Raw genomic sequence first — 115343 nt, forward strand, 5'->3', positions numbered from 1 at the left:
TCGCCGTCGCGGGGCTGCCGACACCTGACCCGGATCATGCCGCCGCCGTTTCCCAGTGCGCGTTCAAGATGATCCGCTATCTGGAAAGACGCAATCAGAGCCATGCGCACAAGTGGCAGGCCCGGATCGGCGTTGCATCAGGTTCGGTCGTCGGATCGGTGGTGGGCGTGCAGAAATACGTCTACGACGTCTTCGGTCCTGCCGTGAACCTGGCGTCCCGGCTGCAGGCCCTGTCCAACCCGATGGAAGTAACAGCCACGGCCGAGTTCTGTGCCGACGGACCGGAAGGGCTTGTGGCAGCCGACCCCAGGACGGTCGATATCAGGGGCTTCGGCGACACTTCTGTTGCAACACTGCGGTCACGCGGCGCGCTCACGCTCGCCGCGTGATGCGCCGCCGGCATCTTCTCCCTATTGGCAGCGGGCGTCATCCAGCGCGTCTTCTTCCGAGACGACCAGTTCGATACACACGCCCAGAAAGCTCTTGATCAGACGCAGGTCGTTCTTGTCCTTCGGTATGACGACGCAATCGCGGTAGGTCTCCGGCATCTCCAGAACCGGTATGGCCACGAGGTTCTGCGACGGATAGAGGCTGTTTTCCAGCAGAAGACCCACGCCCAGATTGTGCAGAAGGGCCTCCTTGACCATCGGAAACGTGGTCGTTTTCAATATGCGCGAAAAAGCCAGGCCGTGCTTGCGGATCTTGGCGTTCACCACCCGCTGCGTCAGCGATCCGTCGCCGGGAAGCACCAGCGTCTCGTTCTGCAATTCCCTGAGTGACACCACCTCCCTGTTCGCCAGCCGATGATCGCACCTCATGTAGGCCATGTACCTGGAGCGGCGCAGCTCATGCGTGACGACACTGGCACTTTCCGCCGGCTCCGTGATGATCGCCATGTCGACCTGCCGTTCGTTCAGGAGCGACATTGCCGATGTCCAGTCATAGAGCGTGAAGTCGATCTGGACCTGCGGGTAGCGTTTGCCGTATTCGGCAATGATCGGCATGGCGGGGCGTGGAGCGTTCGCGATCAGCTTGATATGTCCATCTGTCAGCGAACTGAAATCGCTGATTTTTTCGTTGACCAGCTGCTCCAGTGTCGTGAGCCGGTCGGAAATGGCGAAGAGCTCCCTGCCGGCCCGGGTCAGCTCCAGCGCACCCCGGCGGCGAATGAACAGCTGGGTCCCCATCACTGTCTCGAGTTTGCCGACATGCTGCGTGACCGAGGACTGGGTGACGCCGAGAACCTTCGCTGCCAGCGAAAAGCTGCCTTCGCGGGCGACATGTGTGAAGGCCTTGATCTGATAGGGGCTTGGCGGGGTGTTCATGACAGTTCCGTGTTACCAGCGCTGCCAAACCTTAGGAGCCATTAGCAACACTAATATTACGTCACACCCGGTTCAATCAGACTGACTAGGGTCCCCGCGTAACCGGGAGCGATACATGACCGCCATATCCTTGTCGTCGATTGCAAAGAGCTTTGGAACCACGTCGGTTCTGAACGGAATCGATCTCGATATCGCCGACGGAGAATTCCTGACGCTGGTCGGGCCGTCGGGCTGCGGAAAATCGACCCTTCTGCGCATTCTTGCCGGACTGGAAGCTCCGTCTTCCGGAGAGGTCGTGATCGGCGGCCAGACCGTGAACGGCGTCCGCCCGGCCAGGCGCAACCTGGCCATGGTGTTCCAGTCCTACGCGCTTTATCCGCATCTGACCGTCCTGCAGAATATGATGACGCCGCTGAAGCTGCGCGATCTGTCGCTTGCCGGCCGTTTGCCCTTTTTGGGGCCGGTGCTCGCGCGCGGTCAATACCGGTCAATCGTTGAACAGGTTCGCGAGACAGCGCAGATCCTGAAGATCGATCACCTGCTGGACCGCAAGCCCGGCCAGCTATCAGGCGGACAGAGGCAGAGGGCCGCGCTTGGCCGCGCCATGGTGCGCAAACCGGTCGCGTTCCTGATGGACGAACCGCTTTCGAACCTGGATGCCGCGCTGCGTATTCACATGCGCTCGGAACTTGCCGAATTGCACCGCTCGCTGAAGACGACATTTGTCTACGTGACCCACGACCAGGCGGAAGCCCTGACCATGTCGGACCGGATGGCGGTCATGATGGATGGCGATATCCTCCAGCTCGGCGCACCGCACGACGTCTACAACGATCCGCAGGACATACGCGTTGCCGAGTTTGTCGGCGCACCCAAGATCAATCTCCTGCCGGGGTCCCTCGACAACAACGGACACGCCCGCTGTGGCGAGATCGTTCTGTCGCGCACCGCAGCAAGGGGTGTGGTCGGATCGGTCAGTATTGGGCTGCGCCCGGAACACCTGTCCCTGTGCGAAAAGGGAACGCCGGAGGCCCTTTCGGGCCAGGTCGTGCACAAGGAAAACCTCGGCGCCGACATCTACCTGCATGTGTCGGTTCTGAACGGGTCTCAAAGGCTTGTCGTGCGGGTGTCGCCGCATGAGGGGCAGGGGGCGTCCTTCGGCCAAACCGTTCATGTCATTCGCGAACACGGCCAGGCGCTCGTCTTCGGCAAGGACGGCAAGAGACTGGACCTGAAGAGCGCCGCAAGCGGCAACGTTGCCGAGGTGGCGTGATGGAGACCTCCAAGGCGCACTGGTGGTTTGTCGGCCCCGCATTTTTTCTGATGGTCGTCATCCTGTTGATGCCGATTGCCATTGCCGGTGCTCTCAGCTTTACCAATTACAGCCTTGGCAATCCGGGGGCAGAATTCGTCGGCCTGGAGAATTACGAGAAGATCTTCACACGCTCGACCTACGAGAAGATGTTCGGCGCGACCTTCCGCTATGTCTTCGTCGTCGTGCCGCTGTCCGTCGGTCTCGGCCTCGGTGCGGCGCTGCTGATAAATTCCACCAGGCGCTTCGGCGATCTCTACAAGACGATCTATTTTCTGCCTGTCATGGCGGCCCTGATCGCAATGGCGATCGTCTGGGAGTTCGCCTTTCACCCGACCATCGGCATCGTCAACTCCACGCTTGAGCGCGGTTGCGGTTCGTTTCTGGAAAGCTGGTCCTGGTTCGCGAATGGTTGCGAGCGCGGCTTCCCGCTCTGGCTGACCGACCGCGACTACGCGATCTGGACCGTGGCCTTCATCGGTGTGTGGCAGGGTTTTGGCTTCAACATGGTGCTCTACCTTGCCGGGCTGACAAGCGTGCCGCGCGAGCTCTATCACGCGGCCGAGATGGATGGGGCCGAGACCGCCTGGGACCGGTTCCGGCTGGTCACATGGCCGATGCTGGGCCCGACAACCGTCTTCGTCGTCACGATTTCCTTCATCCGCTCCTTCCAGGTCTTCGACACGGTGGAAGCCTTCTACCCGCAGGGAGGAGGCCCGTCGAAATCGGTCTACGTGATGATGTTTGCCATCTACGAAAAGGCGATCCAGCAGAACCTGATGGGCATTGGTGCCGCAATCACCGTGGTGTTCCTGGCCTTCGTCATGTTCCTCACGATTGTCCAGCGCTGGCTCGTTGAAAGAAGGGTGCATTACACATGAGCGAGGCGAGCCTTCCGGCCACAGGCCCGGTTTCCCTTCCGGCCTTCCGGTTCTCGGCGGCCGAGACGATCAGGCACGTCGTCCTGATCCTCGGCAGCCTGATCGTGCTGCTGCCGTTTTACGTAATGCTGAGCTACAGCTTCAAGAGCCCGGCGGAGATCATGCAGAACACCGGCGGCTTCTTCGGAACGCAGGAGCTGTTCCGGGACGACTACTGCATCAAGCTCGGCAGGGACGTTGCCGACTGCATGGTGACCCCGGTCATCTACAACTACTCTACTGCCTTCGAAAAAGCCCCGCTCGTCCGATACCTCTTCAACGGTGTCGTGGTAACCGCGTCTATCTTCTTCATTCAGGTGCTGGTCGCGTTACCCTGTGCCTACGCTCTTGCGAAGCTGCGTTTCTGGGGCCGGGAAGCCGTCTTCGGTCTGGTGCTCTTCTGCCTGCTCATTCCCGTGCATGCCATCGCGCTGCCGCTCTACATCATGCTGGCCAAGCTGGGCCTGACCAACACCTATGCCGCGCTTGTCATTCCCTGGACGATCTCGGTCTTCGGCATCTTTCTCATGCGGCAGTTCTTCATGACGGTTCCGGACGATCTGATCGACGCGGCACGCATGGACGGCATGGGCGAGTTTTCCATCATCTGGAACGTGATGCTGCCGACGGCGATCCCCGCGCTGCTGGCCTTCGCGATCTTCTCGGTGGTGGCGCACTGGAACGACTATTTCTGGCCGCGCATCGTGGTCACCGGCGACCGGTCCCTGTTCACGCCGCCGCTCGGACTTCGCGAGTTCAAGGGGGATGCGGACGGGGACAATTTCGGGCCGATGATGGCCACCGCGACCATCATCGTCGCGCCCCTGATCGTGGCTTTCATGATCGCGCAGCGGCGCTTCATCGAAGGCATCACCCTGTCGGGGATGAAATGACCCGGCCGATATGCGGGACCGCCGTCAGGCGGTCCCATCACCGAAATCCCGCTCAAGGGATCACCAGGGAACGGGCGAGTTTGGCGACCTGCCGTTCCCCCGGCAACAGACGGAGAGTTCCATGAAAAAGACCCTCACCGCAATAGCAATGCTGTTCGCGGCATCCGCCGCACAGGCGGAAGACACGATTACCATCGAGTTCGCTTATCCTTACAGCCACTTGTTCGATGTGACCTATGAAAAGATCCTGCCCAAGTTCAAGGAGCAGCATCCGAACATCGACGTGAAGATCCGGGCGACTTACGAATCCTACGAAGACGGCACCAACACGATCCTGCGCGAGGCTGTCGCCGGCACGCTGCCCGACGTGACCATGCAGGGCCTCAACCGTCAGGCGATCCTGGTCGAAAAGGGCATCGCCAAGTCGCTTGAGCCGTTCATCCTGAAAGAGGAAGACTTTGCCAAGGACGGCTATCACGATGCCATGCTGGCGCTCGGCACGTTCAACGACGACATCTACGGACTGCCGTTCTCCGTCTCGCTCCCGGTCGGCTACTACAACATGGACGTCATGGCCAAAGCCGGCATCACCTCCGCCGACCAGCTTCCGAAGACCTGGGACGAAGTCATCGAGGTGTGCGGCACGCTGCGCGAGGCAGGCGTGAAGAACCCGATGTTCTGGGGCTGGAACATCACCGGCAACTGGTTCCTGCAGGCGCTGATGTGGTCGCAGGACAAGGCGACCATGGAAGGCAACGAAATCCAGATTGCGTCGCCGGAAGGCCTGAAGGCGCTTGAGACCATGAAGGGCCTTTTCCGCGGCTGCGACATGCAGAACATCGAATGGAAGGCGGCGCTTGCCTCCTTCTCCGCCGGCGAAATCGGCATGATGTTCTGGTCGACTTCCGCGCTGGGTGCCGTTGAGCGCGCCAAGGGCGACTTTGAATTGAAGACCAACGAGTACCCGGGTCTGGCCGCGAGCGGCCCGCTCGGTCTGCCGGCCGGTGGCAACGCGGCCATGCTGGTGTCCACCAGCGATGATCCGAAGGTTCTGGACGCCTCCTGGAAATGGCTGAAGTTCATCACCTCCGGCGAAGGCGCTGCTGACGTGGCCCGCACGACCGGCTACATGCCGCCGAACAAGGCCGCGAACGAAGTGATCCTTGCCGATTTTTACAAGCAGAACCCGAACAAGGAAACCGCCGTCCGTCAGCTGCCGCTGCTGCGCGACTGGCAGGCCTACCCGGGCGACAACGGCTTGGCGATCACCCAGGTGATCTATGACGGCATCGAGGGCATCGTCACCGGTGAATTCGAGGACATGGGCGAACTGCAGGAAGAACTGACCGAGGAAGTTCAGGACCTGCTGCCGTCCAACTGATCCCGCTTCTTTCCAAGAACGGCTGCTGCCCGCGTTTGCGGGCAGCAGGTCAATCAGAACAAGAACCGGAGGAAGACGTGAAACTTCTTCAGCTGACCGACATTCACCTGACCACGCCCGGTGAAACCATCGGCGGACGCGAACCGAACGACAATTTCAAGAAAGCGCTCGATCATGCAGTCACCCATCATCCGGATGCGGATGCGCTTGTCATAACGGGTGACCTGTCCGACTGGGGCGACCGTGCCGACTACCTGCGCCTCAAGGACCTGATCGCCGCTTCGCCGGTTCCGGTCTCCCTATGCATCGGCAATCATGACGAGCGTGACGTGTTCGTTTCCGTCTTTCCCGAACGTGTCGACGAAAACGGCTTTGTTCAGTCGGTGTTGGATCTTCCCGGCGGCCGAGCGCTCCTTCTCGACACGTGGGGCCCGAATTCGCACGCCGGGTACTATTGCGACGTGCGTTTGCGCTGGCTTGACGCCGAATTGGCCGCTGCGCCGGGGCCTGTGTTTCTGTTCATGCATCACAATCCCGTTCCGACGGGGATCGCGCCGATGGACAAGATCATGCTGCAGGATGCCGGGGCATTCGGAGACGTGGTCGGGAAACACAAAGCCAGGATCCGGCATATCTTCCACGGGCATTGCCATCTGCCGCTTTGCGGGTCCTTCCACGGGGTGCCCTTCAGTGCACCACGCGGAACCAACCACGCCGGCTGGCCCGACTTCGGCAATGGCGGCAACCTCAGCGCATCCGATCTGCACGAGAGCTATGCCGTCATTCTGGCTGACGACACCTCCGTGATGGTGCATATGGTGGAATACGGCTATCGGGGTGAAATCCGCCGTGAGGGCTCGCCCGACTATGCCGACTGGAACCGGCTGACGATGGTGCGCTAAAAGGGTGTGTTCCGGATGCAGCGCCAGCCGGGACTGAAACCCTCGGGATGTCACAGTCTCTTGCCCAAACTGTCACAATAAGTGGCGCATTTGGGAGTAGAAGGCCTCTTTCCTGAACCAGAACGGCACGATCCCGCATGCCTCGGGATCGCCTGCCATGCCGGAGTGAGCCATGACCTTTGCCGACAAGACCCTGCCGACCGGAAGTGAGCTGACGGTTCTCAAGAACGCCAGGATCGTTCTCGCCGAGGAAGTTGTGCAGGGGCACGTGGCGATCTCTGACGGGCAGATCGTTGCCATCGACACCGGTGTGACCCCGCAGGCCGGTCACGACATGGAGGGCGATTACCTGATCCCCGGTTTGGTCGACATCCACACAGACCATTTCGAAAAACATGTCTATCCGCGCGCGCATGTGAAATGGGACCCGCTGCGCGCGGCTCTTGCCCATGATGCTCAGATCATCGGCAGCGGCATCACCACGGTGTTCGACAGCCTGTGTGTCGGTGCGACAGTCACGAAGCCGGAACGGCGCGAAGTGCTTGGACCCATGGTGGATGCCATCGAGGCGGCCCAGTCGGCCGGGATCTTCCGTGCCGAGCATCTCGTGCATCTTCGCTGCGAGATCACGGATGCGGAGACGGCGCGCCTGACGGAGGAAAACATCGCCAAGCCGATCGTGCGCATGGTGTCCGTCATGGAGCATTTGCCGGGGCGCCGCCAGAGCAAGGACATCGAGGCCTATATGCAGCGGCGCATGGCCGACACGGGTGAAACGCGCGCCGAAGCGGAAAAGTCGGTGAGGGGCCTTTTGGATTTCTCTGACGACATCAGCGCGAAGGTGCGTCCGGCAGTTGTTGCCCTCGCCCGCGGACGCGGCCTGCCCCTCCTGAGTCACGACGATACCGAACTGCATCACGTCGACGAAGCGCTTGCCGAAGGCGTCACGGTTTCGGAGTTCCCGTGCACGCTCGCAGCAGCGCGCAAGGCAAAAAGCCACGGCATGTCGGTTGTCGGCGGCGCGCCCAATGTGCTGCGCGGCGGTTCGCAATCCGGCAACGTCGCCGTCAAGGACCTGATGGCGGAAGGGCTGGTCGATATTCTGGCGTCCGACTATGTGCCCCGCTCCATGCTGGATGCCGCCTTCATGGTCGCCTCCGATGAGGACTTCAACGAGGACCTGCCGGCGGCGATCCGCACGGTAACCAAGACACCGGCCGAGGTGTCCGGACTGACGGACAGGGGAGAGATCGCTGTCGGGCGGCGCGCGGACCTTCTACATGTCGGCGTTCATGCCGGTCATCCTGTTGTCAGGCAGGCCTGGCTGAAGGCACGGCGCGTTCTGTAACTGACGCGCGGTTTGCCGGTCTGGCCCTTGTCTCCCGGCGTCAGGTCCGGCCTTTTTCATCACTGCCGATCAGGCGCTGCCGCAGGTATCCCGACAAGGCGTCGATCAGGTACACGGTGAAGATGATCAGGAAGATGATCGACCAGGCTTCCGGCCACCGGTAGGCGCTGATCCGGTCAGCCAGCAGAAAGCCGATGCCACCGGCTCCGACGATGCCGAGGATCGTGCCTGAACGTGTATTGGATTCAAAGTTGTAGAGAATGACAGAGAGGATCACGGGAAGCGCCTGCGGCAGGACGGCGAAGCGGATTGTCTGCGCGGTGCCGCCGCCGGAGGCCTTGACCCCGTCGACCGGCTTCTTCGAGGTGTTTTCGAGCGCTTCGGAAAACAGTTTTGAGAAGGTGCCGATTTCCGAAACGGCAATGGCCAGGATCCCGGCCAGTGGCCCGAGGCCGAAGGCGCGGATGAAGATCAGCGCGAGAATGATCTGCTCGACGGCCCGCAGGGCGTCAAAACCGCGGCGGGCACCCAGCCGCAGCCAGGAGATCGGCATGATGTTTTTCGCGCCAAGGAATGAAAGCGGAAAGGCGACAACGGCCCCGAGAAGGGTTCCCATGAACGCCATCGCGACCGTTTCGCCGAGTCCCTTGAAGACCTCACGCCATTCCTCCCAGGTCTCCCAGACATGAGGGGGAAACATGAAGGAAAGCACGGTTCCGAAACGCGTGATGCCGTCCAGGATGCGGCCTGGCGCAAACCCGAAGTCCCACAGGCACCAGGCCGTCAGCAGCACAAAGGCCGCCCATCCTGCCAGACGGACCACTTTCGATTTCAAGGGAGTGTGGAAAGCTCCTGGGACCAGGTCCCGGGCCTCGGCGAGCTTCCTGGATGCTTTGTCCATCTTCAAACTCCTTTGCCCGTCAGCCCGATGATCCGGTGCCGGACCTTTTCGCTGATCATGTCGATCAGGATCACCGTCACGAAGATGATGATGAAGAGCGCGGACAGGTCCGTGTATTCCTGAAGCGACATGGCGACCCGGATCTCCTGGCCGAGCCCGCCCGCACCGACGAACCCGATGATCGATGACGAGCGAACGTTGATCTCGAACCGGAGCAGCGTGTAGCTGATGATATTTGGAACAACCTGCGGGACGATCCCGTAGCGGACCTGATCGAACCAGGAGCCGCCCGACGCCCTGATACCTTCAGCCGCGCGCATATCGGCATTCTCGTTGGCCTCGGAGTAGAGTTTCCCGAGAGCCCCGGTGGAGTGAAGTCCGATGGCGAGAACACCGGCGAGGGGACCGACGCCAAAGCAGAAAACGAAGATCAGGGCCCAGACGAGTTCCGGCACCGTGCGCACGATCTCCAGGTAGCGGCGTGTCAGATTGAGAACGAAAGCATTGGGCGCCAGGTTCCTGGAGGCCGGAAAGCTGAGCAGGAATGCCCCGACAACGCCCATGAGCGTTGCCAGATAGGCAATCAGGATTGTTTCGATCAGGAGTTCGAGCCAGACCTTCCAGCGCCAGAACCAGTTGGCGATATCCGCTCCGAGCGTCTCCCAGCGCAGAACCGGAAGGGTCTTGTAGAGATATTCCCCGAGCCGGGGCAGGCCCGCCCAGATCTTCCACATCGACACCCTGTCGCCGTTCGCAAGAGTGACGTCAGTCATGTCGAAAAAGCCGCCAATCCACGCGGCAACAAAAAAGCAGATGCCGAACAGCGTGGTCGAAATCAGGTTGATGCGACGAGCGGCCTTGCGCGCTGCGGTGTAGTCGATTTCGAACTGATCGATCGCCGGGGAATGGACTGTCATGGACGGGCCTGTTGGACTGGAAGAAAAGAGAGGTGCAATGGCACCTCTCCGGGTTTTAGCGGTTAGCCGCGGCGCTGTTTCTTCAGCCAGTCACGCATGTCGACAATCCACTGGTACCGGTCGTGGTCGACCTCGATCCAGCCTTGTTGCGTGGAGTCTTCGCCGCCTGTCATTTCGATGAAGGCAAGCGTGTCGTTTTCCGGAATGTCCATGACCGCCTTGCGCATGTCCTGGATCAGGCCTTCGGGAAGGTTGGCGCGGGCCGCAAGCGGGCCGGAGGTAATCTCGGGCGACTTCCAGATCATGCAGATCTCGCCTTCCTTGATCATGCCCTTCGTGACCATGCGCTGCGGAATGCCGTTGGTCTCGTTGGTGATGTAGGTTGCTGCCGCGTCGTATTGCTTGTTTGCAACACCCAGAACACCGGTCTCGTGCGCACCGGAAAACGGGGTTGCGCCGAAATAGGTTTTCGGATCGTAGCCCTGTTTGTTCAGGTTAAAATAGGGGACCGCATAGCCGGACGTGGAATCGGGATCTGCGAACGCAAGCGTCTTGCCCTTCAGGTCGTCAAGCGATGTCAGGCCGCTGTCACAACGGACCGCGATGACGGAGAAGTAGCCGGTGGAACCGTCCTTCTGCAGACGCGAGACGAGCGGCACGACGCCGCCATTCGTTTCCGTGTAGGCCGCCGCATAGGAAGAAGATCCGAAAAAGGCGAACTCGATCTGGTCGGCGGCGATCGCCTGGATGACGCCGTCATATGAACCGGCCGTGAAGATCTCGACCTCAACGCCGAGCTGGTTCTCCAGGTATTTCTCGAACGGGGTATAGCGCGCGATCCGGTCTTTCTCGTTTTCACCGGAAAGAATGCCGAATTTGATGGTCTTGTATTGATCTTTCCAGCTCTCTGCCAGGGCCGGCGAGGTGGCAAGAACGACAGCTGAAACCGCTGCTGCGAAAATAGCCTTCATCGTAGTCTCCATGTTCGCCGCAAGGGACGGCGGTTAGTGCGCGGACGCAGCCGCATGAGAGCCTCATGCCTGGAAGCTGCACGCGCGGTTCACGCCCCGACAGCCTGTTTCGGCTGTTGCGGCGAAGTCGGGTGAAGAGAAGTGGAGGTGACGGCTTCATTGATGTCGTCCCCGAGACTGTCCGTGCCGTAGATGGCGCGCACCTTGTCGGTGGTCAGGTCGGCGGGCGCACCGTCGAAATGAACCTGTCCGGCCTTCATCGCGACGATGCGGTCGCAATAGGTGCGGGCCGTATCCAGCGTGTGGAGATTGACAAGAACCGTCAGGCCGTCGTCCCTGTTGATCTGCCTGAGAGCCTCCATGACGCGGCTTGCGTTGGCCGGGTCAAGCGAGGCGATCGGTTCGTCTGCAAGCATGATGCGCGGGTTCTGAACCAGGGCCTTGGCGATTGCGACCCGTTGCTGCTGACCGCCTGACAGCGTGCCTGCGCGCTGAAGCGCCTGCGGAACGAGGTCGAGCCGGTCGAGTGCGTGGATGGCAAGGGCCCTGTCTTCGTCGGTGAAGGACTTGAGCATCGAACGCGTAAACCCGGTATGGGCGATGCGCCCGACCATGACGTTGGTCAGAACATCCATGCGTTCGACAAGATTGAACTGCTGGAAGATCATGGCGCAGGACGCGCGCCAGAGCCGCAGGTCCCGGCCTTTCAGGGCGGTGATGTTCCGACCATCGTTGACGATTGTGCCGTGACTGGGGTCCGTGAGGCGGTTGACCATGCGAAGCAGCGTCGACTTGCCGGCTCCGGACCGGCCGATCACGCCGACCATCTGCCCCCTTGGGATCGCCAGCGAAACGCTGTCGACCGCAACCAAGTCTCCGAATACTTTGGATAATTGTTCAATGACCAGCATGGCGCCCTCCGCGAAACGTCGAGGCACCTAGCAGAAATCTGCGGTTTGCAGATGTCTATACGATTATACTTTTATGATTTTTTGTGACGGAGTTGCAGAATTTATTTGCCGGAAAATAAATAAGCATAAGATTCCAAAAATGAAATTGAAAGAAATACCAGACTCCGTATGCTGATAATAAGTGATGAAGAAGTAAATTTCGTAATTCTTACATATTTATTTCATATTCGAAGCCCGCGTCCTCGCTAGGCTCGCCCTGCTTCGCCGGTAATGTCTCGGCTTCTTGGGGAGTTCCTAAAATGCGTTTCTTGAAATCCGCCGCGCTCGCGGCTGCTGCGCTCGCGCTTTCACTTTCATCCACCCTGGCTGACACGTACAGACTGGCTGTCACGGATGTGGAGGGACTGGAGCGCCTGCAACTTGAATGGGGTCCGTTCAAGGAGGCTCTTGAGAATGCGACCGACCACACGTTCGAGTTTTTCCCGGTTACCAGCCGCACCGCAGCTGCAGAAGCGCTGCGCGCCAAAAAGGTCGACTTCGTTGTCACCGGACCGGCCGAATACATCGTCATCAACAAGCTGACCGACGCCACGCCGCTGATCGGCCTTGGCCGTCCCGATTACTTCTGCGCAATCGTAGTTCGCGCCGACAGCGGCATAACCCGCCCGGCCGATCTGAAAGGCAAGAAGGTCGCCTTCGGTGACATCGGGTCCACGTCCAACATGCTCTGCCCGATGCAACTCATGGCCGACTACGGCGTTGATCCGGTCAAGGATGTCAACAAGCTGCACACCTCCCGCAACATTGCGCATGAGGCGTTAAAAAAGGGCGATATCGACGGCATGGGCACCAACCACAATTCATGGACAAGGGTCCGCAACAAGGACGAGAGCGTTCCCAACGGTTTCTTCCGCGTGATCGCGCGCTCCGGCGACCTGCCGAACGACATGCTCATGGTGGCCTCGCATGTCGATGCGGCGGCGGCCGACGGCGTCCGCACGGCGATCCTGGAGAACAAGGATGCCATCATCACCGCGATCCTGCAGCATGAGGAAAACGACAAGTATGGCGGTATGGATCTGGTCGCCATCGAAGACGGTGCCTACGACCTCGTCCGGTCCATGTACACCACTGCCGGTTTCCCGCAATACGACAAGTTCATCGGTGAATGATGGCGCAAGCCCAGCATCAGATCGTCGGCGCGTCTGCGCCGGCGGCATTCCCTGCAGCTTTTGATGAAAGCAGCCGCTGTGATCTGTCTGTCCGTGGTCTGTGCAAGTCGTTCGGCAAGGACAAGGACGTTCTGCGCGGTGTCTCCTTCTCGGTGCGCAACCGGGAGGCTGTCGCCCTGATCGGCTCCAACGGCGCGGGAAAGTCGACGGCGCTCCGCTGCGCCCTGCGCCTGATTGAACCCGAACAGGGCGCGGTGCACCTGTTTGATGCGGATGTCACGTCCGTGCGCCTGAGCAGATTGCGCAAGATCCGCGCAGAGGTCGGGTTCGTTTTTCAAAAGCACAATCTCGTGCCGCGTGTCTCGGCGCTGACCAACGTGATCCACGGCAGTCTGGGCCGGTCCGGCGGGATCCGCGGATGGTCGCAGCTGTTCGCCCCCGCCGAACTTCGCGAAAAGGCGATGGACTGTCTGGAACGTGTCGGCCTTGCCGACAAGGCCCTGCAGCGGGCGGACCAGTTGTCCGGCGGCCAGTCGCAGCGTGTCGCCATCGCAAGGGCGCTCATGCAGGAACCCAAGATGGTCGTTGCGGACGAGCCCGTCGCGAGCCTCGATCCCGTCGCGGGACACGAAGTCATGGAACTGTTTCACCAACTCACGCGCGAGCAGGGCATCACCTTGCTGTTCACGTCGCACAATGTCGAACAGGCATTGAGTTACTCCGACCGGGTGCTTGCGATCAGGCGCGGCGAAATCGTCCTTGACGAGGTCAGCAGTTCGCTTTCACCAACCGATCTGGGCCGGCACTATGGCTGATATCGAGGTCAAGAGAGGGCGCCTGCTGCCAGGCCGGTTCGAGCGTCCGGGCGCTTTGCAGTTCACGGTCTATGTGGCGCTCGCGGCCTTCGTCATCTGGTCGTTTCAGGGGGCAGGCTTTTCACTCTCTGCCCTTTTGTCCGGTGGTCCGGCAATGGCCGACTTCCTGTCGCGCGCCTGGCCGCCATCCATGGAACGGTTGCCGCAGCTGTCGCTCGCCCTGCTGGAAACCTTCCAGATGGCGCTTGCCGGAACCATCATCGGCATCATCGTCAGTTTGCCGCTGGCCGTTCTCGCGGCCAGGGGACTGGCGCGGCAGACGATTGTTTCCCGGTTTTTCTATACCTCATCGCGCCTGCTGATCGCGCTGTTCCGAACGGTTCCCGATCTCGTCTGGGCACTGGTTTTTGTCATTACGGTCGGGCTCGGACCCTTCGCCGGAACGCTGGCCATCGCCGTTGACACGGTCGGGTTCTGCGGTCGCTTCTTTGCCGAATCCATGGAAGATGTCGAGAAAGGTCCCAGCGAGGCGCTGACGGCGGCCGGAGCCGGCAAGGTCGATACGATCTTCTGCGCGGTCGTTCCCGCCGCGATGCCGTCTTTCATCACGACATCCCTCTTCGCCCTTGAAAAGGCAACACGCTCCTCGGTCGTTCTCGGCCTCGTCGGGGCAGGGGGCATCGGGATCGAACTCAAGGTCGCAATGGATTTCTTCGATTACCAGCTCGCCATGACGATTATCCTGATGATCTTCGTCCTGGTGCTCTTTGTCGAACGTCTGGGCAGCATCGCCCGCAACAAGATACTGGAAGGATCGCCCCGATGAGCGTTACGCAAGCCATGGAAAAAACCGACACCGCCCATCTTGCATGGGACAAGCGCTGGCAGACCGAAGAGGGGCGCGCCGACTGGCTGCGGCCCGCGGAGGATGTCTCCGCCCTGATCGGAAGGCTTGCCCAGAACGGTCCGGTCAAGGCTCTCGACCTCGGCTGCGGCGTCGGCCGTCACGCTCTGGCTTTTGCAAGGGCCGGTTTCGACACGCATGCCATGGATCTGTCCAATGCCGGTCTTCAGGAACTTCAGGAAAGTGCCCGCGCAGAAGACCTCAAGATTGCAACACATCTTGCACCGATGACCGAACTGCCGTTCGAGGACGACGTCTTCGACTATGTCCTGTCATTCAATGTCATCTATCACGGCGACCCGGAGATCGTCCGCACCTGCGTGTCTGAAATCGCGCGCGTTCTGAAACCGGGCGGGCTCTATCAGGGGACGATGCTGTCCAAGAGGAACACCAATTTCGGTATCGGTACCGAAGTCGCACCCGACACCTGGGTACGGGAAGGCGACGATGACAAGGATCACCCTCACTACTATTGCAGCGCGCGTGAACTCGTCGACCTCTTCGGCCGGTTCGAGCTCAGCTATCTGGAAGACAAGGTGCACAGCAAACCGGGGTCGTGGCACTGGCATCTGATCGCCGAACTGAACGGATAGCGTTCCGGCCTTCCGCTTTGTTTCAGCCGGATCGACAAGTTCGTTGACCGGGGAGCGCCGCACCAGATCCTTGAGAGTCAAACCGGACGCAGTTGGTGCGTAGAAGGCTGTCCGGTTACCGCGCAAGAGCCTTGCGGGATTGTTCCAGGGCCCGGGCGGCTTCGTCCGTCCGGCCCATGGATTCAAGAATGCTGCCGTAGTTTTTCCAGGTCCAGCTGGAATGCACCTTGTCTCCGAGCCGGTCGGCAAAAAGAGCGCGTGCCTTCAGGGCGTCGTGGCTCGCCTTGGCCGCATCCAGCATGATCATCATGAAGACATCGCGTTGCGCGGCGCTGCCACCGATCCGGTTGAGGCTGTAGCGCACGGGTTCCATGCGGGCAACGGCGGCAGCGAAATCGCCATCGCGGGCGCGCTGCAAGCCCTCGGCAATCGCCAGCCCGACATCGGCGCAGATCCGCGCCTGTGTCCCGTCGAGGCCGGACCATTCCCGCAAGCCGTCCTGAAGCTGCCGTGCCGCAGCCCTGTCGCCATTGGCCACCAGGGCCATGAGATAGTGCAGCGAGACAAAGATCAGGTCCTTGTCGCCGAGGTGTTTCTGCGCCACCGAGGACAGGTCGCGCCACCTGTCGCCGACATCGATCCCGAACATCTCCAGCCGCCAGAGCAGCGACGAACAGTTGCAGATGTCGAGATAGAAATCGGATTCAATGTCCGACGCCACCTGCTCGTCATAGATCTTCAGGACAAGGTCGAATTCGCCGCGCTCCAGGTGATACAGGCATTTGTGCCAGTAAAGGTGAAAGCGGAAATTGTTGACGGTCGACCAGTCCTTCTCAAGGCCTGAGACCCACGCGATTCCCTCTTCGTGGCGCTCCGTCATTTCAAGGACATGTGCGATCGAGTGCACCGACCAGGCGTCCCGCGGATTGCGGGCCACCGCCGCGCGTCCGTACTCTTCGGCCTTTGCATATTCCCCGGACTCCTCCAGTCCGAAGGCATACATGCCCAAAAGAAATCCGTAGTCCGGATGATCCTCGGACCAGAGCGGCAGCACCCGCGCCAGCGAGTCGCGCATCTGCCTGCCGTTACCGGAATAAAAATGCGTGAAATGGGCCAGCCTCAGCGCCAGGCCGTCGGTCGGATGCTGAAGCAGGATGTCTTCCCAGATGCGGGTGGTTTTCTCCAGGTCGCCGTCGCACCATGAGGAGAGCGCTGCGGCATGCTGCTTTTCGCGTTCGTTTGCACCGGTCGCGGCAAGGTGTTCGTTGAGGTTTTCGGACACCTTCGCCGCGCGTGCGGAATGGTTTGAGCTGCCCATGAGCTTGGCGAAATAGCCCTTGGCGCAAAGGGCCATCGGCATGTCCGGATCGGTTTCCAGAAGACCTTTCAGGATCGCGCCGGTCTCCCGCTGGAACCCCATATAGGCGGACGTGAGTTTCGAGAACGCCTGGGCGCTTTCGGGGGAACTTGCGGTGTAGCTCAGATCGTTCGCGTCACTATAGCTGCTCAGTCCCATGCCGATCGGCCTCCCGGTCGCCGGAACCTTGCGTGCTGTTGCTCAGGTTCCCCGGCGCGTTTGCGGTGTCTTTATTCCAAGTACGGCCCCGGCGACCTGTGTCTTCAGGATCTGCGCGGTGCCGCCGCCGATCGTGAACATGCGTACATCGCGGTACATGCGCTCAAGCGGCTCCAGATCACCATAGCCGCGCGCGCCGAACATCTGAAGAGCGTCATTGACCACCTTGATGGCATTTTCCGACGCAAAGGCCTTCGCCTGGGCAGCTTTTGTCATGTCGGGGAAGCCGGTGTCCGAGAGGGCCGCGGAATGGGCCGCCTCGAACAGCATCAGCCGGGAGGCGTGGACCAGCGCTTCCATGTCGGCGATCATCCACTGCAATCCCTGGAATTCGGCCAGCGGCCGGCCGAACTGCTCCCGTTCCCTGATGTAGTCCTTGGCGCGGTCCAGCGCCCCGGCGGCAACGCCCATTGCGATCGTGCCTGCGCCGACCCGCTGGCTGTTATAGGCCGTCATCAGGTCCTTAAAGCCGTGTTCGAAGCCGGACGGGGTGCGCAGCACCATGTCGTCCGGCACCTCGAGATTGTCGAAGCCGAGTTCCGCTTCCGGCATGCCGCACAGGCCCATGGTGCGTTCAAGACGCACGACCCTGAAGCCGTCGGGCTCGATGCCTTTCGCCGGGTCGACGTGAACGAGAAAACCGCCGATGCCGAGTTCGTTTCCGTCTTCGTCAAAGGCGCGGGCAAAGATCAAATGGAGTTTGGAAACGCCGCCGCCGGTGATCCAGTGTTTGCGGCCATTCAGGATCCAGCGGTCGCCCCTGCGGTCCGCACGGGTGGTCATTTGCGTTGCGGCGCTACCAGCCTCCGGTTCGGATATGCAGATGGCCGGCTTGTCTCCCGCGAGCACGATGGGCGCTGCGAAGGCGCGCTGCGCGTCCGTGCCGTAGGCCATGACGGCGCTGAGGCCGCCCATATTCGCCTCGACCAGGACCCGCGCCGTCAGCGTGCAGTGGCGTGCGGCTTCCTCTACGACCTCAGCCACCTGAAGAAAGGATGCCCCGCCACCGCCGAACCGCCGGGGGATCGACATGCCCATGAGCCCGGCGTCTGAAAGCTCGGCAACGTTCTGCCAGCAATAGCTGCGTTCCCGGTCCCACCGGGCCGCGCGCTCGGCGACCCCCGGAGAAAGGTCCTGCATCCGGTCCAGCCAGGGATTGCCCGTCCGGTCCCGTGTGAAGAAAGCGGCATGGGTGTTCATGGCAATCGCCTTTCCGCGGCCGGAAATCCCGGGATCGGCCAGCCCGTCGTCTTGCCCCCTGGAAGACGTTGCAACAGGATAATCGTTATAAAACCAATGGAAAAGCGATAAAAACTGCGATATAAAGTTAGAAAAACTAACGCTAAGGCCTCGGATGAACCTTCGTTTTCTCAAAACGGTGATTGCGGTGTCTCAGCACAGTTCGCTGAATGCGGCGGCGCGAAGCCTCGGCTTGAGCCACTCCGCAGTCAGCCTTCAGATCAAGGCGCTCGAGGAAGAACTCGAGTTTCAGATCATCGACCGCTCGAAACGCCCTCCGGTTCTGACGGCCGAAGGGCTGGCGCTGGTGGAACACGCCAGGCGCATGGAGGATATTTCCAGCGACATCGAAGCCCTGGCAGACCGGCGCAGGCTGCATGGCCGGGTGACGCTCGGGGCGGTTCCCTCCACCATCTCCAACATCACCGCTCCGGCCCTTGCCGCCATTCATGCCGAGCATCCGGATCTCAAGGTGGAGCTCATGGTTGCGCTGTCCCAGAAGCTGATCGAACTGGTGAGCGACGGCACCGTGCACGCGGCGCTGGTGACCGATCCGAAAATGGACGATCCCAACCTGGCGCTGGCCGGGATCTGCAACGAACCGTTCCATGTCATCACCTCGCTGGCGGAACCGCTTGAAACGCTAGAAGAGCTGCTTGGCGAGCGGTCCTTCATCTGGTTCGAGCGCAGGAGCCGGTTGTCGCAGCAGGTCGAGGCCTATCTGCTCGCCCGCGGTCTGCACCCCAGAACCGCCATGGAGGTCGACTCATTCGAAGCGGTCGAAGCCCTGGTGCGGTATGATTTGGGGGTCTCCATCCTGCCGAAGCGGGCGCTGACGGAGGTGCCGGAGGGCATCCGCAGCTGGCCGCTGGACGCGGGGGCGTTCGAGCGGCGCGTGGTGCTTGCCAGCCGCCGCAATGCGCCGCGAAGCCGGCTGATCTCCAAGATTGCCGAGGCCATGCGCTTGCCCTTTGCCTGAAGCGACACAGCGCCTTTGGCTGCCTTGAAAAAGGGCCGGTTCCAACTGGCCAAGGAGCCAGCCGAAACTTTTCGCTTAATTTGCTTGGGCGAAAATCCTATAAGGTTCGTGTTCTACGCGAGTTTTGGCACCTTCATGAAATTCAGGCCCGGTCTTGGCGGTACGTGGCAAGGCATCTTGCTCATGATCGCGACGATGTTTCTTTTCAGCGTGATGGACGCGATGGCCAAGGAGGTCGCGCACCGCACCGATACCGTCATGGCGATCTGGGCACGCTACACCGGACAGACGGTCGTGGTTGCGCTCCTGGCGGCACCGCGCCTGAAACAGGTCCTCAAGACCCGGTATCCGGGTCTGCAGCTGCTGCGCTCGATCTTCCTGCTTCTGGCCACGACCTTCTTCTTTTTCGGCTTCGTGACCATCGGTCTGGCAAATGCCGCCGCGATCATGTCGCTGAACCCGGTGCTGATTACCGTTGGTGCCGCGCTGATCCTCGGCGAACGCTTCGGACCCCGGCGGGCCATCGGCGTCGGCGCGGCGCTGATCGGTGCCCTGATCATCATCCGCCCGGGCTCGGACGTGTTTTCAACCGTCGCGCTGCTGCCACTCTGCGCCGCCTTCGCCTATGCGGGCTATGCGCTCACCACGCGCTTTGTCGGCCGCAATGAGGACGCGTGGACATCGCTGCTCTATACGGCCGCCTTCGGCACGATCGTCTTCAGCGTGATCGTGCCGTTCTACTGGGTCACGCCCGATCCGACCGCGACGATGCTGATGCTGGTCATGGGGGCCGTCGGCGCGCTTGGCCATTTCTGCGTCATCCGGGCGCTTATGGTCGCCGAAGCCAGCGCCATTGCGCCCTTCACCTATGTCGGACTGCTCTTTGCGATCATCTGGGGCATGGTCTTCTTCGCCGACTTCCCGGACACCTTCACCTATGCCGGAGCTGCCGTGATCGTCTCCGCCGGCGTCTATGTCTGGCACCGCGAAACGCTTCTAGCGCGGAAAACAGCACGGGGGTGAGGGGTAAGTCCATTGCGGCTTAGCTGAGTTCGGGATTCAGGGATCTGTTCAGACCCGGTCGCGACAGGCATGCGCCGCTATGCAAGGGATTTCTACGCTCGAACGTTCGGCAGATTGCTTGTCTTGGCGATTTGTCTTTTGTGAAATGCCACCGGTTAGAAACAAGTTTCCCGAGAGTCGATCACTTCGCGCACTTAGCTACAGGTTTGACCAATGTACTCTATCGTTGCCTAGTTTATGAGAGGAGCTCCCGCGCGTTTGAAACCGGGTGCAAATACCAGCGGAAAGTGATCTCACTCCTCGTTGATGAGTTTTTCGAGACGTTTCTTTGTGAAATCGATTTTATTCATATAAGCGTCAAACAGCGCATCAGCTTTTGTATATGTTTCAAATAAATTCGAAAGACCTTTCCGGAACAAATCATCATTCAATATTTCGAGAAAAACTTCATCAGATGTTGCTTCCCATTGCTTATTATAAAGAATTTTTACCAAAACTGTAATGCACGATGCAAGCGCTCCCACCTCTGTCATTAAATCCAAACGCGATTTAGATAACTCAGTATACCCGCTTCTGGGAGGTATAAATCTTATTTCATGTTCATGTAGTTCTCTTACCACAGCGAGCAGCTCCACACTCGCTGAATCAACCCCCTCTGTTAGCCATTTAGCTTTGCTTTCATCCGTTAACGATGTCGCCCCTAAATGATCATCAATCGCAGCAAATTTTCCCATACAAAAGGATAAGTCATTTGCAATTTTATTTAGTAAAATCAATTCCTTTGCGCAATTTTCACATAATTCAACGTTCCGACGTTCTACTCTGTCTTTCGCCTCTGCGACCAAAGGTCCAAGCTGTTGTCTGGCTATCACGACTGCGACGAGTACCCCCGCGCAGCTGGCAAGTGATCCGACCCATTCAGCCATGTTATCGACATCGGCGATCTCGACGCCAAGGACCACACCAAGCACAGTGCCGAGCGATAAAAGTGCACATATGGTGATGGTATCGCCGAGATTGTTCGGCCATGATTTCTTCATGGACTGCCCGATCACTCGAAGAACAGATTTCCGATCACCCAGAAGATCGTTCCGTAGATTGCGGCCCCCATGACAGCTGCAAAGAGCGCCCCCTGAATTGGGTGTTGATATCGGGACCACCGGAGCGGATTAAGTGTGAATGTCTGGAGCACGCAGATAACTGCACCTGCAATAAAGTACCAGATGATTCCTCCCCGCGAATTTGCACCCGGGTTCAAAGTTATTTTTTCAGGGAGTTACTGATCTCTGCCAGTGTTCCGAGGACAAAACCTGTGGTGATTACACTTAAGCTCACCCCCAGAATGAACCATTCTTTTTCTACCAGTCCGTAGACCCCCACGATGGCTCCGAAGATGACTGCCAGACAAGCTGTGATGAAAGTGCAGATTGTAAAGTGCATTGTTCCCCCTATTGTTGCGTATTTGCAGCTGGTTCGGTCTGTGACTGGCCCCCGCCTAATCACCTAAAGTCATGCCCCATCATTTTCTCTCTGAGAACATCGCGCGTGATTTGCAGGTTTGCGCCGTCGAGGAAGGCTTTGGGAACGGAGGATATGTGGCCGCTCATGCGTGACAGGTTCGCGTGAAAGTGGGAAAGCAGTTGCGCGCGCTTTCTTTTGAGTGCCGATCTGCCGAAAAAAGGCAGGTCTTCCGTTTCCAGGCATGTCAGCGTTGATGCAAAGCCATTGGCTGCTTTCAGAACTTCGGCCAGCGACTTGTCGATCTCCCCGCCGACGTTTCGCTTGGATACATCGTCTTTTATGGCGTCGTATTTCCTGAAATTGACGGCAAACGCGGCCCCGTAACTCTCAAGCATTTCTATGTACTGGTCGATCATGCTTTCCGTCAGAACCATGATGCGTGTGCCTTTTAGTCTTCAATGCTCTTCACCCCGGCCACGATCAGGATGATCTTGGAAACGATCAGCACGAGGATCACGGGGACATGCCAGCCGAAGATGAACGTGATCCAGCTGACGAAGAGAAGGCAGAAAATCACCAGCGCGATTGCCGTGACGAGAAGCGTTCCTGCCCGGATCCATTTCTTGCCGAGTTCCTGTTTTTCCCGTTTGTGCCTGTCTGCGGCGGTTTCCGGGAAAGGCGCCCATGCCTCAAGCTTGGTCTTCGCCATGTGTCAGTGCTCTCTCATGTCCGCGCCTTGTTCCTGGCTCTCAGAGCGCCGGCGGATCTCTCCTGATCAAAGGACCTGAACGTATGCGCCGGGCGCTCCGGAGGACTTTGTGAAATGAATGCGCGCAGGGTTCGCCGCTCGCGTGATGCCGAGGGGAATCGTGCCCAACGGCTTTCCAGCGAGGTTCGGATCCGGTTCCGATGGGGTTTCACGGAAACGGTCACGGTTTTATCCGGCGCATCACCTTGCTGGTCCGGGTCGCCAGCGAAGGGGTCCCGCTCCTCGGCTCGCAGATCAACCGCCCAAGCTTGATGTTCTCGATTTTGCAGGTCATGAATCAGCCCCGTCGCCGCATTGCAGTTGCGTCACGCTATGTCTGCAATCAGCGGCAACGTTAGGTGATTTGCGCAACTCGTTGCGGGCTTCCACAGCCCCGTGCCTTTGTACCCCGCGCAGTCTTCCGCCCGTCCGGGTTCGGAGCAACATGCGCGAAGAAAAGATCGGGAGCGCGGTTGATTGCAGATGGGCAACCCGGAAGGGCCTGGATCAATCCGGCACCTGATCCGGCGCTCCAGCCCGGTCGTTCAGCGCGGCGGCCAACTGGTTGGCGAACCTGGCGGAGGCGACGGAGAGCGTTCTTCCCTTCATCTGCATCAAGGTAAGATTGCCGTATGTCACGTCGCTCTTGGGAAGCGGGCGGAACACGAGGCGGTCATCAGCCGCAAGGTTCAGCCCGATCGGAAACTGAAAGCCGACAGCCTGTTCGTGCTGCACGTAGTGGCGCATGAATTCAAAGGAATCGGCCTCCGCGATCGGTTCCAGTTTCTGGGACATGCGGCTGACGGCCAGATCCAGAAGAAAGCGGATGCCGATCCGTTTCGGCGGGACAACATGCGGGAAACTGAGGCAGTCCCGCAGCCGGAGGTCCCGTTTCCCGACCAGCGGGTGGTCCTTTGCCATCACGGCGAAAACGGGTTGTTCCACGGAGAGCAGAACGTCGAAGTCGCCGAGGTGCACCGGTTCGAACACGAGGGCGAGGTCGCTCTGGAACGCGCGCAGGTCTTCTTCGGCCGCCTCCCTGTCGCGCACCTGGACCGAAAAGGAAACGCCGGGGTGCTCTGCCCTGTAGTCCGCAATCTGCACCGGCATGAAGTAGGGCTGAAGAGCCTGCGAGCAGGCAATGCTGACATGACCGCGGCGAAGACCGGAGAGGTCCGCGACCTGGCTGCGCACGCGCTCCAGATCCGCCATTTGTCCGCGAATGTGTTCGATCAGGAGTTCCCCTGCCGGGTTGAGCCGGACGCCGCCATGCAGGCGTTCGAAAATGGGGGCGCCGAATTCCTCCTCGAACCCCAGGATCCGCCGGTTGAGAGCCGAGGACGTGATGTGCATGTCTTCGGCGGCCTTGCGGATCGAGCCGGCCTTGTTCACTGCATCGATCAGTTTGAGTGTCTGAAGGTGTTTCATTTTCAGCGCCTTAGGAATTGTGCTGCAAATTTTGAAGCACAAGGATGCAAAAATAGCAATAGAAGTACGCACCCGTTCCGCGCATCGTGTTGCCAAGCGGGAAGGGCGTATCGCCCCTTCCTTCCAAGAGGGGATTGACATGACCAATGAAACTTCACGCCGCAGTTTCCTGAAAGGTGCCGGCGCAACGGCGTTCGGAGCGTCGGTTTTACCGTTCCTGAAGGTGTTGCCCGCATCGGCGGCCGGAAATGACGTCGTGGTGGCCGTCACCGGACAGACGATCAACAGTCTGGATATCCATCGCACTGGCACGAACCGGCCGAGCTACCAGGTGGCCGTGAATGTCTATGACCGTCTCGTCAGCTTCGGCACCAAGACGCTTGAAGACGGCAGCCTGTCCTACGACTACTCGGTGATCGAGCCGGAAATCGCGGAAAGCTGGGAGTTCACCGACGACGGCATGGCGATCGTTTTCAAGTTGCGTCCGGACGGCAAGTTCCAGGACGGATCGCCGATTACCGCGGACGACGTGAAATGGTCCTTCGACAGGGCCGTCAGTGTCGGCGGGTTTCCGACCGTGCAGATGAAGGCCGGATCGCTCGAAAAGCCGGAGCAGTTCGAAGTCGTCGACGACATGACCTTCAAGATCAATCTGCTGCGCAAATCCAAGCTGACCCTTCCGGATCTAGCCGTGCCGGTGCCCATGATCATCAATGCCAAGGTCGCGCGCGAACACGCCACGGACGACGACCCCTGGGCTATGGAGTACCTGCACAAGAACCCCGCCGGGTCCGGAGCCTTCAAGGTGGCATCGTGGAAACCGGGCGAGCAGCTTGTCTACGAGCGCAACGACAACTGGACCTCCGGTCCGGTACCCGCCGTCAAGCGTGTTGTGCTGCGCGAGGTGCCGAGCCCGGCAACCCGGCGCGCGCTTCTGGAGCGCGGCGATGTCAACATGTCGTTCAACATGCCCAACAAGGACGCCAAGGAACTGTCGGGCAAAGGTGACATCACCGTCGCGACGACACCGATCGAAAATGCGATTTACTGCCTCTGCCCGAATCTGTCATTCGAACCGTTCAAGGACAAGAAGGTGCGTCAGGCCATTGCCTGGTCTGTTCCCTACGAGGAGGTGTTCCAGACCGCTGCATACGGCCGCGGTGCGCCCATGTGGGGCGGCGATGCGACCACACCGGCCGACATCGCCTGGCCGCAGAAATTTCCCTATTCGACCGATCTGGACAAGGCCAAGGCCTTGCTCGAAGAGGCTGGATACGGCTCGGGTTTTGAAGTCCCGCTGTCCATCTCGCTCAGCCAGGCCGACTGGATGGAGCCAGCAGCGCTGCTGATCCAGGAGAACCTTGCCAAGGTTGGGGTCAAGGCGGAAATCGAGAAGATACCGGGCGCCAACTGGCGGACGGCATCCCTCGTAGAAAAGCGCCTGCCGCTGCACCTTGAAACCTTCGGCGGATGGCTGAACTACCCCTGTTACTACTTCTTCTGGGCCTATCTCGAAGGCCATCTCTTCAACTCGTCCAACTACCGTAACGAAGAGATCGAGACGCTCACCTCCGAGACGCTTCACATGAATGTCGACGATCCGGACTACGCGCCGAAGATCAAGCGGATGATCGAGATCGCCTGGGATGAAGTGCCCCGCATCGCCCTCTGGCAACCGGCGCTGAATGTAGGAACCAGCAGCCTGGAGGGCTACGAGTACTGGTTCCACCGTCAGCTCGACGTTCGCGGGCTGAAAAAGGTCTGATCGGCATGTCCGGGCGCTTGTCCACAATCGGGGTCAGGATCACACACGCCATTCCCGTGATCCTGGGGGTTGTCGTGGTCAGCTTCTTGCTGACCCGCGCCCTCCCGGGCGACCCGGCGGTCTATTTTGCCGGCGCTGCCGCGGACGAGGAATCGATCGCGGAAATCAGGACGGCGCTCGGTCTGGACAAGCCCCTTTACGAACAGTTCATCATCTATGCGGGCGACGTCGCCACCGGCGATCTCGGAAACTCCCTATCCACCGGGCAACCGGTCCTGGAGGATCTGGCAAACCGGCTTCCGGCCTCGCTCGAACTGACGCTGACAGCGCTGCTGCTGTCGTGCTCGATTGCGATTCCGCTTGGCGTGCTTGCAGCCACACGCCCGGGGTCGGCAGTGGATCACCTGTGCCGCGTGCTTGTCACCGCCGGCGTGTCGCTGCCGACATTCTTTACCGGTGTTGTCCTGATCTATGTGTTCTACTACCTGCTCGGGATTGCACCCTCGCCATTGGGCCGGCTTGATTTCATCTTTATCGAGCCGGATCACGTGACCGGCTTCTATCTGATCGATGCCGCCATCGCGGGCGACTGGGAGACCTGGCTGGGCGCACTCAAGCAACTCGTGCTGCCTGCGGCGACACTGGCCCTCTTCACGCTCGCCCCGCTGGCGCGAATGACACGGGCGGCCATGCTCAGCGCCCTGTCCTCGGACTATATCCGAACGGCCCGCGCCGCCGGTCTCACGGAGGACAAGGTGCTGTTCACCTACGCATTCCGGAACGCCCTTCTGCCCGTCATCACCACGCTCGGAATGGTGTTTTCCTTCACGCTCGGCGCCAATGTTCTGGTCGAGAAGGTCTTTGCCTGGCCGGGTATCGGGTCCTACGCGGTCGAGGCGCTGGTCGTCTCGGACTATGCCGCCGTCCAGGGATTCGTGCTGGCGATGGCGCTCCTGTTCGTCGCCCTCAATCTGGTGATAGATCTCACCTACACGCTCATCGACCCGCGCATTGGGTTTGAAACCAAATGAGTGATCTGGTAAGCGCACCCGGGATAGCGAAGGGCACCGACAGCACGTTTGCGCATGTCGTTTACGTGTTGCGGTCCAACCCCGTGACGCTGCTTGCGTTCGCGATGTTCGCCGTGCTGATCTTCACCGCTGTTCTCGGTCCGGCCCTGGTGCCGTACGATCCGCTTGAATCCAACGCGGCACGCGCGCTTCAGCCACCCTCGTTCGATCACTGGTTCGGGACCGACAATCTGGGCCGCGATGTTCTCAGCCGGGTCGTGGTCGCGACACGCCTGGATCTCGCGATCTCCGTTGCCGCGGTCGCCCTGTCCTTCGTGATCGGGTCCGTGCTCGGCAGCATTGCGGGATACTGGGGCGGCTGGATCGATGCCGTGCTGAACCGCCTGTTCGACACCATCATGGCCTTCCCGCTGTTCGTGCTCGCGATGGGCATCGTGGCGGCGCTCGGCAACACCGTGGAAAACATCGTCTATGCGACCGCGGTCATCAACATTCCCTTCTACGCGCGCCTCGTCAGGGCTGAGGTCAATATCCGGCGCGACGCGGGTTTCGCGCAGGCCGCCAAGCTTGCCGGCAATTCGGACATCCGCGTGCTTGCCCTCCACATCTTTCCGAACGCGCTGCCGCCTATGATGGTGCAGGTGTCCCTCAATCTCGGTTGGGCGATCCTCAACGCGGCCGGCCTGAGCTTCATCGGTCTCGGTGTCCGGCCGCCCACGGCGGAATGGGGGATCATGGTGGCCGAAGGCGCGAATTTCATCGTTTCGGGCGAATGGTGGCTGGCCATCTTCCCGGGCCTGGCGCTCATGTTCGCCGTGTTCACCTTCAATCTTCTGGGAGACGGGTTGCGCGACATTGTCGACCCCCGGCAGCGTTCATGAGCCTGCTTTCCATCCAGGATCTGAAGGTCGCCTTCCGGACCCGCCGCGGCAGCGTCAATGCCGTCAGGGGTGTCTCGCTGGAAATCGGCAAGGGAGAAATTCTCGGCATCGTCGGTGAATCCGGATCGGGCAAATCCGTGACCTCCTATGCCCTGATGCGTTTGCTGGACAAGAACGGCAGCATCACCGGAGGGGCACTTAGCTATGGCGGCATAGACCTGAAGACCGTCCGCGAAAGCACGATGCGGGATCTGCGCGGCCGCGAGATCTCGATGATCTTCCAGAACCCGCGTGCGGCGCTCAACCCGATCCGCAAGGTCGGGCACCAGATCGAGGACGTGCTGCGCCGCCATTCCAGGGCGACACGCTCCAACGCGAGGGCCGAAGCGATCAAGGCACTGGAGGCGGTGAAGATCCGGGACGCAGAGGCACGCTACGACGCCTACCCGTTCGAGCTGTCGGGCGGAATGTGCCAGCGCGTCGTCATTGCCCTGGCCCTTGCCTGCGATCCGAAGCTGCTGATCGCAGACGAACCGACGACGGGTCTCGACATAACCACCCAGAAGGCCGTCATGGATCTCATCGCCGAACTCATGTCCGAGCGGGATATGAGCGCCATGGTGATCACGCACGATCTCGGCCTTGCCGCGCAGTATTGCGACAGGATCGTCGTGATGAAGGATGGCGAGGTGGTGGAAGAAGGCAGCGCGGAGCGTCTGTTCACGGCGCCGCAGCATGCCTATACCCGCAAGCTCGTCGACGCGACGCCCCGGGCCGGCGCAAGCATCCGCTCGCTCCTGCCCGAGGAGCAGAGAACACCGGAGCCGGTCCTGCCGAAGTCGGACGTGCCGCTGATGGAAGTCAGGGACTTGGTCAAGACCTATCGGGGCAAGTCGGGTGCGGTTCATGCGGTGAAGGGCGTTTCCTTTTCCGTGATGAAAGGGCAGAGCGTCGGGCTGGTCGGTGAATCTGGCTGCGGCAAGTCAACGACATCATCAATCCTCGTGCGCCTGGCCGATCCGACATCGGGCGAGATTCTCTTCGACGGCGACGACCTTGCAAAGACGCCGGCTAAGAAATTTGCGCGGGACCCGCGACGGGCGAAGATCCAGATGGTGTTCCAGGATGCCACCGACAGCTTCAATCCGCGGCACACGGCACGGCACTCCATCGAGGAACCTCTTGCGCGCCTCAGCGGATTGTCGCGGCGGGAGCGCAAGGAACGTGTCGGCGAGTTGGCCGACCTTGTCGGTTTGCCGCGCCCATTGCTCGACCGGTTCCCGCACCAGCTTTCGGGTGGCCAGAAGGCGCGTGTCGGCATTGCGCGGGCGATCGCGCTTGACCCGGAATTCCTCGTTCTCGACGAGCCCACGGCTGCGCTCGACGTCTCGATCCAGGCGATCGTTCTGAACCTCTTGGTCGACCTGCGCGCAAAGCTTGGCATCAGCTATCTCTTTGTCAGCCATGATCTGCACGTGGTCCGGCTTTTGTGCGACTATGTGATCGTCATGCGGGACGGTGAAATCGTCGAGGAGGGGCCGGTGGCAACGGTCATGCAGACCCCGTCCCACCCTTACACACGGGAATTGCTGGCGGCCGCACCGGTGCCGCCTGCCTTGCAAGAGCCGGCCAGTTCCGCGGCCGAATGAGAATTGAAAGACTTTGAGGATTAAGATGTTCGACCTTCCTTTCACGCTTGCTTCGCTGAAGACCGCTTATGAAGATGGCGTCAGCCCGACGAAGGTCGTCGAGGAAGTCTACCGCCGGATCGCGGCCGTTGACGATCCGGGAATTTTCATCCACCTGTGCGACAAGCAGGACGTGTTGCAGGACGCTGGTGCCCTGGGTGCGTACGACCCGCAGAAGCCGTTGTGGGGCGTACCGTTTGTCATAAAGGACAATATCGACGCGGCCGGGAAACCGACCACGGCTGCATGCCCCGCCTACGCATACGACGCGGACGAAGATGCGTTCGTCGTGCAAAAACTCCGCGAGGCGGGTGCGCTTCTGATCGGCAAGACCAACCTCGACCAGTTTGCGACCGGCCTGGTCGGCGTCCGTTCTCCGTTTCAGCCTCCCAAGAACGCGGTGGACCCTGCGATCGTTCCGGGCGGATCCTCTGCCGGCTCCGCCGTCGCGGTCGGGCATGGCATTGTCAGTTTTTCCCTTGGCACCGACACGGCAGGATCGGGACGCGTACCAGCCGCGCTCAACAACATCGTCGGGCTGAAACCGACGCTCGGATCCCTGTCCGCGACCGGCGTCGTGCCGGCCTGCCGCACGCTTGATACGATCTCGATCTTCGCCCTGACGGTTGAGGACGCCTACACGGCGTTCCAGGCCGCTGCCGGGTATGACGAGACGGATGCCTATTCCAGAAAGATCGCCGTCAAGGACCTTGCGGCCTCGCCATCCCACCTGAAAATCGGCATACCGGACGCTGCCTCAATCGAATTCTACGGTGACGACATCCAGGAAACATCCTTCCGGGAGACGGTGGCTCTGCTGAAGGAAAGCGGCGCGGACATTGTCGAGGTCGATTTCACGCCCTTTTACGATGTCGCGCACATGCTCTACGAAGGCGCCTGGGTAGCCGAACGGCACACGGTGATCGAGGACCTGATGCGTGACACGCCTGACGCCGTCCATCCTGTGACCCGGCAAATTGTCGGCGCGGCCCTCGATCTCAGCGCGACCGATGCATTCCGGGGCATCTACCGCTTGAAGGAACTCGCGCGCAAGACTGAGCCGGTTCTGGCAGCGCTTGATCTTCTGTGCGTGCCGACCATCCCGACTTTCTACAGCGTGGCCGATCTTGAAGCGGATCCCGTCGGTCCGAATTCGCGCAACGGCACCTACACCAATTTTGTCAATCTCCTGGATATGTGCGGCCTTGCCCTGCCTGTTTCCGCGCGCGCGGACGGCCGGCCCGGCAGCGTCACGCTGCTGGCAGCGGCGGGGCAGGACGGGCTCATCGCATCGCTCGGCATCGAACTGGAGAAGATGGCGCCTCATTCCCTCGGCGCGACCGGCTGGACCGCGCCGGAACCGGCGGCGTTTCAGGTCTCTGAAACTCCGGACGAGATCGCTATTGCGGTGTGCGGTGCGCACATGTCCGGCATGGCACTGAATGGCGAGTTGACCAGCCGCGGCGGGCGGTTCCTGCGCAGCTCCACGACGAGTGACGCCTACGCGCTCTATGCCCTTGCGGGCGGCCCGCCCAAGCGGCCAGGGCTCGTGCGCGGCGCGCCTGGTTCGGGTCACGGGATCGAGCTTGAAATCTGGGCCCTGCCGAAGGCTGAAGTCGGCGGCTTCCTTGCCGGCATTCCCGCCCCGCTCGGACTTGGTACCGTTGAACTTGTCGATGGCAGCACCGTCACCGGCTTCGTCTGTGAAGCCTTTGGAACGGACGGTGCGGAAGACATCTCTCATCTCGGCAGCTGGCGGACCTATATGGATGGGTTGAAAGCTGCGCGGCCTGTCGCGGCCGCGGAATGAAACGAACGAAAGTCCGGTGACACGATGACAGACCAGGGTCTTCCCGTAATCGATCTGGCGCCCCTTTCGGATGGAACGCAGGCAGGCGTGGCGGCCGTCGCTTCGGAAATCGGGCACGCGGCACGCGAGATCGGTTTCTTCTACGTCAGGAACCATGGCGTCGATGCCGCGTTGATCGACCGGACGTTCAGGGCGGCGCACCAACTCTTTGGCGAGCCGCTCGATGCCAAGATGGCGCTGACCAAGGATTTCTTCAAAACCAACCGCGGCTACGTCCCCATGAAGGGGGAAAACCTCGACCCGTCGAAACCCTCCGATCTGAAAGAGGCCTTCAACATCGGGCTGGATCTTGCATCGGATGACCCGAGAATAGTCGCCGGAGAACCGTTCCGGGCGGTGAATCAGTGGCCGGGTCTGCCTGGCTGGAAAGAGACCTTGCTGAGTTACTTCAACGAGGTCTGGGCGCTCGGGCGCAGGCTTCACCAGGCCATATCGGTCGATCTCGGCGTTGACCGCTATTTCTTCGAGACCAAGCTTGATGCGCCGATGGCGACGCTGCGCCTCTTGCATTATCCGCCACAGCCGGAAAGTGCGGAAGCCGGGCAGATCGGAGCGGGCACGCATACCGACTACGGCAACATCACCATTCTCCTGCCCGATGAAGTCGGGGGGCTGGAGGTGCAGCGGCGCGACGGCGCATGGTTGAAGGCCCCGACGATCGAAGGTGCTTTCGTCTGCAACATCGGCGATTGCCTGATGCGGTGGACCAACGACATCTACGTCTCCACGCCGCATCGCGTCGTCAATTCCAGCGGCCGCGAACGGTATTCGATCGCGTTCTTTCTCGATCCGAATCCGGACGCGGAAGTCGCCTGTCTGCCGGGCTGCCTGAACGAGGGTGAACAGCCGAAATACCCGGCTATCTCCGGTGCCGATTATCTGAAAACAAGGCTGGATGCGAGTTACGAACCGGTCAAGGCGGCTCGAGATTTGGGCAGTTGAATGACTAAAAATTAGCCAGGAAATTTAATAGGCTAAAAAATAGGCTTTAACGTGGGGTCGCAAGACCCGGCGCGGTGAGGACGTGCGCGTGTTCGTGTGTGAAGGAATTCAATTAAAGTAATAAAAATCAACAAGTTAAATCTAAAAACTTGAAGTGACTTGTCTTGCGGGGAAATGGCACAGGGATTGCAAAATCAGATCGAAGAAAAACGGAGCGGGCGATGACGCATGGCTTCGTCATAAAACGGAGGACGTAATGTCAAAGTTTGAACTTTCACGCCGCACCATCCTGAAATCGTCTGCCGCCGGTCTCGCCGCTCTCTCGGCAGGTGGTTTGTCGCGCCTTGCGCACGCTTCCGACCTGACGGTCGGTATTGTTTATGTCGGACCGCGCGACGACTTCGGCTGGAACCAGGCCCACGCTGTCGCAGCGGCCGCCCTGAAGGACGTGCCGGGCGTCACCGTCGTCGAGGAAGAAAACGTGCCGGAGACGGTCGCGGTCGAAAAATCCATGGAATCCATGATCAATCTCGATGGCGCCAAGCTGATCTTCGCGACATCCTTCGGCTACTACAAGCCCTTCGTTCTGGATCTTGCCGGCAAATATACCGACGTCGAGTTCCGCCACGCGGCGCCGCTGTGGACCGATGCCGACCCGAAAAACGCCGGCAGCTATTTCGGCTATCTCGACCAGGCCCATTATGTGAACGGCGTCGCGGCCGGCCTGTCGACCACCAGCAACAAGCTCGGCTTCGTCGCCGCCAAGCCGATCGGCACCGTTCTGCGAAACATCAACTCCTTCCTGCTTGGCGCGCGTAAGGTCAACCCGGAAGCCACCGTCCAGGTGATCTTCACAGGCGAATGGTCGATGCCGGTCCGTGAAGCCGAGGCGGCCAATGCCCTGGTGGACGCCGGGTGCGATGTTCTGACCTGTCATGTCGACGGACCGAAGGTCGTGATCGAAACGGCCGAGTCGCGCGGCATCAAGTGCTGCGGTCACAACGCCTCCCAGGCACCGCTCGCGCCCAAAGGCTTCATCACCGGCGCGGAATACAAGTGGGAAACAATCTACAAGATGTTCGCCGTCAATCTCGCCGAAGGCCAGCCCTTGCCGAACTTCACCGGCGGCGGGTTTGACGTCGACTTCGTCCGCTCTACACCCTATGGCGCCGGAGCCACGGAAGCGGCGATCGCTTCTGCCGACGCGGCACGTGCGGACGTGAAGGCAGGCAAGCCGATCTTTGTCGGCCCCATCAAAAAGCAGGACGGTTCGCCGCTGCTCGCTGCCGGGGCGAGTTTCGACAATTACGAACCGTCCCTGGATCAGACGGACTACCTGATCGAAGGCGTTGTCGGCTCGATCACCTGAGGACCAATCGACCTTTGCACCGGTGGCCCGTCTCAAGGACGCGGCGCCGGTGCAGTGAACAGTACGGCGTGGCCGCTCCCGCTTGAGTGTGCGGCCACCCAAGTCTCAGGGAAGAGGTATGGCAGATACCACGGAAACGCCCGGCGTGGCCGTTCAGGCGGGCGTCGCAAACGACTTGTTGGACCGGCTCAGACGCTCGTCTGAATATGTGGTCATTCCACTCCTTGCTCTGGTCTTTTCGGGAGCGCTTTTTTCCGTATTCCTTTTGACGCTCGGCAAGTCGCCGGCGGAGTTCTTTTCGCTGGTCTGGCGTGGGGGCTTCGGCACCAGCTTTTCCTGGCAGAATACGCTCGTGCGGGCCGCTCCGCTGATTTTCACCGCCCTTTGCGTCGCCATACCGGCACGCCTGGGCCTCGTCATCATCGGCGGCGAGGGAGCTCTTGTGCTCGGCGGTTTTGCCTCTGCCGCGATTGCAATACCGATGATCGGCTGGATGCCCGGCGTCCTGATGCTTGCCATCATGGCGTTCGCAGGAATGGTGGCCGGAGCCATCTGGATCGGCTGCGTCGGGGCCCTGCGGCACTATCGCGGCGTGAACGAGACCATTGCCTCCCTGCTGATGTTCTATATCGCGGTCTCGATCCTGAATTTCTTTGTCGAAGGCGCACTTCGTGACCCGTCCGACCCGAACAAACCGTCCACGAAGCCGATCGGCTCGGAAAACATGATCGGCGTCATCCCGGGAACGGACGTGCACTGGGGGCTGCTGGTCGGCGTGCTGCTGTGCGGCTTGCTCTACCTGCTGATGAACCGGACCACCTTCGGCTTTGCGGCCCAGATTGCCGGCGGCAACCTGAGGGCCGCGCAGGCCCAGGGGCTACCCGTCGGGCGTCTTGTGGTCGTGTCCTGTGCGATTGCCGGCGCCTGTGCAGGGCTGGCCGGTTTCTTCGAGGTTGCCGCGATCCACGGCAAGGCGAATGCCTCGCTGATCGCAGGCTATGGCTTTACCGGGATCCTCGTGTCGTTTCTAGCCCGCCACAACCCGCTCGTGATCGTGCCGGTCGCCATCTTCCTCGGCGGTATTGCCGCGTCCGGCGGACTGGTTCAGCGGCGCATGGATCTCCCGGACGCAACGGTGCTCGTGCTGCAGGGCCTTCTGTTCCTCGTCATTCTCGTGTCGGAAACCTTCTACGGGCGGCTGTCCATCTTCAAGTCGAAGGGAGCTGCGCAATGAGCGACGATGCGGGCCTGATGACAGTGCTTCTGGCCATGTTCGCCGGTGCGATCCGGGTGTCGACACCCTTCCTGTTCGTAAGCCTCGGCGAAACGCTCACCGAAAAGTCCGGGCGCATCAATCTGGGCCTCGAAGGCACGCTGGTCTTTGGAGCCATGTCGGGCTACGCGATCTCCTATCACACCGGGTCGCCCTGGCTTGGGGTGCTTGTCGCCGGCGTCTGCGGATCGGCCTTCGGCGCTCTGCACGGTTATCTGTGCAAGCTGCCGAAAGTGAATGACATCGCGATCGGCATCGCGTTGATGCTGTTCGGCACCGGCCTCGCGTTCTTCTTCGGAAAGGCCTACATCCAGCCGTCTGCACCCCGGTTGCCGGCAATATCCTTCGGTGCCTGGAGCGATCATCCCGGTATTCGCCAGGCATTGGAGATCAATCCACTGTTCCTCTTGGGAATTGTGCTGGCGGTCTTCCTGTGGTGGGCGCTCAAGAACACGCGCTACGGCCTCATTATCCGGACCACAGGCGACAGTGCACCTGCAGCCCTGGCCCTGGGGATCAATGTCGACCGGGTGCGGCTTCTGTCCACCATGGCAGGCGGGTTCTTCGCCGGCATCGGCGGCTCCTTCCTGTCGCTCTACTATCCGGGGAGCTGGACGGAAGGTCTTTCCTCCGGGCAGGGATTGATGGCGGTCGCGCTTGTGATCTTTGCGCGCTGGAACCCGCTCTACTGCTTCTGGGCGGCCCTTCTGTTCGGCGCGGCGGGAGCGCTCGGGCCTGCGCTTCAATCCATAGGCATTTCGCGCGGCTATCACTTCTTCAACGCCGCGCCCTACATCCTCACCCTTTTGATCATGATCGCGAGCACGTCGCCAAGGCGCTCCCTGAAGGGAGCCCCGGGCGAATTGTCGATCACCAAATAAGGAGCCATGCAATGAGCGGACTTGGAGGACTGAACAAAGCCCCGAACGGAGTGGTTCTGGGCATGGTGCAACTGCAACTGCCGACCGTCGTGACCGAAATCGATCTGGCGAACCAGACGGAGGTCATCGTCGAAATGGTGGCGAAGGCGCGCCGCAACATGCCGACAATGGACATTGTCGTTTTCCCCGAATACGCCCTTCACGGCCTTTCCATGGACATCAACCCGGACATCATGTGCTCGCTTGACGGCCCGGAAGTGGCGGCGTTCAAGAAGGCGTGTGTCGACAACGACATCTGGGGCTGCTTTTCGATCATGGAATTCAATCCCGGAGGCATGCCGTACAACTCGGGTCTGATCATCGACAACAAGGGCGAGCTCAAGCTTTATTACCGCAAGATGCATCCCTGGGTGCCGGTTGAACCCTGGGAGCCGGGCGACCAGGGCATTCCGGTCATCGACGGTCCAAACGGCTGCAAGTTGGCCCTGATCATCTGCCACGACGGCATGTTCCCGGAAATGGCCCGCGAATGCGCCTACAAGGGCGCTGAAATCATGATCCGCACGGCCGGCTATACGGCCCCGATCCGTGAAAGCTGGAAGTTCACCAACCAGTCCAACGCGTTCTGCAACCTGATGGTGACCGCGAATGTCTGCATGTGCGGCACGGACGGCACATTCGACAGCATGGGGGAAGGCATGATCGTCAATTTCGACGGCACCATCCTGGCCCACGGAACCAGCGGGCGCGCCAACGAGATCATCACGGCGGAGGTGCGCCCGGACCTGGTGCGCGAGGCACGGATCAACTGGGGCGTTGAGAACAACATCTACCAGTTCGGCCATCGCGGTTACGTCGCCGTGAAGGGCGGCGCACAGGATTGCCCCTACACCTACATGACCGATCTGGCGGCCGGGAAATACCGACTTCCCTGGGAAGACGAGGTCGTTCACACGGACGGCACGTCTTGCGGCTTCGACGCGCCGGTGCGCCGTTTCGGTGACAAGGCCATGAGCGATGCAGCGGAGTGAGTGACATGAGCCTTGCCGACATCCGTTCCGAGGAAATCGAAGGAGCCGTTGCCGCCGATCCCTACCCGTGGCCCTATAATGGCGATCTCAGGCCGGGGAACACGGCGCTGATCATCATCGACATGCAGACCGACTTCTGCGGCAAGGGCGGCTATGTCGACAGCATGGGCTACGACATCAGCCTGACGCGCGCACCGATAGACCCGATCAGGACGGTCCTGGCCGCCATGCGCGCGGGCGGTTATCACATCATCCACACGCGCGAAGGGCACCGGCCCGACCTGGCCGACCTACCGGCGAACAAGCGCTGGCGCTCGCAGCGGATCGGGGCCGGTATCGGTGACCCGGGACCGTGCGGCAAGATCCTCGTCCGGGGCGAGCCCGGCTGGGAAATCATTCCCGAACTTGCGCCGCTGCCGGGCGAACCGGTCATCGACAAGCCCGGCAAGGGGTCGTTCTGCGCGACGGATCTGGAATTGCTGCTGCGGACCAGGGGCATCGACAACCTCGTCCTGACCGGCATCACGACGGATGTCTGCGTGCACACGACCATGCGCGAGGCCAATGATCGCGGCTTCGAATGCCTGGTCCTGTCCGATTGCTGCGGCGCGACCGATCAGGGAAATCACGACGCCGCCCTGAAGATGGTGACCATGCAGGGCGGGGTCTTCGGCGCCGTGGCGGACAGCGTGACCTTTCTTGCCGGTCTGAGGCAGGCGGGGGGAGCCGCGGGCGCATGAGCATTGCTCCGGATACGGTCTCGACATCACGTGCAATCGGTGTGGAAACCGTCGGCATGACCAAGGCCTTCGGCAATCTGGTCGCGCTGGATGATGTTTCGATCCGGGTGACACCCGGGTCCTTTCACGCTCTGCTCGGCGAAAACGGCGCCGGCAAGTCGACGCTCGTCAAATGCATGATGGGGTTCTACCAGCCGACAAGCGGCACCATGCTCGTCAATGAAAGTGAGGTCGGCGTTCCAAATCCGCGTGCCGCGCACGCGCTCGGCATCGGCATGGTCTATCAGCACTTCACGCTGGTGCCGTCTCTGACAGCGGCTGAAAACCTCGTCATCGCACGTGCGGACGCTCCGCGCGTGATCGACTGGAAAGCCGAACGCCGGGCGCTGAGCGCCTTTATGGAGACGACGCCGTTCAAGGTGCCGCTCGACGTCCCGGTGTCCGGGCTGTCGGCCGGTGAAAAGCAGAAGCTGGAAATTCTCAAGCAGCTCTATCTGGATCAGCGGTTCCTGATCCTCGATGAACCGACGTCGGTGCTGACGCCGGACGAGGCCGATGAAGTGCTCGGGCTGTTGCGGGGGATGACCGAGGCCGGTGACCTGACAATTCTGATGATTACGCACAAGTTCCGCGAAGTCACGGCCTATGCGGACGATGTCACCGTGTTGAGACGCGGGCGCGTGGTCGGCGGCGGCCGGGTCCGGGATCTGTCCGTCGACGACATGAGCCGCATGATGATCGGCGAAACGGAAATCCGGGAAAGCGCTGAACGGGCATCTCATCGGCAGCCGGCGCTCAAGCTGGAACTGGCCGGATTGTTCGCCGATGACGACGAGGAACTGCCTGCCATCGAAGCTGTCAGCCTGAAGATCCATGAGGGCGAAATTCTCGGCATCGCGGGCGTGTCCGGCAACGGACAGTCCGAACTGATCGAAGTGCTCTCCGGCCAGCGTCTTTTGAAGGACGGCCGGATCTTCATCGACAAGAAGCCCTATGAGCCCGAGCGCGGACAGATGGACACGTTCAAGGTGTTCGGGTTCTCCGAAGAGCCGCTCAAGAATGTGGCGGTGCCCCGTATGAGCGTTGCGGAAAACATGGCGTTCCGCACCTTCGACAAGGCGCCGATTTCTCCCTTCAAGGGCTGGCTGTCGCCGCCGCCCATGCGCCGTCAGGCCCGGGAGCTGATCGCGGCCTACCGGGTCAAGACGCCCTCCACCGAAGAACCGATCGAAAACCTCTCCGGCGGAAACGTGCAACGCGCGATCCTTGCGCGGGAACTCTCAGGTGACGTTGACATCCTGATCGTCGCAAACCCCTGTTTCGGGCTGGATTTCGCGTCCGTTGCCGAAATCAGGGCGCAGATCATGGATCAGCGCAACAACGGGGCCGCGATTCTCCTCGTCTCGGAGGATCTGGACGAAATCCTGGAACTTGCCGACACGGTCGCGGTGATGTCCGAGGGAAAGATCACCTATCAGTCGCCAATGGCGGAAACGGACAGGGCGACGATCGGCCACGCCATGGCGGGGCACCACTGATGCTCAAGGTCGATGCCGAACCCTTCACGTTCACGTTTGACCCGTCCAGCACAGCGCTGGTCGTGATCGACATGCAACGCGACTTCATCGAGCCGGGCGGCTTCGGTGAGGCGCTCGGCAACGACGTATCGCACATGCAACGGGCAATTGCGCCGACGCGGGACCTGCTGCAGCTGTTCCGGCAAAAAGGATGGCCGGTCTTTCACACGCGTGAGTGCCACGCCGCCGACCTCAGCGATTGCCCGCCGGCCAAAAGGGACCGTGGCAGCCCGTCGATGCGCATTGGAGATGACGGGCCGATGGGCCGCATCCTTGTAAGGGGTGAGCCGGGCGCCGAGATTATCGCCGAATGCGCGCCTCTCCCTGGTGAAATCGTCATCGACAAACCCGGGAAGGGCGCGTTCTACGCGACATCGCTTGGCGAGGATCTTGAACAACTGAAGATCCGGAGCCTCGTGTTTGCCGGCGTCACAACGGAAGTCTGCGTTCAGACGACCATGCGCGAGGCCAATGACCGCGGCTATGAATGCCTCCTGATCGAGGAGGCGACCGAGAGCTATTTCCCCGAGTTCAAGGCGGCGACGCTCGACATGATCCGGGCACAGGGCGGCATCGTCGGCTGGACCGCCCCCCTGAAGTCATTTGCCGTGGCACTCAATCCCCAGGACGATATCAGATGAGCGAAGAGTTCGACGCCAAAGCCCATGTTGCGCACATGGAAAATCTCATGGGTCTCACGATCGAGGAGGAGTGGCGGCCGGTGGTCGAGGCGCATATTTCCGCGATTGAAAAGGCGGCCGTGCTTGTCCGGTCCTTTCCTCTGGATGAGGAGGTTGAAGCCGCGCCGGTGTTCGAGGCATGAGCGGCGGAACCGACGTCACCACGATGACCGCGGCGGAGATCGCGAGCGCCGTCGGCGGCGGCAGCGTGTCGGCAAAGGATGTTGTCGAGGCGTCGCTGGTGCAGATCGAAAAGCGCAATCCGGCGGTCAATGCCTTCACCGATGTCACAACGGATTCCGCCCTGGCGGATGCGCGAAAGATTGACGATGCTGTCGCAGCCGGCACGAGATTGCCGCTCGCCGGCGTTCCATTTGCCGTGAAGAACCTGTTCGACATTGAGGGCGTCGTGACACGGGCCGGGTCGAAGATCAATCGCGGCAACGCGCCTGCAACAGCCGACGCGACACTCGTGCAACACATGCGCCGGCAGGGCGCCGTCCTGATGGGCGGGCTGAACATGGGCGAATATGCCTATGATTTCACGGGCGAAAACATCCACGACGGAAACTGCCTGAACCCCCATGACCCGAGCCGGATGAGCGGGGGATCGTCGTCAGGATCCGGGGCCGCCGTCGCCTCCGGCATGGTGCCGGTAAGCCTCGGATCGGACACCAACGGGTCGATCCGGGTACCCTCGTCCTTCTGCGGCCTCTTCGGTCTCAAGCCCACCTACGGGCGCCTGTCGCGCCACGGCACCTACCCGTTTGTCGGCAGCCTCGACCACCTCGGGCCCATGGCCAGATCGGCTGCCGATCTGTCGCTGGTCTTCGATGTGCTTCAGGGAGCCGATCCGAACGACCCGGCGCAGGCGGCAAGACCGGCGCTTGCGACTTATGAACAGATCGGGCAGGGGGCGGACAGACTGCGCATCGCGGTTGCCGGCGGCTATTTCCGGGAAAAGGCGGAACCCGAAGCGCTTGCCGCCGTGGACACCGTTGCGCGCGCGCTCGGAGTTTCGGATGAAATCGACATTCCGGAGGCCGCGCGCGCGCGCGCCGCGGCCTATGTGATCACCAGCGCGGAAGGCGCGAACCTGCACTTCGACCGGATCGTGGCGCGCCCCGGCGACTACGATCCGGACACGCGCGACAGGTTTCTGGCAGGGACCACGGTCCCGGCCCTTTGGGTGCAGCAGGCGCAGCGTTTTCGCAGCTGGTTCCGCGCAAAGATGCGCAGGATTTTCGAGGACGTCGACATTCTGCTGGCGCCGGCGACACCCTTTTCCGCCCTGCCGTCGGGAACAAAGACCATCACGCTGGACGGTATCACGATGCCCGCACGGCCGAATATCGGTCTGTTCACCCAGCCCGTGTCCTTCATCGGGCTGCCGGTGGTGGCGGTTCCGGTCTGGCTTGAAGGCGCGGCGCTGCCCATCGGTGTCCAGGTGATTGCACCGGCGTGGCGCGAAGACCTTGCGCTGCGCGCTGCCGCCGAACTTGAACGCACCGGCGTCTGCAGGGCGCCTGTCGCGGCCTGAAACCTTGCTTTGAGGGGAAGATCATGGATGACGCACGCTGGTCCGGGCGGAATCGGGACAAGGACCGTATCAGGGACCTTGTCTGGTCAGGTCTTGAAAAGAGCGGCACCAGCATAGGTCCGGCCCACAGCTGCATTCCGAACTTCGCGGGCGCGGACCTTGCGGCGCGCAACCTTGCGCGGCTTCCCGCCTGGCAGGCGGCAAGAGTGGTGAAGTGCAATCCCGATCCACCGCAGATCCCGGTCAGGCTGCGTGCGCTTTACGAAGGCAAGATCGTCTATGCCCCTGTTCCCGAACTCCTCAAGCCCTTTCCCTTCGTCCGCCTCGATCCCGAAAAGCTTGAACAAAAGGGCATCCAGTTCGAACTGGCAGCGACCTCGCAGGGCTTTGTCGAACACGGCGAGGCGGTGGAATTCGAGGACATGGAACGGCTTGATTTCGTGGTCGTCGGATGTGTCGCCGTCAGCCGCTCGGGTGCACGGACCGGCAAGGGCGGTGGTTTCGCCGATCTCGAACTCGGTATTTTCCGGGAACTGGACAAGCTGAAACCGGATACCCTGATCACGACGACGGTTCATTCCTCGCAGGTCGTCGGCAACGATCAGCTTGTCATGATGGACCATGACAGCGCGCTCGACGCGATCGCCACGGAAACCGAACTGATCGAAACCGGCACGAAGTTTCCGCAGCCGGAAGGCGTTGCCTGGGATGCCGTCCAGCCGGACCAGTTCCGGGACATCCCGTTTCTTGAAACACTTCGCGACCGTTTGAAGTCCAAGGGGAGGGGATGATCGATGGAAATCAATATTCCGTCCGTGAAAGCCGAGGTCGAAGCGGTCTTTGAAGAATACGAAACGGCGCTTGTCGGCAACGATGTCGCAACGCTCGACCGTCTGTTTCTCGACGCGCCGACGACAATCAGATACGGCGGCGGCGAGAATCTCTACGGGTATGGCGAGATCGCAGCCTTCAGGTCGGCACGGAGCGACAGCAACCTGCAAAGGCGGTTGGAGAGGACGGTGATCACCACCTACGGCACGGACTTCGCCACGGCCGCGACCCTGTTCTATCGCGACACGGCCCCCGGAAAGGTCGGCCGACAGATGCAGACCTGGATGAGGACAGCTGACGGCTGGAAAGTGGTCGCAGCCCATGTCAGCGTGATCGCGGAGTGACCTTCGCGGTTGGCTTGACCGGGTGAGCGTTGCCCGCAGGCGCCGGAAAGGGGGCCAAAAACAGACTGTGCGTTATATCACCCGCACTCTCCGAGATAGTTGCAAACCCATCCCTGACGCATGCTGAAGGCATTGCCGCAGACGCAATTGAGGGTCGCAATTTTCACCGGTTCCGATCTCGCATGCGATGACAAGCGGCTGAGTATTCGTTGGGAGGAACGGATGAAAAAGCATCTCCTGGCCGCTGTCTCCGCGGCTGCATTTCTTTCAACCGGCGCAGCTTTTGCGGCGGATGGTCCCCTCAAGGTCGGCGTTCTCGCAACGCTCGAAGGGACATACACGGTTCTCGGCGAGGACGGTGTTCGAGGTCTCAAGACGGCGATGGCCGTCAGGGGCCCCAAGGCAGGCGGACGTGACATTGAGCTGATCATTCAGTCGACGGACGCATCGCCGGACAGCGCGGTGCGCGGTGCCCGAAAGCTGGTCGAGCAGGACAAGGTCGACCTCGTGATCGGACCACTCTCCGGTTCTGAAGGCATTGCGATCCGGGACTATTCCAAGACCCAGCCGCAGGTAACGTTCCTGAACGGGATTTCCGGTGCGCAGGAAACCACCTACGTGACGCCTTCGGACAATTTCTTCCGCTTCAACACGGATGGAGCGCAATGGTCCGCGGGCCTGGGCGACTACGTCTTCAACGACAAGGGCTGGAAAAGCGTCGCGACGATCGGTGAGGACTATTCCTTCATCTACACGCAGGTTTTCGGCTTTGCGCTTGAATTCTGCCAGGCAGGCGGCGAGATCACCGAACGTTTCTGGGTTCCGCTCGGAACGAAGGATTTCGGCTCGATCATCGCTTCGCTTCCCGATGACGTGGATGCGATCTATCTCGGCCTTGGCGGCGGCGACGCGGTCAACTTCCTGAACCAGTATCAGCAGGCCGGTGGCGACGCCAACCTGATCGGCGGTTCCATCATGGTGGACGGTACCGTTCTGAATTCCAAGGGCGACGCGAAAAAGGCGCTCATCGGAACGCCGTCGGCAGGCCCGCAGGCCGACACCTGGGATGACGCGAACTGGAAGGCCTACGTGAAGGCCTATCAGGATGCGTTCCCGCCGGACCAGCGGTTCCCGAGCCCCTCGCTCCTGGCAACCGGGTACTACAACGCGACGACAGCCGCGATGACCTGCCTCGATGAAGTGGGCGGTGATCTGTCCGATGGACACGCGAAGTTCCGCGGTTGCCTCGCCGGCCTGGAACTCGATGCCCCCAACGGCAAGATCACCCTTGACGGCAACCGTCAGGCCATCGGGGCGAATTTCGTCTCCGAAGTCGCCGAACAGGATGACGGAACGCTCGTGACCAAACTGGTCGCGATCAAGGAAAACGTGCCGCAGACCCTCGGCATCGATCCTGAAGTCTTTGCAAAGATCGGCCTCCCAAGCCGTGAGACGCCTGAGTGCAAGACGTCTTACTGACCGCAAAGCGCCGGGCGGCCTGTGCCGCCCGGTTTTCCTACCGGGCCGCCGCATCCCGCAGCTTCGTGTCGAGTTCTGGCAATGACTCTCATTACCTACGTTACGCGAGTTCATTTTGCCGATGGCGTTTTGGAAGAAGCGCTGTGGTCGGAAGTTGAGGTCAATCGCAAGACGCGGCCCCTGATCGTTACAGACGAGACCCATCTGGACAGCGAACTGTATGAACGGCTGCTTGCCGGGCTGCCGGTGCGCACATCGGTCGAGGTCGTCAGCGACGTGCCCGACATTCCGAACGAGGGCGCCGCCCGCCGCGTCGCAGAGATTTACCAGCGCACCGAGCGTGATCTCCTGATTGCATTCGGACGCAACACCGCGATCGATCTTGCCAAGATCTCGCGCATATCGATCGCGCACAGCGAACCGCTTGAGACCTTCTCCTACGCAACCGGCGGCTCCAGACGGATCGGCAACAACCTGCCGGATCTCTATGCCGTTCCCGGCATTCAGGGATTTGGTTCCGCCGTCAGTGCCCATGCGCCGGTCGTTCTTCAGGACGGTGAGCGGACACGCCTGATGTGCAAGAAACTGGTGCCGACCGTGACAATTTGCGACCCGACGCTGACGCTGGGCGCAACGCCGGTCGAAAGCGCAAGCGCCGGGGCCGATGCGCTCGGCCGATGCGTCGAAGCCTACCTGTCCCCCGGCTACAATCCGCCTGCCGACGGGATCGCGCTTGACGGGCTTGGGCGGGTGATCGCCAACCTGCACAAGGTGCTGGAGAACGACAGTGTCACGGCCCGCCGTGAGCTGATGGCCGCCAGCCTGAACGGTGCGCTCGCCCTGCAGAAGGGGCTTGGAACCATCCACGCCATTGGCTGCGCGCTGGAGACAGTCGTCGACCGCCGCCTGGACCCGGGAGCCCTGAGCCGCCTGCTGCTGCCCTCGGTGCTTCAGTTCAACGCCGGGGCCGCGCGCGAGAAGTTCAGCACCTTGCAGAACCTTTTCGACCCGAATGGCGACAGCGGACCGGCCCGGAGCGTGACCGAGTTCCTGCACGATCTTCCCCTGCCGGAAAGCCTCAATGAAATGGGCATTGGCGAGGACGAGCTTCGAACCGCCGCCGATCTGGCGGCATCGGACCTGGCTGCCGTGCGCAGCCCGCGCGCTCTCTCAAGTTCAAGTCTCTACTCGATCATGAAATCGGTGCATTTGGACAGAACCCGGGTGGCCTGATGAAACCTTTGCTGATCAACGGGGAATGGGTGGCGACAGCAAGCGCCGCGGAGAACCGGAATCCGTCCGATCTCTCCGACGTGATCGATCTTTACGCGCATGCCGGTGTTCCCGAAACCCAGGCGGCAATGGATGCAGCCGCGGCTGCGGCCCCCGGCTGGGCCGCCACGTCGCCGCAGCAGAGGTTCGAGATCCTGAACAGGGCCGCTGATGAACTGGCGCTGCGAAGACAGGAAATCGGTACGCTGCTGTCGCGCGAGGAAGGCAAGACGCTCCGCGAAGGTCTCCTGGAAGCGGAGCGGGCTGCCAACATCTTCCGTTTCTTTGCCGGTGAGTGCGTGCGGCAGACCGGTGATCTGCTTCCCTCCGTGCGCCCCGGCATTGATGTCGAGGTGACACGTGAACCGCTCGGCGTCGTCGGCATCATCACGCCGTGGAATTTTCCGATCGCGATACCGGCCTGGAAAATCGCCCCGGCGCTCTGTTACGGCAACGCGGTCGTGTTCAAACCTGCCGAACTGGTGCCCGGCTGCGCCTGGGTCCTCGCGGATATCCTCAAAAGAGCCGGTGTGCCGGACGGGGTCTTCAATCTGGTGACGGGGAAGGGATCGGTCGTTGGTCAGGCACTGCTGGAGTCACACCTGATCGACGGGATAACCTTTACCGGGTCGCAGACGATCGGGCACCGGGTTGCGGCGTCCTGCCTGGAGAGGCTGCGCAAGGTCCAGCTCGAGATGGGTGGCAAGAACCCGCTCGTCGTGTTGAACGATGCCGATCTCGATCAGGCCGTGGATGTCGCGGTGGACGGCGCCTTCTTCTCAACGGGGCAAAGATGCACGGCCTCGTCGCGCCTGATCGTGACGGAAGACATTTGCGGTCGTTTCATCGAGAAACTGGCCGATCGCTGCAAGGCGCTGACAGTCGGCAACGCGCTGGCCGAGGGAACCGAGATCGGACCGGTCGCCAGCGCGGACCAGCTTGAGACCGACCTGAGATACATTGAAATCGGCCGCGCCCAGGGCGGCAACCTGCGCTGCGGAGGCGAGCGCCTGCGCCGGGAGACGGACGGATACTACCTGCAGCCCGCGCTTTTCACCGACACGACCAACGACATGCGCATCAATAGGGAAGAGGTGTTCGGTCCCGTCGCCTCGGTCATCCGCGTGAAGGATTATGACGAGGCGCTTCACGTTGCCAACGAAACGGAGTTCGGCCTGTGTGCGGGGATCTGCACGACCAGCCTCAAGCATTCCAGCCATTTTCGCAAGAATTCGAAGGCCGGCATGGTGATGGTCAATCTGCCAACGGCGGGCGTTGACTATCATGTTCCCTTCGGCGGCAGGAAAGGCTCGAGCTTCGGTCCGCGGGAGCAGGGCCGTTACGCAGCGGAATTTTTTACGACGGTCAAGACCGGGTATGTTCGTGCCTGATTATACCAACCGTCATAGATAGAAACCCATTTCACCGGGATTATTTTGCCACAAGGCAAGGCGCGGTTTGCGCGCTAGTGCCGGCACTTCAAGCAAATCGCAACGCGGCATTGGGGCAAAAGAACCCGGCCTCCGGTCGCATGAAATGAGTTTCTATCTATGAAGGTTGGTATTACTGCGCCGCAGCATGAATTTCAGTCTGATTTCGTAACTCTGAGTCTCTTTGTAAGGCTGTTTGTCTTGCAAACTGGTATTTTTGCGAGGTTTACTTCAGGAAACAAAAAAATAAACGATCGCGATAATCCTCGGGAGGAGGGGACTATGAGCGAAGCGATATCCGTTCACCACGGTGAATTCGGGCGCGCGGCTCTTTACAAGCTGGATAAGCCTATCATCACGCATGCCCACAGGGAGGGGCATCTGATTTTCTATCTGGGCGGTGCCGAGGCGAAGGTCAGTGTATCCGGAAAATGGGTCGCGGCTGACCGGAATACCGGCGTGGCCGTCAGTCCCTGGGAGCAGCACAGCTTTCACCTGAAAGACAAGAATCCGGTCGAGGCCTGCATGTGCCTGGTGCTTTACATCAAGCCGATCTGGTTTCTGGAAAACAGCCAATCTGCTGAATTTGCACTGAATTTCGGCCGGTCCTTCATCTCCATGACACCCGACGTCTCCAACTGGGTGAAGCGCCTGACGTCGCTGTTGCTGGACGGCGGCAACGATCATCTGTTCGATGGCTATCTGTACCGGACCACGCTGCAGTGTTTCGAGCAGTCCTGGCGCCATGCGGACCGCAATTCGGTTCTCAGCGACAGCCGCCACAGGTTCACGGATTACCGTGTGCGCCGCTCGCTCCGTCTCATGCAGGAAAACTACACCGAGGAAGTCGAAGTGGAGTGGCTGGCGCGCGAAGTCGGCCTGTCCCGCCCGCATTTCTTCAAGCTTTTCAAGAAGCAGATGGGTATTACACCAAATCTCTATCTGAACACGCTGAGGGCAGAACAGGCGATTTCCGACCTGATGACCACCGACAAGTCGGTGACCGAAATCAGCTACGATCTCGGATTTTCCTCGCAGGCCAGCTTCACCCGTTTCTTTTCGTCCAATGTCGGGATTCCGCCCAGTGACTACCGCCGCGTGGCGCACGTCACGTAAGCGGAGCGGTCCGCCGGTGCCGGACATCAATTATGCCGATGATGGGCCAACAGAGAAGACTATCGGGTACGTCGATTCCGGAGCTTCCAACTTAGCCTTTTCCTGAGCCAGCGACCTCAATGTCGATAGAGCTTAGGGAGGACGTCGCGTGTTGCGGCAAAAACATCTCGGTCAATGCACCGCTGCCGGAGGGCGTTTCCGATGAGGGACTTCGCATCGAGACATCCGGTCTGGACAGTCATCATCCTGCTGGCGGTCGCCGTTTTCATCTGGCTGATCTTTGCCGTCTGGCCGAAGGGGCTTGTCGACGTCATCGGGCGCAAGAAGGTCTTCCTGAACGCGGTCTTCAACGGCATCACGCTCGGCGGCCTTTATTTCCTCGTGGCTAGCGGCTTCACCCTGATCTTCGGCCTGATGCGCAACGTCAATCTGGCGCACGGGTCGCTCTACCTCCTGGGCGGCTACATCGGATATTTCGTTGCCAGTTCCACCGGTTTCTGGCTGCTTGCGTTCCCGGTTGCCTTCGTTCTTGTCGCCATCGTCGGCATTCTCATGCAGATCTTCATCTTCCGCAGGATGGAGGGACAGGATCTCAGGCAGACGCTCGTCACGATCGGGATTTCCATCGTCATGGCGGACCTGATGCTCTGGGGCTTCGGGGGAGATTTCTACAATATTTCTCCGCCGAGCTGGCTGAGCGGACCGATGGAAACCCTGTTTGTGACGGGCGTGAAACGCTCCTCGGGAGAACTGATTTATCTGAAATATCCTGTGGTCCGGGTCGTCATTTTCCTGGCGTCCGTCGTGATCGGCGTGGCCATGTGGCTGATCCTGAACCGCACCCAGATCGGCATGATGATCCGCGCCGGTGTCGATGACCGCGACATGCTCTCGGCAACGGGCGCACGCATTCAGCTTGTCTTCGTCGGTGTGTTCGCGTTCGGAGCGGGCCTTGCCGGTATCGCGGGGGTCGTCGGCGGCACATTCCAGTCGGTCGCCCCGGGTGAAGACATCCGCTTTCTTCTGGCCTCCCTCGTGGTTGTCATCGTCGGCGGCATGGGATCCATCACCGGCGCGGCGCTGGGCGCTCTCCTGATCGGGCTCGCGGAGCAGTTCGGGTCCGTCTACTTCCCGACCTATGCCGTCGTTCTCACGTTCCTGATCATGGTGCTGGTGTTGGCGTTCCGCCCGCAGGGCCTGATGGGAAGGTCGTGATCCATGGCGCTGGCTGAGAGCAATCCCGCAACCAAGGTTCGCGACGTGCGTGAGCGCGGCTGGTTCGAGCGCATACCTGCCGGCTACTGGGTCGTCTGCATTGCCCTTCTGATCATGCCGGCCTTCGCCAGCGAGTTCACGCTCTACCAGGTGTTCGGGTGGTCGTTCATTCTCGGCATGATCTCACTGAGCCTCATGTTCCTGGGCGGCTACGGTGGCATGGTGAGCCTCGTTCAGATGTCGGTCGCCGGCCTCGCGGGATACATGGTCGCGATCTTCGGCGACAGTGCCATCACCGACATCAGCCTGGGCTGGCCCTGGTACATCGCCATTCCGCTTGCGCTCGTCGTTGCGATCTTCTTCGGGACGGTCGTCGGGTCTCTCGCCGTGCGCACCGAGGGCATCTACACCATCATGATCACGCTGGCGGTCGCCGCCGCGTTCTTCTATTTCACCCGCCAGAACTACGCCGTCTTCAACGGCTTCTCCGGTTTCAACGGGGTGCTGCCGCCCAACCTTTTCGGCGTCGACTGGCGGCAGAGCATTCCCTTCTACTACCTGACCCTGTTCTGGGCCGCCGTTGCCTATTTTGCGGTTCTGTACATCTCCCGCGCGCCCTTCGGTCTTGCCTTGCAGGGTGTGCGTGACAATCCGCGCCGCATGGCCGCACTTGGCTACAGTGTCAATGCTCACCGGATTGCCGCTTATGCCTTCGCCGCCCTGATCGCCGGTACCGGCGGCATTCTCCTGACCTGGCAGTCGGCGCAGATCTCACCGGGCACCGCAGGGATCGGTCCGGCGATCGACATTCTCGTGATCGCGGTGATCGGCGGCATGAGCCGTCCCATCGGTCCGTTCATCGGCGCGTTCATCTACGTGCTCCTCAAGACTTTCGCCATCGACGTGCTGCTCTCCGTCGGGCTGAGCGGCGAACGCTTTCAGCTGCTCATCGGCCTCGGTTTTCTCGCGATCGTTTTCTTTTCTCCGGACGGCCTACTCGGCCTCTGGGACCGCTGGCAGGACTACCGCAAGCGCGATCCCCTGCTGGACCGCGGGGAGGACAGGCTGTGACGCTGCTCGAAGCCGCCGGCACCTCCGTCTCTGATCGCCTGAGCGTTACCGGAACGGCGAACGCACTGGAACTGCGCGGGGTCAGCAAACTCTTCGGGGCCCTGGCGGCGCTGAGCGACATCGACCTGATCGTCAAACCGGGGGAGCGGCGCGCTGTCCTTGGGTCGAACGGGGCCGGAAAAACCACCTTGTTCAACTGCATCACCGGCGACTTCGCTCCGACAACCGGGTCGATCAGGTTCTTCGGCGAAGAGGTAGCCGCGTTTCCGGCCCAGGAGCGCATCCGGCGCGGACTGCGCAGGACCTACCAGATCTCGCTCCTGTTCACCGGCCTGTCCGTTCTGGACAACGTTTATCTCGCCTGCTGCGGCGTGTCGCGCGGCCGCTTTTCGTTTGTCCGCCCGCGCCGGAACGATGCCCTGATGGCCAGTGCGGAAAACTTGGTTCACGTGGTTCATCTCGACGATGTTCGCGACACGAAGGTCTCCGATCTGTCCTACGGGCAGCAGCGCCAGCTGGAAATCGCGATGGCGCTGTCCGGTGCGCCGCGCTTTATCCTGTTCGATGAACCGGCGGCCGGTCTCTCTCCGACGGAACGGCAGGAATTGATCGAAATCCTCACCGGGCTGCCGAGCCACATTGGCTACATCATCATCGAGCACGACATGGACGTTGCCCTGCGTGTCGCCGAATCCGTCACGATGATGCACAACGGCCGGATCTTCAAGGAAGGCAAACCGGCCGAAATCGAGGAGGATGAAGAGGTTCAGGCCCTTTATCTCGGCGGTGAAGAGGGGCTCGGTCATGGCTGAACGCTCTTCCCCCGCTCTCGAGATCAAGGATCTCAATGTCTATTTCGGCCAGTCTCATGCCCTGCAAGGGGTCAATCTGACACTGGACCACGGGGTCCTGTCCGTCGTCGGCCGCAACGGCATGGGCAAGACAACGACATGCAAGGCGATCATGGGCCTTGTTCCCGTCGCGTCCGGCGGCATTAGTCTGTTCGGGCAGAACCTGGCAGGGCTCGGTCCCGCCGAAATCGCGCGGCTCGGGATCGGCTACGTCCCCCAGGGCCGGCGTCTGTGGCGATCGCTCACCGTCGACGAACACCTGCAGCTGGTCTCCCGGCGCGGCGGAGCTTGGACACCGGAGCGGGTCTATTCCGTGTTCCCGAGGCTGGCGGAGCGGCGCAGCAACGGTGGGGCGCAGCTGTCTGGCGGCGAGCAGCAGATGCTGGCCATCGGCCGGGCCCTGCTGCTGAATCCGAAGCTTCTCGTCATGGACGAACCGACCGAGGGACTCGCGCCGGTGATCGTCAATCAGGTTGCCGAGATGCTGGTGCGTCTCGGCCAGGAAGGCGACATCGACGTCCTCGTGATCGAACAGAATATCGGTGTCGCCTGCGCGGTCGCCGATCAGGTTGCGATCATGGTCAATGGCCGGATCAACAGGATCCTGCCGTCTAACCAGCTTGCGGCCGACAGGGACCTGCAACAGGCTCTTCTAGGCGTCGGCCGCCACGCGCATGACGAAACACCTGCCCCGGCACGCGAACCCGAAACGGATCAGGCAGCACCCTCGGTCCCTCATGTTCAGCGGGTGTATCTTTCCAATCCGAAAACGCCGACACGCTGGTCGCGGCCGGTTCCGGTCCGCGTGATCGAAAACACGGCGCGTACAAGCACGGCCGTGGCGGCATCGGCGGCAACGCCCGTCACGCCGCTGTTCGCGCAGCGAACCGGGGGTGGCGCGACCGTCTACGTCGCCGGGACGCTCGACACCAAGGGCGAGGAACTGCGTTACATCCGCGACATCCTGAAGGCGGAGGAGCTGACGGTCCGGCTTGTCGACCTGTCGACGAGCGGCAAGCCGTCCGGGGCGGAAGTCCCGCCGCATGCGGTCGCCGCCTTTCATCCGCGCGGTGCGAACGGCGTCTTCACCGGAGACCGCGGAACGGCTGTCGCCGGGATGACATTGGCATTCGAACGCTGGATGCAGGCTCAGACGGATGTCGCAGGTGTCATCTCCGCCGGAGGGTCGGGCGGCACGGCGTTGGTCAGCCCCGCCATGCGCACGCTGCCGGTCGGCATCCCGAAGGTGATCGTCTCGACCGTCGCCAGCGGCAACGTGGAACAATATGTCGGCCCGTCCGACATCATGATGCTCTATTCGGTTGCCGACGTGCAGGGCTTGAACTCCATCACGCGCGAGGTTCTCGGCAATGGCGCGGGCGCACTTGCGGGCGCGGTCAAGGCCCGGTCAAAGCGCAAACCGGTCCGCAATGCCAAGCCCGCGGTCGGATTCACAATGTTCGGTGTGACGACCCCCTGCGTTCAGCAGGTGACGGCGGCTCTTGAAGACGATTTCGACTGCCTGGTCTTCCACGCAACGGGCGTCGGTGGCAGGTCCATGGAGAAGCTCCTGGACAGCGGCATGCTCGCCGCCGTGGTCGATCTCACGACAACAGAAATCTGCGACATGGTCGCCGGAGGTGTGTTCGCGGCCAACGAGGACAGGTTCGGTGCCTCGATCCGCGCAGGGCTGCCCTATATCGGGGCTTGCGGCGCGCTTGACATGGTCAACTTCAACGCCCCCGAAACCGTCCCCGAGCGCTATCGCGGCCGTCTCTTCTACGAGCACAATCCGCAAATCACGCTGATGCGGACCACGGTCGACGAAAACATCGAAATGGGCCGCTGGATCGGCAACCGCCTCAACGAGATGACCTCACCGGTCCGCTTCTTCCTGCCAGAGGGCGGGGTCTCGCTGCTGGACGCCCCCGGCATGGCCTTTCATGACCCGGCTGCCGACGAAGCGCTTTTCAGATCCCTTGAGGACACCGTGCGACAGACCAGCGAACGCCGGCTGATCCGTGTGCCCCACAATATCAACGACCCGGAATTCGCCGAGCTGATCGTCGAAACCTTCCGCGGCTTTCATTCCAGCCGGCGCAGCCGTGCAGCAGGAGATTGACGATGTTCGAACGCAAGCACCTTGTCGAAAAATACCGGGCCATGATTGCCCGCGGAGAACCGATCATCGGCGGTGGCGCCGGGACGGGTCTGTCCGCCAAGGGCGAGGAAGCCGGCGGCATCGACCTGATCGTCATATACAATTCCGGCCGCTACCGGATGGCCGGACGCGGCAGCCTGGCGGGCCTGATGCCCTATGGCGATGCCAACAGCGTTGTCATGGAAATGGCCGGTGAGGTCCTGCCCGTGGTGAAGAACACCCCGGTCCTTGCAGGTGTCTGTGCGTCGGACCCGTTTCGCCTGATGGACAAGTTTCTCGACGAGGTCAAGGCCGCCGGATTTTCAGGCGTCCAGAACTTTCCGACCGTCGGACTGATCGACGGCAACTTCCGGGCCAACCTGGAAGAGACCGGAATGTCCTATCAGCTGGAAGTCGACATGATCGCGATGGCGCACCGCAAGGACATGCTCACGACGCCATACGTGTTTTCCACCGAGGACGCGGCCGCGATGGCACGGGCTGGCGCCGATATCATCGTGTGCCACCTCGGCCTGACGACCGGCGGCAGCATCGGTGCGGAAACCTCGCTGAAGCTGGCGGACTGTCCGGCGATCGTCGACGAGTGGTCCGCGGCGGCCCTGGCGGTCAATCCCGACGCCGTCGTCCTGGTGCATGGCGGCCCGGTTGCGATGCCGGATGATGCCGAATTCGTCTTGAAGAACACGCGCAACTGCCACGGTTTTTACGGCGCCTCCTCGATGGAACGCCTGCCGACCGAGGTCGCGCTCGTCGAACAAACCAGAAAATTCAAGGAAATCTGCGGCTCTTGAGCCGGGGGGGAGGATCGAACATGGCTGGTCAGCTCATCGGGCAATTGGTGCTTTGGCTCATACTCGCGGTCATCGTCGTCTTCATCCTCTATTGGGTGATGCATTGGCTTTACCGGCGCTCGACCAAGGAGGTCGCGTTCGTGCGAACGGGTTTCCTCGGCGAAAAGGTCGTGATCGACGGCGGCGCGTTCGTCTGGCCGATCATCCATGACATCACACCGGTCAACATGAACTCCCTGCAGATGGCGCTGACCCGCGAAAAGGAAGACGCGCTGATCACCAAGGATCGTCTCAGGGTCGACGTTGACGCGGAATTCTACGTGCGGGTCGGCCAGACGAAGACGGCGGTCAGCCTGGCGGCATCGACCCTCGGGCGGCGCACGCTCGAACCGGAACGCATCCACTCGCTGCTGTCGGGCAAGTTCATCTCCGCGCTCAGAACCGTCGCCTCGGAAATGACGATGGAGGAGCTTCACGAAAGCCGGCATCTCTATGTCGACCGTGTGCTTGAGGCCGCGCAAGTGGGGCTCGACAAGAACGGACTGGAGCTAGAAAGCGTCGCGATCACCGATATCGACCAGACCGGGATCGAATATTTCAATCCGTCCAACAGGTTCGATGCCGAGGGTCTGACCACGGTGATCCGCGAGATCGAGGACCGGCGGAAACTGCGCAACGACATCGAACAGGATTCCATGATCCGCATCCGCTCGCGCAATCTGGAGGCGGAAAAGCAGGTTCTGGACATTGAGCGCGAAAGTGAGAATGCACGCCTGGAGCAAGAGCGCGAGATCGAATTCCGGCGCGCCCAGCAGCACACGGATCTTGTCCGTGAACGCGCGGAACGGGAGAAGGAAGCCGAGCAGGCCTCACTTTTGAGCCGGGAAGCGATCGAAACCGCACGGATCGAAAACGAACGGCTCATTTCCGAAGCGCGCATCGCCTCCGAAAAGGAAGTGCGCCAGAAGGAAATCGACCGCCAGCGGGTGATTGACGAAGCCGAGATCGTCACCCGCGAAGCCGTGGAAAAAGCGCGGATCGGCCAGGAAAAGAACCTGACCGAGGAGCGGATCAAGACTCAGCAGATGACCGAGGCGGCCGACATTGCCGCCAAGGAAGCGGTCGAAAAGGCCCGGATTGCGCAGGAACGCGCGCTGTCCGAGGCGCGCATTGCCAAGGACCGGGAAACCGAGGCTCTGGAGATCGAGCGCCGGAAGACCATCGAGGAGACCGACATTGCCGCGCGCGAACTGATCGAAAAGGCGAAGATCGCGCAGGAAGAGGCGGTGACCGAGGCGCGCATCACCTTTGAGCGCTCGACCCGTGAACGGGAAATCGCGCGCAATCTTGCCGTGGAACAAGCCGAGATCGCATCGCGCGAAGCGGCTGAAAAGCTGCGAGTCGCCCAGGAGCAGACGGTCAATGCCTCGCGCATCGAGGCGGACCGTGAAACGCGCCGGCTGGAAATCGAACGTCAGAAGATCCTCGAAGAGGCCGAAATTGCCAGCCAGAAGGCGACCGAGGCGGCACGGATCGCCCGCGAAAAGGCCTTGTCTGCCGAGCGCATCGCCTCCGAACAGGCAACGCGCGCACTCGAGATCGAGCGACAGCAGCAGATCGATATTGCCCAGATCGCGGCACGCGAGGAAACCAACAAGACGCGCATCGCGCAGGAAGAGCGCATCAGGAACCTGGAGATTGCCTCCAACAAGGCGATCGACGAGGCGGAAATCGCCGCGCGCGAAGCGGTCGAGAAAGCCCGCATCGCCCAGGACAAACAGCTGTCGTTCGAGCGCATCGCGGCGCAGGAAGCCACCGATGAACGCGATGTGGCCCGTCAGGCGGCCCTCGATGCGGCCAATATCGCCGCCAAGGAGGCAACGGAGGCCAAGCGCATTGCCCAGGAAAAGGTGATCGCTGCGGAGCGGATTTCCTTCGAGCAGGAAACGCGCGGGCTGGAAATCGCGCGCAACAAGGCGGTCGAGGAAGCCGAGATCGCCGCGCGCGAAGCGGTCGACGCGGCCCGGATTGCGCAGGAAGCCAAGATCACGCTGCAGCGGATCGAAAGCGAGGAGGCAACGCGCGAACGCGACGTCGCCCGCGCCAAGGCCATCGAGGCGGCGGAAATCGCCAAGCTGGAGGCAACCGAAGCGGCACGCATTGCCAAGGAAAAGAAGGTCGCCGCGGAACGCATCGCCTACGAGCAGGATCTGCGCGAACGCGAGATTGCCCGCAACCGCGCGGTCGACGTCGCCAACATCTCCGCACAGGAGCTTGTCGAGGCCGCCCGCATCGCGCAGGAAAACAAGGTGCGCACGGCCGAGATCGCCAAGGATGCGGACATCCGCACCCGCGAGATCGAGAAAACCGAGGCGATCGAAACGGCCGAGGTTGCCTCACGGCGCACTGTCGAACAGGCGCGTATCGCGCAGGAGCAGAAAACGACCGCCGAGAAAATTGCCCGGGACGAGACGATCAGGTCGCTGGAGATCGCCCGCAACAAGGCGATCGACGAAGCCCAGGTTGCGGCGGATCAGGCCGTCGAGGCGGCCAGGGTTGCCAAGGCGAAGTCCATCGACGCGGAGAAGATCCTGGCGGAACAGGAACTCGACGCCAAGAAGCTGGAACGCAAGAAGGTGCTCGAACAGCTCGAGATCGCCCGCGTCCAGGCCTTGCGCGAAGCCGAGATCGTCAGCCAGGAAGAAATCGAACGTGCGCAGATCGCCTCCGAACGCGGTCTGGACGACGCCCGTATCGGCCATCAGACCGAGCGCAGGCGCCTGGAGATCGAACGCGAGAAGTCGGTCGAAAGCGCCCAGATGGACAAGGCCATCGAGCTTTACAAGAAGTCGCTGGATGAAAGCGCTGCTGCCGTTGAGGCGGAGGTCGCGCGGGCGCGTGCCACCGAAGCTGCGGAAAAGGTCAAGACGGCACAGGAGACGGAAGTCGCCACCCGCCGCAAGTCCGTCGACGTGGTTCTGGCGGAAAAGGAAGCAGAGGAAAAACGCATCGCGGCCGAAGCCGAACGCATCCGCAGGGCCGTGGAGGCCGAGGCGCAGAAACTCATCAACGAGGCGGAAAACGTTCTCACCGACGGCGCCCGTCATTCCCTGTTCAAGCGCAAGATGCTGGAGCATGTCGAAGGCATCGTCGCTGCCTCCGTCAAGCCGCTTGAGAAGATCAACGACATCAAGATCATGCAGCTTGGCGGCAACGGCACAGGCGGCCTTGGCTGGGCCGACGGCAATGGCGGCGTAGCCGGTGGCGGCGGTGGCGGAGGCGGCGGCGGCAGTCCGACCGACGAGGTCATCAACTCGGCTCTGCGCTACCGGGTCCAGGCCCCCATGGTCGACAGCCTGTTGAGCGATATCGGCATCGACGGGTCGAACCTGGCCAAGTCCGATGTCATGCGCACCGCCAACGACATGACTCGCGCCGCAAACGAGATGAAGCGTCTCAAGGCGGATGACAAGCCCAAGGGCACCGGCTCTTCCAAGGAGAGCAAGTAATGGCCCGGGTCTACACGTCCTCCGTGATCAACGCGCCCGCGTCAAAGGTCTGGGAACGGATCCGGGATTTCAACGGCCTGCCCAAGTGGCACCCGCGCATTCGCGAGAGCCGCATCGAGGATGCGCTGCCGGCGGACAAGGTCGGCTGTATCCGGAACTTCAATCTGCAGAACGGCGACAATATCCGCGAGCAGCTGCTGGGTCTGTCCGATTACGACCTCTTCTATAGCTATTCGATGCTCGAGGGGCCGATGCCGCTCAGTGACTACATCGCCACGCTCCGCCTCACGCCGGTGACGGAGGGCGACCGCACCTTCATCGAATGGTCCGCGGAATTCGAATGCGATCCGGAGAACGAGGACGATCTCGTCAGCGGGATCGGGACGAATGTCTTTCAGGGCGGCTTCGATGCCCTGAAGAGGCATTTCGGCGGCTGAGGCGCCGGCGCGAGGGGAGCGGGAAACATTGGTCAAGGTTGTTCGCAGCACAGTTTTGAAGGCGCCGGTCGAGACCGTGTGGGACGTCCTGCGTGACTTCAACGGCCACGACCGCTGGCATCCGGCTGTTGCCACCAGCCAGATGGAGCGGGGCGAAAGCTCCGACAGGGTCGGGGCGGTGCGCCGGTTCAGGCTGCAGGACGGATCTGAACTGCGGGAACAGCTGCTGACCATGTCGGATCTGGAGCAGAGTTTCTCCTACTGCCTGCTGGATACGCCGATCCCGCTCTTCAACTACGTGGCGCATGTGCGCCTGTTCCCGGTGACGGACGAGGACTGGACGATGTGGGAATGGGAAAGCCGGTTCGATACGCCGAAAGGGCGGGACAGGGAACTGGCAGAACTGGTCGGCAATGACATCTACGTCGCCGGCTTCAAGGCAGTTGCGGAACATATCGGGGTGGAGGCTTAGCGCATGGTGACGGTGACGACGGTCGACACGCTCCAGGAAGCTGCGGCGAGCAGCGCCGGGCAGGCCGTTTTTCTGGGTGGCGGCACGCTGGTGATGCGAAGCGTCAACTACGGGGAACAGACGGTTTCTGAAATCGTCCGGCTGCGCAGCGCAGCGGCATTGCGTGACATCAGGGCGGACGGTGCGCGTGTCCTGATCGGCGCAGCAGCCTCCATGGGCGACATTCTCCGTTCATCGGATGTGTCTTTCCTGCATCCGGTCGCGCGCCAGGTCGGCGGTCCGGCCATCCGCAACATGGCCACCGTCGGCGGCAACATCTTTGCGCCGCACCCTTATGGCGACTTCGCGGTCGCGCTTCTGGCGCTCGACGCAAGGCTGCGCCTGTCCGACGGCAGCGAGACCGATCTGGAAAGCCTGCTGGCGTCACGCGACAGCGAGAGACGCCTCGTGGAAGCGGTATCGATCGTCAGGCCTTCGGGCGATGATTTCAGGTTCCGGAAAGTCAGCCGGGTGAAGCCCAAGGGCGTTTCCGTGATGAGCCTTGCCGCGTGGCTGCCGCGATCAGCCGGCCGCATCTCCGGCGCGCGAATCGCGTTTGGAGCGATGGCTCCGACGCCCGTCAGGGCAAGGGCTGCGGAAGCGGCGCTTGAAGGCGCGACGCTCGACGAAACCGGGGTCTCCGGCGCCCTTTCTGCGGCAACACAGGGCCTCAACCCGCCCGACGACGGGCTGGCGTCCGGCTGGTATCGAAGCCAGGTAGCGCCCGTCCACCTGAAACGACTTTTGCTGGACGGGGGGAGCCGGCCATGACCAAGAAGCCTGTCCAGTTTCAATTGAACGGCGCACCTGTTGCCGTGTTTTCCGACGAAGGGCAGAACCTTCTCGACCTGCTGCGTCGCGGCGTCGGCGACCTGTCGCCCAAATATGGCTGCGGTCAGGGGACGTGCGGCAGCTGCACAGTGATCATTGACGGCGAGCCGCGCCTGAGCTGCCTGACCCTTGCCGAAACCGTCGAGGGGCAGCACGTGGAGACCACCAACGGCCTTGCCAACGGTCCGGATCTCCACGCGCTCCAGGAAGCCTTCATGGAGAATTTTGCGGCGCAGTGCGGCTATTGCACACCGGGCATGCTCATGGCCGCGAAGGCCCTGCTGGACCGGACACCACGCCCGAGCCGGGACGAAATTGTCGAGGCGATCTCCGGCAACATCTGCCGTTGCACGGGCTATGAGCCGATCATCGATGCCATTCTGGCCGCGAGCGGTCAGCCGACACGGAGGACCGGCTGATGTCATCGGTTGAATTCAGGAAAGATCTCTTTTCGGACGAGCGCGACGACAACCTGCAGGAAATCGGTAAACCGACACGGCGCCAGGACATCCTGGGCCATGTAACCGGACGCTCGCCCTATTACGATGATCACCTGTTCGACGGTCTGCTGCACATGCGCTGCGTGCGTTCGCCGCATCACCATGCCCGCATCCGGTCGATCGACACCAGCCAGGCGGAACGCATGCCCGGCGTGGTGCGTGTCGTGCTGGCGCGTGATGTTCCGAACAACCTCAACACGCTCCTCTCGCTGATCAACTTCGGCAAGGACGAGGAGAAACTGATCCAGGACACGAAGGTTGCCTATGCCGGCGAGCCTGTGGCCGCGATCATTGCCGAATCCGAAGCGCAGGCGCGTGCGGCCTGCGCCGCCGTCAGGGTCGACTACGAAGTGTTGCCGCATGTTCTCGACCCGGAAGCTTCGCTGAAGCCGGATGCGCCGGTCGTCAACGAGGTCTATCCGAACAACACCTTCGACTACCACGATCTCTACGATCACCAGAAGCTGCGCTTCGGAGACGTCGAGAAAGGCTTCTCCGAAGCCGACCACATCGTCGAGGGCGAATACCAGATGTCGCCGATCGAGCAGGCACCCATCGAAACCTGCGGTGCGATCGCCGCGCCGGAGACCAATGACCGGTTCGTCTGTTACACCTCCACGCAAGCGCTGTTCTTTTCTCTGGGAACGACCGCCAAGCTTTTGAACATGCCGTCATCCCGTCTGCATTTTGTGGGCGGAACAGTGGGCGGAGGCTTCGGCGGCAAGGTCGACAGCATCGTCGAACCCCTGTCTGTGCTCGGCGCGGTTCTGACCGGGCGGCCCGTCAAGTTCATGTGGGACCGCGCGGAGGAAATGCAGGTCGGCGCGCCACGCGGCGCAGAGCGCTGGCGCATCAAGGACGGTGTTGCCCGTGATGGCCGCATTCTGGCGCGGGCGTTCACGGGTTTCTTTGATGCAGGCGCTTACACGCGGCTGTCCTCCTACGCCATCATCAAGTGTACCGGCCATATTCCGGGGCCCTATTCGATCCCGAATGTTGCCTCAAACGTCTATTGCGTCTTCACCAACCGGACACCGGCAACGGCTATGCGCGGCTTCGGCATCACCGGTGTCGATTTTGCCATCGAATGTCACATGGACAAGGTGGCCGAGACCGTTGGCCTGAACCCGATCGAACTCAGGATCCTGAACGCCTATCGGGACGGCGACATGAAGCCGCATCGCCGCCTGGCGAAGAACACGGCGCTGATCGAATGCTGCCAGGTCGCCAGCCAGAAATCCGGATGGGCGATCAGTGCCGACGCTGCGCGCCAATCCAGTCTGACTGGCGGTGGCGGCACGCGGGCCGACATCCCGGAAAGCGTTACCGACAGCGTCGGCCGGATCGGCGAACGCAGACGCGCCGATATTCCGACGGAGCCGGGACAGGGTGCGTCCTCCAAGGGACGCGTTGCCGCCGGGACGCAAGGGATCCCGATCGTCGCGGCAGCCCCGCAGGATGACGACATGATCACGGACCCGGCGCGCATGGGGTTCCGGCATGCGCCGGCAGCGCCGCCGCAACCGGGCGCGGCGCCATCGGCCCCTGTTCCGCCGGCGGTGGCACCCTCTGCTGCGCCCGCATCACCGCAGCAAACTGCAGCGCCTCCGCAACCTGTTGCGCCCCAGCCATCCGCGCCGCAATCTGCGGCATCACAGCCGCCGCAGGCCACCCCGGATTCGGCTCCGGCGCCTTACAAGCCCGAGCAGCCGTTTTCGCGCGGGGTCAAGCGGCCAGGTGTCTCCCGTTTTCTGTCCGGTTCAAGGAGGCGCTGATCATGGCCATTCACAAGGGGCGCGGCTTTGCCTGCATCAACTACCCGATCGGCATGAATCTCGGCGGCGATCCGAGCCAGGCGCTCGTCCATTCCACGCCGGACGGCAAGTTCATGGTGTCGCTGTCCTCGATCGATCTGGGGCAGGGCATGAAATCGGTCACACGCCAGATCGCGGCGGAAACGCTTGGTGTCCCGGTGTCGGATGTCTATGTCGACACGGCGGACAGCGACACCGGCCCCCATTGCATGGGGTCCTTTGCCTCGCGCGGAACACACCGGGTCGGCAATGCCGTGATCCGGGCCGCGACCGAGGCGCGCAAGGCGCTGCTGGAGGCCGCCGCCGAAGAACTGGAAGTCAATGCAACGGACCTTGAAACGGACGGCCAGGGCAACATCCAGGTCAAGGGTGCGCCGGGCCGCACAATCACAGTCGCCGATACCGCCATTGCGGCGCAGTTCAAGCAGGGCCGCACCCTGTCCGGGCGTGGCATCTTCCTGATCCCGCCCTCCGACGTTGATCCGGATACCGGCGAGATGACGCCCGTCTCCTGTTTTGCGCATGCCGCACTGGTCGTCGATCTGGAGGTGGACGACGAAACCGGCGAGGTCTCGGTGACGGAGATCAATTCCGCCTATGAAGTCGGGCGGGCATTGAACCCGCGTCTCGTCGAGCAGCAGCTGATCGGCGGTGCCTGGATGGGCGTTTCGCACGCCCTTTATGAAACGACCGAACCCTATTACCCGGACCGGAGCCACGGTCCGGTGGATTTCAATACCTACCTGATGCCCGGACCGGGCGAGGTGGTGAACCACAACATCGCGGTCCTGGAAAGACCTGCCGAAGATGCGCCCTTCGGGGGCAAGGGGCCGGGCGAGATGTGCGCCAATCCCGTTCTTCCGGCAATCGCCAACGCCGTCTACAACGCCGTCGGTGTACGCTGCGACACGTTGCCGATCACGCCTGAGAAGGTCCTGCGGGGCATTCTTGCCAATGGCGGCGCGCGGCCGCAGGGAGCGCGCTGAACCATGCCCGTCAAGCCGTCCATCGTCGGGATCGATAGCCCGGACCGCCTCCGGGACGCGCTCAATGCCGCGCAATATATTGCGGGTGACGATCTGTCGACGGCCGCTTATCTCGCCCTGGCGCTGGGCAAACCGCTGCTTCTGGAAGGCGCGCCGGGTGTCGGCAAGACGGAAGCGGCAAAGGCCATTTCCTCGGTGCTCGGCAGGCGCGTTGTCCGGCTGCAATGTTTCGAGGGGATCGATGCCGCCTCCGCGCTTTACGAGTGGAACTACACGAGGCAGATGCTCGCGATCCGGCAGGCAGGCGACGACTACGTCAACATCTATGAGGACCAGTTCCTGCTCCAGCGGCCCATGCTTGAAGCGCTGCGCTCTCCTGATGACTGCGTGCTGCTGATCGACGAAATCGACCGTTCGGATCAGGAATTCGAAGCCTTCCTGCTGGAGTTCCTGTCCGACTTTGCCATTTCCATTCCGGAGACCGGCACGGTACGCGCGGCGCGTCCGCCCGTCGTCGTTTTGACCTCCAACCGGACCCGCGACCTGCACGAAGCGCTCCGCCGCCGTTGTGTTTATCACTGGATCGACTACCCGGACATCCACCTCGAGGCCCGGATCGTCATGGCACGGGCAAGCTCCGTTGCCGAGGCGACGGCAAACGCGGTGGCCGGTGCGGTCGCCCGGCTCCGGACGGAGCCGCTCGCCAAACCGCCCGGCGTTGCCGAGACGGTGGAATGGGCGGAAGCGGCGACGCTGCTTCACAATCAGGGCGCGGCCTGGCCAGAGGCGTTCCGCCGCGCGATCGGCGTGGCGCTCAAGGACCACGACGACCTGACCTTTCTTGAAGGACGGCTCGACGGTTTCATGCCGCAGGAGGCCGCATGACCCTCCCGCGGACCAGCAGGCCCTTTGTCGAGTTTCCTGCGATCCTGAGGGCGCACGGGTTTGCCGTCGCGCCGGATCAGACCATCGACTTCCTGCAAGCGATCAGCCTTCTGGGGCCGCGCGACATAGCCGATATCCGGCGCGCCGCTCTTGCCACTCTCGCGATCCCGCGGGAACGCCATGCGGAATTCGATGCCCTGTTCCAGGCCTTTTTCCTCGGGCAGGCGCTTGCTGCGCCGATCGAGGACGAGGATGGAGAGGAGGGTGTCGACGCGTTCGAACCGTCCTCGGAGACGATCGAGATCGACCAGGACGACGGCGAGGAAGAGCCGGGCGAACTTGCGACGTCCGCCGAACTTCTGGGACGGCGGCAGTTTCCGGCAATCGCCGATCCCGATGCCCTCAGGGATCTCGCACGGCGGGCTGAGAAGGAACTGCCACGCCGCCAATCCTACCGGCGCTTCCTCGACAACCGCGGAACGCGTATCGACCTTCGCCGCGCCTTGCGGCAGGCCCTCCGGCGCGACGGCGAGGTTTTCGATCTGCCGAAGACAAGGCGCAAGACGAAGCAGCGCCGCATCCTGCTGCTGATCGATGTGTCCGGGTCGATGAAGGACCAGAGCGACAGCGCACTTCGGTTTGCCCATGCACTGGTCCAGTCGGCGGACAGTGTCGAGGTCTTCAGTCTCGGAACGCGGCTGACGCGCATTACGCTGCCGCTCCGGATCAAGGACGCAGACCGTGCGCTGGACGGTGTCGGGGCGGCGGTTGCCGATTTCGATGGCGGCACACGCATCGGCGAGGCGCTGGCAGCCTTTCTGGCCGTGCCGCGCTTTGCCGCCTATGCGCGCGGGGCAGCGACGCTTGTCCTCTCCGATGGCCTTGAGCGCGGCTCTCCAGAGGCGCTGATTGCGGCGGTCCAACGCTTGTCGCGGGTGTCCTGGCGGCTCGACTGGCTGTCGCCGCTCGCCGCCGATCCGCTCTACGAACCGCGGACGGAAGCGCTGTCCGCCTGTCTTCCCTATCTCGATGCGCTCGTGCCCGGCGACCGGATCGATGCCATGTGCACCCATGTTCTGTCCCTTGCGAGGCCCGCATGATCGACGCTCACCATCATATCTGGCTTCAGAAAGATCTGCCCTGGCTCCTGGGCCCCGAACAGCCGCGCATCTTCGGCCCCTACGCCGCCATCAAGCGGGACTACCTGATCGACGAATTCCTGGCGGATCTCAAAGGCACCGGGATCGAAAAGTCGGTCTACGTTCAGGCCAACTGGGCGCCGAACTGGTTCGAGGACGAAGTCGCCTGGGTTCAGTCCGTAGCCGATCAGTCCGGCTGGCCGCACGGGATCGTCGGTTTCGCCGACTTCACGGTGGACGACGTACGCCCGCAGCTGGACAGGCTGAAGAAATACCCGCTGATGCGCGGGATCCGCCAGCAGTTGCACTGGCATGAAAACCCGCTCTACCGCTTCGCGCCGCATCCGGGGCTCCCGGCAGATCCGCTGGTGCGCAAGAATATCGCCCGCCTTGCCGATTACGGCTGGTCCTTCGATCTGCAGGTCTTTGCGTCGCAGATGGGGGACGCTGCCGGTCTTGCCGAGAGCTGCCCGGATGTCCCCTTCATCCTGATGCATGCAGGCATGCTGGAAGACACGTCACCCGAAGGCGTCAAGGCCTGGCGCAAGGGCATGCGCAGGCTCGCTGCCTGTCCGAACGTTTTCACCAAGCTGTCGGCTTTCGGCACGTTCATTCACAAGAACGACCCGGAGTTCATCGCCTTCATGATCAAGCAGAGCCTGGACCTCTTCGGCGCCGAGCGCTGCATGTTCGGGTCGAATTTTCCGATCGAAAAACTCTGGACCACCTATGCGGATCTCTTTGCGGCCTTCCGGCAGGGCGCGAAGGGACTTTCGAAGAGCAAACAGCAAGCGATTTTTCACGATACGGCTGAACGGATCTACCGGCTCTAGCCGCCTGTCAGCCTGACTGCCTTTCATCTACGGGAGAAACACAAATGGCCCTTACCATCCACGTTCTGGACTACGGAGACATCGAGCTCGAGACTTCCTTTCTCGTGCTTGGCCACGAATGCGGCCGGATCCGGCGGGTTCCGGTCTACGGCTTCCTGATCCTCGGCGGCACGCATCCCGTTCTGGTCGACACCGGCTATCGCGACAATGCGATCATGGAAAGCCTCGGCATGCGCGGCCTGCAGTTCCATGACAACATGATCGAGAACCAGCTTTCCAAGCACGGGCTGAAACTCGGCGACATCCGCTACATCCTGCACACCCATCTGCATATCGACCATGCGGGCAAGGACGACTTGTTCCCGATGAACACGACGGTCGTCCTGAACCGCAGGGAGATGGAGTTTTCGGTTTCCGGCATCATGTATCCGCAATATCCGAAGCCGGACATCATGCACCTGGTCGAGCGGATCTACGAACCGGAGGCCATGCGTTTCCTCGATCTGGAAATCACCGGCGCGGAGGAGATCATTCCGGGCGTGTGGTGCGAGGCAGCCGGCGCGCATACCGAAGGATCCATGAACGTGATCGTGGAAACGGCGGAAGGCCTGGCCTGCATCTGCGGCGACGTGATCTACGATTTCAACGACCAGATCGTCAATCACGTCTACACGAACAACTGGATGGAGCCGCGTGTCACCGGCAACCATGCCGGTTCCAAGCGCGAGGAAAAGGGCGCGATCAAGAAGCTCCTCAACAACTACACCTTTCTGCTGCCGGTCCATGACCGGCCGGCGAAGATCCAGAACCAGCAGGTTGTCGGACGCCTGTCCATGACCGTTCCGGGGCCGATGACGGAAACCGTCCCCGAACGGCAATGGTTCCCGATGTAGCAGATGCAATCGCGGGAAGCCTGTGCTTCTCCGCCAAGAAAAGACTGGGAGGGATCTGTGGGACATACCGTCGTCGACCCGAAATTCCTGGACCTGATGGACCAGCACGCCGCTGTTGAACGGATCGGCACCGGTTTCGTATTCACCGAGGGGCCCATCTGGCATCCGGTGGAACACCATCTCCTGTTTTCCGACATGCCCGGCGATGTCAGGCGCAAGTGGACGCGGCGGGACGGTGTGAGCGAATATCTGCGCCCGTCGAACAAGGGCAACGGCATGACCTACGACGCGGAGCTGAACCTCCTCGTCTGTGAACACGCCACGAGTTCGGTGGCCAGGTTCCGGCCGGACGGATCGCGCGAACTGCTCGCTTCGCATTACGAGGGCAGGGAGCTCAACTCCCCGAACGACATCGTCGTAAGGTCAGACGGGGCAATCTTCTTCACCGACCCGACTTATGGCCGCATGGAACATTTCGGCGTTCCGCGGGCACTCCAGCAGGGCTTTCAGGGGGTCTACATGCTGCCTCCCGGCCACAGGCCGGGCGACGAGGCGGTTCTCGTTTCCGACCGCTACATGTTCACCCAGCCGAACGGGCTCTGCTTTTCGCCGTGCGAGCGCTGGATGTGGGTGAACGACACCGAGCAGGCGAACATCCGCATGTTCGATGTCGGTGAAGACGGCAGGCTCAGGAACGGGCGTATTTTTGCCTCCGGCATCAAGGATGCGGTCAAGGCAGGCGTTCCGGACGGCATGAAGGCGGATGCCAATGGCAATGTCTGGGTGACGGCACCCGGCGGTGTCTGGGTCTATTCGTTCGAGGGACTTCTGATCGGCAAGATCGAGGTCCCGGAAATGGTCGCCAACCTGCATTGGGGCGGCGAGGACTGGCAGACCCTTTTCATGTGTGCCTGCACGTCCGTCTACACCGTCAAGACGAAGGTCCGGCCGCGGGCGGAGCCTTTCATGTCGGCGAAACCGGCAGGCCGGCCGGCCGCTGGCGAGACCCCGGTTGCCGCCGGTTCTGCCGGCACGTCTTCCAAGGGTCTGCAGCTGTCCGAATGCCCCGCGCTCGACCCTAAGAAAACCGCGCTCCTGATCCAGGATCTTCAAAACGACGTCATGATCGATGGAGGCGCTTTCGAGGGCACGGGGTCGCCGCAGCATGCGCGCGAGCAGAATGTGGTCGCCAACGCGATCGCGCTTGCCGACGCGGCCCGGCGGCAGGGAATTCCCGTCATTCACATCTGGATGGTGTGCGAACCCGGTCATCCGCTGCTGGCCCAGCACGCGCCGCTGTTTCAGGGGCTCAAGGGCGAAAACGCCCTGGTGCGGGGCACATGGGGCGTTGCGCCGGTGCCGGGCCTGGAACCGAAGCCGGGAGACCTCGTCTGCGAGAAGATGTCCATGAGCGGCTGGGAGACATCACGGCTTGAAAGTTACCTGCGCCACGCGGGCATCGACACGATCATCAACACCGGTTCCTGGACCAACATGAGCGTGGAACACACGGCGCGCACGGCCGCGGACAAGGGCTTCAGGGTGGTTGTGCCGGAAGATGCCTGCTCTACAATGAACGCCGACTGGCACCGCGCGTCGATCAATTACGCCATGCAGAATGTGGCTCACGTCACGTCGGTTGCCTCGGTCATGTCCGCGCTTGGATAGGAGGCATTGAATGAGCAGGATCGCGATCGTTACCGGAGGTGCGCAGGGCATCGGCTTTGCCTGTGCGAAGAGATTGAAGACCGACGGTGCGCGTCTTGTTCTGTGGGATATGGACGAGGAAGTTCTGGCGACGGCCGCCGATGAACTCGATGCGACGGCCATCAAGGTGGACCTGTCCGACTGGAACGCGGTTTCCGAAGCCCATGAGCGCACCAAGTCGCTTGTCGGCAGCGCTGCCATCGTGGTGAACTCGGCGGGGATCGCGGGACCCAATGCGCCCGTTGAAGACTATCCGGTCGCCGACTGGGCGCGCATCATGGAGATCAACACCAACGGATCGTTCCATGTGCTCAAGGCGGTTCTTCCCGACATGAAGAAGGACAATTACGGCCGTGTCGTCCTGATCGCCTCCGTCGCCGGCAAGGAGGGCAACCCGAACGCCTCGGCCTACAGCGCCTCGAAGGCCGCCGTCATGGCACTCGCCAAGAGCGCGGGCAAGGAATGCGCTGGCTACGACATTGCCATCAACGCCGTGACGCCTGCCGCTGCGCGCACGCGCATCTTCGATCAGATGAGCCAGGAGCACATCGACTACATGCTGTCGAAGATCCCGAGAAACCGTTTCCTCGAAGTGTCCGAGGCCGCGGACATGATCGCCTGGCTGTGCAGCCCGGAAAACAGTTTCACCACCGGCGCGGTCTTCGACCTGTCCGGCGGCCGGGCGACTTACTGACGCTTCCGTTAGATCGACATGCAGCGCGGACGCTGCTGCCATGGCACCTTGTTGTCGCGAGGTTCACCGGTGTTCCGGGACGCAATTGCCGGTTCAGGACAGCGCGGTCTGAATTCGTCCCCTGTCCTTGCCGTGAACCCGCTTCTTTCCGCCGCAGATCCACTTTCCCGGTGTTTTCGTCTCCATCATGACAATGGAATAGAATTCGTTTCGGGTCGTGACCAGACTCAGAATATGGGCCCAGGTTACGATTTTTGTCTGGTTCGTGACTTGTAAGACTTCAATTGCATTCCAGGCCTCGGCAGGATTGTATCCACGAATGTGAGAGCCGATGCGCATGGCGTCGCTCGCGATAAAGGCCTGTTTTACCGTGGTATTTGGTGGCTGGTCCTTTGCCGCACGCGAGATCGTGCCAATATGGCCGACGCGCCTGTTTCCGCTTCTTCCGGTCCAGGAGCAGATCCAGCAGCCGCTCATGAAGCCGGTCAGGACATCGGTATTGGTGGAGCGCACATAGGCCGTTCGTCCCTCCACGTAGTTGAGCCAGCGATGGCGTATGACAGTGCCTATTGTCACGCCTGCGGTCGAGGGCAGCGCCCCTCCGGAAAAAATCCCTGCATGAAGCCCGGTATAGGTGAGCGGTGGAGGATGGCTGCTGCCTGAACGGACGATGGTCCCGTCCGTGGGAACGGTGTTGATCTTGTCAAGCGGGGTCCAGTTATACGTGAACCCTTTTTCAAAATACTGCTCGATCACGTCTCGCCCCCCTTCGCGATGCCCCTCGCGTCGCGTCCGTCTAAATACGACCTATAGTAACCTTAGGGGATCTTTTGGGAGAAGTAACGGGTTACGTGGATGGTTGGCGGAGCCTGTACCGCAGCACCCGAGAACGAGGCGGCGTCCGCGGCTGCCGCAGTCGGACGGGGAGGGATCCGTCTTGCCGAGGTTGTTTGCATGCAATCAAAACACTCGCCAGAACGTAAGAACATCCTGACCCTGTGTGGCTTCGCGTCTACGGCACGAAACCGGGAGGGCTGGACGACCCGCCAATGTGTGCTAATGTCTTAACGTAAGGTTAATTTTAGTTCGAATTTAGGAGTAAATTGATTGGGGCGCCATTAGCGAATGTATTCCGAAAGCTAGATTGAGCCTCGTAAAACGGAATTCAAGTCCATTGAAATAAAATAATAATACAGGTGTTTTAAACGCCTGTATTATTCAATTTGTTTTGTATTTTTATTTATATCTTGGAATTTGGTGAAGTAAAAAAGAAAATTCTGTGTGTGGGGGGCGAGTGAAATGGCGACGATTACATATACTTCTGGCGCGATCGACAACGTTTTCGAGGAAGATGAAACCTATAATCCTATAATAAACATGCTCAGTCTTTGGATCGGAACGGTTCAGCCGTACAGCGAAGTCGATCTGATTTCACGCACCTATCGCTACGAGTTTGAGGAAACAAACTCCAACGGTGACAAGGTGACCAAGACTTCCGATCCGATAGACTTTATCATCGAGTACAACAAGGTCACGCTGCCCCCCTTTGATGAAACGCTGTTGCCGCCAGGCTATGCGAGCGAAGAACTGACCGCAATCTATAGCGGTCTCTCCCTGGATTTCATCGACTACAATCTTTCATCCTCCGATATTCCGAAACCAGATGATCTTTTTCCCGCTGACGGCACGATTTTTTCTTCCCTGTCAGAAGCACAAGAGCAGATCAACCAGGCGCAGGAGAGCTTCACTGACGCCGTCAGAAGTTACGCGGAGGGCATTTCGCTCTCTGTGAACAGTGTCGTCCTGAACAGCCCGAGCACGAGCATCGCCCTTGATGGGCTCGGGCTGACATTCAACGTCGACATGGATCAGTTTTTCCAGCTGACGAATATCGGCCCGCCATACGCCGGCTACTACCACAACATGGTCATGCAGCTCGACGCGTCATTTGATCTTGAGACTTTCGAGGATTCCTTCACCTCCATTTCTTCGACAGCCAGCGAAGACGATGCTCTTACGGTTGTGTTGGGGTCGCGACCCGACTGGTCGACAATCGACTACGAGTTCCAGGAATTCTCTTTTGGAGGCGGAATGGACATCCTTGTCGCGCTCGTCGGCGGACGGGATCTTGCGGCTGATATGGGTGACGGCACGGATGTGGTCGTGCTGGACGTTGCCGACCAGAGCGAATTTTCGGCTGCCTTGACGGGTACTGAAGTTGTTGTTGTCTCGGATATTATCAACTCATCAAACATCTCTTTTGACAGTACGATTTCGGGTTTCTCACCTGTAGTCGACGTGGCTGAGAACGTGATTGGCGCAGGTGAGAAAGTAGAGTTCAACTTTACTGGAGCGGAAGTCCGGTTTTTCGGATCTGAAGCACGTGAAGAAGTCAACGGAACCGACAAGCATGATTTGCTCGTTGGGTCCGGAAAACCCTTCGGTGACTATGCGAGTGAAGCGGATATTCTCGCTAGGCTGGGGGTTTTGGAAAACGATCCGACGTTCGACCGGGAGAGCGAACGCGACCTGTTTGCGCTGAATTTGCTTGTCGATTCGCGTGCACGCAACGGAGATGGCGATATCCTCCGAGGAAGAAACGGAAACGATTTCCTGGTAGGCAGCCCCGGTGACGATCATCTGCTTGGAGGCGTTGGTGAAGATATCCTCTGGGGTCTGGCTGGCGAGGACATTCTGGAGGGAGGTTCCGAGAAAGATCAAATCCTTGGTGGCGATGATGCGGACTATGTCAACGGAGGAGATGGACTGGACGATCTGCTCGGCGGTGAGGGCGACGACACCCTCTCCGGCGGCGACAACCTTGTAGAAATTGACAGTGAAAGTAACAGCATCGATGTGAGCAGCAAAGCGCTTAAAACGATCGATGACATGGACATCGACACGATGACCGGTGGAAGCGGCAATGATTTTTTCATTGCTGGAAACCAAGACAAAATCACCGACTGGGAGGTCGGTGAAGAGATTGAACTCTTGGGAACCAAGAGCGGGGTTACGGATTACTTCGCCTATAAGTCCGGTGGTAATCTTTTCATAGGCGTGTTCAAGGACACATTTATTCCTGACACCATTGCCGAGATCACCAACAACGTCGATCCATCTCAGGTTTCAGTTTCCCTTGTTCAACAAGAGAATGCTGTTTTTACACGCCTTTCCGACAACAGTTCTGCCGGTCAGATCGCATCGAATGTGACAATTGACGAGGTTGCGGGCAAGCTAAAGGCGGACATCCAGAATTTCCGGACGCGCACGCTGCTGGAGAATCCACTGGAGACTGCGGTCAAGGACGCCGGAGGCGCGCTGGCAGACCACTTGTTTGAGCAGATCGTTACGAACCCCAAAGTGCTTAAGTTTTTTCCGGGCTTCGGAACGATATTGGGGCTGCAGGAGCTTGTTCAAACGATCATTCTCGATGCAATGGGATACTACGAATTGCGGGATGCGCCTGTCGACCGGGCCACGGATTATGCTTCAGCGCTTTCTTCCATTTTCGGTGTAGGAATTGTTTTTCAGGTTGGCGCTTTCGCGCTGACGAAGTACGCGGAAGCAGTCATCGACTCTGCTGCCGTGGTACTGAATGGCATTACGGTTGTATTGCCGGAAGCTGTCGACGAAAATGGCAACGTCGATGCCGATCCGGGAAAGGGTTTCATCATTCTAAAGCCGGATGGGCAGTCAGCCTCCATTTCGGGCGAATTGAAAGATCTTGACGGCGATGAGATTACCAATTTCAGATCAGACGACAAGATTGTCGCAAAAAACAGCAACTTTGGAACATCTTCACTCAAAGTTACCAATGGTTCCGCGATCCTCGATATCGATGAAGACCTCGATGGTGTTACGGACGCGACGATAACGCTTCTGGGCAATTTCGAAGGTGCCGAGTTCAAGGTGCGGAATGTCGGGAACAACACGGAAATCACGCTCTCGGGAGCCCTCCCCACCGGCGCCCCCGTCGCTGCGGACGACACCGCAGACACCGACGAAGACAATGCGGTCACATTCAACATCCTCGACAACGATACCGATCCCGACGGTGATCCGATCCTGCTGAACCAGGTGTTTGACACCGACGGCTCATTGATCCCTTTCGATGTCGAAACGGCGCTTGTAAACGGCGGCAAGATCACGATCTCGCGGGACGGGACGACCGTCTTCGACCCTGACGGCGATTTCGAGGCCCTTGGCTTGAATCCGGCACCGGAACCGCCCGCTGCCACCTTCGACCTGGTCTACAACGTGGTCGAGAGCACAGATGAAGGCCTTGTCAGCGAAAACGCGACCCTCACCATTAACGTGCGCGGACTCAACGATGCCCCGGTCGCGGATGACTTTGACGTCGAGGCTAGTGAGGACGAATCCGTCGTTCTGCCGATCCTGGAAATGGTGTCGGATGTCGAGGGCGACGAACTGGACCTGGTCTTCCTGATCGATCCGGAAATTGGCGAAATCTCCTTTGACGGCGAAGACTACAGGTTCATCCCCGCACCGGACGTAAATGGTGATTTTGATATCCAGTATACTGTTACCGACGAAAACGGCGGTTCCTCCGGCGGAACGCTCAGTCTCACGATTGAGCCTCAGAACGACGATCCGGTCGCCGTGGACGACAGTGCCACAACGGATCAGAACACTTTCGTCGCGATCGATTTCCTGGCAAATGACAGGGATCCGGATGGCGACGGCCTGACGGTGACAAGTGTGGGCCCGGCCTCGAACGGTGTGACGTCGCTCGCTGGCTATGAGCCTGATCCCGGTTTCCTTGGCACCGACAGCTTCACCTACATGATCTCCGATGGAAACGGTGGCACCGCAACGGCAACGGCGACTGTTACGGTCACCGACACAACCGAAGTGGCGGATTACTCACAGAGTTCCGGCAGCACGTACACGCGGCTGGACCGGGGCTGGTCAACGGCACTGGAAAACAAGGTTCTCGGCTGGATACCGCTCACGCAAGGCATAGCCGCCAATACCGTACCGCACGACGATCTGGTAAATATCAAGGACATCATCGGATCGGACTTCACCGACCTTATCGTCGGCAACAAGGGCAACAACATCATCCGGGCCGGCGACGGCAACGATTTCTTCAGCGGCTTCGGCGGGGACGATACTCTTTTCGGAGAGGAAGGCGACGACCGGGTCTTTGGCCACTTAGGCAACGACACCCTGGATGGCGGGGAAGGCAATGATCAGCTCACCGGGGGTGAGGGCCTCGACATATTCGTCTATACCGGTGGCCACGATGACATCCTGGATTTCGATCCACATCTGGGTGACGACGACAGCGGATCGGATGGGGATCTTGTTTCCATCTCCATCGCGGGCATTGATGACTTCGACGATTTGCTCGCAACCGCGTCTCAGGAGGGGGCTGATACCGTGTTCAATATCAGCGATGCTGATCGCCTGACCCTGCAGAACACGCTTCTGGTCACGTTGGAAGTCGACGACTTCAAGTTTGTCTGATCACGTAGACATGACGAAGGGGCCTTCCCGCACCAAGCCGGCATCGGGTGTTTCTGACACTTAAAGCTTGAGACCTGTCCGGGCAAAGACAGGCGTCTTTTCAAGATTGACGCCTCGGCTTTCAACGGCACCCGCACCGACGCCTGCGCGCCCGCCCGGCCACCTGATTGCGTCGTCGTCACCACCAGGTCGAGCGGCTCGCCGTCCTTCGGTTCCCGGTCAAGCTTGAATGTCTCGGTTTTGCCGCCGGCCGTGACGGCGATCTCCAGCTGGCCCATGGCCTGTCCCCCTCGCGCATGATTGCGACGCGCGCAAGGTAGGATTTTGCAACCTGTGCCTGTTATGCAGTTAGCGCGGGGGGGCGCCCGCCCAGGCCAGCACCTTCATGCGCCGGCCCTTGGCGAAGATCATCCAGATCAAATTGGCGGAGGCTGCTGTCCCCGTCCAGAACGGGATGGTGGCCAGAAGAAACTGCATGACGTCCTCCACTCGATCGCGGCCGCTAGTAGGCCTCACCCTAGAACCGGCGCCGCCGGCCGGTTATGCCGATTGCGCAGGATCGTCGATCGAGAGTGCAACGCGGACCGCCTGCAACCCGTGAACAGAAGGAGATCATTTTCCCCCATTTTTCCCCCACTAAACTGGGGGGTCACGACCTGTTCACGGTCTAAACGTGTTGAAACAACCTGAAACGACCGAAACGTGAACGCGATAGATGGCGGATTTCTGCGGATTTTCTGGTGCTGCCGGAGAGATTTGAACTCTCGACCTCTCCCTTACCAAGGGAGTGCTCTACCCCTGAGCTACGGCAGCGTTTGGGCCTGTTTGAAAGTGCCCGGCGTCGGATCGGCTTTCGAGAAAGCGGCGGGTTCGGACGCAAGTTGCTGTTCCGGCCAGCGGTGCTGCCCGGAATGAGGGCGCTTTTGCCACAAGAGCACCGGGGACGCAAGCTGTGTTTTCGTTTTTTTTGGTGGACACTTGTGGAGTTTCTGAGGAAGCTTCGCGCGCCCTTGCCGGAGCTTGATCTTGGTCCGGACAGGGGCTGAAAGACCGGCTTTGAAAAACGGTGCGCGGGACGTGCGGTGGAGCTGCGGAGATTGCAGCGGGGCGGTCGATGCAGAGGACGGCGCCGGGCTTATGAAACCGGAAAAGAAAGAGATTGCGAGCCCGAACATGAGCAGGAAAGACGATAAGCGTCAGATGCTTGACAAGCAGCCGGGAGAGCGCGGCGACAGCGCGGCAGGGCCGGGCAAGGCCAAGGCGGCTCTGTCCAAGGAAGAGCGTCTCGCGGAAGCCTTGCGGGCAAACCTGCGCCGCAGGAAGACGGCTGCAAAATCGCGCAAGGCCGACTGAGAATTCCGGGCAAAACCGGGGTCAGGTTTTTGCCTGCCATGAAATGGCCCGAAGACGGACGTAGCGCTGCCTTGCGCGGGCCGCAACTTGTGTGTAGACCGCAAGTCAGTAGTGCATGTCTTCAAATGGGACGGCCGTTGTGATGGGCGGCCGGATGCGGGGTTTCATATGGATAGCATCAAGGTCGTCGGCGGCGCCGAGCTGAACGGTATCATTCCGATCTCGGGAGCAAAGAATGCAACGCTGCCCCTGATGATCGCCTCGCTGCTGACGGACGAAACCCTGACGCTGTCCAATGTGCCGCGGTTGCGCGACGTCGCGCAGCTCATGCAGATCCTTTCCAATCACGGGGTCGACTATTCCGTCAACGGCAAGCGCAGCGGTCAGAACGATCTCGCTGGCCAGACCCTGAACCTGACAGCCCGCGAAATCGTCGATACGACGGCGCCGTATGAACTTGTCTCGAAAATGCGGGCAAGCTTCTGGGTGATCGGTCCGCTGGTCGCGCGCATGCGCGAGGCGCGGGTGTCGCTGCCGGGCGGCTGTGCCATCGGCACGCGCCCGGTCGACTTCTTCATTGACGGGCTGGCGGCGCTCGGCGCCGACATCGAGATCGAGGGCGGCTATGTGGTCGTCAGCGCACCGGGAGGCCTGAAGGGCGCCCGTGTCGAATTCCCCAAGGTATCCGTCGGAGCGACCCACACGATCATGATGGCGGCGACGCTCGCCGACGGCGAGACGGAACTGGTCAACGCCGCCCGTGAGCCCGAAGTGGCCGATCTTGCCAATTGCCTGAAGGCGATGGGCGCGAAGATCGAGGGCGCGGGAACATCCACTATCCGGATCCAGGGCGTTCCCCGGCTACACGGCGCGCATCATGCCGTGGTGCCCGACCGGATCGAAACCGGCACCTACGCCATGGCGGTCGCGATGACCGGCGGCGACGTTCTGCTGCAGGGCGCGCGGTCCGACCTCCTGGAAAGCGCACTCGACACATTGCGGCAGGCCGGGGCGGACATCACCCAGACCGACGAGGGTCTCAAGGTCTATCGCAACGGCAACGGCATTCAGCCGGTCGACGTCACTACAGAACCGTTCCCCGGTTTTCCGACGGACCTTCAGGCTCAGTTCATGGCGCTGATGACCAAGGCGGGCGGCACAAGCCGGGTCACCGAAACCATCTTCGAAAACCGCTTCATGCACGTGCAGGAGCTTGCCCGGCTTGGTGCCCAGATCCAGGTCGATGGCCGGACGGCCACGATCGACGGGGTCTCCGAACTGCGCGGCGCGCCGGTCATGGCGACGGACCTCAGAGCGTCCGTCTCGCTCGTGATTGCCGGCCTGGCCGCCGAAGGCGAAACCACCGTAAACAGGGTCTACCATCTGGATCGCGGCTTCGAGCGGCTTGAAGACAAGCTGACCCGCTGCGGCGCGCAGATCGAGCGCATTTCAGGTTAGATCACCAATCCGGCCGTGGTGCCGGCAAATCCATGGTTCCCGATTCACTCCGCTTTCCGGCGTTCGATCACCCTGCCTCTGGTCGTGAAGGACGGTCCCGGGCCGCCGCTGCCGCTGGTCATGATCGCCTCGGCGATCGGACTGAGCGCAGGCGACCCGGAGGTCCACTCGACGATGAAATTCGCCCCGACGCCGCCGCTGGTGTCGTTGATGGGTATGAGCACCGTTTTCGACTGGAAGGGCGCCAGTTCCAAAGGCGATTCGAGCAGGCTGCGCAACACTTGGCCGTCCTCGCCATGATAATCGACCCGCGTCAGCGTGATGGCTGTATCGGGATCGACATTGTGAACGGCAAGCGTGGCGGCAAGCAGGTCGGAGCGCTGCGGATAGGAAAAGATCCGTGAATAGGCCGGTACGTAGATGCTTTCGCCAAGAACCTTTTCGCTCATGTCCTGTGCCTGACCGGCCGGTGCCAGAAGAAAACAAAGCGCTAGATAGAGAGCCGGGAACCTGAGATGCATGGGTATCCGCTACGATGTTGAAGTGCAAAGACCCGGCCACTGTCCGGGATGCTAAGGTTGATTGCAAGCTCGGCCGCGAAGCGTCGGGGCATCGACGCTCTGCACCGGTGACCGCCGGAGCGAGCATGACAAAGGCAAGGGGAGGGCGCAATGGGCGCACAGACAGTCCGGTTTCTGATCCAGATAGGATTCGCCTTTGCCGGAATGCTGGCCGTCGTTGTCGTGCCGCCGCCCTTCGGCCCGACGCTCGGGTTTTTCCTGCTCGTCTTCGGGCTCTGGCTGGGGCGGCGCGTGTTCAAGCGGCGCGCAACGTTGCAGGAAACCAAGGACGACCTGCGTCAACGCGTTGATGAGGGGCCCTGAGGCCATGGCAGCCGTCATTCGTGCGTTGCAAAATTCTTGAATCCGCATTAGGTCAACATTCTTGGGATGCGGCAGAACCCCACCTATATGCGGACTGCCCGAAAACGAACGAACGGATCAGAATTCAGACCGCCATGGATCAACTGAAACTTGCCGCCCTCGACCAGGAAGATCTTGAAGTTCTTTCCGCACATATCCAGGACGCCGTCCTGACCGTTGCCGATATCCGCTTTCTCCCGAAAGAGAAAAAGGCGGTGTTCGTGATGAATCGTTTCGTCTGGGACAAGAAGGCGGACAAGCGGAGCAGGGAGCATGAACGGCGCCGGTCCGCACTCGCGTTCACTCAGGTCACCAACATGAAGGCCCAGAACATCCGCCAGGATGCGAAAGGTCTTGTTCTGGAGTTGCTCGCGGTCACCTTCGAGGCAGGCGAAGACCCCTCCGGTACGATCCAGCTTGCCTTTGCAGGCGGTTCGAGCATTGCCCTTCAAGTCGAATGTATCGAGGCCCAGCTGTCCGATCTCGGTGCCGCGTGGGCAACCCCCAATCTGCCGCAACATGATCTGAGCTGATTGACGCCGCCGGCTCCGGCCGGCGCCGGATGCCGAAAGGGCGTCAGCACTGACACCGTAAAACCATGATGGAGCCACGCGTGGTCCACCGCCTGAACAAATCCGAAGCCGGTTTCGAAGCAAGGTTCGAAGAGCTTCTGTCTTCCAAGCGCGAGGTCTCGGAGGACGTTGATCTTGTCGTGAGGGACATCATCGACGCGGTCCGCAGGAACGGCGACACGGCCGTCCTGGAGTACACGGCGAAATTCGACAGGCTCGACGCGGGTGACATGGCGGCGCTGACAGTCTCCGAAGAGGAGATCGACAGGGCCGTCAGCGAGGTTCCTGCCGAAACGCTGGAAGCCCTGCAGCTCGCGCATGACCGGATCAGCGCGCATCATTCACGCCAGATGCCGCAGGACGACCGTTACCGGGACGCGCTCGGAGTGGAGCTCGGATCCCTCTGGACGGCCATCGAGGCTGTCGGCGTCTACGTGCCGGGCGGTCTTGCGAGCTATCCGAGTTCGGTTCTCATGAATGTCGTTCCGGCACGGGTCGCAGGCGTTGAACGCATCGTCATGGTCGTGCCGAGCCCCGACGGGGTTCTGAATCCGCTTGTTCTGGCGGCGGCAAAGGTCGCGGGCGTCACGGAAATTTACCGGATCGGCGGCGCGCAGGCGATTGCCGCGCTCGCCTTCGGGACGGAGACCATCGCCCCTGTCGCCAAGATTGTCGGTCCGGGAAATGCCTATGTTGCTGCCGCAAAGCGGCGTGTTTTCGGAACGGTCGGCATCGACATGATCGCCGGACCGTCCGAGGTCCTGATCGTCGCCGACGAAGGCAACAACCCGGACTGGATCGCCGCGGATCTGCTTGCGCAGGCCGAACACGACACGGCCGCCCAGTCAATCCTGATCACCGACAGCGAAGATCTGGCGCTGCAGGTGGTAGAAGCGGTCGAGGCGCAGCTCAGGACCTTGCCGCGCGAAGAGGTCGCCAGGGCGAGTTGGCAGGATTTCGGTGCGGTCATCGTGGTTGAAGACCTTGCGGCTGCAATGCCGCTTGCCAACCGGATCGCACCCGAACATCTTGAACTCGCCGTTGCCGATCCGGAAGCTCTGTTGAAGAAGGTCCGCAACGCGGGCGCGGTTTTTCTGGGGCATTACACCCCCGAAGCGATCGGGGATTATGTCGGCGGCTCCAATCACGTGCTGCCGACGGCGCGGTCCGCGCGGTTTTCCTCAGGTCTTTCCGTATTGGAATTTGTCAAACGCACCTCGATCCTGAAGTGTAATGCGGATAATCTGCGGGCGCTTGGCCCGGCAGCCATCACGCTGGGTGAATCTGAGGGCTTGTCGGCGCACGCGCGCTCTGTTTCCATCAGGTTGAACATGTAATCGGGAGCAAAGAGGTTTCTCGCCCATGAGCGATACGCAACCGGACACCAGCTCGCAATCCGCCGGAGGGCGGTTGGTCGATGTTGTGCTGGACGAGGCCTCGATCGCGCGCTCGACACCGGAAGTGGAGCACGACCGGGCCGTTGCGATCTACGACCTCATCGAGGAAAACAGCTTCCAGCCCGTCGGACACCCGGCGACGAAATATGTTCTCAATCTTGCCGTGGTCGAAAAGCGGCTGGTCTTTCGGATCAAGACGGAAGACGAGCGGGATGTGGTCACGCATGTGCTTTCTCTCTCGCCGCTGCGCAAGATCGTCAAGGACTACGACCTGATCTGCGAGAGCTACTACGAGGCCATACGTCATGCGACACCCAGTCAGATCGAGGCGATCGACATGGGCCGCAGGGGTGTTCACAATGAAGGATCGACGATCCTGATGGAGCGCCTGGAAGGCAAGATCGAGGTGGACATGCAAACGGCAAGACGATTGTTCACGCTCGTTTATGCCCTCCACTGGAAGGGCTGACACAGGTGACCGGGCCGGGCCTCCGTCCGACTGCGGTTCTGTTTGCCTGCGGGATGAATTCCGTTCGCTCTCCCATGGCCGAAGCCCTGACGCAGAAATTGTTTCCGGGACAGATTTACGTGCGCTCCGCTGGCGTGCGCGAGGGCAAGACCGACCCCTTCGTGGATGCCGTCATGTCGGAAATGGGCATCGACATGAGCCGGCATCAGCCCAAGACGTTCGAGGATCTGGACGAATCCGGCTTCGACCTGATCGTGTCGCTTGCACCGGAAGCCCACCACAAGGCGCTTGAAATGACCCGGACCGAGGCCGTGGACGTGGAATACTGGCCGACCCTGGACCCGACACTGGCAACCGGAAGCCGCGAGCAGATCCTGAATGAATACCGTGCCGTACGCGATCAGCTGATGATGCGCATCAAGAAAAGGCTCGACTGGTCACCGACCGCCGCGGACTGAATTTCTTTTTTGTAAGGATCGGAAAGAAAGGTTCACTTTCGCCCGCTAATCCGTTAGTTTCCCCGGCACCCGCGGGCCGGGCCCGCTTTAATCAGGATATCAAATGGCCAAAGAAGAAGCTCTGGAGTTTCCGGGCGTCGTGACGGAACTGTTGCCCAATGCCACGTTCCGCGTAAAACTGGAAAACGATCACGAGATCATCGCCCACACGGCAGGGCGCATGCGCAAGAACCGCATCCGCGTTCTGGCGGGGGACAAGGTTCTCGTTGAAATGACCCCTTACGATCTTACCAAGGGGCGGATCACCTACCGCTTCAAATAGCGGGTTCGCACTGTGATGCCGGCTGCAAGGTTCTTTCCCACATGACCGATGCTCCTCAGCTTATTCTGGCTTCCGCATCTCCGCGCCGCCTCGCGCTGCTCCAGCAGATCGGTCTTGATCCCGATCATCTCATGCCGGCCGACATCGACGAAGCTCCCAGAAAGCACGAAACGCCACGCTCGCTTGCGCTGAGACTTGCCCGGACAAAAGCGGAAACGGTCCGCCAGTCCGCGGATGCCCTGCAGGAAACACAGGGCGGCCTCGTGCTCGCCGCGGATACGGTTGTCGCGGTCGGACGGCGCGCCTTGCCCAAGGCGGAACTGACCGAGCAGGCGCTCATGTGCCTGTCGATGCTTTCGGGCAGGGGGCACCGGGTATTCACCGGGGTTGCCGTCGCCGAGGCGAATGGCAAGGTGCGCTCCAAGCTGGTCGAGACACGCATTCGCTTCAAACGCTTGTCGCGCAAGGATGTCGATGATTACATTGCATCCGGGGAATGGCGCGGCAAGGCCGGGGGCTATGCCATCCAGGGCCTGGCAGGCAGTTTCGTGGTCAAGCTAGTGGGATCCTATCCCTCGGTGGTCGGATTGCCGCTGGTCGAGACCGTCAACCTGTTGACGGCCGCCGGGTATCCGGTGCACCAGGGATGGGCGACCGCTGCCGCCTGATGCGCGCCCGGATGTCCGGGCAACACGACGAGGCACAAATCAGTGAGTGATGACAAGACATCCGCGCGCCGCATGCGCCCATGTCCGATCTGTTCGAAGCTGTCAACGCGGGAGGACTATCCTTTCTGCTCCGACAGGTGCGCGAAGGTCGATCTGAACCGCTGGTTCACCGAGGGCTACACGATCCCGGTCGTGGAAACCGACGACATCGACGAAAGCAACTTTCCGGACGAGTGACCCTTTCTTGCTTGGACTGGTGCCGACGGTTCGGTTTTTGCTGAAAGGACCGCAACTGCACCTTTTGCGGTGGCAAGCGCTATGCCTTTCATTCTGCTGCAGAAATTATCTGGCTAAATTTATTTCCCACTTTCCGGCAAGACCGCTTGCGGTTGCAGGAAATCTGTTCGAAGATTTGGCTTCACCGGCCAGTCGGTCTCCAACTCCCGGTCATCGCAGACATTTCACGCCCGGGGCGCGAGGCTGCGGCATGGCGTTGGGGTGCGGGACGGAAGGGCGCAGGTGCCTCTGAGCAAACAAACAGAATCAAGGGCGAGGGTCCGATGAAGAACCGTTTTCTGATCGCTTCGGCGCTGTGTCTGTCGACAGCCCTGTCGACGGCGGCATATGCCGACTATTCACTTTCCATATTGCATCTGAACGATCTCCACTCACGCATTGAATCGATCAACAAGTACGATTCCACCTGCGGCGCCGAAGACGAGGCGGAAGGAAAGTGTTTCGGCGGTATCGCCCGGATCAAGACCATGCTCGATCAACGGCGCGCGGAGCTGGAGGCCGAGGGCAAGAATGTGATCGTCGTCGATGCGGGCGACCAGTTCCAGGGCTCACTCTTCTACACGACCTACAAGGGCGACGCCGCAGTGGAGTTTGCCAATGGCCTCGGTCTCGATGCCATGGTGGTCGGCAACCACGAGTTTGATGATGGCCCCGAGGTTCTGGCGAAATTCATCGACAAGGCCGAGTTTCCGGTCATTTCAGGCAACATCGATGTCAGTGCCGAACCGGCCTTGACGGGCAAGGTTCCGGGCATCGTCATCCTGGAGCGTGGTGGCGAGAAGATCGGCATTGTCTCGGCGCTCGCCGAAGACACGGCCGAAACCTCCTCGCCGGGCGAGAATGTCCGCTTCATCCGGGCCGAAGACTACCTGAAGGGTGCGGTCGAGGGTCTTGAAGCCGCCGGCATCAACAAGATCATTGCACTGACCCACATGGGCCTGTCACGCGACATGGAGATCGCGGCTGCGGTTCCCGGGATCGACGTGATTGTCGGAGGGCATTCGCACACGCTTCTGTCCAATACCCAGGAAAGGGCATCCGGCCCCTATCCGGTTCTGGTCAAGAATTCCGATGGCAACGAAGTGCCGATTGTCCAGGCCTATGCCTATGGCAAGTTCCTCGGTGAGCTGGACGTGACCTGGGACGATGACGGCAATCTCGTGAAGGCCGAAGGCGAGCCCATTCTGCTCGATGCCTCCGTGACGCCGGACGAGGGTTTTGCGGCCCGTGTCGCGGAGCTGGCGGCGCCGATCGAGGAACTGAAGGCCAAGGTCATCGGGTCGAGCGAAGGCGCGATCGACGGCGATCGCGGATCCTGCCGCGCCGGCGAGTGCCAGATGGGCAATCTCGTCGCCGACGCCATGCTCGACCGGGTGAAGGACCAGGGAGTCCAGATCGCGATCCAGAACGGCGGCGGCCTGCGCGCCTCCATTGACGGCGGTGAAGTCACCATGGGCGAAGTGCTGACCGTGCTGCCTTTCCAGAACACCCTGTCCACTTTTCAGCTGAAAGGATCGGACGTGGTGGCCGCACTGGAAAACGGTGTCTCCCAGGTCGAGGAGGGCGCCGGGCGCTTCCCGCAGGTCTCCGGTATCAAATATTCCTGGACCCGCAAGAAGGACCCGGGCGCGGGCCGTGTTCTGCTGGTGGAAGTCATGGAAGACGGCAACTGGGTGCCGCTTGACCCGGACAAGGTCTATGGCGTCGTGTCCAACAACTACATGCGCGGTGGTGGCGACGGCTACAAGGTCTTCGCCGAAAACGGCATGAATGCCTATGACTACGGCCCGGGCCTGGAAGTCGTCGTGGCAGATTATATCGCCGCAAAAGGCGGCTATGCGCCCTATACGGATGGCCGGATCGCCGAACAGTAGATCCGGGCCTCAACGGGAAACGGAAGCGCGCCGAAGGACGGCGCGCTTTTTTCATGTGGCCGCTACCCGCGATGTACCGCGCCAAGTCGGGATCCGGTCCTTTCCCCGGAATTTGTCGTCCCGGTTTGACGCCCAAGCGGCAAGACCGGGATCCGGTATCGCGAAACTCGGGATGTGAAACGAAGAAGGAGAAACAAGTGGCTACTTGTTGCCGGCCTTCCGCTGCGCTGCAGCCGGAATGACAAGTTCATTGACTGGAAATCGCCTCAATGGATCATTTGCGGGTTAAACCGGGCGGCGGTGGATCAAGTCTGGCAATGACCGACGGATGGGGTGCAATTTTCCGGTCCCTGTCCCCGACACGGCCTCATCCTGAAGAAGGTCGAAGCCCCGTCTCAAAGGGTACCGGAGTATGACGACTGTGCATATCAACGCCCCGTTTTTGGCGGCAGGAACCGGAAGCCTGGCAGGCACTGTGCCTGACTGCACCGGGCAGGGGCATCGGCTCAATCCGAGGCGTTGAATTCCAGCCGTGCGAACCGCTTCGATAGCTCGAAGAAAGATGAATTTTTTCAGCCCCTTGAAGTCTTTTTTGGCCACTTCATCCACATCGTCATCGAAGCTCAAAAAACTTTGCCGGAATGCTGGACAAGGTCTGAGCGAGCCTCTATAAGGACCGGGCTTTCAACGAACGGGGCTCCGCTCCACCTGCTTGCAAGCGCGCCCAGATAGCTCAGTTGGTAGAGCAGCGGATTGAAAATCCGCGTGTCGGTGGTTCGATTCCGCCTCTGGGCACCACTCATCTCATTAAAAAGTTGTTGAATTTTTCGCGCCGGATCAGTCGCACCTTTTTGGTTTGACGTTTTTTCCAGCAGGGTTTGACAGTTTTTGTTCGCCGCGTGTTCACTTCGCTCTCGAAAACGGTCCAAGGCCTGCCGCGAGAGTTTGCACAACGCGTCATAGCCTCGTGTGCCTGTGCAGCGTCCAGAATGGCCTTGAGAGGTTCAATTACACGTCAGTAAACAGGCGCGCCGGTCTTGGAACGAACGGTTGCGATGGCGCCATCCTTGTAAAAAGTCTTTGGCAGCATGAGGTCAAAAATCGACCAGCGGTCTCCGCGCTGAATTGGATGGAATTTGGGTCTCATTTGCATCGGCACTTTCGGACCAATATCCAACCAGAGCGTCGGCCGATTGAAGCTGCCCTCTCCACCTACGCAGCAGCGACGCTACGCAAGAACTGCTCAACCTCGGCCCGTAGACTGTCTGTTTTCTGGCTTAGCTCACCTGAAGCGCCGAGGACGAAGTTGGCGGAGCGGCTGGTCTGGGAGACGGCATCTGAAAGCCCGGACATGTTCTCCTTGACCGAGCCGGTGCCCTGCGCGGCACGCTGGACGTTGTCGGAGATTTCCGTTGTTGCCGCGCCTTGCTGCTCGACTGCGGTGGCGATCGTTCCGGTATACTCGTTGACCTCGGCCATGGTTGCCGTGATCTCCTCGATGGCGTGAACCGCTTCGTTTGTCGCGTCCTGGATCGCGGTGATTTGGCCGCCAATTTCGTCGGTTGCCTTCGACGTCTGAGTTGCAAGATCCTTGACTTCGGCGGCGACGACCGCGAAGCCCTTCCCGGCCTCACCCGCCCTGGCCGCCTCGATGGTGGCATTGAGAGCCAGCAGGTTGGTCTGTTCGGCGATCGCCTGGATGAGGCTGACCACCTCGCCGATCTTGCCTGCGGCTTCAGAGAGCCCGTGGACCTTTTCGCTGGTGACCTGCGTACCCTTTGTGGCGCGGTTGACGACCTCGGCGGTTTGGCCGACCTGGCGGGTGATCTCGTCGATCGAGGCGGCAAGTTCCTCCGCGGCGCTCGCAACGGTTTGGACGTTCTGCGACGCCTCGTCTGTCGCGCCAAAGGTGCTTTCTGCAAGCTCGGAGCTTTGCGCGGCAACGGCGGTCAACTCTTCCGCCGTCCGGTCAAGCGTCCCAGCGGTTTCACCGACGGAACCGAGCACATTGGTAACTGTCTCGCGGAATGAGGCGATCAGGGCCTCGACCCGTTCGCGACGCTGGTCGCGATCCTGCGTTTCGGTCTCCTTGTCGGCCTCGAGCTGCTTGCGGGCGATCATGCCGGTCTTGAAGCGGTCGATGGTGCGCGCCAGCTGGCCGAGTTCGTCGACCCGCTCCTGGCCGGTCGGCTGCACGGAGAGGTCGCCCTCGGAGAGCGCATCCATGATGCCGGTCATGGAGCGCAACGGCTTCAGGTAGTGGAAGAAGATGACACCGATCGCGATTGCGACAAAAAGGAAGCCTGCGACAAGGGCGGCGGCGATCTGCAACACCGCCATACCGGCGGTCGACACGCCGGCTGACTGAGTTGTCTGCACGCTTGACTGGATCGCCGTCGAGATTGCGTTCAACGTTGCGTTTATGTTGGCGCGCTGGTTGTCGAGGCCCGCCGAGGCTTCCAGAAGGGCGGCGATGTCCGTTGGTACCAGGGCCTCGATCTGTTTCAGCTTCGTGACGACTCCGTCAAGGCCTTCCTGCAAGCTTGGCAGGATTGCCGTTTCGCCGTGCGCCTGTTCCATGCGGATGACCACCTGGCGCAGGGCGCCGGTCACGCCTGCCGCTGTCTCTTCGTCGGCGCTCTGGACAAGACCGCGCAGCGCCAACTGGGCATCGCTTGCCCCGGTCAGCGCCTTGCCGACATGGGTGGCCGCAACACCGATGCCCAAAACAACCTTCTGGTGCTTGGCCATCTTTTCGCTGGTTTCCGTCACGGCGTCGAGCGATACGGCCTTCAGCATGTTCATGGCGTTCTGCAGCCGGGCCATTGCCTCGGCTGCCCGTGCGGATGCCGTTGGCGCGGCACTGTCAGCGGAAATCGTTCCGAGATCAGCGAAAGCTGCGATGGCCTCGGCGTAGACAGGTTTGGCTGCCGGTGACTTTGCCTTGAAGCGCATGCTTTTCAGCTGCTTGTCGATCACTTTCAGTTCCGTGTCGCCGGGGAAGACCGCCGGGGACGCTGACAAGCCTGTTTCGACCGCTGCGAGGCCGTCCAGGATGCCGGTGATGGAGGTGCCCAGCAGCGCTGCCTTGGTGACCGGACCCTCGATTGTGAGCCGTCGATCCTTTAGCTCCTGTTCCATTTGGTCGAAAGAGGTGTTCGCCTCCACAGCCATCCTGGCGACATCCGTAATTTCAGCAGTGAGTTTTACGATTGCGCCGTTTCTTGCCTTGCGCGTTGCGTCATAGGCGCGCATTTCTTCGCCAAGAGCTTCCAACTTGTCGGTTACCGTTGTCAGTTCCTGTCGCACCTTATCGAGATCGGCGTGACCGGCGGTCTCTTCGACGAACTTTTTCTTTTCATCGATCATCGCGGCGAGGTCTGAAAGCCCCGCACCGTCCGGGGCAGCCATGAAGCTCTCCGAGCGGACGGTGATGGTCCGAAGCGCCTCGGCGAGTGCCGTCGAACTGCCCGCGGTGTTGATGTGTCCTTTAAGTGTGGTCGTCGAATAGATGCCCGCACCTCCGACAAGGATGGTCGCAAGCAGGATCAAACCGAAGGAAACTCCAACGAGGACTGAAGAGTTGAAACGGGAAAGGAAGGTGCGCATTGAGGGTGGTCCCAGTTTTTCGGCCACTCATGCTTACGTGCACCTCATAAATTAAGAGTTAAATCAAAATGTTCGATGGTTCTTGGCCTTCCCGTAAAATAGCGAAATTTACTTGCAGATGACTTGCTTGGTTGGTTGAACCGATCCTCATGAGGAACAGCACTTCAGTATGATAGGGCGCAGTATGCACAAGGCTTGCCTGGGCTTTTGCTAAATGTGAATGCGACCGGTCACGATTGCAGTCGCCAGCGCTTGCTCACGCGTGCGTGCACCAAGCTTTGCCCGTGCGTTGCGCAAATGCAGGTCAACCGTGACCGCCTGGATCGACATATGTTCAGCGATCCGGGCAGTTCGGAAGCCCTTGGCCAGCAACAAAAGACATTCGCGTTCCCGGTTGGTCAGGCTGGCTTGCGACAGGTTCTCCAGACGACCGATCTTGTGATGCGCAATCGCCGCACAGATATGCAGCAACATGCCGAACTCTTCGTTGACTGCTTCGATATCGGCCCGTGGCAAGGCACTGACAAGGTTCCAACCTTTGACGACCGGATCGTCCTCTCGCGACATTCTGAGCGCAATACCGGACGTCAACCCACATTCCTGAGCCCTGCGAATGACGGCAATGTCTTCCTCGGTCAGATACGCGTGATCCGGCAGGAAGTGTATTCCCGTCATGAACTGGCTGGGCAAATTGGGCGCGTAAATGAACAGCGGGTCGCGCTCGTAGTCTTTTTGCTTGAAATAAGCAGCCTTCCATTCGGTCAACTGATCGGAAAACCAGATATCGTTGGCAGTCGGCACGACGTTTCGTCTGCGCTGGCCATAGACAGCCCCCTTAAAACCGAAACTTTCGAAAAAACCGATCGTTTTTTCCCAAGCGTCCTGCGGGCTATTGGCCGACAAGATTTTGTCAGCAAACTGCTCCAGTTTCTTCATTTCGCGTCTGTCTGCTCCCGGACCAAAAGAATGTTTTAGGCACTCAGCTAATAAAATCCATAGCTTGAGGGATTTTTGCGCAGCGTTAGTGTCGATGCAGAGAGAAGGATTTTCTGTGATCGTACAAGTCAAGAACCGTCCAAAAGTGGAGCTTCATTTAAACACCAATGTGTTTTTCCCAATCCACGGAAGCCTCAAACCCGGCCTGTTTTCTGGCGTATTCGGGGCTTTTGCCCTGGTGTTTCTGCCCGTGTCCTCCACTGCACTGGCGAGCGAATGCGAAATCATTTCGGACGTCGGTCTTTACTACGAGCGTCTTGAACAGGCGATCATGCTGATGGAATACAAAGACATCGTGGTGCGCGCGACGGACGGCAAAATTCGTTGCGAAGAAGACGCCGGCAACGCGCGGCAAGTGTGTTCTGTCGAAGGCCACGGCGAAATGCTGATCGATTCTGAAAGAGGCACTTTCGTTGTGCGCCTGCCCGCAGAGAGCATGAGTGAGGTTCAGATCTATCAGACGGGTGATCTTTCCTGTGGCCCGAAATCGAATTGACGTCATGCAAGCGTCAATTTCATTCAAGGAAATACGGCCATGAAGATGGTGTGCCTCGCAGCGCTGGCCCTGTCACTGTTTGCAGCGGCCGCAATAGCGAACGGAACGGACACCAAACCAACCTGCGAAAAGCTGATCGCGCTCTATATCGAATTGGGAAAGAGCGCAGGTCAGGCCGTCAGCAAAGAAGCGGCGCGCGCAGCAGTTATGTCCGAAAACCCAAGCGACGCAGACTGCGCGGCAATGCTGGCTCTCTTTTCCAAACAGAACTGATGGGAACACAAGAGTTCGTAGGCATCTATGATGCAGTAAAGTCGGCAAATACAATCGAGGCAGCCTGAACCTTCGAGAAGTTTAGCGGCTCCTCGTGAGTCACGTTTTTAGTTCAGACAGCGGCGGTATCGGAAAGATTGAATAACTGCTTCGAGCCCAAAGTTTAGGTTAAATCGCAGGGTGCAGCGACCCGCGTCGGGTACAGCGTCCCGAGCGCACTGCATAATCACGGTGCCATCCCCAGCCCATCACCGTGAAAGACGCCGGAAAACTCCAACCTCCGGCGATCCAAGGTTGAGTCTCAGTGCATCCCGAAGATGACGCCTTCGACAATCGGAGCATTCCAGGCAGTCAACGATCTCATGTTCTTCGGCCCATTCCTCGCCGAAAAGGACGTGTCCGTGGGCGCGTTCATCGATGCGCACCCGGAAGATTGCCATCCGGTCGTCCGGTCCCTGATACAATCAAGCCGGAAGTTCACGGCTGCCGACTGCTACAGGGCGCAGTATCAGGTGGCCGAGGCGATAAGAGAAACGGCGAAACTCTGGGAACACCATGACGTCCTGATCACGCCTGCGGTTGGTGCCCTGGTCACGCTCCGGCAATGCGAAGACGATCCGCTCGGGCCGAATTTCAGGAACGGCACCTACACCAACTTCGCCAACTCGCTCGGATTGGCAGCGATTACGATCCCTTTTCAAAAGACCGGGGCAGGGGTCCCCTGGGGACTGACACTCTACAGTCTCCCCGAACGCCTTTCCGGCATGGTCAGCGTTGCCGAAGGTCTGGCGGCTCAAGGTCAGACATAAGACAGAACGCGGCGTTCTGGTGCCGAGAGTTCTTGTCATTCTTGATCCTGTTCATGCACCGTGGACGGCCGGCGGAAAAGCCGGTGATCCTTTAGAATTTTGGCTCTGAACACGCCGCGCGCGCAACCTGCAAATCTACGGCGATGATCCCAAGGATAAGGTGCTGGAATGTTGCGAACGACCTTGTCGATGCGTGGAGGCTACCGACGCGCTACCAGTTTTCCGCTCTGGTTGCGCTCTCGGCATAATTCACCGCCATTGCTTCTCCTATAGTTTTCCTCCTTTCAACAAGAACGATGCGAGTTCCGTTGCAACCTGTTTCCAGCTTTTTTTTCGGAACTCGGGGCACGAGATGACGAGCTCGTGGGGGCTGAAGCCAGGGAAATTGGGCATCCAGGGGGGGGGACAAGCTCTTTGCAGAAATACGGAGTGCCGGAGCAATATGAAAAAGGAAGTCGCAGCGCGGGTCGTTGACCTGTTCCTGGAGTTCGGTGCGAGGCTCGATCAGTCGGTGTCACTTGTTCAGCACACCAGCTCCGAAAGCGAATTCAATACCTATCGCCAGTCCGTCGGAAAGGTGATGGGCAGCATGTTGCTCGATGTCATGAATCCGATTTTCGAAGCCCATCCCGATCTGAAGCCAAAGGGACTGGATGGAATTCCGTGCGCCAACCGAAAAAGAAGGATGGCGTCTCCCAACCGGCGCACGATTCACTCAAAGGTGAAACGAGCCATGCGACAAACAGCCAATCTTGCCTTGCTTCTTCTGCAATGGGCTTTGTGTTTCAACGGTCTGCTGCTCATTGTGGTTGCTACCAACACGTATGTCATGGAAAGTCGGCTCATTCCCGATTTGCCTCAGGTAGCGGAAACAGCCGACACTTACATCGCACCAGTTTTTCAGCGCCTGACGGTCGGCATTGCAACGGGCCTTGTCTCAGTGGGGCTCAGTGCCGTTCTGTACTACCTGCGCCAATCACGCGTTTGTGGACCATGGTGCTGGTTGAGAAGGCCCTCAGATCCTCGTGGAACGGCGACTTGATGCAGGCGGGGTCGGTTTCCGAGGCATTGCCGGTCACGGCGAAAGCCTGGCAGCGGCAGCCTCCGAAATCGATGTCCCGGCGCGGGCATGCCTTGCAGCGATCCGACATCCAGTCCGTTCCCCGGTAGGTGTTGAAGCTGTCGGAGTGCTCCCAGATCGTTTGCAGCGGTTTCTCGCGCACGTTCTCGAACGAAAGGCTCGTGATCGATTGCGCTGCATGACACGGCAGCATCGTGCCGTCCGGCGCGATCATGAAGGCGTCCATCGCCCACCCGCCCATGCAGGGCTTGGGATAGTCGGCGTAGTAGTCGGGGGGCACAAAGTCGATGTTGAGGACACCTGTCAGCTCTTCCCGCACCCGCGTCACGAAGTCGATCTGCCGGGAGACCTGATCGCGGTCGGGCAAGAGGGCGGCCTTGTTGAGCTCCGCCCAGCCGTAATACTGCACATTGGCGATCTCGAGACGCTCCGCATCCAGGTCGAGCGCGAGCTCCACGAACCGCGGAACCTCTTCGATATTGAGCCTGTGGATCGGCGCATTGATTGTCAGCGGCAGCCCAAGTTCGCGGGCCTGACGGGCGGCTGCACGCTTCTTTTCGAAGGCGTTCCTGTAATGCCCGATCCTGTAGGTCGTCTCGTCGGTTGCCCCCTGAAAACTGATCTGGATGTGGTCCAGTCCTGCGTCCTTCAGGGCCTGCAGACGCCCGGCAGTCAGGGTCACGGCCGCCGTGATCAGGTTGGTATAGACGCCGCTTTCCGCGAGGCGGGCGACAAGCTCTTCAAGATCCGGCCTGAGCGTCGGTTCGCCGCCTGAAAGATGCACCTGCAGGACGCCGAGATCGGCGGCCTGTTTGAAAACATCGAGCCAGGTTGCCGTGTCCAGCTCTCGGTTGGCCTTCAGCAGTTCAAGCGGATTGGAACAGTAACCGCATTGCAGCGGACACCGGTGCGTGAGTTCCGCGAGAAGACCGAGCGGGATGTCGATCGTGTCGCTCATTGCGGACCGCCATTTCCGCCAGCAGGCCTGATGAGCAGCCTGTCACTCCAGTCCTGGAGAAACTCCAGGACGTCTCCCAGGATTTCCGGACAGGGTGCGCTGAAGTCCTTCGACAAGGCCTCCGCGATCTCGCCAATGGACCGTGTGCCGTCGCAGTTTTTCAGGATCACCACGCTGATATCGTCCGGCCACAGGATTTTCTCAGGCGCAAGCACAACCCAGCTGTCGCGTTTTTCGTTGAAAACCAGGCGCACATGCGCAGGCAGTCTTGGAATGCTGTCTGCTTTCAGGATTGTCCGTTTGCGTACCACCGTCACGGCCTGTTGCCACCCTTATTGTCTTTTGTCTTCCTCGCGCGGACGGAACGCGCCGGGCGGAATACTGCCGGGCGAAACATAGGCGTGCTGAAGCGCGTCCAGCATCGCCCACAACAGGTCGCACTTGGAAAGCAGGGCGTCGACCGCATCGGCCTGCTTGTCCGGTGTGTCCGCCCACGCAATGACAAGCGCCAGGGCGTGTTCCGCATCCCGCGGTGCCTGTTTCAGCCGCGGCGTGAAATAGGCAAGCGTGTCCTCGGTGATGTAGTCGTATCGCGCCAGCATCGCGGGCACGCGCTCGCCGATCGCCACCGGCGAGAACAGTTCCGTCAGGGAGGAGGCAACGGCGACAAGCAGGGACGAATTCGAAACGAGATCGAGATAGGCGCCGACCGCGTAACGCGTTGCGGGCAGGGCAAACCTGCGCGAGCGCACCATGCCCGTGTCGAGCCCCAGCCCTTCCGCAAGCTTGAGCCAGCGCTTGATCCCGCCGTCCTGTTCAAGGTCGTCATTGCCGTCGTGATCGACGATGCGCTTGATCCATTCCCGCCGGAACTCGGGATCGTCGGACCTGGACAGGATGATGCTGTCCTTCTTGGGAATGGCATCCTGGTAACAGAAACGATTGAGCGCCCAGGCCTGCATCTGCGCCTTGCTGAGTTCGCCCGCGTTCATCATTTTGTGGAACGGATGATGGATATGGTAGCGGTCGAACCCGGCGGTGCGCAGGACCTCCGTCAGTTCGGCCGCTGTGAGCAGCCTGCTCTCTTTCCTGATGCGCTCCGCCGCCGATTCCGGGACGCCGCTGCCGATCGGCTCCGCGATCGCGGCAGGGTGAGAAACGGCAAGATCTGTCATAGCTCCAGCTCCATTCCGTCGAAGGCGACTTCCCAGCCTGCCGCAAGGACGGCTGACGTTTCGGCCGAACGCGGATCGAGGATCGGGTTGGTGTTGTTGATATGGATGAAGACACGGCGCTTCAGGTCGACATCGGCCAGACCCGCCAGGCTTCCGTCGGGTCCGCCGATGGCGAGATGGCCCATGCGCGCGCCGGTCTTCGAGCCAACGCCCGTGTTGGCCATTTCATCGTTCTCAAATACCGTCCCGTCGAACATCAGGCAGCCTCCGCCGGCGACCCGTTGCTTGAGTGCGTCCTCGATTGCAGCGCAGCCGGGAACGTAGAAGAGCGTCTTGTCTGCCTCGCCGATGTTTGCGGTCCTGCGGACGGCAAGTCCGATCGTGTCGCCGCTTGACGTGCCGAAATCCGACTTTTCCGGGTCTTCAAGAAACAGCGCAACCTTTCCGGGGACGCTGAAGGTTTCGATGGAAAGGCCGAGTGGGCCATCGGGACCGTAAAGCTCCGTTTCTCCCTCAAGCACCAACTCGCGGCGCTCGACATGATCCGGGCTGAGCACCTGAAAGATGCTGTTCGAGGCCAGCGTCTCGAGCACCCTGCGCGTTGCGTAAAGGGTGAACGGCTCTCTTTCGCGCAGGGAAAGAAGACCCGCAATGTGGTCGACGTCGGCATTCGTGAGAATGACGGCCCTGATCGGCGTTGACCGCAGAGGTGCATCGGCGGCAGGCTGCAGGTCTGGTGTTGCGGCGATCTGTTGGCGGATGTCCGGTGACGCATTGAAAACGGCCCAGTTCCGGCCATCGGCACTCGCAGCAATGCTGGACTGCGTTCTGGCTAGAAAACCGGGCCGGTTTTCACGAACTGCGCGGCTGAGAGGCGCATTGCAATTCCACTGCGGGAAGCCGCCTCCGGCTGCCGCGCCCAGAACCCTGATTTTCATCGTGGCTCTTGCTTGGCCGCGAATTACTTGCGCTTGCAGGTGCCGATTTCGGCGGGCATGTAACGCGTGACTTCGAAACCCGCTTCAGTGGCTTTGGTGGACGGCTTTTTCCAGGTTTTCATGTTTTCCTCCTCCTTGCGGTGTCGCGCCAAAACGCTAGCACGCGCCCCGGAATATGAAACCGGGACTTTGGTGTCGGTATCACTGCAGATCTTTCTAAGACGATGGTTGGCGCCGCGAAGGGTCAGAACCTCGAAAGTAGGTGTTGAAAAAGACGACCACGTCTGATTGCATGGAGGTTGCGGGGACCTTCCGGATTCGGAGATACAAGTGAAACTTGTCTGGTACGCCGCGCTCGTGGTCATCGCAGTGCTTCTCACAGGAACCCTATACGTCACCAATCAGCTGTCGGAGCGCATCGACAGGCTGGAAAGCAACCAGGCCGGTCAGCTGTCGGAGCGTATCGACAGGCTTGAACTTGCCAGGCGGACACAGGTTGCCGCCTTCGTCAAAGGTGTAGCCGTACTGTGCGGCCACGAAGCTCTGACTAAGGAACTTTTTGATTTCGATCCCCGGCGAGGCGCCGATCTCTACACGGCCAACCTGAGCGGAGTCATTCTGGTGACGCAGCTCAAGCAATACGGTTTGAGACCTGATGAAGCTTTTTGTGACAACGAGTTGAGTCAGTTTAGCACGCAGAACGGCCTATAGGGTACGGACCCAAATATGAAGTGGAAATGGTTTGAGGCGGATTGCTTCTCCTCAAGGAGCGGAAGCGCAGCAAATGTGGCTCATTTTCAAGTCTTTCGCAACGCCGGGGAGGCGCAGTTCGGTCAAATCCGAAGGACATGGTAATGGCTTTCCCCGTGGCGCCGGTCTGCTTGACCGGGCAGGAAGCCCGCTCTGCGCACGCTTCCTAACGGGATTTCGCCCTTTCAGTCTCATCTTTGAGGCCGTACTCTGGTGTGATTTGGCAAACGAGGACAGGCCGGTCGCACCTGCACCGCATAACACACTCGCCGCGGGACCGATTTGTGTGCAACTGCGGGCAGGTCAAGTTCTGGCCCGTTTTTGCCTGTTCCGGCGCGGCTTGTTATCCTGTCTGCAAATCGGTCATTGCCGCTTTATGCGCCGGAGAGTGCGTGATGCTCTCTCGGGATACATCTACCCGGAAATCGTAGTGGCAAGAAAAAATCATATTTTACAGATATTTAGGTTTATTTCTCTTTTCCGATGGGGAGCGTGCAGGGTTGCAGCGGAGCTTCCGACTAAAATAAGATTGAATTTTGTTTAAAATACGAATAATATATCCGTGGTAATTTTGCTTATGGGGGCGTGGGCTGAATATCGATTGGTTTTGCTTTTTTCACTGAGGTTTCGGCATATTCCGCCGATATGTGAATCAACATTGAGTAATTAGAACGGTGTCAGCCGATTAAGGGTCGTCATAGTAATACTGTGGCGAAGCTCCGAATATGTATGCTTGACGTAAGTAATGCTTTGACCTGTCTTGCGTTCGGCGAAGAGAAATTCTTTAATATTTTATTAATTTAATTGACGTGTGCTTAATTTTTACGCTAAAGTGCCCAAGCGTAAATTTTAGCGAATTTAGAGATTTGAAAGAAGGGGGTTTTTATGTTTGCTAGAAGTAAATACTTGAGGGGCTTGGCTGTGGGGTTGTTCGCAGCCGGCGCCTCGTTGGTTGGAATGAAAGAGGCAAGCGCGCACGCGACCTCTATCGGCTATGCGAATGCCGGTCCGGGAATCGTTGCCGTTTGGCTCGGTACATACAACCACGGCACGAACAGCCATCATCTTGAAGGTAGCATGAACCTGACGGGTGTGGACGTGACCTATAACCAGACCAACCCGTTTACGCTTGCTGCGGGTCTAGGTGGCCCGCTTTGGCAGGGTTACGCTGGCTATCAGGGTGGTGCGAAGCCTGCGGGCTTGGTCGATGGTACGACAAACTTCTACGGTTGTAACTCTTCCGGCCCGCTTACATCGTCCTGTACCGGTAGTGCTTCAAGCTTCGGCCAGCCGGATCACTGGCAGGGTGCGCTGTTCGCTGGTCTGACACCGGGAACCTACCAGTTCAACTGGACGCCGATCGCCAATCCGACGCTGGAGTGGTCGTTGCTAAATCCGAACATGAACGGCCAGTTCACCATAACTGGAACGGTTATCAACCCGACGGCGGTTCCGATCCCGGCAGCGCTTCCGCTTCTGGGTGGTGCTCTGGGTGCGCTCGGTTTCTTTGGCTGGCGCAGAAGAAAAGCTTCCTGAGCGCGTTGCCTATAGATCTCTGGAAAGCGGCCTTTGGGCCGCTTTCTTTTTATGCGGTGGATCAAACAGGGCGAATGTCTCTCGGACCGCCGCTGCTTGTACGACTGTCCGTGTCGCCCGCGTCGCCTAAGCGAACAGTTCGTCCCTGACCCGGTCCGCGTCGAGCTGTTCACCCAGAACGGTGAAGTCCGAAATGACGCCGTCGAAGTGATTGCCGGTCCATCCGATCTCGCCGCTCGGGCTGCTCCAGCCGTTCGCACCGATCATCAGGTACTCCTCGTTGCCGAGCCAGTCGGACTCAAAGTCGTCGTCGCTGTCGGCGGCGACCCCGTCGACATAAAGGACCGCGCCGTCTTCGCCGAACGTGAACGCGAAATCGTGTTCCTTGCCGACTTCGAAGACGTCCTCCGCCTTGAGCCACAGCGAACTTGTCTCATCCTGGAAGCGCACCTTGATGTCGCCGCCATCTGTGACCCAGGCGGTGAGATGTCCGCCGGTAACGTAACCGCTCGCATCCTTCGAGAACAGCGCATCCCAGCCGCTGACGGTATCGGCCGTGAACGAAAACGCGACCGTACCCTCCGCGATTTCCATTGCCTCGGAATGCTGTATCGCAATCTGGCCGTCGCGCGTTCCGTCCAGCACCATCTCGCCCGCGATGGCAAAGACGGGTGTCATGCCTTCGGGGAGGGGCAGGTCGTCCTTGGTGGGGATGTCGTCGGGCGGTGCGATCTCGCCGCGGTCGGTTCCCATCTCGATGGGCTTGATGGCCTCGTCGATGTCGGCGATGGACTTGACGATACCGTAGGCCGGTTTTGCCGAGGTGGAGATGTCGGACAGCGTGATCAGGTCGCCATAGACGGTGACGGTTCCCAGCTCGTCATTCGCGTGGGCACCGCCGCCCGATCCCTGGTCGGAATAAAGGGAGATGACGGAGTGATCGACGATGCCGTCATTGTTGCTGTCGCCGTAGGTGATGGAGCTGATCTTGGTGGTGTGTCCCTCGATCAGGATGCTGTCGCCCTCGGCGCGGTTGAAGTCGGTGATGATGTCGTTGCCGATGACGCCGACCCAGTGGTCGTGGATGTTTGCGTTCTCTCCGGCCACGCCATGCCATCTGATTGTGCCGTCATCCTGTGTGTGTTCCTCGATGAAGCGGGCCTTGGCGTTGATGAGGGTCTGGAAGTAGAAGGTGTCTGCGCCCGCACCGCCTGTCATGACATCGTCGGCATGAAGGGGCTGGTCGGGATAGAGTTTGCCGTTGGTGAGTTCTCCGAGCGGATCGCCCTCGTCGCGGTCCGGGTCGTAGGCGACCTCGCCCTCGCGCCCGTCGGACTGGGAGATGAGCAGATCGTTGCCGTCACCGCCGTTGAGGATGTCCTCGCCGTGTCCGCCGTCCAGGACGTCGTTGCCGTCGCCGCCATTGAGAATGTCGTTGCCGTAGGAGCCCTGGAGGATGTCGTTGCCGCCGTTGCCGTTGACGGTGTCGTCGCCGAGGCCGGCATTGATGGCATCGTCCTGATCGGTTCCCTCGATGGTCTCTCCCTGGCCGGTGCCTTCGGAATATGTTGCGCCGGAGGTCATCTCGCCCATGTGGTTGAAGCCGTAGGCCATGGCGAGCGCCTTGGCCTCGTCGGAACCGTGATGGAGCTGCTGGAAGGCAGGCATCAGGTCGTCCTGGGCAAGGGCGGCCAGGGCATCGGCCTCGAATGCCGGGTCGACCTCGCCTGCCAGCGCTGCCATGGCCTCGCCCCCGACCTGTTCGTCGAAGACCATGACGTTTGAGATTGTGCCGTTGAACTGCTGGTGGGCGGTGTGGGCGTCATCGGATCGCCAGGCCCCGGAGGCGCCGACCAGGAAGGAGCGCTCGTTCATGTCCATGCCCTGCTTCATCTCCGGCTCGGCGGCCCAGAGCTGTCCGTTGACATAGACATTGAGCCCGTCCTCGCCGAAGGAGACGGCGAAGTGGTAGTCGGTGTCCTTCTCGATCATCAGGTCGGGGACCTTGAGATACTCGGTGCTGTCGTCGCTCTGCTGGCGCACGATGATGCGCCCGTCCTTGAGCCAGACGGTCAGGTGCCCGCCGTCGTCATAACCGCTGCCGTCCTTGGAAAACAGGGCCTGGCTGCCCCAGACATGATCAGCGTTGAAGGTCAGCGCGATGGTGCCCGCCTCAAGCGACAGCGCTTGCGCATCGCCCGCGTCCAGGTAATCGCCCTTCTCGCCGGAGAACTCCGTCGGTCCCGCGATGGCAAAGACGGGTGTCATGCCTTCGGGCAGGGGCAGGTCGTCCTGTGTCGGGATGTCGTCGGGCGGTGCGATCTCGCCGCGGTCTGTTCCCATCTCGATGGGCTTGATGGCCTCGTCGATGTCGGCGATGGACTTGACGATGCCGTAGGCCGGTTTGGCCGAGGTGGAGATGTCGGACAGCGTGATCAGGTCGCCATAGACGGTGACGGTTCCCAGCTCGTCATTCGCGTGGGCACCGCCGCCCGATCCCTGGTCGGAATAAAGGGAGATGACGGAGTGATCGACGATGCCGTCATTGTTGCTGTCGCCGTAGGTGATGGAGCTGATCTTGGTGGTGTGTCCCTCGATCAGGATGCTGTCGCCCTCGGCGCGGTTGAAGTCGGTGATGATGTCGTTGCCGATGACGCCGACCCAGTGGTCGTGGATGTTTTCGTTCTCTCCGGCCACGCCATGCCACCGGATTGTGCCGTCATCCTGTGTGTGTTCCTCGATGAAGCGGGCCTTGGCGTTGATGAGGGTCTGGAAGTAGAAGGTGTCTGCGCCCGCACCGCCTGTCATGACATCGTCGGCATGAAGGGGCTGGTCGGGATAGAGTTTGCCGTTGGTGAGTTCTCCGAGCGGATCGCCCTCGTCGCGGTCCGGGTCGTAGGCGACCTCGCCCTCGCGCCCGTCGGACTGGGAGATGAGCAGATCGTTGCCGTCACCGCCGTTGAGGATGTCCTCGCCGTGTCCGCCGTCCAGGACGTCGTTGCCGTCGCCGCCATTGAGAATGTCGTTGCCGTAGGAGCCCTGGAGGATGTCGTTGCCGCCGTTGCCGTTGACGGTGTCGTCGCCGAGGCCGGCATTGATGGCATCGTCCTGATCGGTTCCCTCGATGGTCTCGCCCTGGTCGGAGCCTTCGGAATATGTTGCGCCGGAGGTCATCTCGCCCATGTGGTTGAAGCCGTAGGCCATGGCGAGCGCCTTGGCCTCGTCGGAGCCGTGATGGAGCTGCTGGAAGGCAGGCATCAGGTCGTCCTGGGCAAGGGCGGCCAGGGCATCGGCCTCGAATGCCGGGTCGACCTCGCCTGCCAGCGCTGCCATGGCCTCGCCCCCGACCTGTTCGTCGAAGACCATGACGTTTGAGATTGTGCCGTTGAACTGCTGGTGGGCGGTGTGGGCGTCATCTGAGCGCCAGGCCCCGGAGGCGCCGACCAGGAAGGAGCGCTCGTTCATGTCCATGCCCTGCTTCATCTCCGGCTCGGCGGCCCAGAGCTGTCCGTTGACATAGACATTGAGCCCGTCCTCGCCGAAGGAGACGGCGAAGTGGTAGTCGGTGTCCTTCTCGATCATCAGGTCGGGGACCTTGAGATACTCGGTACTGTCGTCGGTCTGCTGGCGCACGAGGATGCGCCCGTCCTTGAGCCAGACGGTCAGGTGCCCGCCGTCGTCATAGCCACTGCCGTCCTTGGAAAAGAGGGCCTGGCTGCCCCAGACATGATCAGCGTTGAAGGTCAGCGCGATGGTGCCCGCCTCAAGCGACAGCGCTTGCGCATCGCCCGCGTCCAGGTAATCGCCCTTCTCGCCGGAGAACTCCGTCGGTCCCGCGATGGCAAAGACGGGTGTCATGCCTTCGGGCAGGGGCAGGTCGTCCTGTGTCGGGATGTCGTCGGGCGGTGCGATCTCGCCGCGGTCTGTTCCCATCTCGATGGGCTTGATGGCCTCGTCGATGTCGGCGATGGACTTGACGATGCCGTAGGCCGGTTTGGCCGAGGTGGAGATGTCGGACAGCGTGATCAGGTCGCCATAGACGGTGACGGTTCCCAGCTCGTCATTCGCGTGGGCACCGCCGCCCGATCCCTGGTCGGAATAAAGGGAGATGACGGAGTGATCGACGATGCCGTCATTGTTGCTGTCGCCGTAGGTGATGGAGCTGATCTTGGTGGTGTGTCCCTCGATCAGGATGCTGTCGCCCTCGGCGCGGTTGAAGTCGGTGATGATGTCGTTGCCGATGACGCCGACCCAGTGGTCGTGGATGTTTGCGTTCTCTCCGGCCACGCCATGCCATCTGATTGTGCCGTCATCCTGTGTGTGTTCCTCGATGAAGCGGGCCTTGGCGTTGATGAGGGTCTGGAAGTAGAAGGTGTCTGCGCCCGCACCGCCTGTCATGACATCGTCGGCATGAAGGGGCTGGTCGGGATAGAGTTTGCCGTTGGTGAGTTCTCCGAGCGGATCGCCCTCGTCGCGGTCCGGGTCGTAGGCGACCTCGCCCTCGCGCCCGTCGGACTGGGAGATGAGCAGATCGTTGCCGTCACCGCCGTTGAGGATGTCCTCGCCGTGTCCGCCGTCCAGGACGTCGTTGCCGTCGCCGCCATTGAGAATGTCGTTGCCGTAGGAGCCCTGGAGGATGTCGTTGCCGCCGTTGCCGTTGACGGTGTCGTCGCCGAGGCCGGCATTGATGGCATCGTCCTGATCGGTTCCCTCGATGGTCTCGCCCTGGTCGGAGCCTTCGGAATATGTTGCGCCGGAGGTCATCTCGCCCATGTGGTTGAAGCCGTAGGCCATGGCGAGCGCCTTGGCCTCGTCGGAGCCGTGATGGAGCTGCTGGAAGGCAGGCATCAGGTCGTCCTGGGCAAGGGCGGCCAGGGCATCGGCCTCGAATGCCGGGTCGACCTCGCCTGCCAGCGCTGCCATGGCCTCGCCCCCGACCTGTTCGTCGAAGACCATGACGTTTGAGATTGTGCCGTTGAACTGCTGGTGGGCGGTGTGGGCGTCATCTGAGCGCCAGGCCCCGGAGGCGCCGACCAGGAAGGAGCGCTCGTTCATGTCCATGCCCTGCTTCATCTCCGGCTCGGCGGCCCAGAGCTGTCCGTTGACATAGACATTGAGCCCGTCCTCGCCGAAGGAGACGGCGAAGTGGTAGTCGGTGTCCTTCTCGATCATCAGGTCGGGGACCTTGAGATACTCGGTACTGTCGTCGGTCTGCTGGCGCACGAGGATGCGCCCGTCCTTGAGCCAGACGGTCAGGTGCCCGCCGTCGTCATAGCCACTGCCGTCCTTGGAAAAGAGGGCCTGGCTGCCCCAGACATGATCAGCGTTGAAGGTCAGCGCGATGGTGCCCGCCTCAAGCGACAGCGCTTGCGCATCGCCCGCGTCCAGGTAATCGCCCTTCTCGCCGGAGAACTCCGTCGGTCCCGCGATGGCAAAGACGGGTGTCATGCCTTCGGGCAGGGGCAGGTCGTCCTGTGTCGGGATGTCGTCGGGCGGTGCGATCTCGCCGCGGTCTGTTCCCATCTCGATGGGCTTGATGGCCTCGTCGATGTCGGCGATGGACTTGACGATGCCGTAGGCCGGTTTGGCCGAGGTGGAGATGTCGGACAGCGTGATCAGGTCGCCATAGACGGTGACGGTTCCCAGCTCGTCATTCGCGTGGGCACCGCCGCCCGATCCCTGGTCGGAATAAAGGGAGATGACGGAGTGATCGACGATGCCGTCATTGTTGCTGTCGCCGTAGGTGATGGAGCTGATCTTGGTGGTGTGTCCCTCGATCAGGATGCTGTCGCCCTCGGCGCGGTTGAAGTCGGTGATGATGTCGTTGCCGATGACGCCGACCCAGTGGTCGTGGATGTTTTCGTTCTCTCCGGCCACGCCATGCCACCGGATTGTGCCGTCATCCTGTGTGTGTTCCTCGATGAAGCGGGCCTTGGCGTTGATGAGGGTCTGGAAGTAGAAGGTGTCTGCGCCCGCACCGCCTGTCATGACATCGTCGGCATGAAGGGGCTGGTCGGGATAGAGTTTGCCGTTGGTGAGTTCTCCGAGCGGATCGCCCTCGTCGCGGTCCGGGTCGTAGGCGACCTCGCCCTCGCGCCCGTCGGACTGGGAGATGAGCAGATCGTTGCCGTCACCGCCGTTGAGGATGTCCTCGCCGTGTCCGCCGTCCAGGACGTCGTTGCCGTCGCCGCCATTGAGAATGTCGTTGCCGTAGGAGCCCTGGAGGATGTCGTTGCCGCCGTTGCCGTTGACGGTGTCGTCGCCGAGGCCGGCATTGATGGCATCGTCCTGATCGGTTCCCTCGATGGTCTCGCCCTGGTCGGAGCCTTCGGAATATGTTGCGCCGGAGGTCATCTCGCCCATGTGGTTGAAGCCGTAGGCCATGGCGAGCGCCTTGGCCTCGTCGGAGCCGTGATGGAGCTGCTGGAAGGCAGGCATCAGGTCGTCCTGGGCAAGGGCGGCCAGGGCATCGGCCTCGAATGCCGGGTCGACCTCGCCTGCCAGCGCTGCCATGGCCTCGCCCCCGACCTGTTCGTCGAAGACCATGACGTTTGAGATTGTGCCGTTGAACTGCTGGTGGGCGGTGTGGGCGTCATCTGAGCGCCAGGCCCCGGAGGCGCCGACCAGGAAGGAGCGCTCGTTCATGTCCATGCCCTGCTTCATCTCCGGCTCGGCGGCCCAGAGCTGTCCGTTGACATAGACATTGAGCCCGTCCTCGCCGAAGGAGACGGCGAAGTGGTAGTCGGTGTCCTTCTCGATCATCAGGTCGGGGACCTTGAGATACTCGGTACTGTCGTCGGTCTGCTGGCGCACGAGGATGCGCCCGTCCTTGAGCCAGACGGTCAGGTGCCCGCCGTCGTCATAGCCACTGCCGTCCTTGGAAAAGAGGGCCTGGCTGCCCCAGACATGATCGGCGTTGAAGGTCAGCGCGATGGTGCCCGCCTCAAGCGACAGCGCTTGCGCATCGCCCGCGTCCAGGTAATCACCCTTCTCGCCGGAGAACTCCGTTGCGCCTTCAAGAGTGAAGACGGGAGACGGGACTGTGATCGAACTTGTCGTTGGCATGCTTGGCTCCCCTAATCGGGCAAAAAAGGCCCGTTCCGCCGAAGTGTGCCTCGGCATTTTTGGCGATTGTGTCCAAGCGATTTGTTGGGTGATTTGTTCTTGTGCGCTTAATGTATTCGCGACAATTTGACAAAAAATCAGGTCAAATAAGGCAAAAAAGATACAATAATTTGAAAAAAATCTGTCTCAAGTAACACAAGTAAAAACGCCGATTTGTCAAAAATCATGAAGGTATTGGAATTAATGTGAAAAATGACGATGAGGCTTTATCCTCATTGCTGCCGGGAGGGCCAATATTATTTAATTTTCGCTTAAACTTCAGACGGCTCGGACCTGACATTCCGTAAGTCTTTTTTCAGGCTCTTTTCTATTAAATTTATCAATCAAAATTTAGCTTGGTTGTAGGCGGGTTGCATTTTGCGGAGCATCGCGGGGTCTGCGTTCCAGACGCGTGGCATGACACCGGATACAACTGGGTGGCGAACGGGACCGCGTTTGGCCCTGAAATGAATCGCATGTGTCATGTGCTCGATATGCGACTGCCTGCGAAACGCTCCGTGTCCGGTCCGGTTTCGCAGGCAGTCGGTTTCAATCGCCTTGTCGCAAGGGTCTTCGATCTCCCCGCGCCCAAGGATCAGGTGCCTCAACCGGCGAGCTTCACCCAGGCGGCGTTTCTCGCGGAGGACCTGACGCATGCGTCGACGAACTGCACACCGGCAAGCCCGTCGCTGATGCCCGGCACGAGCGAGTCCTCATGCTTCCCTGCCTGGCGCGCCCGGATCACATCCGCGGCGTCCTTGTATAGATTGGCAAAGCCTTCCAGGTAACCTTCCGGGTGCCCCGGAGGGATGCGCGTTGCCGGGGCGATGCTGTCCAGCATGCCGGCACCGCCACGCGTGATGATGCGTTTCGGTTCGCCGAAGGGCGTGACATGAAGGTAGTTCGGGTTCTCCTGGTGCCACTCGAGGCCGCCCTTGTCGCCATAGACACGGATCTTGAGATTGTTCTCGTTGCCCGGCGCGACCTGGGAACACCAGAGCATGCCGCGCGCACCGCTTGCATAGCGCAGCATGACGTGACCGTTGTCATCGACCTGCCGTCCAGGCACGAAGGATTGCAGGTCGGCTGCGAGGCTTTCGGCGGACTGGCCGGTGATGAAACAGGCGAGATTGTAGGCATGGGTGCCGATATCGCCGGTCGATCCCCCGGCGCCTGACCTGGCGGGATCGGTGCGCCAGTCCGCCTGCTTGTTGCTCTGCTCGACGGTCAGCCAGTCCTGCGGATACTCGACCTGGATCACGCGAATAGTGCCGAGATCGCCGTTTTGAACCATTTCGCGCGCCTGCCGCACCATTGGGTAGCCTGTGTAGTTATGCGTCAGGAAGAACAGCGCGTCGGAGCTTTCGGCCGCTTTGACCAGCTTCTTTGCATCGGCCAGTGTCGATGTCAGCGGCTTGTCGCAGATCACGTGGATGCCGCGTTTGAGAAACGCCTTTGCTGCCGGATAGTGGACGTGGTTGGGCGTGACGATCGCGACCGCTTCGATGCCGTCTTTCAGGCGCGCCTCGCGCTTGGCCATTTCCTCGAAATCGGTGTAGATCCGGTCCTGCTTCAGCCCGAGTGCCTGGCCCGACTCCAGGGCCTTTTCGGGCGTCGAGGAGAGCGCACCGGCAACCAGTTCGTAGCGTCCGTCGATCCTCGACGCGATGCGGTGGACCGCGCCGATAAAGGCATCCTTGCCGCCACCGACCATGCCGAGCCGGATTGGTTTCGACTGCGGATTGTCTTTTCCTTCTATCGCCATTCTGCTCCTCCTGTTTGCCCTTCCTATGCGCGGGCGTTCGTTCTGTAATCGATTACATTTCTATAGAGAAACCTCTTGCCAGGCAATCGCTCAAGAGGCTGCAAAAAGGCCCGGCCGGTCGAGACGGGCCGTGGCGTTTGTCGTGTCCGGTCCTCAAGGGCGTCAAGGTTTCAACTCCGGCGCTGAGTGGGCAGGGCCCAGGGTCAGGACTCACTAATTCGGTTGAATTGGCGCAGCAAACGGCGATGAGCTGCAAGGAAAAGCGCGACAAGCGGGCTTCCTGCCCGGTTGAGCGGTTTGACGCAGCAGACCGAAGCCGGTTTTGCGTCCCTGAGGGATAGGGTGAATTTGCCCGGCAACGTCGTTGCAAACCTTTGGAAACCGGACGGTTTCCCGCAGCTTTGCGCCTCGTATCCGAACATATTCATCCCTACCAATTCATCCAAATTAATGAGTCCTGACCCTAGCCAATGCCCAGCATTTTCCTGTTGGCTGCATCATCGGTACCGCCATCTGCGAAATCGTCAAAGGCTTTTTCCGTCACTCTGATGATGTGATCCCGGACGAAGGCCGCGCCCTCGCGTGCTCCGTCCTCGGGATGTTTCACACAGCACTCCCATTCGACAACGGCCCAGCCGTCGAAGTCGTTCGCAGCCATCTTGGAGAAAACGGCGCCGAAGTCGACCTGTCCGTCTCCAAGCGAGCGGAACCGTCCGGCACGGTCCACCCAGGACGCGTAGCCGCCGTAAACGCCCTGGCGGCCCGTCGGGTTGAACTCGGCATCCTTGACGTGGAACATGCCGATCCTGTCCTTGTAGATGTCGAGATTGTCGAGATAGTCGAGGCACTGAAGAACGTAGTGCGACGGATCGTAGAGCATCTTGCAGCGCGGATGCGCATCGACGCGGTCGAGGAACATCTCGAAAGTGATCCCGTCATGCAGATCCTCGCCCGGATGGATCTCGTAGCAGACATCGACACCCATCTCGTCCGCATAGTCGAGGATCGGACGCCAGCGTTTGGCCAGTTCGCCAAACGCCGTTTCGACAAGGCCGGCCGGCCGTTGCGGCCACGGATAAAGATAAGGCCAGGCGAAGGCGCCGGAGAAGGTCGCATGCGCACCGATGCCGAGGTTCCTGCTCGCAGCCAGCGCCAGTTTCACCTGATCCACGGCCCAGGCCTGCCGGGCAGAAGGGTTGCCGCGGACTTCCGGTGCGGCAAAGCCGTCAAAGGCAGTGTCATAGGCCGGATGCACGGCCACCAGTTGCCCTTGAAGATGGGTCGAGAGTTCGGTGATCTCGACGCCGTTGTCTCTGGCGCGACCGGCAAGGTCCTCGCAATAGGACATGGAACTGGCGGCTTTTGAGAGATCGATCAGGCGGCTGTCCCAACTCGGTATCTGTACGCCGGCATAGCCGCAATCGGCGGCCCATTTCGTGATGCTGTCCCAGGAATTGAACGGAGCGTCGTCACCGGCGAACTGGGCAAGGAACAGGGCAGGGCCCTTGATGGTCTTCATGATGGTCTCCCGATTCCGGCAGGCTGATTGAAAAAGGGCCGGGATCCCATCGCGAAAGACCCCGGCCAGGTAGGTGCGTGACAGTGCTTAGAACGGAGAGTCCGGGAAGTAGTAGCTCTCGGCATTGTCACGAGTGATCAAGGTGGCGCCGAGGATATAGCGTCCTGCGACCGGTCCGTTCGACTTCACCGCATTGACCGTCGCGTCCATTGCGGTCGCGATCATTGCGGGCGGATAAAGCACGTTGACCGGGATCAGTTCATCGCCATCCATGATGCCCTTGATGATCTCTTTCATGCCCGCGCCGCCGACGACGAACATGCCGTTGCCGTCCCGGCCGGCCTGCTTGAGGGCGGCCACGACACCGATCGCGATGTCATCGTCCTGCGCCCACACGGCATCGATGTCCGGAAAGCGCGAGAGGAAATCCTGCATGACCTCGAAGCCGTCGTCGCGGTTCCAGTTGGCATGCTTGTGATCCAGCACATTGATCCCCGAACCTTCGATTTCGGCCATGAACGCGTCGAAGCGTTCATTGTCGATGACGGTCGGAATGCCGCGCAGAACGACGATGTTGTCGCCATCCTTCAGGCGGCCCTTCATGTACTGCGCCGAAACGCGGCCGAGTTCCGGGTTGTTTCCGGCAACATAGAGGTCCTCGATACCGGGCTGGCTGAGGCCCCGGTCCACCACGGTGATCCAGGCGCCCGATTTCTTCACGTTGAGAACGGGATCGGTCAGCGGCTCCGACTCGAACGGCAAGACGACAAGTGCGTCGATCTGGTGAACGGACACGAGATCCTCAAGGGCGCTTGCCTGCGCACCCGGATCGGGCGAGTTGACCAGGATCAGATCCACATCCGGGTGAAGCGCCTCAAGGCGTTTTTCTGCCTGCTCGGCGTGCCAGTTCATGCCGGCTGCCCAGGCGTGGGTCGGTGTCGGATAGCTGACGCCGATCTTGATCTTGTCTTCGGCGGCGGCCGGGCCGGCAAAGGCCAGCATGCTTGTGACCGCCATCATTCCGAGTGTTGTTTTCCAGAGCATTGTTTCCTCCTCAATTGCTTCCGTTCGGACGCACCTCTCCCGTCCGGTGCGAACCGGTTCTTTGCAGGGGACGGGCCCCGATGGTTTGAAATCAGAACGTCAGGTTTTGGCTTTCTTGCCGAATTTCCAGTCGCTTCGCTGCAGGAGAACCGCGACGATGATGATCAGGCCCTGCATCGTTCCGTTGAGATAGTTCGAGATCATGTCGGTGAAGTTCAGGATATTGCCGATTGTAGTCAGAATGAGCGCACCCAGGATCGTACCGCCGATCCGCCCATAGCCGCCTTTCAGAACGGTGCCGCCGATGATGACGGCCGCGATAGCCTCCAGTTCCCACAGAACGCCGGTGGATGCGGAGGCCGATCCGAGCCGGGGTACATAGATGATCGTCGCGAAGGAGACGCACAGGCCCTGGATGATGTAGGTCAGCGTCTTCACGCGGTCGACATTGATGGCCGAGTATTTGGCGACCGCCTCGTTGGATCCGATCGCGGTGCAGTACCGTCCGAACGCGGTCCGGTTCAGGAGCAGCCAGCCGCAGATGGCAACGCCGATGAACACCCAGACCGGGAAGGGCAGTCCCAGAAAGCTGTCGTAATAGACCGGGCGGTAGGTTCCGCGGATGTCGAAGTTGAGTGACAGGGTTCCCCCGTCTGCGAAATAGGTCACCAGTGAGCGGTAGATGCCCATCGTGCCGAGCGTCACGATGAAGGCCTCGATCTTGCCTTTCGTCGTCAGCGCTCCGTTGATCCAGCCGGCGCCGATCCCGAGCAAGATCGCCAGCCCGCATCCGAGCAGGACCGTCGGAACACCTGTTCCGAGCGTTTCCACCGCGTTGTTCATGACTATGATCATGACGCCCGATATGGCTGCCGCCATCGAGCCGACGGACAGATCGATGCCGCCTGCCGTGATGACGAAGGTCGCACCGACCGCGATGATGCCGATAAAGGCCGAACGTGTCAGCAGGTTGGTCAGGTTGCCCTCGCTCGCGAAGGCGGGGTTGAGCAGGTATCCGATCACGCACAGCAGCAGCAGGGCGAGGGCAGGGCCGAGTGTCTTGAAGTCGACGGCAATCTTCCTGGCAACCTTTGCGTCTCCGTCTTCAGATGCGGTCATCATGGTCAATGGAGTTCCTCCCGTTTCAGCCCGGCGGCGTAGCGCATGATTTCGTTTTCGTTGATGTGATCGCCGGTCAGGACACCGGCAATCCGGCCCTCGCGCATCACGGCGACCCGGTGGCAGATACCGATGATCTCCGGCATTTCCGACGAGATCACCACGACGGATACGCCTTCGGCGGCAAGGGCGGCAATGAAATGATAGATCTGCTGCTTGGTGCCGACATCGATGCCCCGCGTCGGCTCGTCGATGATCACGATCTTCGGATCGCATTCCATGATCTTGGCAAGCAGCAGTTTCTGCTGGTTGCCGCCGGAGAGCTTGCCGACGGTCACGTTCGGATCGCGTGCGCGCACATCGAAGCGGCGAATGGCGCGTTCCAGGGCCTTTTCTTCCGCCTTCCGGTTGACGGCAAGGGTCTTCACGAATTTCGGCAAGGCGAACAGCGTGAGGTTCGGCTGCATTTTCTTGTCGAGCAGCAGCCCCTTTTCCTTCCTGTCCTTGGTCAGGTAGGCGAGACCCGCGTCCCGGGCCTGGGCAACGCTCATGGCGCCGACCTCGCGTCCGTATAGGCTGACCGCGCCGCTTTCGATCGGCGCAAGCCCGCAAATCGCTTCAAAGACGGCGGTGCGTCCGGAGCCGATCAGGCCGGAAAATCCGAGGATCTCGCCCTTGCGCAAGCCGAAACTGACATCGTGGACGCCGGGCGCCTTCAGGTTCGTGACCTCAAGGACCAGGTCGGCGTCCACATCCGCCTCGTGCATGGGCGGATAAAGATCGGACAGTTCGCGCCCGACCATCATCTGGGCCATGGTATCCGGGGTCAGGTCGCCGGACGGGCGCGTGTCGATCCACTGACCGTCCCTCAGGATCGTGATCCGGTCGGCGATCGCCTTCACTTCATTGAGTTTGTGGGAAACGAACACGATGCCGACGCCGCCGGCCTTCAGCTTCTCCACCTGGCGGAAGAACACATCGGTTTCTTCCTCGGTGAGCACGGCGGTCGGTTCGTCCATGATCAGGATACGCGCATTCCGGCTGACGGCCTTGACGATTTCGACCATCTGTTTCTGCGCGATCGTCAGGTCCGAGATCCGGTCCGCGGGCGAGATATCGAGACCGATCTCGTCCAGGTATTTCTGCACGGTCCGGCGCATGCCGGCGCGATCCAGAAAACCGCGCGAACGGGCCTCTCTTCCCAGAAAGACGTTTTCCTCGACCGTCATCTGTTCGGCAAGGTTGAGTTCCTGGTGAATGAGAACGATGCCGAGTTTTTCCGCGCCGCCATTCGGCGGCAGGTCGGTGGTCTGTCCGTCCAGCCGGATCTGGCCGGATGTCGGATCGTGGAACCCGGAAAGGATTTTCATCAGGGTGGATTTTCCGGCGCCGTTCTCGCCGATCAGCGCGTGCACTTCGCCGGCGCGGACATCCATGCTCACGCTGAACAGGACCGGTACGGGCCCGAATGACTTGCTGATATTGACAGCTTCAATCACCGCCGCCGAAGCGGACGTCGCGGCATCCATCTGAAGATCCTCCCAAGCGCCGCTGATATTGTTTCACACTGGCGCAATGATTCTTATGTAAACGTTTTCACAGTCGATGTAAACCTTTACATTTGCGTTTGTAAACCTTTTCATGAATCAGTTCAGGCTATATACAGCAATGAGTACGTTGAATTTCATGCACTTATCGATGTGCATAGAGCAACGCGGCAGGGATCGTTGAATGAGCGAACCGGTGGACCGTCCGGCGACAATTGAAGATGTTGCAAAGCTTGCGGGTGTCTCCATCGCGACCGTGAGCCGCGCGCTGCGGTCACCGGAGAAGGTTGCTGAGAGCACGCGCAAGAAGGTCACCGCCGCCATCGCACGCACCGGCTATACCGCCAACGCAATGGCGCAGAACCTGCGCATGCAGCGGTCCAAGATGGTGCTGGTGCTTGCGTCCTCGATAGCCGATCCGAATTTCGCCGGCATCCTGACCGGTCTGGAAAAGGCGGCCAACGACCGCGGCTACGGCGTCCTTATCGGCAACACCGAGGGAACCACGGGTCTGGAACAGAATTATCTGCGCTTTCTGTCGACAGGCATGGCCGACGGGCTTGTGCTCCTGACCGGTCACATACCGGTTGCAGGCGAACCGAAGACACCTTTGACGACACTGCCGCCGATCGTCGCCACGGAGCGGCCGGTCAACACCTCCGAGATCAGCTATGTCGGTGTGGACGACGTGGCCGCCTCCAAGATGGCAACGGAGTACCTGATCTCGCTCGGTCATCGCAGGATCACCTTCATCTCCGGCGGACGTGCCGATATCCGCAGCGATCTGAGGCACGAGGGCTACTGCAAGGGATTGAAGGAATCGCCCGAAGCCCTGCGTGACTGGCGCGTCGAGGGAGACGGCACGAGCGAAAGCGGCCGTGCGGCCGTCGAAAGGCTGTTCATCAAGGATGACTTGCCGACCGCGTTCTACTGCTTCAACGACAACACGGCCATCGGGGTCATCTCGGCGTTGCAGCTGCGCGGGTACCGGGTCCCGGAGGACTTCTCCGTTCTGGGCTTTGACGACATTCCTTTCGCCAGCAATTTTTCACCGGCACTGACGACGATCCGCCAGCCGCGTCACCATATCGGCGAAAAGGCGATGAACATTCTGCTCGACCGCCTGGCAAACCGGTCGCTCGAGACGCGTTCGCAGCTTCTGCACGGAGATCTGATCGTGCGCGAAAGCTGCGCGGGCGTTGCCAGGAAACGGAGCTGAACGCGCGACTACGCGCTGGCGCTGCTGCGCGCCGCAGATGTGTCCTGGATGGTTGCGAGGATCTGCTCCGTCACCGCGCGTGTGCCCATGTCGCCGCCGAATTCCATCGGTCGCAGGGCATTTTGCGAAAACCCTGTATCCACGGCTGCATTGATCAGATCCGCCGCATCTGCAAGGCCGGGGTCGTCGAGCTTTTCCGACAGGTAGTCCAGCATCAGTGCGCCGCTGAGAATGGCGGCGAGCGGGTTGGCCTTGTCCTGGCCCATGATGTCGGGTGCACTGCCGTGTGCGGGCTGGAACAGGCCGACCTGATCGCCGATCTCCGCACAGGCGGCCATGCCCATGCCGCCGACCAGCCCGCCGGCCAGGTCCGACAGGATGTCGCCGAACATGTTCTCGGTCACCAGCACGTCGAATTCCCAGGGCTTGCGCACGAGATCAAGCGCCTGCGCATCGACATAGTTGTAGCCCACGTCAACGTCCGGGTACCTTGCTTTCACCTCGTCAAAGAGCTGCCGGAAGAAAGCGAGGGAGGTGAACACATTGGCCTTGTCGACGCAGGTCAGTTTGCCGGAACTGCCGCGTTCGCGCCGCTTGCGGGCAAGGTTGAAGGCAAACTCATGCAGCTTCGTCGTGGTCTTGCGGGTGATCCTCAGAATGTCCTGAACCTCCTCGTCATTGACGACAAGACTGCGATTGTGGGTGGCTGCGGAATAAAACAGACCTTCCGTCGACTCCCTCAGGATGACGAGATCGATTCCGGATGCGCGCGGGTCTGCCAGCCGTTGCGGCGCGTTGGGATAGGCCTTGACCGGTCTGACGCCGGCATAAAGGCCGAAGGCGTCCCGCAGTCTCAGATGGGGTGAAATCTCCGTGCCGTCCGCGTGCCGGATCGACGGCAGGCCGATCGCGCCGAGAAAGATTGCGTCGGCTTCCTCGGCGCGTTTTTCGCCGTCGGCTTCGATATCGCTTCCCGTATCCCTGAAGTAGCCGGCACCTGCATGAATCTCGTCATAGGACGGTTTGGCGTGTCCCGTTTTTTGAAGCGCGGTTTCCACCACGGCCATGGTCGCTTCGGAAACGTCCACGCCGATACCGTCGCCTTTGATCAGGGCAATTCTCATTTTTTTGTCCTCACGTCCATTCAACGTCAAACCGCTTCACGACCATATCTATCTGGTCCTCATTCAGCGCGGTAGCATTTGCGCCACGCAACAGCAACGCGAGTTTAGCAGTCGCTTCCAGCTCTTCCATCGCGTAAACGGCCGCCTGCAGGTCCTTCCCGGCAACAACCGGCCCGTGATTTGCCAGGAGCACGGCGGACCGTTTTCCGGCGAGACCGCGGACCGCATCACCCATCGCCGGATCTCCTGGTACGAAAAACGGAAGCAGCCGGACCTTTCCAAGCAGCATGATTCCGTAGGCGGTCAGGGGAGGCAGTACGTTGTCCGGGTCGATTTCAGGCAGAAGCGACAATGCGACCGAATGACAGGAATGCAGATGCACCACAGCACCGGTCCGGTGCCGCGTTTCATAAAACGCCGCGTGCAGCGGAATTTCCTTGGTCGGTTTGTCCCCGGAAATGAGCGCGCCTTTGTCCGAGAGATGGCTGATGCGGGCCGGATCGAGAAACCCCATGGAAGAGCCCGTCGGCGTCACCAGCAGGCTGCCGTCGGAAAGTCTCGCCGATATGTTGCCCGTTGAGCCGTGCGTCAGGCCCCGGTCGAACATGGACTTTGCGTATGTCGCGATCTGTTCCCGTGTCCGTGCGATTTCGCTCACGAAGCCCCTCCCAGAACCGAGAGCGCTTCGCGGAAAAAGTCCGGGCCTCCGAAATTGCCCGATTTGAGCGCCAGCAGAAGGTCGCTTTCGGCAACCTTGAGCGCAGGCACGCCCGCCGCGATGCGCGGGCCGACTTCAAGCGATTGCGCAGACACGCCGGATACCACGGCGCCGGAGGTCTCGCCGCCGGCGACGACGATCCGTGTCACACCGGACTGCGAAAGAGCCGCGGCAAGATTTGCAAACAGCCGTTCAACGGCTTGAGAGCTCTTTTCCTTGCCGTACTTCGCCTGCGCGGCAGCAACGGTTTCCGGCTCGGCGGACGAATAGAGCAGGGGTGGCTGTTCCTGCTGCAGGGTCCATTCGACAAGCTCTTGAAGGGACAGTCTGTTTTCCATGATGTCGGAGACAGCCAGTTCCCGGCTCGGGGCGTTTGCCTTGAACGTTTCGACCTGTTCGCGCGTGGCAACCGAGCAGGAACCGGAAAGCACGATTGCCTTGCCGTGATGCCCCTGCCACGCGGTATCTCCGGGTGTCGCTCCGAAATTGCCGGGCAGTCCGAGAGCGATGCCCGAACCGCCGACGACCAGTTTCCTGTTTTTCGCGGCACGTCCGATCGCGAACAGGTCGTCATTGGTGATCGCGTCGGCGATGACCATGGACTTGTCGGCTGCCAGATCGGGAGACGCGTCTTCACCTTTGTGGAGACCGGACAGCGACAGGTGCGAAACCGGCCAGTCCGTCTGCCTGGACAGAACCCGGCGAAGATCGGGATCGCGCATGGGCGTAAGCGGATGGTTCTGCATCCCGCTTTCGCTGAGAAGCGTGTCCTTGACGAACAGGTGCCCCTGATAGACCGTCCGTCCGTTTTCCGGGAACGCCGGGCAGACCAGAACGCGGGTCTCGCCGAGACGCTCGGCAAGCGCGGCGGCGACGGGGCCGATATTGCCCTCGTCCGTGGAATCGAAGGTCGAGCAGACCTTGAACACGATCTGCGTGCAGCCCTGGGCGAGAAGCCAGTCGCAGGCTGCGAGCGAGCCTTTCACGGCTTCGGCGGCCGGGATGGTTCGTGACTTCAGTCCGACAACTCCGGCGTCTATGTCGCCGTCCGGCGCACGCTTCGGGACACCAACGAACTGGGCCGTCCGCATGCCGCCCTCCGAAAGCGTCAGCGCAATGTCGGATGCGCCGGTAAAATCGTCTGTGATCACGCCGAGCTTCATGACTTGATCCATTTTTGCGGGCCGGCGTCCAGGCGGATGACATGATCTGGTCCATGTGCGGGGAAGAGATCGCGCACCAGCGGATCGTGTCCCGGCACGACGAGCCTGTCGGAACTCGCCAGCTTGCGAATGGTCTGGAAGCCCTGCAGCATGTCGTCCAGGTCGACCACGATCGGGAACGGTTTGGCTTCAAGGAAGTTTTCGTAATAGTGCGAGGTGTCCGACGCCAGGCACATCCAGCCGGCCTGCGTCAGCACGCGCACGGCCTGGAGCCCCTTGCTGTGGCCGCCCGTGTGATGAACGGTGACGCCTTCGCGGACTTCACCTTCGCCTTCATGGAAGACGACACGTCCGGAATAGAGCCGCTTGACGGCTTCACAGACGTGGTCGACCGTGAACGGCGCCTGCAGGGTGCCGTGACACATGCACGGGCCGGTCGCGTAGGCCATTTCCGCCGCCTGCAGGTGGATGGTGGCGTTTGGAAAGTGTTTCAGACCGCCTGCGTGGTCGTAATGAAGGTGGGTCACGATGATGGTTGAGACCGCTTCGGGATCGATCCCGAGCGGCGCCAGCGCCTCGACGGGGTTCAGCCTGACCGGACGGCCGCGCCGGTCTCCCTCGTCCTGGTCGTAACCGGTGTCCACGAGGATGATCTCGTTGACCCGCCGGAGCACCCAGACGAAGTAGTCCATGTCATGCGGCAGGTGATGTTCGTCATCAAAAAGGAAACTGTCCTTCCGCGTCCGTTCATTCCGGTCGGCATATTTGACGGCAAAAACTTCCCAGGGTGTCATGAACTCACCTTCGAATAGGTCGCGACCGACTTGTCCGC

At 60.7% G+C, this 115343-nt stretch carries 104 protein-coding genes and 2 tRNA genes (2 of these 106 running past the window's edge); 73 read left to right on the forward strand and 33 right to left on the reverse strand.

The features are described from left to right. Window positions 1–389: the end of an adenylate/guanylate cyclase domain-containing protein gene (locus ACO07N_RS15690; RefSeq protein WP_421981917.1), read on the forward strand. It extends 658 nt beyond the left edge of the window; the window shows 389 of its 1047 coding nt (coding positions 659–1047); its start codon lies beyond the left edge, outside the window; it ends in the stop codon at window positions 387–389. Window positions 390–410: 21 nt separating this feature from the next. Here the strand turns inward: ACO07N_RS15690 and ACO07N_RS15695 are convergent, their stop codons facing one another. Beyond that, window positions 411–1325, reverse strand: a complete 915-nt coding sequence (locus tag ACO07N_RS15695) for a LysR family transcriptional regulator (RefSeq protein WP_421981918.1) — start codon at window positions 1323–1325, stop codon at window positions 411–413. A gap of 115 nt (window positions 1326–1440) precedes the next feature. Between ACO07N_RS15695 and ACO07N_RS15700 the strand changes: the two genes are divergently transcribed. From ACO07N_RS15700 to ACO07N_RS15725, 6 genes are all read left to right on the forward strand, one after another. After that, on the forward strand, window positions 1441–2598 hold the full coding sequence (locus ACO07N_RS15700) for an ABC transporter ATP-binding protein (RefSeq protein WP_421981919.1): 1158 nt from the start codon (window positions 1441–1443) through the stop codon (window positions 2596–2598). Continuing rightward, window positions 2598–3518, forward strand: a complete 921-nt coding sequence (locus ACO07N_RS15705) for a carbohydrate ABC transporter permease (RefSeq protein WP_421981920.1) — start codon at window positions 2598–2600, stop codon at window positions 3516–3518. Before ACO07N_RS15700 ends, ACO07N_RS15705 begins: the two co-directional genes overlap by 1 nt. Next, on the forward strand, window positions 3515–4450 hold the full coding sequence (locus ACO07N_RS15710; RefSeq protein ID WP_421981921.1) for a carbohydrate ABC transporter permease: 936 nt from the start codon (window positions 3515–3517) through the stop codon (window positions 4448–4450). The genes ACO07N_RS15705 and ACO07N_RS15710 overlap by 4 nt, the downstream gene beginning before the upstream one ends. A 121-nt stretch (window positions 4451–4571) precedes the next feature. Continuing rightward, window positions 4572–5831 carry an extracellular solute-binding protein gene (locus ACO07N_RS15715; protein ID WP_421981922.1) on the forward strand — a complete coding sequence of 420 codons (1260 nt, stop codon included), beginning with the start codon at window positions 4572–4574 and terminating at the stop codon, window positions 5829–5831. Window positions 5832–5908: 77 nt separating this feature from the next. Beyond that, window positions 5909–6733, forward strand: coding sequence for a phosphodiesterase (locus ACO07N_RS15720; RefSeq protein ID WP_421981923.1), 825 nt, complete (start codon window positions 5909–5911; stop codon window positions 6731–6733). A 172-nt stretch (window positions 6734–6905) separates the two neighbouring features. Beyond that, window positions 6906–8081 (forward strand): alpha-D-ribose 1-methylphosphonate 5-triphosphate diphosphatase, encoded by a 1176-nt coding sequence (locus ACO07N_RS15725; RefSeq protein ID WP_421981924.1) that lies wholly within the window; start codon window positions 6906–6908, stop codon window positions 8079–8081. A gap of 40 nt (window positions 8082–8121) precedes the next feature. On the opposite strand, the gene phnE (ACO07N_RS15730) is transcribed toward ACO07N_RS15725, so the two are convergent. The 4 genes from phnE (ACO07N_RS15730) to phnC (ACO07N_RS15745) form a co-directional block, all read right to left on the reverse strand. Then, a complete protein-coding gene (gene phnE / locus ACO07N_RS15730) occupies window positions 8122–8982 on the reverse strand; it encodes a phosphonate ABC transporter, permease protein PhnE (protein WP_421981925.1) in 861 nt (286 codons plus the stop codon). A gap of 2 nt (window positions 8983–8984) precedes the next feature. Next, entirely contained in the window at window positions 8985–9899 is a 915-nt protein-coding gene (gene phnE / locus ACO07N_RS15735; RefSeq protein ID WP_421981926.1) for a phosphonate ABC transporter, permease protein PhnE, read from the reverse strand. A 62-nt stretch (window positions 9900–9961) separates the two neighbouring features. Continuing rightward, window positions 9962–10870 carry a phosphonate ABC transporter substrate-binding protein gene (gene phnD, locus ACO07N_RS15740; RefSeq protein WP_421981927.1) on the reverse strand — a complete coding sequence of 303 codons (909 nt, stop codon included), beginning with the start codon at window positions 10868–10870 and terminating at the stop codon, window positions 9962–9964. An 89-nt stretch (window positions 10871–10959) separates the two neighbouring features. Continuing rightward, window positions 10960–11781 (reverse strand): phosphonate ABC transporter ATP-binding protein, encoded by an 822-nt coding sequence (gene phnC / locus ACO07N_RS15745; protein ID WP_421981928.1) that lies wholly within the window; start codon window positions 11779–11781, stop codon window positions 10960–10962. Window positions 11782–12080: 299 nt separating this feature from the next. On the opposite strand from phnC (ACO07N_RS15745), the gene ACO07N_RS15750 reads away from it, so the two are divergent. The 4 genes from ACO07N_RS15750 to ACO07N_RS15765 are packed head-to-tail and all read left to right on the forward strand — an operon-like array spanning window position 12081 to window position 15265. Beyond that, complete coding sequence (locus ACO07N_RS15750) at window positions 12081–12953, forward strand: phosphate/phosphite/phosphonate ABC transporter substrate-binding protein (RefSeq protein ID WP_421981929.1); 873 nt, start codon at window positions 12081–12083, stop codon at window positions 12951–12953. Beyond that, complete coding sequence (gene phnC / locus ACO07N_RS15755) at window positions 12950–13768, forward strand: phosphonate ABC transporter ATP-binding protein (RefSeq protein ID WP_421981930.1); 819 nt, start codon at window positions 12950–12952, stop codon at window positions 13766–13768. Before ACO07N_RS15750 ends, phnC (ACO07N_RS15755) begins: the two co-directional genes overlap by 4 nt. Further along, window positions 13761–14594 (forward strand): phosphonate ABC transporter, permease protein PhnE, encoded by an 834-nt coding sequence (gene phnE / locus ACO07N_RS15760; protein ID WP_421981931.1) that lies wholly within the window; start codon window positions 13761–13763, stop codon window positions 14592–14594. The genes phnC (ACO07N_RS15755) and phnE (ACO07N_RS15760) overlap by 8 nt, the downstream gene beginning before the upstream one ends. After that, entirely contained in the window at window positions 14591–15265 is a 675-nt protein-coding gene (locus ACO07N_RS15765; RefSeq protein ID WP_421981932.1) for a class I SAM-dependent methyltransferase, read from the forward strand. The genes phnE (ACO07N_RS15760) and ACO07N_RS15765 overlap by 4 nt, the downstream gene beginning before the upstream one ends. Window positions 15266–15380: 115 nt before the next feature. On the opposite strand, the gene ACO07N_RS15770 is transcribed toward ACO07N_RS15765, so the two are convergent. Together ACO07N_RS15770 and acdA are read right to left on the reverse strand one after the other, a co-directional pair. After that, window positions 15381–16781: a tetratricopeptide repeat protein gene (locus ACO07N_RS15770; RefSeq protein WP_421981933.1), complete on the reverse strand. Its 1401-nt coding sequence runs from the start codon at window positions 16779–16781 to the stop codon at window positions 15381–15383. Between the two features lie 42 nt (window positions 16782–16823). Further along, window positions 16824–18041 (reverse strand): 3-sulfinopropanoyl-CoA desulfinase, encoded by a 1218-nt coding sequence (gene acdA / locus ACO07N_RS15775; protein WP_421981934.1) that lies wholly within the window; start codon window positions 18039–18041, stop codon window positions 16824–16826. A 154-nt stretch (window positions 18042–18195) separates the two neighbouring features. Between acdA and ACO07N_RS15780 the strand changes: the two genes are divergently transcribed. Then, window positions 18196–19059 (forward strand): LysR family transcriptional regulator, encoded by an 864-nt coding sequence (locus ACO07N_RS15780; RefSeq protein ID WP_421981935.1) that lies wholly within the window; start codon window positions 18196–18198, stop codon window positions 19057–19059. Between the two features lie 135 nt (window positions 19060–19194). Next, window positions 19195–20082, forward strand: a complete 888-nt coding sequence (locus ACO07N_RS15785) for a DMT family transporter (RefSeq protein WP_421981936.1) — start codon at window positions 19195–19197, stop codon at window positions 20080–20082. A gap of 293 nt (window positions 20083–20375) precedes the next feature. On the opposite strand, the gene ACO07N_RS15790 is transcribed toward ACO07N_RS15785, so the two are convergent. The 4 genes from ACO07N_RS15790 to ACO07N_RS15805 all read right to left on the reverse strand — a co-directional run bounded on the left by ACO07N_RS15790 (window position 20376) and on the right by ACO07N_RS15805 (window position 23719). Then, window positions 20376–21122 (reverse strand): hypothetical protein, encoded by a 747-nt coding sequence (locus ACO07N_RS15790; protein ID WP_421981937.1) that lies wholly within the window; start codon window positions 21120–21122, stop codon window positions 20376–20378. A 459-nt stretch (window positions 21123–21581) separates the two neighbouring features. Continuing rightward, window positions 21582–21977 carry a hypothetical protein gene (locus ACO07N_RS15795; RefSeq protein ID WP_421981938.1) on the reverse strand — a complete coding sequence of 132 codons (396 nt, stop codon included), beginning with the start codon at window positions 21975–21977 and terminating at the stop codon, window positions 21582–21584. Window positions 21978–21991: 14 nt separating this feature from the next. After that, window positions 21992–22252 carry a hypothetical protein gene (locus ACO07N_RS15800; protein WP_421981939.1) on the reverse strand — a complete coding sequence of 87 codons (261 nt, stop codon included), beginning with the start codon at window positions 22250–22252 and terminating at the stop codon, window positions 21992–21994. A gap of 546 nt (window positions 22253–22798) precedes the next feature. Next, on the reverse strand, window positions 22799–23719 hold the full coding sequence (locus ACO07N_RS15805) for a LysR family transcriptional regulator (protein ID WP_421981940.1): 921 nt from the start codon (window positions 23717–23719) through the stop codon (window positions 22799–22801). Window positions 23720–23858: 139 nt separating this feature from the next. On the opposite strand from ACO07N_RS15805, the gene ACO07N_RS15810 reads away from it, so the two are divergent. From ACO07N_RS15810 to ACO07N_RS16000, 39 genes are all read left to right on the forward strand, one after another. Continuing rightward, window positions 23859–25484 carry an ABC transporter substrate-binding protein gene (locus tag ACO07N_RS15810; RefSeq protein WP_421981941.1) on the forward strand — a complete coding sequence of 542 codons (1626 nt, stop codon included), beginning with the start codon at window positions 23859–23861 and terminating at the stop codon, window positions 25482–25484. Between the two features lie 5 nt (window positions 25485–25489). Continuing rightward, window positions 25490–26515: an ABC transporter permease gene (locus ACO07N_RS15815; protein ID WP_421981942.1), complete on the forward strand. Its 1026-nt coding sequence runs from the start codon at window positions 25490–25492 to the stop codon at window positions 26513–26515. After that, entirely contained in the window at window positions 26512–27396 is an 885-nt protein-coding gene (locus tag ACO07N_RS15820; protein WP_421981943.1) for an ABC transporter permease, read from the forward strand. Before ACO07N_RS15815 ends, ACO07N_RS15820 begins: the two co-directional genes overlap by 4 nt. Continuing rightward, the gene (locus ACO07N_RS15825) at window positions 27393–29045 is read left to right on the forward strand and encodes a dipeptide ABC transporter ATP-binding protein (protein ID WP_421981944.1); all 1653 of its coding nucleotides are present in this window, start codon (window positions 27393–27395) and stop codon (window positions 29043–29045) included. Before ACO07N_RS15820 ends, ACO07N_RS15825 begins: the two co-directional genes overlap by 4 nt. Window positions 29046–29070: 25 nt before the next feature. Further along, window positions 29071–30894, forward strand: coding sequence for an allophanate hydrolase (gene atzF / locus ACO07N_RS15830; protein WP_421981945.1), 1824 nt, complete (start codon window positions 29071–29073; stop codon window positions 30892–30894). 24 nt (window positions 30895–30918) lie between these two features. Further along, the gene (locus ACO07N_RS15835) at window positions 30919–31896 is read left to right on the forward strand and encodes an isopenicillin N synthase family dioxygenase (protein ID WP_421981946.1); all 978 of its coding nucleotides are present in this window, start codon (window positions 30919–30921) and stop codon (window positions 31894–31896) included. A gap of 256 nt (window positions 31897–32152) precedes the next feature. Then, the gene (locus ACO07N_RS15840; RefSeq protein ID WP_421981947.1) at window positions 32153–33265 is read left to right on the forward strand and encodes a BMP family ABC transporter substrate-binding protein; all 1113 of its coding nucleotides are present in this window, start codon (window positions 32153–32155) and stop codon (window positions 33263–33265) included. Between the two features lie 118 nt (window positions 33266–33383). Beyond that, window positions 33384–34499, forward strand: coding sequence for an ABC transporter permease (locus ACO07N_RS15845; RefSeq protein ID WP_421981948.1), 1116 nt, complete (start codon window positions 33384–33386; stop codon window positions 34497–34499). Continuing rightward, complete coding sequence (locus tag ACO07N_RS15850) at window positions 34496–35419, forward strand: ABC transporter permease (protein ID WP_421981949.1); 924 nt, start codon at window positions 34496–34498, stop codon at window positions 35417–35419. The genes ACO07N_RS15845 and ACO07N_RS15850 overlap by 4 nt, the downstream gene beginning before the upstream one ends. An 11-nt stretch (window positions 35420–35430) precedes the next feature. Then, window positions 35431–36450 carry a formamidase gene (locus ACO07N_RS15855; RefSeq protein ID WP_421981950.1) on the forward strand — a complete coding sequence of 340 codons (1020 nt, stop codon included), beginning with the start codon at window positions 35431–35433 and terminating at the stop codon, window positions 36448–36450. A 5-nt stretch (window positions 36451–36455) separates the two neighbouring features. After that, window positions 36456–37190, forward strand: a complete 735-nt coding sequence (locus ACO07N_RS15860; RefSeq protein WP_421981951.1) for a cysteine hydrolase family protein — start codon at window positions 36456–36458, stop codon at window positions 37188–37190. Next, the gene (locus ACO07N_RS15865; protein WP_421981952.1) at window positions 37187–38728 is read left to right on the forward strand and encodes an ABC transporter ATP-binding protein; all 1542 of its coding nucleotides are present in this window, start codon (window positions 37187–37189) and stop codon (window positions 38726–38728) included. The genes ACO07N_RS15860 and ACO07N_RS15865 overlap by 4 nt, the downstream gene beginning before the upstream one ends. Further along, window positions 38728–39408 (forward strand): cysteine hydrolase family protein, encoded by a 681-nt coding sequence (locus tag ACO07N_RS15870; protein WP_421981953.1) that lies wholly within the window; start codon window positions 38728–38730, stop codon window positions 39406–39408. Before ACO07N_RS15865 ends, ACO07N_RS15870 begins: the two co-directional genes overlap by 1 nt. Further along, on the forward strand, window positions 39405–39590 hold the full coding sequence (locus ACO07N_RS15875; RefSeq protein ID WP_421981954.1) for a DUF4089 domain-containing protein: 186 nt from the start codon (window positions 39405–39407) through the stop codon (window positions 39588–39590). Before ACO07N_RS15870 ends, ACO07N_RS15875 begins: the two co-directional genes overlap by 4 nt. Beyond that, window positions 39587–40987, forward strand: coding sequence for an AtzE family amidohydrolase (locus ACO07N_RS15880; RefSeq protein WP_421981955.1), 1401 nt, complete (start codon window positions 39587–39589; stop codon window positions 40985–40987). The genes ACO07N_RS15875 and ACO07N_RS15880 overlap by 4 nt, the downstream gene beginning before the upstream one ends. A gap of 23 nt (window positions 40988–41010) precedes the next feature. After that, window positions 41011–41778: a 5-formyltetrahydrofolate cyclo-ligase gene (locus ACO07N_RS15885; protein WP_421981956.1), complete on the forward strand. Its 768-nt coding sequence runs from the start codon at window positions 41011–41013 to the stop codon at window positions 41776–41778. Window positions 41779–41781: 3 nt separating this feature from the next. After that, complete coding sequence (gene hpxZ, locus ACO07N_RS15890) at window positions 41782–42162, forward strand: oxalurate catabolism protein HpxZ (RefSeq protein WP_421981957.1); 381 nt, start codon at window positions 41782–41784, stop codon at window positions 42160–42162. A gap of 222 nt (window positions 42163–42384) precedes the next feature. Further along, window positions 42385–43641 (forward strand): ABC transporter substrate-binding protein, encoded by a 1257-nt coding sequence (locus ACO07N_RS15895; RefSeq protein ID WP_421981958.1) that lies wholly within the window; start codon window positions 42385–42387, stop codon window positions 43639–43641. A gap of 81 nt (window positions 43642–43722) precedes the next feature. Continuing rightward, on the forward strand, window positions 43723–44874 hold the full coding sequence (locus tag ACO07N_RS15900; protein ID WP_421981959.1) for an iron-containing alcohol dehydrogenase: 1152 nt from the start codon (window positions 43723–43725) through the stop codon (window positions 44872–44874). After that, complete coding sequence (locus ACO07N_RS15905; protein WP_421981960.1) at window positions 44874–46304, forward strand: aldehyde dehydrogenase family protein; 1431 nt, start codon at window positions 44874–44876, stop codon at window positions 46302–46304. Before ACO07N_RS15900 ends, ACO07N_RS15905 begins: the two co-directional genes overlap by 1 nt. Before the next feature lie 321 nt (window positions 46305–46625). Next, window positions 46626–47459, forward strand: a complete 834-nt coding sequence (locus ACO07N_RS15910; RefSeq protein ID WP_319386383.1) for an AraC family transcriptional regulator — start codon at window positions 46626–46628, stop codon at window positions 47457–47459. 201 nt (window positions 47460–47660) lie between these two features. Continuing rightward, window positions 47661–48674 (forward strand): branched-chain amino acid ABC transporter permease, encoded by a 1014-nt coding sequence (locus tag ACO07N_RS15915; protein ID WP_421981961.1) that lies wholly within the window; start codon window positions 47661–47663, stop codon window positions 48672–48674. A gap of 3 nt (window positions 48675–48677) precedes the next feature. Next, entirely contained in the window at window positions 48678–49745 is a 1068-nt protein-coding gene (locus ACO07N_RS15920) for a branched-chain amino acid ABC transporter permease (protein ID WP_421981962.1), read from the forward strand. A 2-nt stretch (window positions 49746–49747) separates the two neighbouring features. Further along, window positions 49748–50557, forward strand: a complete 810-nt coding sequence (locus ACO07N_RS15925) for an ABC transporter ATP-binding protein (protein ID WP_421984438.1) — start codon at window positions 49748–49750, stop codon at window positions 50555–50557. After that, on the forward strand, window positions 50550–52718 hold the full coding sequence (locus ACO07N_RS15930; protein ID WP_421981963.1) for an ABC transporter permease: 2169 nt from the start codon (window positions 50550–50552) through the stop codon (window positions 52716–52718). The genes ACO07N_RS15925 and ACO07N_RS15930 overlap by 8 nt, the downstream gene beginning before the upstream one ends. Window positions 52719–52720: 2 nt before the next feature. Continuing rightward, window positions 52721–53548: a phosphoenolpyruvate hydrolase family protein gene (locus ACO07N_RS15935; RefSeq protein ID WP_421981964.1), complete on the forward strand. Its 828-nt coding sequence runs from the start codon at window positions 52721–52723 to the stop codon at window positions 53546–53548. A 20-nt stretch (window positions 53549–53568) separates the two neighbouring features. Further along, window positions 53569–57057, forward strand: a complete 3489-nt coding sequence (locus tag ACO07N_RS15940) for a flotillin domain-containing protein (RefSeq protein WP_421981965.1) — start codon at window positions 53569–53571, stop codon at window positions 57055–57057. Continuing rightward, window positions 57057–57494, forward strand: a complete 438-nt coding sequence (locus ACO07N_RS15945) for an SRPBCC family protein (protein ID WP_319386389.1) — start codon at window positions 57057–57059, stop codon at window positions 57492–57494. The genes ACO07N_RS15940 and ACO07N_RS15945 overlap by 1 nt, the downstream gene beginning before the upstream one ends. A 28-nt stretch (window positions 57495–57522) precedes the next feature. Continuing rightward, on the forward strand, window positions 57523–57966 hold the full coding sequence (locus ACO07N_RS15950) for an SRPBCC family protein (RefSeq protein ID WP_421981966.1): 444 nt from the start codon (window positions 57523–57525) through the stop codon (window positions 57964–57966). A 3-nt stretch (window positions 57967–57969) separates the two neighbouring features. Next, entirely contained in the window at window positions 57970–58776 is an 807-nt protein-coding gene (locus tag ACO07N_RS15955; protein ID WP_421981967.1) for an FAD binding domain-containing protein, read from the forward strand. Further along, window positions 58773–59255, forward strand: coding sequence for a (2Fe-2S)-binding protein (locus ACO07N_RS15960; RefSeq protein WP_421981968.1), 483 nt, complete (start codon window positions 58773–58775; stop codon window positions 59253–59255). The genes ACO07N_RS15955 and ACO07N_RS15960 overlap by 4 nt, the downstream gene beginning before the upstream one ends. Beyond that, on the forward strand, window positions 59255–61111 hold the full coding sequence (locus ACO07N_RS15965; RefSeq protein ID WP_421981969.1) for a xanthine dehydrogenase family protein molybdopterin-binding subunit: 1857 nt from the start codon (window positions 59255–59257) through the stop codon (window positions 61109–61111). The genes ACO07N_RS15960 and ACO07N_RS15965 overlap by 1 nt, the downstream gene beginning before the upstream one ends. A gap of 2 nt (window positions 61112–61113) precedes the next feature. Continuing rightward, window positions 61114–62136 carry a xanthine dehydrogenase family protein molybdopterin-binding subunit gene (locus tag ACO07N_RS15970; protein WP_305989022.1) on the forward strand — a complete coding sequence of 341 codons (1023 nt, stop codon included), beginning with the start codon at window positions 61114–61116 and terminating at the stop codon, window positions 62134–62136. Window positions 62137–62139: 3 nt separating this feature from the next. Then, entirely contained in the window at window positions 62140–63021 is an 882-nt protein-coding gene (locus ACO07N_RS15975; RefSeq protein ID WP_421981970.1) for an AAA family ATPase, read from the forward strand. After that, complete coding sequence (locus ACO07N_RS15980) at window positions 63018–64121, forward strand: vWA domain-containing protein (RefSeq protein WP_421981971.1); 1104 nt, start codon at window positions 63018–63020, stop codon at window positions 64119–64121. Before ACO07N_RS15975 ends, ACO07N_RS15980 begins: the two co-directional genes overlap by 4 nt. Further along, the gene (locus ACO07N_RS15985; RefSeq protein ID WP_421981972.1) at window positions 64118–64993 is read left to right on the forward strand and encodes an amidohydrolase family protein; all 876 of its coding nucleotides are present in this window, start codon (window positions 64118–64120) and stop codon (window positions 64991–64993) included. Before ACO07N_RS15980 ends, ACO07N_RS15985 begins: the two co-directional genes overlap by 4 nt. Window positions 64994–65037: 44 nt before the next feature. Further along, complete coding sequence (locus ACO07N_RS15990; RefSeq protein WP_421981973.1) at window positions 65038–65886, forward strand: N-acyl homoserine lactonase family protein; 849 nt, start codon at window positions 65038–65040, stop codon at window positions 65884–65886. 57 nt (window positions 65887–65943) lie between these two features. After that, complete coding sequence (locus tag ACO07N_RS15995; protein WP_421981974.1) at window positions 65944–67554, forward strand: isochorismatase family protein; 1611 nt, start codon at window positions 65944–65946, stop codon at window positions 67552–67554. A gap of 10 nt (window positions 67555–67564) precedes the next feature. Beyond that, entirely contained in the window at window positions 67565–68287 is a 723-nt protein-coding gene (locus ACO07N_RS16000) for an SDR family NAD(P)-dependent oxidoreductase (protein ID WP_421981975.1), read from the forward strand. Window positions 68288–68380: 93 nt separating this feature from the next. Here the strand turns inward: ACO07N_RS16000 and ACO07N_RS16005 are convergent, their stop codons facing one another. Continuing rightward, complete coding sequence (locus ACO07N_RS16005) at window positions 68381–69043, reverse strand: hypothetical protein (RefSeq protein WP_421981976.1); 663 nt, start codon at window positions 69041–69043, stop codon at window positions 68381–68383. 543 nt (window positions 69044–69586) lie between these two features. Here ACO07N_RS16005 and ACO07N_RS16010 point away from each other — a divergent pair. Together ACO07N_RS16010 and ACO07N_RS16015 are read left to right on the forward strand one after the other, a co-directional pair. Beyond that, window positions 69587–73777, forward strand: coding sequence for an Ig-like domain-containing protein (locus ACO07N_RS16010; RefSeq protein WP_421981977.1), 4191 nt, complete (start codon window positions 69587–69589; stop codon window positions 73775–73777). A gap of 167 nt (window positions 73778–73944) precedes the next feature. Further along, entirely contained in the window at window positions 73945–74097 is a 153-nt protein-coding gene (locus tag ACO07N_RS16015) for a hypothetical protein (RefSeq protein WP_421981978.1), read from the forward strand. Between the two features lie 28 nt (window positions 74098–74125). Here the strand turns inward: ACO07N_RS16015 and ACO07N_RS16020 are convergent, their stop codons facing one another. Both ACO07N_RS16020 and ACO07N_RS16025 read right to left on the reverse strand, forming a co-directional pair. Beyond that, window positions 74126–74254, reverse strand: a complete 129-nt coding sequence (locus ACO07N_RS16020; protein WP_421981979.1) for a hypothetical protein — start codon at window positions 74252–74254, stop codon at window positions 74126–74128. A 261-nt stretch (window positions 74255–74515) separates the two neighbouring features. After that, window positions 74516–74590: transfer RNA gene (locus ACO07N_RS16025), tRNA-Thr, on the reverse strand. 360 nt (window positions 74591–74950) lie between these two features. Here ACO07N_RS16025 and ACO07N_RS16030 point away from each other — a divergent pair. Both ACO07N_RS16030 and murA read left to right on the forward strand, forming a co-directional pair. Further along, on the forward strand, window positions 74951–75130 hold the full coding sequence (locus ACO07N_RS16030; protein WP_421981980.1) for a hypothetical protein: 180 nt from the start codon (window positions 74951–74953) through the stop codon (window positions 75128–75130). 168 nt (window positions 75131–75298) lie between these two features. Then, the gene (murA, locus tag ACO07N_RS16035; protein WP_421981981.1) at window positions 75299–76588 is read left to right on the forward strand and encodes a UDP-N-acetylglucosamine 1-carboxyvinyltransferase; all 1290 of its coding nucleotides are present in this window, start codon (window positions 75299–75301) and stop codon (window positions 76586–76588) included. Between the two features lie 44 nt (window positions 76589–76632). Here the strand turns inward: murA and ACO07N_RS16040 are convergent, their stop codons facing one another. Then, on the reverse strand, window positions 76633–77109 hold the full coding sequence (locus ACO07N_RS16040; protein WP_421981982.1) for a DUF3124 domain-containing protein: 477 nt from the start codon (window positions 77107–77109) through the stop codon (window positions 76633–76635). Window positions 77110–77259: 150 nt separating this feature from the next. Here ACO07N_RS16040 and ACO07N_RS16045 point away from each other — a divergent pair, with 150 nt between their 5' ends. The 10 genes from ACO07N_RS16045 to ACO07N_RS16090 all read left to right on the forward strand — a co-directional run bounded on the left by ACO07N_RS16045 (window position 77260) and on the right by ACO07N_RS16090 (window position 84366). After that, window positions 77260–77472 (forward strand): hypothetical protein, encoded by a 213-nt coding sequence (locus tag ACO07N_RS16045; RefSeq protein WP_421981983.1) that lies wholly within the window; start codon window positions 77260–77262, stop codon window positions 77470–77472. 134 nt (window positions 77473–77606) lie between these two features. Next, complete coding sequence (locus ACO07N_RS16050; protein ID WP_421981984.1) at window positions 77607–78044, forward strand: DUF2948 family protein; 438 nt, start codon at window positions 77607–77609, stop codon at window positions 78042–78044. A gap of 80 nt (window positions 78045–78124) precedes the next feature. Then, complete coding sequence (gene hisD / locus ACO07N_RS16055; RefSeq protein ID WP_421981985.1) at window positions 78125–79420, forward strand: histidinol dehydrogenase; 1296 nt, start codon at window positions 78125–78127, stop codon at window positions 79418–79420. 25 nt (window positions 79421–79445) lie between these two features. Continuing rightward, complete coding sequence (locus tag ACO07N_RS16060; RefSeq protein WP_421981986.1) at window positions 79446–79949, forward strand: UPF0262 family protein; 504 nt, start codon at window positions 79446–79448, stop codon at window positions 79947–79949. A 5-nt stretch (window positions 79950–79954) separates the two neighbouring features. Then, window positions 79955–80407: a low molecular weight phosphatase family protein gene (locus ACO07N_RS16065; protein WP_421981987.1), complete on the forward strand. Its 453-nt coding sequence runs from the start codon at window positions 79955–79957 to the stop codon at window positions 80405–80407. A 103-nt stretch (window positions 80408–80510) separates the two neighbouring features. Next, window positions 80511–80729, forward strand: a complete 219-nt coding sequence (gene infA / locus ACO07N_RS16070; RefSeq protein ID WP_006939340.1) for a translation initiation factor IF-1 — start codon at window positions 80511–80513, stop codon at window positions 80727–80729. 41 nt (window positions 80730–80770) lie between these two features. Further along, on the forward strand, window positions 80771–81397 hold the full coding sequence (locus tag ACO07N_RS16075; protein ID WP_421981988.1) for a Maf family nucleotide pyrophosphatase: 627 nt from the start codon (window positions 80771–80773) through the stop codon (window positions 81395–81397). Between the two features lie 42 nt (window positions 81398–81439). After that, window positions 81440–81634, forward strand: coding sequence for a DNA gyrase inhibitor YacG (yacG, locus tag ACO07N_RS16080; protein WP_421981989.1), 195 nt, complete (start codon window positions 81440–81442; stop codon window positions 81632–81634). Between the two features lie 323 nt (window positions 81635–81957). Beyond that, window positions 81958–83568 carry a bifunctional metallophosphatase/5'-nucleotidase gene (locus ACO07N_RS16085; protein WP_421981990.1) on the forward strand — a complete coding sequence of 537 codons (1611 nt, stop codon included), beginning with the start codon at window positions 81958–81960 and terminating at the stop codon, window positions 83566–83568. 722 nt (window positions 83569–84290) lie between these two features. Next, window positions 84291–84366, forward strand: a tRNA-Phe gene (locus ACO07N_RS16090). Between the two features lie 414 nt (window positions 84367–84780). On the opposite strand, the gene ACO07N_RS16095 is transcribed toward ACO07N_RS16090, so the two are convergent. Together ACO07N_RS16095 and ACO07N_RS16100 are read right to left on the reverse strand one after the other, a co-directional pair. Further along, on the reverse strand, window positions 84781–87177 hold the full coding sequence (locus ACO07N_RS16095; protein ID WP_421981991.1) for a methyl-accepting chemotaxis protein: 2397 nt from the start codon (window positions 87175–87177) through the stop codon (window positions 84781–84783). A gap of 210 nt (window positions 87178–87387) precedes the next feature. Beyond that, entirely contained in the window at window positions 87388–88113 is a 726-nt protein-coding gene (locus ACO07N_RS16100; protein WP_421981992.1) for a LuxR C-terminal-related transcriptional regulator, read from the reverse strand. A 115-nt stretch (window positions 88114–88228) separates the two neighbouring features. Here ACO07N_RS16100 and ACO07N_RS16105 point away from each other — a divergent pair, with 115 nt between their 5' ends. The 4 genes from ACO07N_RS16105 to ACO07N_RS16120 all read left to right on the forward strand — a co-directional run bounded on the left by ACO07N_RS16105 (window position 88229) and on the right by ACO07N_RS16120 (window position 90793). Next, entirely contained in the window at window positions 88229–88669 is a 441-nt protein-coding gene (locus ACO07N_RS16105; protein ID WP_421981993.1) for a hypothetical protein, read from the forward strand. 39 nt (window positions 88670–88708) lie between these two features. Then, on the forward strand, window positions 88709–88942 hold the full coding sequence (locus ACO07N_RS16110; protein WP_421981994.1) for a hypothetical protein: 234 nt from the start codon (window positions 88709–88711) through the stop codon (window positions 88940–88942). A 317-nt stretch (window positions 88943–89259) separates the two neighbouring features. Then, complete coding sequence (locus tag ACO07N_RS16115) at window positions 89260–89751, forward strand: amidase family protein (RefSeq protein WP_421981995.1); 492 nt, start codon at window positions 89260–89262, stop codon at window positions 89749–89751. 442 nt (window positions 89752–90193) lie between these two features. Next, the gene (locus ACO07N_RS16120) at window positions 90194–90793 is read left to right on the forward strand and encodes a hypothetical protein (RefSeq protein ID WP_421981996.1); all 600 of its coding nucleotides are present in this window, start codon (window positions 90194–90196) and stop codon (window positions 90791–90793) included. Here the strand turns inward: ACO07N_RS16120 and pqqE are convergent. The 5 genes from pqqE to ACO07N_RS16145 are packed head-to-tail and all read right to left on the reverse strand — an operon-like array spanning window position 90699 to window position 94025. Next, window positions 90699–91790, reverse strand: a complete 1092-nt coding sequence (gene pqqE / locus ACO07N_RS16125; protein WP_421981997.1) for a pyrroloquinoline quinone biosynthesis protein PqqE — start codon at window positions 91788–91790, stop codon at window positions 90699–90701. The two genes, ACO07N_RS16120 and pqqE, sit on opposite strands and share 95 nt — an antisense overlap. Then, entirely contained in the window at window positions 91787–92107 is a 321-nt protein-coding gene (gene pqqD, locus ACO07N_RS16130; protein WP_421981998.1) for a pyrroloquinoline quinone biosynthesis peptide chaperone PqqD, read from the reverse strand. The genes pqqE and pqqD overlap by 4 nt, the downstream gene beginning before the upstream one ends. Window positions 92108–92122: 15 nt before the next feature. Next, a complete protein-coding gene (pqqC, locus tag ACO07N_RS16135; RefSeq protein WP_421981999.1) occupies window positions 92123–92965 on the reverse strand; it encodes a pyrroloquinoline-quinone synthase PqqC in 843 nt (280 codons plus the stop codon). Beyond that, window positions 92962–93903, reverse strand: a complete 942-nt coding sequence (pqqB, locus tag ACO07N_RS16140) for a pyrroloquinoline quinone biosynthesis protein PqqB (RefSeq protein ID WP_421982000.1) — start codon at window positions 93901–93903, stop codon at window positions 92962–92964. The genes pqqC and pqqB overlap by 4 nt, the downstream gene beginning before the upstream one ends. 23 nt (window positions 93904–93926) lie before the next feature. Then, entirely contained in the window at window positions 93927–94025 is a 99-nt protein-coding gene (locus ACO07N_RS16145) for a pyrroloquinoline quinone precursor peptide PqqA (protein ID WP_306140579.1), read from the reverse strand. 208 nt (window positions 94026–94233) lie between these two features. On the opposite strand from ACO07N_RS16145, the gene ACO07N_RS16150 reads away from it, so the two are divergent. Both ACO07N_RS16150 and ACO07N_RS16155 read left to right on the forward strand, forming a co-directional pair. Further along, window positions 94234–94614, forward strand: coding sequence for a hypothetical protein (locus tag ACO07N_RS16150; protein ID WP_421982001.1), 381 nt, complete (start codon window positions 94234–94236; stop codon window positions 94612–94614). A 996-nt stretch (window positions 94615–95610) separates the two neighbouring features. Continuing rightward, window positions 95611–96189 (forward strand): hypothetical protein, encoded by a 579-nt coding sequence (locus tag ACO07N_RS16155; RefSeq protein WP_421982002.1) that lies wholly within the window; start codon window positions 95611–95613, stop codon window positions 96187–96189. A gap of 126 nt (window positions 96190–96315) precedes the next feature. Here ACO07N_RS16155 and ACO07N_RS16160 read toward each other — a convergent pair whose 3' ends face one another. From ACO07N_RS16160 to ACO07N_RS16185, 6 genes are all read right to left on the reverse strand, one after another. Next, the gene (locus ACO07N_RS16160; protein ID WP_421982003.1) at window positions 96316–103254 is read right to left on the reverse strand and encodes a LamG-like jellyroll fold domain-containing protein; all 6939 of its coding nucleotides are present in this window, start codon (window positions 103252–103254) and stop codon (window positions 96316–96318) included. Window positions 103255–103897: 643 nt separating this feature from the next. Continuing rightward, entirely contained in the window at window positions 103898–105058 is a 1161-nt protein-coding gene (locus ACO07N_RS16165) for a Gfo/Idh/MocA family protein (RefSeq protein WP_421982004.1), read from the reverse strand. Between the two features lie 463 nt (window positions 105059–105521). Then, window positions 105522–106577, reverse strand: a complete 1056-nt coding sequence (locus ACO07N_RS16170) for a sugar phosphate isomerase/epimerase family protein (protein ID WP_421982005.1) — start codon at window positions 106575–106577, stop codon at window positions 105522–105524. An 87-nt stretch (window positions 106578–106664) separates the two neighbouring features. Beyond that, on the reverse strand, window positions 106665–107621 hold the full coding sequence (locus ACO07N_RS16175; protein WP_420336193.1) for a substrate-binding domain-containing protein: 957 nt from the start codon (window positions 107619–107621) through the stop codon (window positions 106665–106667). Between the two features lie 99 nt (window positions 107622–107720). Continuing rightward, window positions 107721–108743: an ABC transporter permease gene (locus tag ACO07N_RS16180; protein ID WP_421984439.1), complete on the reverse strand. Its 1023-nt coding sequence runs from the start codon at window positions 108741–108743 to the stop codon at window positions 107721–107723. A gap of 2 nt (window positions 108744–108745) precedes the next feature. Beyond that, window positions 108746–110269: a sugar ABC transporter ATP-binding protein gene (locus ACO07N_RS16185; RefSeq protein WP_421982006.1), complete on the reverse strand. Its 1524-nt coding sequence runs from the start codon at window positions 110267–110269 to the stop codon at window positions 108746–108748. A 202-nt stretch (window positions 110270–110471) separates the two neighbouring features. Between ACO07N_RS16185 and ACO07N_RS16190 the strand changes: the two genes are divergently transcribed. Next, entirely contained in the window at window positions 110472–111506 is a 1035-nt protein-coding gene (locus tag ACO07N_RS16190; protein WP_421982007.1) for a LacI family DNA-binding transcriptional regulator, read from the forward strand. A gap of 8 nt (window positions 111507–111514) precedes the next feature. Here the strand turns inward: ACO07N_RS16190 and ACO07N_RS16195 are convergent, their stop codons facing one another. The 5 genes in view from ACO07N_RS16195 to ACO07N_RS16215 are tightly spaced (at most 10 nt apart) and all read right to left on the reverse strand, a layout consistent with a single transcriptional unit that may run on beyond the window. Beyond that, window positions 111515–112630: an isocitrate/isopropylmalate dehydrogenase family protein gene (locus ACO07N_RS16195; RefSeq protein ID WP_421982008.1), complete on the reverse strand. Its 1116-nt coding sequence runs from the start codon at window positions 112628–112630 to the stop codon at window positions 111515–111517. A gap of 10 nt (window positions 112631–112640) precedes the next feature. Further along, a complete protein-coding gene (otnC, locus tag ACO07N_RS16200; RefSeq protein WP_421982009.1) occupies window positions 112641–113288 on the reverse strand; it encodes a 3-oxo-tetronate 4-phosphate decarboxylase in 648 nt (215 codons plus the stop codon). Beyond that, window positions 113285–114511: a 3-oxo-tetronate kinase gene (gene otnK / locus ACO07N_RS16205; protein ID WP_421982010.1), complete on the reverse strand. Its 1227-nt coding sequence runs from the start codon at window positions 114509–114511 to the stop codon at window positions 113285–113287. The genes otnC and otnK overlap by 4 nt, the downstream gene beginning before the upstream one ends. After that, a complete protein-coding gene (locus tag ACO07N_RS16210) occupies window positions 114508–115305 on the reverse strand; it encodes an N-acyl homoserine lactonase family protein (RefSeq protein WP_421982011.1) in 798 nt (265 codons plus the stop codon). The genes otnK and ACO07N_RS16210 overlap by 4 nt, the downstream gene beginning before the upstream one ends. Continuing rightward, window positions 115302–115343 carry the 3' end of a putative quinol monooxygenase gene (locus tag ACO07N_RS16215; RefSeq protein WP_421982012.1) on the reverse strand. It continues 249 nt past the right edge of the window, so only the last 42 of its 291 coding nucleotides appear in the window; the start codon falls outside the window, past its right edge; its stop codon occupies window positions 115302–115304. The genes ACO07N_RS16210 and ACO07N_RS16215 overlap by 4 nt, the downstream gene beginning before the upstream one ends.

The sequence above is a fragment of the Roseibium sp. genome (genome assembly GCF_965229775.1).
Classification (GTDB): Bacteria; Pseudomonadota; Alphaproteobacteria; order Rhizobiales; family Stappiaceae; genus Roseibium.

Bases quoted from the DNA above. Each gene is read 5' to 3' on its own strand.
- ACO07N_RS15695 (WP_421981918.1), bottom strand. From the start codon at position 1,325: ATGAACACCCCGCCAAGCCCCTATCAGATCAAGGCCTTCACACATGTC.
- ACO07N_RS15700 (WP_421981919.1), top strand. From the start codon at position 1,441: ATGACCGCCATATCCTTGTCGTCGATTGCAAAGAGCTTTGGAACCACG.
- ACO07N_RS15705 (WP_421981920.1), top strand. From the start codon at position 2,598: ATGGAGACCTCCAAGGCGCACTGGTGGTTTGTCGGCCCCGCATTTTTT.
- ACO07N_RS15710 (WP_421981921.1), top strand. From the start codon at position 3,515: ATGAGCGAGGCGAGCCTTCCGGCCACAGGCCCGGTTTCCCTTCCGGCC.
- ACO07N_RS15715 (WP_421981922.1), top strand. From the start codon at position 4,572: ATGAAAAAGACCCTCACCGCAATAGCAATGCTGTTCGCGGCATCCGCC.
- ACO07N_RS15725 (WP_421981924.1), top strand. From the start codon at position 6,906: ATGACCTTTGCCGACAAGACCCTGCCGACCGGAAGTGAGCTGACGGTT.
- phnE (WP_421981925.1), bottom strand. From the start codon at position 8,982: ATGGACAAAGCATCCAGGAAGCTCGCCGAGGCCCGGGACCTGGTCCCA.
- phnE (WP_421981926.1), bottom strand. From the start codon at position 9,899: ATGACAGTCCATTCCCCGGCGATCGATCAGTTCGAAATCGACTACACC.
- phnD (WP_421981927.1), bottom strand. From the start codon at position 10,870: ATGAAGGCTATTTTCGCAGCAGCGGTTTCAGCTGTCGTTCTTGCCACC.
- phnC (WP_421981928.1), bottom strand. From the start codon at position 11,781: ATGCTGGTCATTGAACAATTATCCAAAGTATTCGGAGACTTGGTTGCG.
- ACO07N_RS15750 (WP_421981929.1), top strand. From the start codon at position 12,081: ATGCGTTTCTTGAAATCCGCCGCGCTCGCGGCTGCTGCGCTCGCGCTT.
- phnC (WP_421981930.1), top strand. From the start codon at position 12,950: ATGATGGCGCAAGCCCAGCATCAGATCGTCGGCGCGTCTGCGCCGGCG.
- phnE (WP_421981931.1), top strand. From the start codon at position 13,761: ATGGCTGATATCGAGGTCAAGAGAGGGCGCCTGCTGCCAGGCCGGTTC.
- ACO07N_RS15765 (WP_421981932.1), top strand. From the start codon at position 14,591: ATGAGCGTTACGCAAGCCATGGAAAAAACCGACACCGCCCATCTTGCA.
- ACO07N_RS15770 (WP_421981933.1), bottom strand. From the start codon at position 16,781: ATGGGACTGAGCAGCTATAGTGACGCGAACGATCTGAGCTACACCGCA.
- acdA (WP_421981934.1), bottom strand. From the start codon at position 18,041: ATGAACACCCATGCCGCTTTCTTCACACGGGACCGGACGGGCAATCCC.
- ACO07N_RS15780 (WP_421981935.1), top strand. From the start codon at position 18,196: ATGAACCTTCGTTTTCTCAAAACGGTGATTGCGGTGTCTCAGCACAGT.
- ACO07N_RS15785 (WP_421981936.1), top strand. From the start codon at position 19,195: ATGAAATTCAGGCCCGGTCTTGGCGGTACGTGGCAAGGCATCTTGCTC.
- ACO07N_RS15790 (WP_421981937.1), bottom strand. From the start codon at position 21,122: ATGAAGAAATCATGGCCGAACAATCTCGGCGATACCATCACCATATGT.
- ACO07N_RS15795 (WP_421981938.1), bottom strand. From the start codon at position 21,977: ATGGTTCTGACGGAAAGCATGATCGACCAGTACATAGAAATGCTTGAG.
- ACO07N_RS15800 (WP_421981939.1), bottom strand. From the start codon at position 22,252: ATGGCGAAGACCAAGCTTGAGGCATGGGCGCCTTTCCCGGAAACCGCC.
- ACO07N_RS15805 (WP_421981940.1), bottom strand. From the start codon at position 23,719: ATGAAACACCTTCAGACACTCAAACTGATCGATGCAGTGAACAAGGCC.
- ACO07N_RS15810 (WP_421981941.1), top strand. From the start codon at position 23,859: ATGACCAATGAAACTTCACGCCGCAGTTTCCTGAAAGGTGCCGGCGCA.
- ACO07N_RS15815 (WP_421981942.1), top strand. From the start codon at position 25,490: ATGTCCGGGCGCTTGTCCACAATCGGGGTCAGGATCACACACGCCATT.
- ACO07N_RS15820 (WP_421981943.1), top strand. From the start codon at position 26,512: ATGAGTGATCTGGTAAGCGCACCCGGGATAGCGAAGGGCACCGACAGC.
- ACO07N_RS15825 (WP_421981944.1), top strand. From the start codon at position 27,393: ATGAGCCTGCTTTCCATCCAGGATCTGAAGGTCGCCTTCCGGACCCGC.
- atzF (WP_421981945.1), top strand. From the start codon at position 29,071: ATGTTCGACCTTCCTTTCACGCTTGCTTCGCTGAAGACCGCTTATGAA.
- ACO07N_RS15835 (WP_421981946.1), top strand. From the start codon at position 30,919: ATGACAGACCAGGGTCTTCCCGTAATCGATCTGGCGCCCCTTTCGGAT.
- ACO07N_RS15840 (WP_421981947.1), top strand. From the start codon at position 32,153: ATGTCAAAGTTTGAACTTTCACGCCGCACCATCCTGAAATCGTCTGCC.
- ACO07N_RS15845 (WP_421981948.1), top strand. From the start codon at position 33,384: ATGGCAGATACCACGGAAACGCCCGGCGTGGCCGTTCAGGCGGGCGTC.
- ACO07N_RS15850 (WP_421981949.1), top strand. From the start codon at position 34,496: ATGAGCGACGATGCGGGCCTGATGACAGTGCTTCTGGCCATGTTCGCC.
- ACO07N_RS15855 (WP_421981950.1), top strand. From the start codon at position 35,431: ATGAGCGGACTTGGAGGACTGAACAAAGCCCCGAACGGAGTGGTTCTG.
- ACO07N_RS15860 (WP_421981951.1), top strand. From the start codon at position 36,456: ATGAGCCTTGCCGACATCCGTTCCGAGGAAATCGAAGGAGCCGTTGCC.
- ACO07N_RS15865 (WP_421981952.1), top strand. From the start codon at position 37,187: ATGAGCATTGCTCCGGATACGGTCTCGACATCACGTGCAATCGGTGTG.
- ACO07N_RS15870 (WP_421981953.1), top strand. From the start codon at position 38,728: ATGCTCAAGGTCGATGCCGAACCCTTCACGTTCACGTTTGACCCGTCC.
- ACO07N_RS15875 (WP_421981954.1), top strand. From the start codon at position 39,405: ATGAGCGAAGAGTTCGACGCCAAAGCCCATGTTGCGCACATGGAAAAT.
- ACO07N_RS15880 (WP_421981955.1), top strand. From the start codon at position 39,587: ATGAGCGGCGGAACCGACGTCACCACGATGACCGCGGCGGAGATCGCG.
- ACO07N_RS15885 (WP_421981956.1), top strand. From the start codon at position 41,011: ATGGATGACGCACGCTGGTCCGGGCGGAATCGGGACAAGGACCGTATC.
- hpxZ (WP_421981957.1), top strand. From the start codon at position 41,782: ATGGAAATCAATATTCCGTCCGTGAAAGCCGAGGTCGAAGCGGTCTTT.
- ACO07N_RS15895 (WP_421981958.1), top strand. From the start codon at position 42,385: ATGAAAAAGCATCTCCTGGCCGCTGTCTCCGCGGCTGCATTTCTTTCA.
- ACO07N_RS15900 (WP_421981959.1), top strand. From the start codon at position 43,723: ATGACTCTCATTACCTACGTTACGCGAGTTCATTTTGCCGATGGCGTT.
- ACO07N_RS15905 (WP_421981960.1), top strand. From the start codon at position 44,874: ATGAAACCTTTGCTGATCAACGGGGAATGGGTGGCGACAGCAAGCGCC.
- ACO07N_RS15910 (WP_319386383.1), top strand. From the start codon at position 46,626: ATGAGCGAAGCGATATCCGTTCACCACGGTGAATTCGGGCGCGCGGCT.
- ACO07N_RS15915 (WP_421981961.1), top strand. From the start codon at position 47,661: ATGAGGGACTTCGCATCGAGACATCCGGTCTGGACAGTCATCATCCTG.
- ACO07N_RS15920 (WP_421981962.1), top strand. From the start codon at position 48,678: ATGGCGCTGGCTGAGAGCAATCCCGCAACCAAGGTTCGCGACGTGCGT.
- ACO07N_RS15930 (WP_421981963.1), top strand. From the start codon at position 50,550: ATGGCTGAACGCTCTTCCCCCGCTCTCGAGATCAAGGATCTCAATGTC.
- ACO07N_RS15935 (WP_421981964.1), top strand. From the start codon at position 52,721: ATGTTCGAACGCAAGCACCTTGTCGAAAAATACCGGGCCATGATTGCC.
- ACO07N_RS15940 (WP_421981965.1), top strand. From the start codon at position 53,569: ATGGCTGGTCAGCTCATCGGGCAATTGGTGCTTTGGCTCATACTCGCG.
- ACO07N_RS15945 (WP_319386389.1), top strand. From the start codon at position 57,057: ATGGCCCGGGTCTACACGTCCTCCGTGATCAACGCGCCCGCGTCAAAG.
- ACO07N_RS15955 (WP_421981967.1), top strand. From the start codon at position 57,970: ATGGTGACGGTGACGACGGTCGACACGCTCCAGGAAGCTGCGGCGAGC.
- ACO07N_RS15960 (WP_421981968.1), top strand. From the start codon at position 58,773: ATGACCAAGAAGCCTGTCCAGTTTCAATTGAACGGCGCACCTGTTGCC.
- ACO07N_RS15965 (WP_421981969.1), top strand. From the start codon at position 59,255: ATGTCATCGGTTGAATTCAGGAAAGATCTCTTTTCGGACGAGCGCGAC.
- ACO07N_RS15970 (WP_305989022.1), top strand. From the start codon at position 61,114: ATGGCCATTCACAAGGGGCGCGGCTTTGCCTGCATCAACTACCCGATC.
- ACO07N_RS15975 (WP_421981970.1), top strand. From the start codon at position 62,140: ATGCCCGTCAAGCCGTCCATCGTCGGGATCGATAGCCCGGACCGCCTC.
- ACO07N_RS15980 (WP_421981971.1), top strand. From the start codon at position 63,018: ATGACCCTCCCGCGGACCAGCAGGCCCTTTGTCGAGTTTCCTGCGATC.
- ACO07N_RS15985 (WP_421981972.1), top strand. From the start codon at position 64,118: ATGATCGACGCTCACCATCATATCTGGCTTCAGAAAGATCTGCCCTGG.
- ACO07N_RS15990 (WP_421981973.1), top strand. From the start codon at position 65,038: ATGGCCCTTACCATCCACGTTCTGGACTACGGAGACATCGAGCTCGAG.
- ACO07N_RS16000 (WP_421981975.1), top strand. From the start codon at position 67,565: ATGAGCAGGATCGCGATCGTTACCGGAGGTGCGCAGGGCATCGGCTTT.
- ACO07N_RS16010 (WP_421981977.1), top strand. From the start codon at position 69,587: ATGGCGACGATTACATATACTTCTGGCGCGATCGACAACGTTTTCGAG.
- ACO07N_RS16020 (WP_421981979.1), bottom strand. From the start codon at position 74,254: ATGCAGTTTCTTCTGGCCACCATCCCGTTCTGGACGGGGACAGCAGCC.
- ACO07N_RS16030 (WP_421981980.1), top strand. From the start codon at position 74,951: ATGAGCAGGAAAGACGATAAGCGTCAGATGCTTGACAAGCAGCCGGGA.
- murA (WP_421981981.1), top strand. From the start codon at position 75,299: ATGGATAGCATCAAGGTCGTCGGCGGCGCCGAGCTGAACGGTATCATT.
- ACO07N_RS16040 (WP_421981982.1), bottom strand. From the start codon at position 77,109: ATGCATCTCAGGTTCCCGGCTCTCTATCTAGCGCTTTGTTTTCTTCTG.
- ACO07N_RS16045 (WP_421981983.1), top strand. From the start codon at position 77,260: ATGGGCGCACAGACAGTCCGGTTTCTGATCCAGATAGGATTCGCCTTT.
- ACO07N_RS16050 (WP_421981984.1), top strand. From the start codon at position 77,607: ATGGATCAACTGAAACTTGCCGCCCTCGACCAGGAAGATCTTGAAGTT.
- ACO07N_RS16060 (WP_421981986.1), top strand. From the start codon at position 79,446: ATGAGCGATACGCAACCGGACACCAGCTCGCAATCCGCCGGAGGGCGG.
- infA (WP_006939340.1), top strand. From the start codon at position 80,511: ATGGCCAAAGAAGAAGCTCTGGAGTTTCCGGGCGTCGTGACGGAACTG.
- ACO07N_RS16075 (WP_421981988.1), top strand. From the start codon at position 80,771: ATGACCGATGCTCCTCAGCTTATTCTGGCTTCCGCATCTCCGCGCCGC.
- ACO07N_RS16085 (WP_421981990.1), top strand. From the start codon at position 81,958: ATGAAGAACCGTTTTCTGATCGCTTCGGCGCTGTGTCTGTCGACAGCC.
- ACO07N_RS16095 (WP_421981991.1), bottom strand. From the start codon at position 87,177: ATGCGCACCTTCCTTTCCCGTTTCAACTCTTCAGTCCTCGTTGGAGTT.
- ACO07N_RS16100 (WP_421981992.1), bottom strand. From the start codon at position 88,113: ATGAAGAAACTGGAGCAGTTTGCTGACAAAATCTTGTCGGCCAATAGC.
- ACO07N_RS16110 (WP_421981994.1), top strand. From the start codon at position 88,709: ATGAAGATGGTGTGCCTCGCAGCGCTGGCCCTGTCACTGTTTGCAGCG.
- ACO07N_RS16115 (WP_421981995.1), top strand. From the start codon at position 89,260: ATGACGCCTTCGACAATCGGAGCATTCCAGGCAGTCAACGATCTCATG.
- ACO07N_RS16120 (WP_421981996.1), top strand. From the start codon at position 90,194: ATGAAAAAGGAAGTCGCAGCGCGGGTCGTTGACCTGTTCCTGGAGTTC.
- pqqE (WP_421981997.1), bottom strand. From the start codon at position 91,790: ATGAGCGACACGATCGACATCCCGCTCGGTCTTCTCGCGGAACTCACG.
- pqqC (WP_421981999.1), bottom strand. From the start codon at position 92,965: ATGACAGATCTTGCCGTTTCTCACCCTGCCGCGATCGCGGAGCCGATC.
- pqqB (WP_421982000.1), bottom strand. From the start codon at position 93,903: ATGAAAATCAGGGTTCTGGGCGCGGCAGCCGGAGGCGGCTTCCCGCAG.
- ACO07N_RS16145 (WP_306140579.1), bottom strand. From the start codon at position 94,025: ATGAAAACCTGGAAAAAGCCGTCCACCAAAGCCACTGAAGCGGGTTTC.
- ACO07N_RS16155 (WP_421982002.1), top strand. From the start codon at position 95,611: ATGAAAGAGGCAAGCGCGCACGCGACCTCTATCGGCTATGCGAATGCC.
- ACO07N_RS16160 (WP_421982003.1), bottom strand. From the start codon at position 103,254: ATGCCAACGACAAGTTCGATCACAGTCCCGTCTCCCGTCTTCACTCTT.
- ACO07N_RS16165 (WP_421982004.1), bottom strand. From the start codon at position 105,058: ATGGCGATAGAAGGAAAAGACAATCCGCAGTCGAAACCAATCCGGCTC.
- ACO07N_RS16170 (WP_421982005.1), bottom strand. From the start codon at position 106,577: ATGAAGACCATCAAGGGCCCTGCCCTGTTCCTTGCCCAGTTCGCCGGT.
- ACO07N_RS16175 (WP_420336193.1), bottom strand. From the start codon at position 107,621: ATGCTCTGGAAAACAACACTCGGAATGATGGCGGTCACAAGCATGCTG.
- ACO07N_RS16180 (WP_421984439.1), bottom strand. From the start codon at position 108,743: ATGATGACCGCATCTGAAGACGGAGACGCAAAGGTTGCCAGGAAGATT.
- ACO07N_RS16185 (WP_421982006.1), bottom strand. From the start codon at position 110,269: ATGGATGCCGCGACGTCCGCTTCGGCGGCGGTGATTGAAGCTGTCAAT.
- ACO07N_RS16190 (WP_421982007.1), top strand. From the start codon at position 110,472: ATGAGCGAACCGGTGGACCGTCCGGCGACAATTGAAGATGTTGCAAAG.
- ACO07N_RS16195 (WP_421982008.1), bottom strand. From the start codon at position 112,630: ATGAGAATTGCCCTGATCAAAGGCGACGGTATCGGCGTGGACGTTTCC.
- otnK (WP_421982010.1), bottom strand. From the start codon at position 114,511: ATGAAGCTCGGCGTGATCACAGACGATTTTACCGGCGCATCCGACATT.
- ACO07N_RS16210 (WP_421982011.1), bottom strand. From the start codon at position 115,305: ATGACACCCTGGGAAGTTTTTGCCGTCAAATATGCCGACCGGAATGAA.